The organism is Acinetobacter sp. YH12112, assembly GCF_013418945.1.
In the GTDB taxonomy this organism is placed as follows: domain Bacteria; phylum Pseudomonadota; class Gammaproteobacteria; order Pseudomonadales; family Moraxellaceae; genus Acinetobacter; species Acinetobacter indicus.
Genome location: NZ_VPBA01000003.1, coordinates 1 through 113,616, shown reverse-complemented (window position 1 = coordinate 113,616; position 113,616 = coordinate 1). Strand labels below are relative to the sequence as shown.

General features: G+C 44.9%; 125 protein-coding genes and 6 pseudogenes (1 of these 131 only partly in view). 92 read left to right on the top strand and 39 right to left on the bottom strand.

The genetic code is table 11. From position 1 onward, the window contains the following. From FTU50_RS02045 to FTU50_RS15350, 5 genes are all read right to left on the bottom strand, one after another. Positions 1–648, bottom strand: partial view of a hypothetical protein gene (locus FTU50_RS02045; RefSeq protein ID WP_180069423.1) — the 5' portion only. Its footprint begins 366 nt before the window's first position; the window shows 648 of its 1,014 coding nt (coding positions 1–648); its start codon is at positions 646–648; its stop codon lies off the left edge, out of view. Next, positions 645–992 carry a hypothetical protein gene (locus FTU50_RS02040; RefSeq protein WP_180069420.1) on the bottom strand — a complete coding sequence of 116 codons (348 nt, stop codon included), beginning with the start codon at positions 990–992 and terminating at the stop codon, positions 645–647. The genes FTU50_RS02045 and FTU50_RS02040 overlap by 4 nt, the downstream gene beginning before the upstream one ends. Continuing rightward, the gene (locus FTU50_RS02035; protein WP_180069417.1) at positions 989–1,351 is read right to left on the bottom strand and encodes a hypothetical protein; all 363 of its coding nucleotides are present in this window, start codon (positions 1,349–1,351) and stop codon (positions 989–991) included. The genes FTU50_RS02040 and FTU50_RS02035 overlap by 4 nt, the downstream gene beginning before the upstream one ends. Continuing rightward, positions 1,348–1,599, bottom strand: a complete 252-nt coding sequence (locus FTU50_RS02030) for a hypothetical protein (protein WP_180069413.1) — start codon at positions 1,597–1,599, stop codon at positions 1,348–1,350. The genes FTU50_RS02035 and FTU50_RS02030 overlap by 4 nt, the downstream gene beginning before the upstream one ends. A gap of 181 nt (positions 1,600–1,780) precedes the next feature. Next, positions 1,781–2,524, bottom strand: a complete 744-nt coding sequence (locus FTU50_RS15350; RefSeq protein ID WP_218951733.1) for a LexA family transcriptional regulator — start codon at positions 2,522–2,524, stop codon at positions 1,781–1,783. 135 nt (positions 2,525–2,659) lie between these two features. On the opposite strand from FTU50_RS15350, the gene FTU50_RS02020 reads away from it, so the two are divergent. The 48 genes and pseudogenes from FTU50_RS02020 (at position 2,660) to FTU50_RS01790 (ending at position 36,613) form a co-directional block, all read left to right on the top strand. Further along, complete coding sequence (locus FTU50_RS02020) at positions 2,660–2,872, top strand: Cro/CI family transcriptional regulator (RefSeq protein ID WP_180031706.1); 213 nt, start codon at positions 2,660–2,662, stop codon at positions 2,870–2,872. A gap of 47 nt (positions 2,873–2,919) precedes the next feature. Next, the gene (locus tag FTU50_RS02015) at positions 2,920–3,324 is read left to right on the top strand and encodes an ORF6N domain-containing protein (protein WP_257223451.1); all 405 of its coding nucleotides are present in this window, start codon (positions 2,920–2,922) and stop codon (positions 3,322–3,324) included. Continuing rightward, positions 3,317–4,183 carry an Lrp/AsnC family transcriptional regulator gene (locus FTU50_RS02010; protein ID WP_180069410.1) on the top strand — a complete coding sequence of 289 codons (867 nt, stop codon included), beginning with the start codon at positions 3,317–3,319 and terminating at the stop codon, positions 4,181–4,183. The genes FTU50_RS02015 and FTU50_RS02010 overlap by 8 nt, the downstream gene beginning before the upstream one ends. Then, on the top strand, positions 4,183–5,502 hold the full coding sequence (locus FTU50_RS02005; RefSeq protein WP_180069407.1) for a DnaB-like helicase C-terminal domain-containing protein: 1,320 nt from the start codon (positions 4,183–4,185) through the stop codon (positions 5,500–5,502). The genes FTU50_RS02010 and FTU50_RS02005 overlap by 1 nt, the downstream gene beginning before the upstream one ends. Continuing rightward, positions 5,499–5,912, top strand: coding sequence for a hypothetical protein (locus FTU50_RS02000; RefSeq protein ID WP_180069404.1), 414 nt, complete (start codon positions 5,499–5,501; stop codon positions 5,910–5,912). The genes FTU50_RS02005 and FTU50_RS02000 overlap by 4 nt, the downstream gene beginning before the upstream one ends. 8 nt (positions 5,913–5,920) lie before the next feature. Continuing rightward, entirely contained in the window at positions 5,921–6,145 is a 225-nt protein-coding gene (locus FTU50_RS01995) for a helix-turn-helix domain-containing protein (protein WP_180069401.1), read from the top strand. After that, a complete protein-coding gene (locus FTU50_RS01990) occupies positions 6,142–6,732 on the top strand; it encodes a hypothetical protein (RefSeq protein WP_180069399.1) in 591 nt (196 codons plus the stop codon). Before FTU50_RS01995 ends, FTU50_RS01990 begins: the two co-directional genes overlap by 4 nt. Next, entirely contained in the window at positions 6,729–6,893 is a 165-nt protein-coding gene (locus FTU50_RS01985) for a hypothetical protein (protein ID WP_180069395.1), read from the top strand. Before FTU50_RS01990 ends, FTU50_RS01985 begins: the two co-directional genes overlap by 4 nt. Further along, positions 6,886–7,407 carry a dATP/dGTP diphosphohydrolase domain-containing protein gene (locus FTU50_RS15655; RefSeq protein WP_180069392.1) on the top strand — a complete coding sequence of 174 codons (522 nt, stop codon included), beginning with the start codon at positions 6,886–6,888 and terminating at the stop codon, positions 7,405–7,407. Before FTU50_RS01985 ends, FTU50_RS15655 begins: the two co-directional genes overlap by 8 nt. Further along, positions 7,404–7,748 carry a hypothetical protein gene (locus tag FTU50_RS01975; RefSeq protein WP_180069294.1) on the top strand — a complete coding sequence of 115 codons (345 nt, stop codon included), beginning with the start codon at positions 7,404–7,406 and terminating at the stop codon, positions 7,746–7,748. The genes FTU50_RS15655 and FTU50_RS01975 overlap by 4 nt, the downstream gene beginning before the upstream one ends. Further along, positions 7,745–8,083 carry a DUF1064 domain-containing protein gene (locus FTU50_RS01970; RefSeq protein WP_180069389.1) on the top strand — a complete coding sequence of 113 codons (339 nt, stop codon included), beginning with the start codon at positions 7,745–7,747 and terminating at the stop codon, positions 8,081–8,083. The genes FTU50_RS01975 and FTU50_RS01970 overlap by 4 nt, the downstream gene beginning before the upstream one ends. Before the next feature lie 6 nt (positions 8,084–8,089). Beyond that, positions 8,090–8,266, top strand: a complete 177-nt coding sequence (locus FTU50_RS15695; protein WP_373685463.1) for a DUF1653 domain-containing protein — start codon at positions 8,090–8,092, stop codon at positions 8,264–8,266. Between the two features lie 10 nt (positions 8,267–8,276). Further along, on the top strand, positions 8,277–8,717 hold the full coding sequence (locus tag FTU50_RS01960; protein WP_180069383.1) for a hypothetical protein: 441 nt from the start codon (positions 8,277–8,279) through the stop codon (positions 8,715–8,717). A 224-nt stretch (positions 8,718–8,941) separates the two neighbouring features. Next, a complete protein-coding gene (locus FTU50_RS01955; RefSeq protein WP_180069380.1) occupies positions 8,942–9,262 on the top strand; it encodes a hypothetical protein in 321 nt (106 codons plus the stop codon). A 127-nt stretch (positions 9,263–9,389) separates the two neighbouring features. Then, entirely contained in the window at positions 9,390–9,605 is a 216-nt protein-coding gene (locus FTU50_RS01950) for a hypothetical protein (RefSeq protein WP_180069377.1), read from the top strand. 102 nt (positions 9,606–9,707) lie between these two features. Then, positions 9,708–9,932, top strand: a complete 225-nt coding sequence (locus FTU50_RS15345) for a hypothetical protein (RefSeq protein ID WP_218951732.1) — start codon at positions 9,708–9,710, stop codon at positions 9,930–9,932. Next, entirely contained in the window at positions 9,871–10,149 is a 279-nt protein-coding gene (locus FTU50_RS01945) for a DUF968 domain-containing protein (protein WP_218951734.1), read from the top strand. Before FTU50_RS15345 ends, FTU50_RS01945 begins: the two co-directional genes overlap by 62 nt. Before the next feature lie 240 nt (positions 10,150–10,389). Next, entirely contained in the window at positions 10,390–10,878 is a 489-nt protein-coding gene (locus FTU50_RS01940; protein WP_180069372.1) for a recombination protein NinB, read from the top strand. A gap of 40 nt (positions 10,879–10,918) precedes the next feature. Further along, positions 10,919–11,140, top strand: coding sequence for a hypothetical protein (locus tag FTU50_RS01935; protein ID WP_180069369.1), 222 nt, complete (start codon positions 10,919–10,921; stop codon positions 11,138–11,140). A gap of 36 nt (positions 11,141–11,176) precedes the next feature. Continuing rightward, on the top strand, positions 11,177–11,824 hold the full coding sequence (locus tag FTU50_RS01930; RefSeq protein WP_180069366.1) for a putative metallopeptidase: 648 nt from the start codon (positions 11,177–11,179) through the stop codon (positions 11,822–11,824). 46 nt (positions 11,825–11,870) lie between these two features. Further along, positions 11,871–12,338, top strand: a complete 468-nt coding sequence (locus tag FTU50_RS01925; RefSeq protein WP_180069363.1) for a DUF2280 domain-containing protein — start codon at positions 11,871–11,873, stop codon at positions 12,336–12,338. After that, positions 12,328–13,734 (top strand): phage terminase large subunit, encoded by a 1,407-nt coding sequence (gene terL / locus FTU50_RS01920; RefSeq protein ID WP_180069360.1) that lies wholly within the window; start codon positions 12,328–12,330, stop codon positions 13,732–13,734. The genes FTU50_RS01925 and terL overlap by 11 nt, the downstream gene beginning before the upstream one ends. 9 nt (positions 13,735–13,743) lie before the next feature. After that, complete coding sequence (locus FTU50_RS01915; protein WP_180069357.1) at positions 13,744–15,201, top strand: DUF935 family protein; 1,458 nt, start codon at positions 13,744–13,746, stop codon at positions 15,199–15,201. A 2-nt stretch (positions 15,202–15,203) separates the two neighbouring features. Then, positions 15,204–15,662: pseudogene (locus tag FTU50_RS01910) on the top strand (phage minor head protein); the annotation flags it as partial. A gap of 951 nt (positions 15,663–16,613) precedes the next feature. Beyond that, positions 16,614–17,363, top strand: a pseudogene (locus tag FTU50_RS01905) (phage head morphogenesis protein); the annotation flags it as partial. Positions 17,364–17,418: 55 nt separating this feature from the next. After that, on the top strand, positions 17,419–18,357 hold the full coding sequence (locus tag FTU50_RS01900) for a hypothetical protein (RefSeq protein WP_180069354.1): 939 nt from the start codon (positions 17,419–17,421) through the stop codon (positions 18,355–18,357). A gap of 13 nt (positions 18,358–18,370) precedes the next feature. Continuing rightward, entirely contained in the window at positions 18,371–18,742 is a 372-nt protein-coding gene (locus tag FTU50_RS01895; RefSeq protein WP_180069351.1) for a head decoration protein, read from the top strand. A gap of 10 nt (positions 18,743–18,752) precedes the next feature. Further along, a complete protein-coding gene (locus FTU50_RS01890) occupies positions 18,753–19,733 on the top strand; it encodes a major capsid protein (protein ID WP_180069349.1) in 981 nt (326 codons plus the stop codon). 10 nt (positions 19,734–19,743) lie between these two features. Beyond that, positions 19,744–20,187 (top strand): gp436 family protein, encoded by a 444-nt coding sequence (locus FTU50_RS01885; RefSeq protein ID WP_180069346.1) that lies wholly within the window; start codon positions 19,744–19,746, stop codon positions 20,185–20,187. A 7-nt stretch (positions 20,188–20,194) separates the two neighbouring features. Next, positions 20,195–20,692, top strand: a complete 498-nt coding sequence (locus tag FTU50_RS01880; RefSeq protein ID WP_180069344.1) for a phage virion morphogenesis protein — start codon at positions 20,195–20,197, stop codon at positions 20,690–20,692. Continuing rightward, the gene (locus FTU50_RS01875) at positions 20,667–21,089 is read left to right on the top strand and encodes a hypothetical protein (RefSeq protein ID WP_180069341.1); all 423 of its coding nucleotides are present in this window, start codon (positions 20,667–20,669) and stop codon (positions 21,087–21,089) included. Before FTU50_RS01880 ends, FTU50_RS01875 begins: the two co-directional genes overlap by 26 nt. Before the next feature lie 9 nt (positions 21,090–21,098). Further along, positions 21,099–21,269, top strand: coding sequence for a hypothetical protein (locus FTU50_RS01870; RefSeq protein ID WP_171294530.1), 171 nt, complete (start codon positions 21,099–21,101; stop codon positions 21,267–21,269). Then, positions 21,269–22,030: a hypothetical protein gene (locus tag FTU50_RS01865; protein WP_180069338.1), complete on the top strand. Its 762-nt coding sequence runs from the start codon at positions 21,269–21,271 to the stop codon at positions 22,028–22,030. The genes FTU50_RS01870 and FTU50_RS01865 overlap by 1 nt, the downstream gene beginning before the upstream one ends. A gap of 109 nt (positions 22,031–22,139) precedes the next feature. Beyond that, positions 22,140–22,340, top strand: a complete 201-nt coding sequence (locus FTU50_RS01860; protein WP_180069335.1) for a hypothetical protein — start codon at positions 22,140–22,142, stop codon at positions 22,338–22,340. A gap of 134 nt (positions 22,341–22,474) precedes the next feature. Next, the gene (locus FTU50_RS01855; protein ID WP_180069332.1) at positions 22,475–23,044 is read left to right on the top strand and encodes a hypothetical protein; all 570 of its coding nucleotides are present in this window, start codon (positions 22,475–22,477) and stop codon (positions 23,042–23,044) included. A 50-nt stretch (positions 23,045–23,094) separates the two neighbouring features. After that, entirely contained in the window at positions 23,095–23,655 is a 561-nt protein-coding gene (locus FTU50_RS01850; protein WP_180069329.1) for a hypothetical protein, read from the top strand. Positions 23,656–23,714: 59 nt separating this feature from the next. After that, positions 23,715–26,828 carry a tape measure protein gene (locus FTU50_RS01845; RefSeq protein ID WP_218951731.1) on the top strand — a complete coding sequence of 1,038 codons (3,114 nt, stop codon included), beginning with the start codon at positions 23,715–23,717 and terminating at the stop codon, positions 26,826–26,828. After that, entirely contained in the window at positions 26,828–27,229 is a 402-nt protein-coding gene (locus FTU50_RS01840; RefSeq protein WP_180069326.1) for a hypothetical protein, read from the top strand. The genes FTU50_RS01845 and FTU50_RS01840 overlap by 1 nt, the downstream gene beginning before the upstream one ends. Further along, positions 27,229–28,627: pseudogene (locus FTU50_RS01835) on the top strand (hypothetical protein); the annotation flags it as partial. The gene FTU50_RS01840 and the pseudogene FTU50_RS01835, both read left to right, overlap by 1 nt. Positions 28,628–29,321: 694 nt before the next feature. After that, on the top strand, positions 29,322–30,941 hold the full coding sequence (locus tag FTU50_RS01830) for a hypothetical protein (protein ID WP_180069323.1): 1,620 nt from the start codon (positions 29,322–29,324) through the stop codon (positions 30,939–30,941). Between the two features lie 53 nt (positions 30,942–30,994). Further along, on the top strand, positions 30,995–32,248 hold the full coding sequence (locus FTU50_RS01825) for a hypothetical protein (RefSeq protein ID WP_180069320.1): 1,254 nt from the start codon (positions 30,995–30,997) through the stop codon (positions 32,246–32,248). Beyond that, entirely contained in the window at positions 32,245–32,511 is a 267-nt protein-coding gene (locus FTU50_RS01820; protein ID WP_180069317.1) for a hypothetical protein, read from the top strand. The genes FTU50_RS01825 and FTU50_RS01820 overlap by 4 nt, the downstream gene beginning before the upstream one ends. Then, the gene (locus FTU50_RS01815) at positions 32,508–32,894 is read left to right on the top strand and encodes a hypothetical protein (protein ID WP_180069314.1); all 387 of its coding nucleotides are present in this window, start codon (positions 32,508–32,510) and stop codon (positions 32,892–32,894) included. Before FTU50_RS01820 ends, FTU50_RS01815 begins: the two co-directional genes overlap by 4 nt. A gap of 17 nt (positions 32,895–32,911) precedes the next feature. Then, positions 32,912–34,990, top strand: a complete 2,079-nt coding sequence (locus FTU50_RS01810; protein ID WP_180069311.1) for a hypothetical protein — start codon at positions 32,912–32,914, stop codon at positions 34,988–34,990. Further along, complete coding sequence (locus FTU50_RS01805; protein WP_004973696.1) at positions 34,983–35,213, top strand: hypothetical protein; 231 nt, start codon at positions 34,983–34,985, stop codon at positions 35,211–35,213. The genes FTU50_RS01810 and FTU50_RS01805 overlap by 8 nt, the downstream gene beginning before the upstream one ends. Positions 35,214–35,271: 58 nt before the next feature. Further along, positions 35,272–35,640 carry a hypothetical protein gene (locus tag FTU50_RS01800; RefSeq protein ID WP_180069307.1) on the top strand — a complete coding sequence of 123 codons (369 nt, stop codon included), beginning with the start codon at positions 35,272–35,274 and terminating at the stop codon, positions 35,638–35,640. Between the two features lie 5 nt (positions 35,641–35,645). Further along, positions 35,646–36,221 carry a glycoside hydrolase family 19 protein gene (locus FTU50_RS01795; RefSeq protein ID WP_180069447.1) on the top strand — a complete coding sequence of 192 codons (576 nt, stop codon included), beginning with the start codon at positions 35,646–35,648 and terminating at the stop codon, positions 36,219–36,221. Next, on the top strand, positions 36,218–36,613 hold the full coding sequence (locus tag FTU50_RS01790) for a hypothetical protein (protein ID WP_180069304.1): 396 nt from the start codon (positions 36,218–36,220) through the stop codon (positions 36,611–36,613). The genes FTU50_RS01795 and FTU50_RS01790 overlap by 4 nt, the downstream gene beginning before the upstream one ends. 209 nt (positions 36,614–36,822) lie before the next feature. Here the strand turns inward: FTU50_RS01790 and FTU50_RS01785 are convergent, their stop codons facing one another. Further along, complete coding sequence (locus FTU50_RS01785; protein WP_180069301.1) at positions 36,823–37,809, bottom strand: site-specific integrase; 987 nt, start codon at positions 37,807–37,809, stop codon at positions 36,823–36,825. A 744-nt stretch (positions 37,810–38,553) separates the two neighbouring features. Between FTU50_RS01785 and FTU50_RS01780 the strand changes: the two genes are divergently transcribed. Beyond that, the gene (locus FTU50_RS01780; protein WP_005179105.1) at positions 38,554–38,772 is read left to right on the top strand and encodes a hypothetical protein; all 219 of its coding nucleotides are present in this window, start codon (positions 38,554–38,556) and stop codon (positions 38,770–38,772) included. Between the two features lie 100 nt (positions 38,773–38,872). Here FTU50_RS01780 and FTU50_RS01775 read toward each other — a convergent pair whose 3' ends face one another. Beyond that, positions 38,873–39,055: a hypothetical protein gene (locus tag FTU50_RS01775; RefSeq protein WP_005179103.1), complete on the bottom strand. Its 183-nt coding sequence runs from the start codon at positions 39,053–39,055 to the stop codon at positions 38,873–38,875. Positions 39,056–39,715: 660 nt separating this feature from the next. On the opposite strand from FTU50_RS01775, the gene FTU50_RS01770 reads away from it, so the two are divergent. Continuing rightward, positions 39,716–39,934, top strand: a complete 219-nt coding sequence (locus FTU50_RS01770; protein WP_005179101.1) for a hypothetical protein — start codon at positions 39,716–39,718, stop codon at positions 39,932–39,934. 42 nt (positions 39,935–39,976) lie between these two features. Here FTU50_RS01770 and FTU50_RS01765 read toward each other — a convergent pair whose 3' ends face one another. The 4 genes from FTU50_RS01765 to FTU50_RS01750 form a co-directional block, all read right to left on the bottom strand. Next, a complete protein-coding gene (locus FTU50_RS01765; protein WP_005179099.1) occupies positions 39,977–40,267 on the bottom strand; it encodes a hypothetical protein in 291 nt (96 codons plus the stop codon). Positions 40,268–40,399: 132 nt separating this feature from the next. After that, positions 40,400–40,750: a hypothetical protein gene (locus tag FTU50_RS01760; RefSeq protein WP_075166959.1), complete on the bottom strand. Its 351-nt coding sequence runs from the start codon at positions 40,748–40,750 to the stop codon at positions 40,400–40,402. A 216-nt stretch (positions 40,751–40,966) separates the two neighbouring features. Next, on the bottom strand, positions 40,967–41,662 hold the full coding sequence (locus FTU50_RS01755; protein ID WP_180006401.1) for a hypothetical protein: 696 nt from the start codon (positions 41,660–41,662) through the stop codon (positions 40,967–40,969). Positions 41,663–41,748: 86 nt separating this feature from the next. Next, positions 41,749–42,447 (bottom strand): putative quorum-sensing-regulated virulence factor, encoded by a 699-nt coding sequence (locus FTU50_RS01750; RefSeq protein ID WP_005179094.1) that lies wholly within the window; start codon positions 42,445–42,447, stop codon positions 41,749–41,751. A 251-nt stretch (positions 42,448–42,698) separates the two neighbouring features. On the opposite strand from FTU50_RS01750, the gene FTU50_RS01745 reads away from it, so the two are divergent. From FTU50_RS01745 to ahpF, 7 genes are all read left to right on the top strand, one after another. Continuing rightward, entirely contained in the window at positions 42,699–43,958 is a 1,260-nt protein-coding gene (locus tag FTU50_RS01745) for an alpha/beta fold hydrolase (RefSeq protein ID WP_127801408.1), read from the top strand. 175 nt (positions 43,959–44,133) lie between these two features. Continuing rightward, positions 44,134–45,387, top strand: a complete 1,254-nt coding sequence (gene glyA, locus FTU50_RS01740; RefSeq protein ID WP_005179092.1) for a serine hydroxymethyltransferase — start codon at positions 44,134–44,136, stop codon at positions 45,385–45,387. 165 nt (positions 45,388–45,552) lie between these two features. Further along, positions 45,553–45,957 (top strand): nucleoside diphosphate kinase regulator, encoded by a 405-nt coding sequence (gene rnk / locus FTU50_RS01735; protein WP_005179090.1) that lies wholly within the window; start codon positions 45,553–45,555, stop codon positions 45,955–45,957. Positions 45,958–46,188: 231 nt separating this feature from the next. Then, complete coding sequence (locus tag FTU50_RS01730) at positions 46,189–46,977, top strand: tellurium resistance protein (protein ID WP_104470294.1); 789 nt, start codon at positions 46,189–46,191, stop codon at positions 46,975–46,977. 20 nt (positions 46,978–46,997) lie between these two features. Beyond that, positions 46,998–48,131, top strand: a complete 1,134-nt coding sequence (locus tag FTU50_RS01725; protein ID WP_045794839.1) for a toxic anion resistance protein — start codon at positions 46,998–47,000, stop codon at positions 48,129–48,131. 43 nt (positions 48,132–48,174) lie between these two features. Continuing rightward, on the top strand, positions 48,175–49,089 hold the full coding sequence (locus tag FTU50_RS01720) for a hypothetical protein (protein WP_180046607.1): 915 nt from the start codon (positions 48,175–48,177) through the stop codon (positions 49,087–49,089). A 200-nt stretch (positions 49,090–49,289) separates the two neighbouring features. Continuing rightward, positions 49,290–50,855 carry an alkyl hydroperoxide reductase subunit F gene (ahpF, locus tag FTU50_RS01715; RefSeq protein ID WP_171431727.1) on the top strand — a complete coding sequence of 522 codons (1,566 nt, stop codon included), beginning with the start codon at positions 49,290–49,292 and terminating at the stop codon, positions 50,853–50,855. A gap of 136 nt (positions 50,856–50,991) precedes the next feature. Here ahpF and FTU50_RS01710 read toward each other — a convergent pair whose 3' ends face one another. The 3 genes from FTU50_RS01710 to arsC form a co-directional block, all read right to left on the bottom strand. Then, positions 50,992–51,246 carry a YfhL family 4Fe-4S dicluster ferredoxin gene (locus FTU50_RS01710; RefSeq protein WP_127799989.1) on the bottom strand — a complete coding sequence of 85 codons (255 nt, stop codon included), beginning with the start codon at positions 51,244–51,246 and terminating at the stop codon, positions 50,992–50,994. Positions 51,247–51,249: 3 nt separating this feature from the next. Beyond that, positions 51,250–52,641 (bottom strand): tRNA 5-hydroxyuridine modification protein YegQ, encoded by a 1,392-nt coding sequence (gene yegQ, locus FTU50_RS01705; protein ID WP_180046609.1) that lies wholly within the window; start codon positions 52,639–52,641, stop codon positions 51,250–51,252. Between the two features lie 144 nt (positions 52,642–52,785). Continuing rightward, the gene (gene arsC / locus FTU50_RS01700) at positions 52,786–53,214 is read right to left on the bottom strand and encodes an arsenate reductase (glutaredoxin) (RefSeq protein ID WP_180046611.1); all 429 of its coding nucleotides are present in this window, start codon (positions 53,212–53,214) and stop codon (positions 52,786–52,788) included. An 84-nt stretch (positions 53,215–53,298) separates the two neighbouring features. Between arsC and FTU50_RS01695 the strand changes: the two genes are divergently transcribed. From FTU50_RS01695 to arsH, 4 genes are read left to right on the top strand one after another with little or no spacing between them, the layout of a single operon-like run. Further along, positions 53,299–53,616 (top strand): metalloregulator ArsR/SmtB family transcription factor, encoded by a 318-nt coding sequence (locus tag FTU50_RS01695; RefSeq protein ID WP_005179068.1) that lies wholly within the window; start codon positions 53,299–53,301, stop codon positions 53,614–53,616. 4 nt (positions 53,617–53,620) lie between these two features. Beyond that, the gene (locus FTU50_RS01690; RefSeq protein ID WP_016659186.1) at positions 53,621–54,094 is read left to right on the top strand and encodes an arsenate reductase ArsC; all 474 of its coding nucleotides are present in this window, start codon (positions 53,621–53,623) and stop codon (positions 54,092–54,094) included. 3 nt (positions 54,095–54,097) lie between these two features. Next, positions 54,098–55,147 (top strand): ACR3 family arsenite efflux transporter, encoded by a 1,050-nt coding sequence (gene arsB / locus FTU50_RS01685; protein WP_160241168.1) that lies wholly within the window; start codon positions 54,098–54,100, stop codon positions 55,145–55,147. After that, positions 55,147–55,851: an arsenical resistance protein ArsH gene (gene arsH, locus FTU50_RS01680; RefSeq protein ID WP_180054628.1), complete on the top strand. Its 705-nt coding sequence runs from the start codon at positions 55,147–55,149 to the stop codon at positions 55,849–55,851. Before arsB ends, arsH begins: the two co-directional genes overlap by 1 nt. Here the strand turns inward: arsH and FTU50_RS01675 are convergent. Further along, entirely contained in the window at positions 55,832–56,257 is a 426-nt protein-coding gene (locus tag FTU50_RS01675; RefSeq protein WP_005179057.1) for a MerR family DNA-binding protein, read from the bottom strand. The two genes, arsH and FTU50_RS01675, sit on opposite strands and share 20 nt — an antisense overlap. Positions 56,258–56,331: 74 nt before the next feature. Here FTU50_RS01675 and FTU50_RS01670 point away from each other — a divergent pair, with 74 nt between their 5' ends. Beyond that, positions 56,332–56,949: a cation transporter gene (locus FTU50_RS01670; RefSeq protein ID WP_127799997.1), complete on the top strand. Its 618-nt coding sequence runs from the start codon at positions 56,332–56,334 to the stop codon at positions 56,947–56,949. Positions 56,950–57,658: 709 nt separating this feature from the next. Beyond that, positions 57,659–58,894: a reverse transcriptase domain-containing protein gene (locus tag FTU50_RS01665; protein WP_180069298.1), complete on the top strand. Its 1,236-nt coding sequence runs from the start codon at positions 57,659–57,661 to the stop codon at positions 58,892–58,894. Positions 58,895–58,936: 42 nt separating this feature from the next. On the opposite strand, the gene FTU50_RS01660 is transcribed toward FTU50_RS01665, so the two are convergent. Next, a complete protein-coding gene (locus FTU50_RS01660; protein WP_005179053.1) occupies positions 58,937–59,716 on the bottom strand; it encodes a ferredoxin--NADP reductase in 780 nt (259 codons plus the stop codon). 105 nt (positions 59,717–59,821) lie between these two features. Between FTU50_RS01660 and tsaA the strand changes: the two genes are divergently transcribed. After that, the gene (gene tsaA, locus FTU50_RS01655) at positions 59,822–60,541 is read left to right on the top strand and encodes a tRNA (N6-threonylcarbamoyladenosine(37)-N6)-methyltransferase TrmO (RefSeq protein WP_171431731.1); all 720 of its coding nucleotides are present in this window, start codon (positions 59,822–59,824) and stop codon (positions 60,539–60,541) included. Here the strand turns inward: tsaA and FTU50_RS01650 are convergent. Further along, positions 60,528–61,793, bottom strand: a complete 1,266-nt coding sequence (locus tag FTU50_RS01650) for an MgtC/SapB family protein (RefSeq protein ID WP_180046615.1) — start codon at positions 61,791–61,793, stop codon at positions 60,528–60,530. The genes tsaA and FTU50_RS01650 overlap by 14 nt on opposite strands. Before the next feature lie 191 nt (positions 61,794–61,984). Here FTU50_RS01650 and FTU50_RS01645 point away from each other — a divergent pair, with 191 nt between their 5' ends. The 4 genes from FTU50_RS01645 (at position 61,985) to FTU50_RS01630 (ending at position 66,335) form a co-directional block, all read left to right on the top strand. Beyond that, a complete protein-coding gene (locus FTU50_RS01645) occupies positions 61,985–63,742 on the top strand; it encodes a GspE/PulE family protein (protein WP_005179045.1) in 1,758 nt (585 codons plus the stop codon). A gap of 111 nt (positions 63,743–63,853) precedes the next feature. Next, on the top strand, positions 63,854–64,210 hold the full coding sequence (locus FTU50_RS01640; RefSeq protein ID WP_005179042.1) for a NirD/YgiW/YdeI family stress tolerance protein: 357 nt from the start codon (positions 63,854–63,856) through the stop codon (positions 64,208–64,210). Positions 64,211–64,328: 118 nt separating this feature from the next. Further along, a complete protein-coding gene (locus tag FTU50_RS01635) occupies positions 64,329–64,994 on the top strand; it encodes a response regulator transcription factor (RefSeq protein ID WP_016659177.1) in 666 nt (221 codons plus the stop codon). Then, a complete protein-coding gene (locus tag FTU50_RS01630) occupies positions 64,995–66,335 on the top strand; it encodes a HAMP domain-containing sensor histidine kinase (RefSeq protein WP_180046617.1) in 1,341 nt (446 codons plus the stop codon). Between the two features lie 117 nt (positions 66,336–66,452). Here FTU50_RS01630 and hemP read toward each other — a convergent pair whose 3' ends face one another. After that, positions 66,453–66,623 (bottom strand): hemin uptake protein HemP, encoded by a 171-nt coding sequence (gene hemP / locus FTU50_RS01625; protein ID WP_016659175.1) that lies wholly within the window; start codon positions 66,621–66,623, stop codon positions 66,453–66,455. A gap of 138 nt (positions 66,624–66,761) precedes the next feature. Between hemP and FTU50_RS01620 the strand changes: the two genes are divergently transcribed. Next, entirely contained in the window at positions 66,762–67,685 is a 924-nt protein-coding gene (locus FTU50_RS01620; RefSeq protein ID WP_005179031.1) for a thiamine phosphate synthase, read from the top strand. Here FTU50_RS01620 and FTU50_RS01615 read toward each other — a convergent pair. Then, positions 67,682–68,236, bottom strand: a complete 555-nt coding sequence (locus FTU50_RS01615) for a tetratricopeptide repeat protein (protein ID WP_168396688.1) — start codon at positions 68,234–68,236, stop codon at positions 67,682–67,684. The two genes, FTU50_RS01620 and FTU50_RS01615, sit on opposite strands and share 4 nt — an antisense overlap. A gap of 16 nt (positions 68,237–68,252) precedes the next feature. Continuing rightward, the gene (gene mrcB / locus FTU50_RS01610; protein WP_180046623.1) at positions 68,253–70,655 is read right to left on the bottom strand and encodes a penicillin-binding protein 1B; all 2,403 of its coding nucleotides are present in this window, start codon (positions 70,653–70,655) and stop codon (positions 68,253–68,255) included. A gap of 189 nt (positions 70,656–70,844) precedes the next feature. Here mrcB and FTU50_RS01605 point away from each other — a divergent pair, with 189 nt between their 5' ends. Both FTU50_RS01605 and FTU50_RS01600 read left to right on the top strand, forming a co-directional pair. Then, entirely contained in the window at positions 70,845–71,753 is a 909-nt protein-coding gene (locus FTU50_RS01605; RefSeq protein ID WP_005179018.1) for an NAD(+) kinase, read from the top strand. Then, on the top strand, positions 71,753–72,022 hold the full coding sequence (locus tag FTU50_RS01600; protein WP_005179016.1) for a YeaC family protein: 270 nt from the start codon (positions 71,753–71,755) through the stop codon (positions 72,020–72,022). The genes FTU50_RS01605 and FTU50_RS01600 overlap by 1 nt, the downstream gene beginning before the upstream one ends. A 72-nt stretch (positions 72,023–72,094) precedes the next feature. Here FTU50_RS01600 and FTU50_RS01595 read toward each other — a convergent pair whose 3' ends face one another. Together FTU50_RS01595 and FTU50_RS01590 are read right to left on the bottom strand one after the other, a co-directional pair. Further along, the gene (locus tag FTU50_RS01595) at positions 72,095–73,096 is read right to left on the bottom strand and encodes a glycosyl transferase family protein (protein ID WP_005179013.1); all 1,002 of its coding nucleotides are present in this window, start codon (positions 73,094–73,096) and stop codon (positions 72,095–72,097) included. Positions 73,097–73,252: 156 nt separating this feature from the next. After that, entirely contained in the window at positions 73,253–73,483 is a 231-nt protein-coding gene (locus tag FTU50_RS01590) for a hypothetical protein (protein WP_163170260.1), read from the bottom strand. A gap of 40 nt (positions 73,484–73,523) precedes the next feature. On the opposite strand from FTU50_RS01590, the gene FTU50_RS01585 reads away from it, so the two are divergent. Then, a complete protein-coding gene (locus FTU50_RS01585) occupies positions 73,524–74,873 on the top strand; it encodes a dicarboxylate/amino acid:cation symporter (protein WP_180054626.1) in 1,350 nt (449 codons plus the stop codon). Positions 74,874–75,025: 152 nt separating this feature from the next. Further along, positions 75,026–76,168, top strand: coding sequence for an acyl-CoA dehydrogenase family protein (locus FTU50_RS01580; protein WP_168407491.1), 1,143 nt, complete (start codon positions 75,026–75,028; stop codon positions 76,166–76,168). A gap of 85 nt (positions 76,169–76,253) precedes the next feature. Here the strand turns inward: FTU50_RS01580 and FTU50_RS01575 are convergent, their stop codons facing one another. Beyond that, the gene (locus tag FTU50_RS01575) at positions 76,254–76,775 is read right to left on the bottom strand and encodes a DJ-1/PfpI/YhbO family deglycase/protease (RefSeq protein WP_180054624.1); all 522 of its coding nucleotides are present in this window, start codon (positions 76,773–76,775) and stop codon (positions 76,254–76,256) included. Positions 76,776–77,261: 486 nt separating this feature from the next. Here FTU50_RS01575 and pheA point away from each other — a divergent pair, with 486 nt between their 5' ends. From pheA to FTU50_RS01555, 4 genes are all read left to right on the top strand, one after another. Then, positions 77,262–78,371 carry a prephenate dehydratase gene (pheA, locus tag FTU50_RS01570; RefSeq protein WP_005179005.1) on the top strand — a complete coding sequence of 370 codons (1,110 nt, stop codon included), beginning with the start codon at positions 77,262–77,264 and terminating at the stop codon, positions 78,369–78,371. Between the two features lie 64 nt (positions 78,372–78,435). Next, a complete protein-coding gene (hisC, locus tag FTU50_RS01565; protein WP_180054622.1) occupies positions 78,436–79,527 on the top strand; it encodes a histidinol-phosphate transaminase in 1,092 nt (363 codons plus the stop codon). A 3-nt stretch (positions 79,528–79,530) separates the two neighbouring features. Beyond that, positions 79,531–81,777, top strand: a complete 2,247-nt coding sequence (locus FTU50_RS01560) for a bifunctional prephenate dehydrogenase/3-phosphoshikimate 1-carboxyvinyltransferase (protein WP_005179002.1) — start codon at positions 79,531–79,533, stop codon at positions 81,775–81,777. Positions 81,778–81,873: 96 nt separating this feature from the next. After that, a complete protein-coding gene (locus FTU50_RS01555) occupies positions 81,874–82,239 on the top strand; it encodes a hypothetical protein (RefSeq protein ID WP_180046627.1) in 366 nt (121 codons plus the stop codon). A gap of 114 nt (positions 82,240–82,353) precedes the next feature. Here the strand turns inward: FTU50_RS01555 and FTU50_RS01550 are convergent, their stop codons facing one another. Next, a complete protein-coding gene (locus FTU50_RS01550; RefSeq protein ID WP_005178998.1) occupies positions 82,354–82,986 on the bottom strand; it encodes an alpha/beta hydrolase in 633 nt (210 codons plus the stop codon). Between the two features lie 135 nt (positions 82,987–83,121). Between FTU50_RS01550 and yaaA the strand changes: the two genes are divergently transcribed. Together yaaA and FTU50_RS01540 are read left to right on the top strand one after the other, a co-directional pair. After that, positions 83,122–83,901 (top strand): peroxide stress protein YaaA, encoded by a 780-nt coding sequence (yaaA, locus tag FTU50_RS01545; RefSeq protein WP_180054619.1) that lies wholly within the window; start codon positions 83,122–83,124, stop codon positions 83,899–83,901. A 17-nt stretch (positions 83,902–83,918) separates the two neighbouring features. Further along, positions 83,919–84,563 carry a metal-dependent hydrolase gene (locus FTU50_RS01540; RefSeq protein ID WP_171431739.1) on the top strand — a complete coding sequence of 215 codons (645 nt, stop codon included), beginning with the start codon at positions 83,919–83,921 and terminating at the stop codon, positions 84,561–84,563. 76 nt (positions 84,564–84,639) lie between these two features. Here FTU50_RS01540 and slyD read toward each other — a convergent pair whose 3' ends face one another. The 3 genes from slyD to FTU50_RS01525 form a co-directional block, all read right to left on the bottom strand. Further along, a complete protein-coding gene (gene slyD, locus FTU50_RS01535; protein WP_163170257.1) occupies positions 84,640–85,122 on the bottom strand; it encodes a peptidylprolyl isomerase in 483 nt (160 codons plus the stop codon). 134 nt (positions 85,123–85,256) lie between these two features. Continuing rightward, positions 85,257–86,543: an NAD(P)/FAD-dependent oxidoreductase gene (locus tag FTU50_RS01530; protein ID WP_180046836.1), complete on the bottom strand. Its 1,287-nt coding sequence runs from the start codon at positions 86,541–86,543 to the stop codon at positions 85,257–85,259. A gap of 128 nt (positions 86,544–86,671) precedes the next feature. Then, the gene (locus FTU50_RS01525) at positions 86,672–87,982 is read right to left on the bottom strand and encodes a D-alanyl-D-alanine carboxypeptidase family protein (protein ID WP_257222770.1); all 1,311 of its coding nucleotides are present in this window, start codon (positions 87,980–87,982) and stop codon (positions 86,672–86,674) included. A gap of 179 nt (positions 87,983–88,161) precedes the next feature. Here FTU50_RS01525 and FTU50_RS01520 point away from each other — a divergent pair, with 179 nt between their 5' ends. After that, positions 88,162–89,865, top strand: coding sequence for a M61 family metallopeptidase (locus tag FTU50_RS01520; protein WP_104490604.1), 1,704 nt, complete (start codon positions 88,162–88,164; stop codon positions 89,863–89,865). Between the two features lie 95 nt (positions 89,866–89,960). Here the strand turns inward: FTU50_RS01520 and paaI are convergent, their stop codons facing one another. Then, positions 89,961–90,353 (bottom strand): hydroxyphenylacetyl-CoA thioesterase PaaI, encoded by a 393-nt coding sequence (paaI, locus tag FTU50_RS01515; protein WP_005178971.1) that lies wholly within the window; start codon positions 90,351–90,353, stop codon positions 89,961–89,963. A gap of 177 nt (positions 90,354–90,530) precedes the next feature. Beyond that, positions 90,531–91,316 carry an rRNA large subunit pseudouridine synthase E gene (locus tag FTU50_RS01510; protein WP_045794865.1) on the bottom strand — a complete coding sequence of 262 codons (786 nt, stop codon included), beginning with the start codon at positions 91,314–91,316 and terminating at the stop codon, positions 90,531–90,533. A gap of 406 nt (positions 91,317–91,722) precedes the next feature. On the opposite strand from FTU50_RS01510, the gene icd reads away from it, so the two are divergent. Continuing rightward, positions 91,723–92,979, top strand: a complete 1,257-nt coding sequence (icd, locus tag FTU50_RS01505; RefSeq protein ID WP_016659160.1) for an NADP-dependent isocitrate dehydrogenase — start codon at positions 91,723–91,725, stop codon at positions 92,977–92,979. A gap of 288 nt (positions 92,980–93,267) precedes the next feature. Here the strand turns inward: icd and FTU50_RS01500 are convergent, their stop codons facing one another. Next, on the bottom strand, positions 93,268–93,438 hold the full coding sequence (locus tag FTU50_RS01500) for a hypothetical protein (protein WP_168384624.1): 171 nt from the start codon (positions 93,436–93,438) through the stop codon (positions 93,268–93,270). A 217-nt stretch (positions 93,439–93,655) separates the two neighbouring features. Here FTU50_RS01500 and FTU50_RS01495 point away from each other — a divergent pair, with 217 nt between their 5' ends. Beyond that, positions 93,656–94,225: a M23 family metallopeptidase gene (locus FTU50_RS01495; protein WP_005178963.1), complete on the top strand. Its 570-nt coding sequence runs from the start codon at positions 93,656–93,658 to the stop codon at positions 94,223–94,225. Between the two features lie 6 nt (positions 94,226–94,231). Here FTU50_RS01495 and FTU50_RS01490 read toward each other — a convergent pair whose 3' ends face one another. After that, positions 94,232–95,410, bottom strand: a complete 1,179-nt coding sequence (locus FTU50_RS01490) for a YbfB/YjiJ family MFS transporter (protein WP_180054617.1) — start codon at positions 95,408–95,410, stop codon at positions 94,232–94,234. Between the two features lie 107 nt (positions 95,411–95,517). Continuing rightward, the gene (locus FTU50_RS01485; protein ID WP_180054615.1) at positions 95,518–96,096 is read right to left on the bottom strand and encodes a flavin reductase family protein; all 579 of its coding nucleotides are present in this window, start codon (positions 96,094–96,096) and stop codon (positions 95,518–95,520) included. A gap of 136 nt (positions 96,097–96,232) precedes the next feature. Between FTU50_RS01485 and FTU50_RS01480 the strand changes: the two genes are divergently transcribed. Together FTU50_RS01480 and FTU50_RS01475 are read left to right on the top strand one after the other, a co-directional pair. Next, positions 96,233–97,060: a PhzF family phenazine biosynthesis protein gene (locus FTU50_RS01480; protein WP_180054613.1), complete on the top strand. Its 828-nt coding sequence runs from the start codon at positions 96,233–96,235 to the stop codon at positions 97,058–97,060. Between the two features lie 121 nt (positions 97,061–97,181). Further along, positions 97,182–99,944 (top strand): pitrilysin family protein, encoded by a 2,763-nt coding sequence (locus tag FTU50_RS01475; RefSeq protein ID WP_035363281.1) that lies wholly within the window; start codon positions 97,182–97,184, stop codon positions 99,942–99,944. A gap of 142 nt (positions 99,945–100,086) precedes the next feature. On the opposite strand, the gene FTU50_RS01470 is transcribed toward FTU50_RS01475, so the two are convergent. Both FTU50_RS01470 and FTU50_RS01465 read right to left on the bottom strand, forming a co-directional pair. Then, entirely contained in the window at positions 100,087–101,154 is a 1,068-nt protein-coding gene (locus FTU50_RS01470; RefSeq protein WP_160241186.1) for an amidohydrolase, read from the bottom strand. A gap of 124 nt (positions 101,155–101,278) precedes the next feature. Then, positions 101,279–101,674, bottom strand: coding sequence for a DUF3144 domain-containing protein (locus FTU50_RS01465; protein WP_005178954.1), 396 nt, complete (start codon positions 101,672–101,674; stop codon positions 101,279–101,281). A 108-nt stretch (positions 101,675–101,782) separates the two neighbouring features. Between FTU50_RS01465 and FTU50_RS01460 the strand changes: the two genes are divergently transcribed. After that, on the top strand, positions 101,783–102,415 hold the full coding sequence (locus tag FTU50_RS01460) for a hypothetical protein (RefSeq protein ID WP_127800039.1): 633 nt from the start codon (positions 101,783–101,785) through the stop codon (positions 102,413–102,415). A gap of 22 nt (positions 102,416–102,437) precedes the next feature. Here FTU50_RS01460 and FTU50_RS01455 read toward each other — a convergent pair whose 3' ends face one another. Together FTU50_RS01455 and FTU50_RS01450 are read right to left on the bottom strand one after the other, a co-directional pair. Continuing rightward, positions 102,438–103,913, bottom strand: a complete 1,476-nt coding sequence (locus FTU50_RS01455) for a CYTH and CHAD domain-containing protein (RefSeq protein WP_180054611.1) — start codon at positions 103,911–103,913, stop codon at positions 102,438–102,440. Positions 103,914–104,026: 113 nt separating this feature from the next. After that, positions 104,027–105,484: an inorganic triphosphatase gene (locus FTU50_RS01450; RefSeq protein ID WP_168406487.1), complete on the bottom strand. Its 1,458-nt coding sequence runs from the start codon at positions 105,482–105,484 to the stop codon at positions 104,027–104,029. Positions 105,485–105,720: 236 nt separating this feature from the next. Between FTU50_RS01450 and FTU50_RS01445 the strand changes: the two genes are divergently transcribed. The 6 genes and pseudogenes from FTU50_RS01445 to FTU50_RS01420 all read left to right on the top strand — a co-directional run bounded on the left by FTU50_RS01445 (position 105,721) and on the right by FTU50_RS01420 (position 111,229). After that, a complete protein-coding gene (locus tag FTU50_RS01445; protein ID WP_180054609.1) occupies positions 105,721–106,104 on the top strand; it encodes a DUF962 domain-containing protein in 384 nt (127 codons plus the stop codon). A 536-nt stretch (positions 106,105–106,640) separates the two neighbouring features. Beyond that, a complete protein-coding gene (gene thiE, locus FTU50_RS01440; protein WP_016659151.1) occupies positions 106,641–107,261 on the top strand; it encodes a thiamine phosphate synthase in 621 nt (206 codons plus the stop codon). 42 nt (positions 107,262–107,303) lie between these two features. Next, positions 107,304–108,605, top strand: coding sequence for a glutamate-1-semialdehyde 2,1-aminomutase (gene hemL, locus FTU50_RS01435; protein WP_180054607.1), 1,302 nt, complete (start codon positions 107,304–107,306; stop codon positions 108,603–108,605). 63 nt (positions 108,606–108,668) lie between these two features. Further along, positions 108,669–109,085 carry a heme-binding protein gene (locus tag FTU50_RS01430; protein WP_104495106.1) on the top strand — a complete coding sequence of 139 codons (417 nt, stop codon included), beginning with the start codon at positions 108,669–108,671 and terminating at the stop codon, positions 109,083–109,085. Positions 109,086–109,255: 170 nt separating this feature from the next. After that, positions 109,256–110,007: pseudogene (locus FTU50_RS01425) on the top strand (IS5 family transposase). A 133-nt stretch (positions 110,008–110,140) separates the two neighbouring features. Next, positions 110,141–111,229, top strand: a pseudogene (locus FTU50_RS01420) (IS3 family transposase). A gap of 180 nt (positions 111,230–111,409) precedes the next feature. On the opposite strand, the gene FTU50_RS01415 reads toward FTU50_RS01420, so the two are convergent. The 3 genes from FTU50_RS01415 to FTU50_RS01405 are packed head-to-tail and all read right to left on the bottom strand — an operon-like array spanning position 111,410 to position 112,928. Beyond that, positions 111,410–111,784, bottom strand: a complete 375-nt coding sequence (locus FTU50_RS01415) for a hypothetical protein (RefSeq protein ID WP_180046824.1) — start codon at positions 111,782–111,784, stop codon at positions 111,410–111,412. Beyond that, entirely contained in the window at positions 111,784–112,326 is a 543-nt protein-coding gene (locus FTU50_RS01410) for a type VI secretion system amidase effector protein Tae4 (RefSeq protein ID WP_180046822.1), read from the bottom strand. The genes FTU50_RS01415 and FTU50_RS01410 overlap by 1 nt, the downstream gene beginning before the upstream one ends. A 2-nt stretch (positions 112,327–112,328) precedes the next feature. Beyond that, complete coding sequence (locus FTU50_RS01405; protein WP_180054605.1) at positions 112,329–112,928, bottom strand: PAAR domain-containing protein; 600 nt, start codon at positions 112,926–112,928, stop codon at positions 112,329–112,331. Positions 112,929–113,092: 164 nt separating this feature from the next. On the opposite strand from FTU50_RS01405, the pseudogene FTU50_RS01400 reads away from it, so the two are divergent. Further along, positions 113,093–113,616, top strand: a pseudogene (locus FTU50_RS01400) (transposase); the annotation flags it as partial.

Sequence of the window (113,616 nt, the reverse complement as noted above, 5' to 3'; positions counted from 1 at the left end):
TTCACGGGCAATTTGTGCGTCACGTTCTTGTTGTTGACGCAAAATTTCAGCTTGGCGAAGGCGCTCTAATTCAGCTTGTTCGGCTTCGTATTTTTCGCGCTCTACTAATACCTTGCGTAGCGTTTCCAGTGTTTCAAATTTAGCCAGCTTGGCTTGTTCTTCATATTCCTCATAAGAAGAATCAATTACCTTATCTTCAAGCGTTTGAATCGCCTCCTTGATGGTAAAAGCTGTCCACTCGCTATCAGCAGCAGTAGCTAAAGAGGCAGCCATACGAATAGTTGCAATATGATGCTCATGCTTCGCCACGCGATCTTTTTCAGCCTGCTCCCAAGCATCACGTGGCGCCAAGATTTCATTGCGAAGTTCGTCAAATTTTTTAACAACTGAAATTCGGTCATCATCAATTAGCTTGATTTGCGCCTTTTGCTCAGCAACAAGTTCTTTGCCGTATTTCTCAATCAGTGTTTTTGATTTGCTGATCTTCAGAGCAAGTGAGCCAATCGCATCACGACCTTTTTTAGTGGTCACATCTGGTACAAATGAGCGAGCTTCTTGCGCGATTCGATCAAACAATTCTTCTGTGCCGCCACGCTTTGCATAAGCTTGAGCAATTGCATTTTGCTCAATTACCTGTAGTTCACTCATGCCACTTCTCCCACCATCTCTTTAAACTGCTCAATCAACCCGGACACCACCGGCATCTGCTGAACTTGTTCAAGTTGCTCCTGTGTCAAAAAGTCATCAGAATCAGCCTGACCGTGCGCATTTATCGGCAGATTGAAATACTCAATCAGGTTTTCTTTCACATCAAAACCATGCTCGTCAAAGCGAAGATTTAGTGTGATTTTGTTTAAGCAGCCGCCGAAAAAGTTAGGAAAGGTCTGCTCAAGTACAATGTTTGCAGTCGCGTATTTTGTTTCGTAACCGTCGAAGACTTGGAAATCATTTAGCGTTGCAACTGGCTGGAATTGTCGTACGATTGCGTTCATGATTCACCTCCGAAAACACACCGAAGGGCAGCAACAACTTGTTCGATTTCTTCTCCTGTGCGCCATGCTGCGATACCAACACGAAAGCCATGCCTGTTTTTGGCATAGCTGTAACCACGCTCACTATCCGTTATATACCAATACAGTTCATCCTCTTCCGGCTCAAAAGGCGCAGGCACTTCAATTCCATTTATGGTGATGGTGCGCGGTTTTAGGCGGAAATAAGCATCCCCATTCAGAAAATAAACCAATCCAAATTCAACCGCGTCTTTCCAGTCAAAACCGTTTACAGATGCCTGAACATCTTCACCATTCGCCAGCGCAATCAATGCCTCTTTACCACTAATCGACTTGCTCATTTCCCACCCTCCAAAACTTTAGCCACAGCCTCAACCTGATTAGCTGACTCACGCTCAGCAGTCACAATAATCATGCACGCTAGTCCAAAGAACAGAGCAAAGAGGACCAGGAATGCAAAGAAGTTACTGAACGCATTTGACTTGCGCTTCATTTCTTCCGGAGTAGGTGGCTGATATAAGATTTGAGTCGTTTGACTCTGAACTTTGTCAAACTTCGGCGTTTGACTGTGTGATGCGGTTTGATTCATAATGACCTCGCTATATGCAAGCCCGATTTGATTTCCAGTCCAGTCGGGCTTTTTGTTGTTTACGAGGTCAATAATAACAATGTTATTATTTTAATTCAATAACAATGTTAGTAATTTTTTATTTATTTACAATTTCAGGCAAAAAAAGACCGCCTAAGCGGTCATATTTTTAATAATGTTATTAATTATATCTTGATTGTCTTTTTAGCGTTCTGCGATGCTCAACCACTGTGCCGATAATCTCAATCTTTGATCGGTCAGATCGAATCGTTGGGAAATCAGGGTTAAGTGGAACAAGGTCAAAAACCTCAACGCCATTTTCATTCACGCCCCTGGAGCGATATTTTTTAAATGTTATTCCATCGGCGCTTTCAGCCATTACATAGTCTGTTGGTTGTGGTGGTACTTGGGTATCAATAATAATTAAATCACCTTCCTTGAAATCAGGGAGCATACTATCCCCAACAACATAAGCACCAAACGATGACGGACTGGTATCCACAGAAACAAAGGTGTAGTCGTCGGCTGGTAGTTGGATAGCTTCTCTCCACTTTCCGGCTTGAACATAAGTCAGGATTGGTATGCGCTTTAAGCCCTCAAACTCAACCGCCTGCACATTATTATCCATCCTATCAGTCACACCAGAAGCTATAGACTCAATATTAGACGCAAGCTCTGGGCTAATCTCAAAAGGCGCAACATCAAAAAAGTTTGACAACTTAATCAAGGCATCAAAATTAAGCGGGGTCCTAGCATTTAGATATGCACTAAAAGCGCCTTGCGTTGCCCAACCGCATGCCTCAGAAACATCATCTTGAGTTACTTTCTTGCCATTAGCACGCGCATTATCTTTATAGGCTGCCCAAATAGATTTTAAGCGTTCAGCATCTTGCTGGCGAGCCAATGACAGCGGTTTTCTAGCCATTATGCACATCATCATATAAACCTAACTTGCTCTCAATCCTAATAACAACATTATTAAACTACAAATAACAATGTTATTGCAAGGTAATAATAACAATGTTAGTATTATTGCGTGTTTAACTAATATTGTTATTTTATGGAAATCGAAACATTACTTTTGAGTGATCTAGTTAAGCAAGAAGGTCAAAAGGTTGCAGCCGACAAGATCGGGTGTCACCAAACAGCAATTAGTGCGGCAGTTAAGAAAGGTCGTGAGATTTATTTAGAAGTTCGGAATGGCGCTGTCGTTTCGGGTTTTGAAGTAAAGCCGGCTCTCGGTCTGCCGTTCCACAAAAACAAGAAAGCCTGATGGTCTAGATCAGGCTTTCTCTTGTGTTCAAAAGGAGATTAACCAACATGAACATGCCAATTTTACCACAAACAATCCAAGTTGCCGATAAGCAAACTTCGCTTATTCAGTATAAATCCGTGCCAGTGATGACCACTGAGCAAATGGCTGAATTTTACGGGACTGATGTAGACAACATTCGGAAAAACTTTTCAAACAACTCTGGCCGCTTTGTTGATGGCAAACACTACTTCAAAGTTGAAGGCACTGAATTAAGCGAGCTTCGTTTGTGCGTGAACAATATTCACGTGCAAATTTCAAGCAAAGCTCGCTCCCTAACATTATGGACTGAGAAAGGCGCAGCACGTCACGCCAAGATTCTGGATACAGATCAAGCCTGGGATGTTTTTGAGCAACTTGAAGAAGTACAGGATGAATACGAAGAATTTAAACAAGGAGTCGAAAATGCTTAGCACTGGAAACTCTACTGTTGATGCTATTGGTAACTTCAACTTTGAAGGGAACATCATTCCTGTTAATTGGTTCAGCACCTTTAAGCTTTCAAACGGAAAGCCTGATGTGAATGCAATCATTATTCTTTCTGAAATCGTGTACTGGTATCGCCCGTCTGTAGTTCGTGACGAAGAAACAGGTTTAATAAAAGGGATTAAGAAGAAGTTTAAAGCAGACCTTTTGCAGCGCTCTTATGGCAGTTTTTCAGATCAATTCGGACTTACCAAGATTCAGGTTCGTGATGCTTTGGATCGCCTTGAAAGCTTTGGTGTGATCAAGAAGCACTTCCGAACTATCACTGTAAATAACACTAAATTAAACAATGTTTTATTCATTGATTTAATCACCCCTGTCTTGTTTAAAGTTACTACCCTATCAAGTTATAACTTGGGAGGGTATGAAGTTATAAATGCAGAGGCTCCCCATTTAGAACTCGATACAAATACAAAGACTACTACAGAGATTACTACAGAGATTAGAAGAAGCACTGCTGAGCTGACTCAAATCTTAAAAGGAAAGAAACCTGTAGAGGCATTAATTGCAATTGGTCTTGAGAAGGATGTAGCTCAAAGATTCAATGAACACCGTAAAGCACTTAAAAAACCTTTAACCCTTGAAGGTCTGATTAAGCATTATCACGAAAGTTGCAATGCAGGGATTAGTACAAATGATGCAGCTCGAATTGTCTTGAGTGAATCATGGATTGGTTTTGCAAATCGTTATAACTGGAAGCCTGTCTATGAATCACTGATTGGTGAATCTAAATCAGCACAACCAGAAGCACCTCAAAACCTCAAAACAGTAAAAGGAGCTTGGTAATGTCTGATATTCATAACATCGCAATCGAGCAGTGTGTACTTGCTGCATTGATGACAGTTCAAAACTCTTATGAAGCTGTGGCAGGGGATTTAACTCAGGACTGCTTCTTCTCAACAAAGCATCAAGAGATTTTTAAAGCCATTTCCGAATTGGCAGATGCTGGAAAACCTTATGACGCTGTACTGGTTGAGCAAAAGCTAAATCAAAGCAAATCACTGATTGATGCCACTGACTACCTGGTGACGATCATGTCAGAAGCACCATCAAGTTTTTATAACTTGGGTAGCTATGTGTCTGAACTCAACAAATTAAAAACACATCGCAAGGTTGAGGAAATCGGCAAGAAGATTGCCATGATTGCACATGACCTGAATCTGGATGATGTCTTTGCTGAAGCAGAGGGATTGTTTAGCGGATCAGACAATCAGGATCAAAACCACTTAGGCGCAAGCTTTGAGGATTCAATCAACAGTGCTTTGCAGAAGATGATCGAGAAAGCTGAAGCAATGGCACAGGGTAAACCTGCTGGAGTGAGATTCAACCTTCCTACTTTGGACAACCTCATTGGCACGGTTCAAAAAGGCCATTTGTGTGTTGTTGGTGGTAGACCAGGTTCAGGTAAATCTACTTTGGCTCAAATGCTGGCGCTAGATACTGCAATCAAAAACAAGGGTGTGCTGTTTGTATCGGCTGAGATGGATAAAGAGACCTTGGCCAATCGCATGATTAGCGCCTTGAGTCTGATCCCTTATGACGAATTGCATAACGCTCGTATGTCGTCAGGTGTGCTGAAGGACTTCACTGACGCTCAAGTTGCCTATGCAAAATTGCCAATCTGGATTGAACCGAAGCAAAAGCCGACATTAAGCGAAGTTCGGACCTACGTTCGCAAGGCAGAGCGCAGATTTAAGAAGATTGGACTTGGTTGCATCGTTATTGACTACTTGCAACTTCTTCGCAATCCAAGCCAAAGAGACCGCATTCAGGAAGTGGCATCCATCAGCCGTGAACTCAAATCAATGGCGAAGGAATTTGAGTGCCCAGTGATTGCATTGGTCCAGTTAAACCGCGATGCAGACAAAGGTTCGCGCCCTAAGAGTTCAGACATTAAAGAATCAGGTCAGATTGAACAGGATGCAGACCAGATCGTTTTATTGCATCCAAAGCTGCAATCAGAGGACTTGATGCCGACTGGTGTGACTGAGGTGCTTGTGACTAAAAACCGTCACGGTAAGAAAGGAATTGTGCTGGTCCAGGATCAGTTAGACGTATGTCGTTTTGCAAGTGTGGCTCAAGAGCAAGCAGGGGGTGCAGCGTGAGCATTACAAACGAATTATTGGCTCACATGAGCTACACAGCAGTGGTACAGAAGAACAGTTTACGTGAGCAGCTGGACACAGAACTGGCTGAATTTCTGGCCAAAGGTGGAGAAATCAAACAACTTGAAGGCACTGAGATTAAACCATTGCCGCCGCGCTCAACTGCTGGAGCTGACAATTACGCCAGTGTAATGCAGGTTGGCGCGTTAATTGATTGGTGCAAAAAAGGCAGTCCACGCAGATCAAGACGTGCCGCCATCATGGAGCGCACAGGATTGAGCAAGAGAAGGGTTTTCACGTGTTTGACGCCCAACGCTACCAGCAGGCTAACAAAACACGAATACGCGCGAATTAAAGCGGTTTTGAAAGACATTGAAGAAGCGGAAATGGAGTGGGGTGTTGAGGCATGAGAACAAGAATGGATGTTATTGAGCGCAGTATTGCCTTGCTTAGAGTTGTGTCTTCTCGCGCCAATCGCCTGTCCACGCAGGAGTGTATGGAGATTACTGGACTGCAACAAAGATCAGCGCAGCGGTATTTGGTTGAGCTTGAAAAATTGGGTTACCTGCAAGGGGATGGGAGTATTCCGCGTGGCTACAAGGCTACAGACAAAACCAAGCAGCTGTTTGGAGCACAGGCATGAAAAAGCGCAATAAGAAATATAACCCGAATAAGTTGGTCAATCTGTATCGAAATGAATTGGCTAAAACTTATGAGCTTTGGTCATCGTTTGATGATGTTGAACTGACCGAAGCATCAAGCAGATTGAAAGCGGCTGGCGCATCAAAAAAACAGGCTATCGAGGGTATGTATGAGTATTTCGATGGTGATCTTGTTGTGCCAATTTTGTGGGATTTAATGACGGATGACACCGCGTTTTTCGTGGGTATGGATTCGTATTACTACCACCAGGACGACCCAACAGACATTCAAACGTCAGCAGTGCAGTTCGATGTGCCTGCCATGACATACGACCAATTCAAGCTTGGTGGCAGTGATGCAAAAGTGACGGATGAGCATGGATTCAAACGCAGATGGAAAGGTTTGGAGAAAGAAACTGATGATGTGCATAAGCCATTTTTGGATAAGGGTTACAAGCTGTTTAAGTGTATGTGCTACATGAAAGCAGATGTGAAGTTCAAAGACTTTCAGTCTTACAACAAGTTTAAGGCAGAGCGTGTGAATCGCGGAATGCGCAGGAAATATCGTTTACAGGAGTTGGCAGCATGACAGGATTTACAGAGTTGAGAGATCAGATCAATAAAACGACTGACTTGCAAGAAAAGGAATTACTGCTAGAGCAGTTTGAAGCGATGCACCGAGCAGCAGATGAAGAAAGCAAAGAATTTGAAGATTTGATACGTGGGGAATGGAGAGTTTGGAATGAGTGAGCAGGGTCAAAAGTTTGACAAAAATAAGCCGAGAATGTCATTGCTCCCAAAAGGCGCTCTAAATGCCGTAATTCGAGTTTTGGAGTTTGGGGCTAGTAAGTATCAAGAAGACAACTGGAAGCATGTTTCTGACGCTAAGGTGCGATATTACGATGCAATGCAACGCCACATAGACGCATGGTGGCAGGGTGAACAGAAAGACCCTGAAACTGGAGAGCATCATTTAGCCCATGCAATTTGCTGCGGGATGTTCTTGTGGTGGTTTGATGATATGGACACCAAGGTTTTGGCTGGTGCTGGTTTTGCAGCAAAGTTTGTTCGTAAAGGAGATTTACCAGAACGCGGACCAATTGATCAGCTTGGCTATCAAATGCAACAAGAAACGCCTGCGGTGATTTTAGAGGCTGAGAGAAAACCTAAACCCAAGTGCGACTGCGCTCATTGGAAGAACTCTAGCTTCTTTCATGGCGAAACCCATACCTGCGCTGATTGTGGTGGTGAGGTGGTGATATGAGTGATTTTAAAGATGTGAAGCCGTACACACAAGCCGAACTAGATCAACAGGAAATTTGGGCTAATGAATTTGATCAATGGTGGGAAGACGAAGGTCAGTATCAGCGCGCAGGCGGCGGTCAATATGAGAGAAGTTTTGCTTGGTGGGCTTGGTTGAATCGGGAGCAAAAGCAACAAGCCATCATCGACAACCTAAAAGCCCAACTCAACAACATGGAGGCTTGTTATATCGAGAAGAAGAAGCAGGTTGAGGCTGAGAGAAAGCTGTGCCACCACCACTGGGTTGATGGTTTGGATGTTGGGACCATGGTTTGTGCTCACAAATGTGGAGCGTGGAAATGACTAAATACAACAACAAGAAGGTGGTGCTTAACGGCATCACCTTCGATAGTCAAAAAGAAGCAAGACGTTATCGGGATTTGTCACTGTTAGAGCGTGCAGGGGAGATCAAGAATCTGGAACTGCAAAAGGCATTCATTTTGGCTGAGTCGGTCAAGTTTGAAGATGAGCCAAGACGCAAGCCAGCAATTAAGTATGTCGCAGATTTTGTTTATCGGGAAAAGGGGCAACTGGTTGTCGAGGATGTCAAAAGCAAGATGACACGGAATTTACCGGTTTACCGTTTGAAGAAGCACTTGATGAAGTCAGTACACGGTTTAGAGATCAGAGAGATTTAAGAGGGAATGGGGATGAATTACAGGCACATCAAAACTGGAAATAGCTACGCATTAATAGTGGTGGCGAACAAAGGATCGAGCAAACCTAACTTTCCTGAAATTGCGGTATATCAAAGTCTAAAAGATGGGGTGGTGTACGCAAGACCATATACAGAATTTATAGAAAAATTTGAGAAGGTTTAGGGGAATAGGGATGAATGCGATGGTTAAGGCAGAAGTGATGAACTGGGATCGTTTTAGTATTGAAGATTGGCTTAAGCAGTATGGTGCATACATCCAGATCTCACGCATGAAGTCAGGACATGAGCCGGATTCGCTTGGGGTAAATCAGATTTACTGGCTGATTCTTGAAAATAACAAAGGGGTGGCACCACGTAAAGACCAGATCATTTGCAAGATTAATGATTTTGAAGCTGAGCAGGTGCGGAAGTTGATTGTTGATTTTAATAAGTCTAGTTCGGTTTGTGCTTCGGCAAAGGCCGCAGTGCAATTGTTCATCGAGAAGAATGTGAGAGGGATGTCATTAAGCCAGATGGAGAAAGAATTTAGCCTATCAAGAAGCTCGATAAACAACATGGTTTTTGCAGGGAGTTATTACTTAGCAGGCCATGACAAAAGACTTCGCTTAAAATGATTAAATAACTTGCGTTTAAATGCGAATATGCTATTTTGTGTTAAGTGGTCGAAGTTATGTATACGCACTTAACCACATGAAAAGCAAATGACAATCAGGAAAGACTGATAATTACCGTAAAGGCTCACAGAAATGTGGGCTTTTTGCGTTATGGCGGCTTCCTTTAATCGTAGTGGTTTAAATTGAATGCCGCCACTCAGATTCTAAAAATAGTTGAGCACATCATGAAAACAATCAAATTCCAAAACAATGAATTCCAGTTTGCCGATGTGCATATTGCTAAAGCAGGTGATAAAGCGTGGGATTATGCTTGGGGTATTGCTGACGAGTTTGGTTATTTGGCCCCATGTGTCATTGAGTCGCTACCCGATGAAGATGATAACGAGCAGATTCTTGCTGTAGATCGTGAAGATAAGTGCAAGGCTGAATGTATTGCCATTATCTGCTCAAAAGAGAAATCACCAATGTTCCCGTCATTAACTGACGATGCTCGTTGTATTGGCTTCCAGTTTGTGTATGAAGGGGATCAATTCGAGGTGCTGTGATGCTCCGATTTTTAATGTGCTTGTTTGGATTTCATGGTGCGACTGAGATCGACTACACGATTGATGATGAAGAAATTAATGTGTGTCGGGATTGTTTGAAAGAAGTTGAATGATTTTGGAGAGTGTTATGTCTGGTGGTATTTGGGGATTTATGAAAAAGTTTGTAGACGGTCATCGGATTGTCTCAACTGGTGATTTAACACTTTTTCAAATTGCTGAGGCGCGAAAAGAAGGTCGAATTTTTATTGATAATGAGACTGGTTTGGGATGGGTGGCGCTACCATGGGAGTTGACTGCAGCAAAAGATAAGCAGCGTGAATCTGACTTAAGCAATCGAAAGTAACCCTCGCCACTTCGGTGGCATTTGCCGAACGTATTACGGCATATAAGGCCCTGTCACATACTAGATATTGGCGGGGTTTTTATTTTCTTATTGGTGGTACCCATGGACATAGTATCTGCACAAAAGGAATTAAAAGAACATTGCGACCAGATTGATATTTTACTCAGCCTGTCACGCAGCATGATGACTGCTAAAGAGATGGTGGATATTGATGCAAAACTTAAACGACATCGAGAGCGGGCAAGAAACATCAGAATCAATCTCTATGAAGCGCAACCCCAAAAGACTCGCAGCAATCAGAAAGCTGCCATGCATTCGGTGCGGTAATCCCAATAGCCAGGCTGCTCACAGTAATTCAGCAAAGCATGGTAAGGGTAGAGGGATTAAAGCAAATGATTCGTTTACAGTTCCTTTGTGTTACGTGTGCCATTCCGATTTTGATCAGTACAAGATGGGCAATCGAGCAGAAAGTGAAGCAATGTTTGATCAGTGGCTGGTGAAAGTGGATCGGATGTTGGCGATGGAAGATAAAGAGGTGTTTTGATGGATATAAGAAAATTAATAGTGAACATCTTGATTATTCCATTGCTGCCAATTGGAATGTTAGTAGCTCTCTACCAGCGATTAACATGCAAGCACGACTATAAGAAAATCAAAACAGTTCATGGTGATCAAATTATAGCAATGGGCTGGACGCGCAGTATTTGGGTTTGTGAAAAGTGCAAACATGAATACTGGTCTGGCGATCTAAACAAGATGACAAAAAGATAGATGGAGATAGGAAATGCAAAAAGCCGTGTTTCCTATCCAGTCACATGCCGACATCACTAAAGCCATTAACTATATGCATACCAATTACACTCAGGCGATTAATGAGGGTAAGCCGTTAAGGGTGGTGATTGATCAGAAGCAGGATGATAGATCCACTGCACAGAATCGCTTGTATTGGATGTGGCTTGGCCAGATAGAGAAAAAGACTGGTCAGGATAAAGACTCACTTCATTACGAGTTTAAGAAACGCTTTCTGATTTATATCTATCGTCGTGATGATCAGGAGTTTGCTGAAACCTGCAATGCGATTGCAATGCTTAAACAGAATGAGTGTGAAGAATACCGGGTGATTGCAGAGCAAGTAATAAGACTTTGCAGTACAACCAAATTAAGCGTTAAGCAGATGACTGAGTATTTGAATTACGTGCATGACTTTGCTGTGACTCAGTTGCATGTGCATTTGACTGTGCCGGATGATTTGAAGTGGTGTTGGGTAGAATAGATTTCATGTTATAAGGTAAAAAAACAAACACGGAATCTACATGGAAAAATCACCAGAACAATATGCCATTTTTAAGCAATACCTTGATGAAAATAAAGACCAGTATGGTTTGGTTTCATATGAATTAATAAGCGATATAACTCTCGTATTAAATTTTAAAAAAGGTTATGAGTTTTATGCGAGAGAATTAGCAGAACATCGCTTAAAGCCTGAAACAATAACAGGAGTAAGGGCTGAAACCATCGAAGATGAAAATAATTAAGACCTCCTCCGGGAGGTTTTTTAATGGCTGAAGATTATGAAAAGACCAATGCCACCCAAAGAAATAGGCGTGTTTGATTTCGATTGGAGCATGCATAACGATGTGCCTTATGACTTCCGGCCGGATGAGGATTTAAAGGATTGGGTCTGGAGTACGTTCATAGATGAAGAGGGTGAACTCTGCAATCCAGATCACGTTCACCTGTCTTACTACAATCGGGATTTGATCGGATTTATGTGGGCCAGCCGGCCATTTGAAAAGGGTGGGCATATTGTCTTAGGTCAGGCTGAACAGGTCGCAATCATGGCCGGTGGCTGGAAGCGAAAACGCCAAGAGCTGCAAATGGTCCAGTGGTTTAGTTATATCCCGAAATACATCATCACCATTGATGCCGGCTTTGCTGAGTCCGCCAGTGATTCAGACTTTTGCGCCCTGGTGGAGCATGAGCTTTACCACATCGGCTATGAGTTGGATCATGAGGGTGAGATGTATATCAGCCCAACAACAGGTAGGCCAAAGCTTAAAATGCGTGGCCATGACGTCGAAGAATTCCATGGCGTGGTTCAGCGCTACGGTGCATCACCGGATGTACAAAAGATGGTGGATCTAGTGAATGATGGCCCGACAATTGGCAAGGCGAAAATTGCTCATGCATGTGGTACGTGTCTGCTGAAGTTGGCGTGATTTTTTTTGCCTATTTTGTTTGACGTAGTATGACAAAGAGGTGGTTATGGCAGCGCTAAAAGAGCCTGTAAAAATATTTATAGTTCAAGCTCTTGCATGCCGTGACACACCTCAAGAAGTTGCTGATGCGGTCAAACAAGAGTTTAAGATAGAAATAGATCGTCGGCAGTGTGCTTCATACGATCCAACCAAGCTGGCAGGCAAAAACCTTTCCAAAAAGTTTGTCGAGCTATTCAATAAAACCCGCGCAGATTTTGATGCTGGCTTAATTGATATCCCGATTGCAAACAAGCATTACCGCTTAAAGCAGTATCAGAAGCAATTAGAGCGCAACTCCAAAAATGTAGTGATGTCACTCAAAATTCTGGAGCAGGCTGCAAAAGACTGCGGTGGGCAGTTTACAAATAAACAAGAAATCACAGGCGCAGGTGGTGGACCGATAGAAACCATCAGCCAGAACGTATCAACTGAAAGCTACCTAAAAGCTAGGGAGCGGGTTTTAGATGAATACTGATCCAGCACGTGAGTTGGCGATACAGGTTGAAGCTCAAGAAGATTTGTATTTTTTCTCGCGCTATATGTTTAAAGAGCGCAAAAAGTACAAGTGGCTGCACAACTGGCACCATCGGGTAATCTGCGATGCATTGATGAAAGTATACCGTGGGGAGATCAAGCGCCTAATTATCAATATTCCACCACGGTATTCTAAAACTGAATTGGCTGTAATTAATTTCATGGCATGGTGTTTTGGCAAAGCGCCTGACAGTGAGTTTATTCATGTCAGCTACTCAGCCACACTTGCAGCAAACAACGCATTTCAGACACGTAACTTGGTGCAAGAAGAAGCATACAAGCGTGTATTTCCTGAGTTTGAATTGCGGGATGACAGCAAGGCAAAGGACGACTGGCGAACTGCAAAAGGCGGTGTCTGCTACTCGCAAGGTACGGGTGGTACCATCACGGGTTTTGGTGCTGGTAAATTTCGAGATTCATTTGGTGGTGCAATCATTATTGATGACCCGCACAAAGCCAGTGAAGCACGTTCTGACACAATCCGAAAAGGCGTCATTGAATGGTTTCAGAATACGCTTGAATCCCGCACAAACTCGCCTGATACGCCAATCATTGTCATTATGCAGCGTTTGCATGAAGAAGACTTGGCCGGATGGCTTCTGGATGGTGGAAACGGTGAGGAGTGGGAGCATTTATGCTTATCGGCTATTCAACCTGATGGTTCTGCTTTATGGCCTGAGAAACACAGCATTGAAACGCTTGAAAGAATGGAGCTGGCAGCGCCGTATGTATTTGCGGGGCAATATCGCCAAATGCCATCACCGCCTGCGGGTGGTTTTTTTAAGCCTGACAATATTGAAATTGTGGACGCATTACCTGCAGATCTGACCCACCATGTACGTGCATGGGATTTGGCATCTACTGAAAATGAGGGTGACTACACTGCTGGCGTACGTGAAGCCAAAGGCAATGATGGGTATATTTACATTGTCGATGTTCAGAGAGCGCAACTGGGTCCCGATGGCGTAGAAAAACGAATCACCCAAACAGCCGAACTAGACGGGAAGTCTGTTTTAGTTCGTTTGCCACAGGATCCAGGTCAAGCTGGTAAGGCGCAAGCTAAAAACTTTATCACCAAACTCGCAGGCTTTAAGGTCAAAGCTGAAACAGTATCAGGTGACAAAATCACACGTGCCCAGCCATTTGCAGCACAGGTCAACGTCGGCAATGTGAAAATGCTGCGCGGTGACTGGAACAAAGCCTTCATTGAAGAATTGCGAAACTTCCCAAATGGGCGACACGATGACCAAGTGGATGCGGGTAGTGATGCATTCAATGAGTTGAGCGAAGTTAGAACACCTAAAAAACCTGCAGGTGCAGGTAGTCGAACTTACTAAGGAACACACATGGCAAAGTCTAAAAAAGACAAAGCGTCAAAAAAGGCTTTGTCTTATGGGAACTTATACACTCAAGAAGCAGTCACACAGTTTTTATCTAATTTTGGCAAGCAGCCTGATATAGACGAGGTGCTTCGTAAAGCGGGTATTGCACGGCATAAATTGCGTGTCTTGCTGGATGATGACGAGATTGCACAAGCAGTAGAAACGCGTGTTGATGCTTTACTAGCAACGCCGTTACGAATTGAGCCAAGCGATACGGCAGAGGCAGAAAACTTAAATGCTATTCTAAAAGAATGGTTTTTTGAGATTGCTACTGGTGCCATGAGTGGCTTGTTGTTTGGTTATTCAGTTCAAGAAGCTGTGTATGAGCTAAAACCTGAAGGTTATATCGGGCTGCAATGGATTGGCGAAAAGCCGATGGAATGGTTCGAGCCAAAGAATGATGGGCGCTTAATCTATCGACCTGATGGCACAGGTGTGGAAAGTGAAGTTGATCAGGTATTTAAGTTTTTCTTAACCAGACGCAAAGCGACATACCAACAACCATACGGCAAAGCATTGCTTGCAACGCTGTATTGGCTGTTTTTCTTTAAGCAAAATGGCTTTAAGTTTTGGGCGAAATTCTTAGAGCGTTTTGGCACACCAATTTTACTTGGCAAGTGTAAAGACACTGAAACAGAAGATATGAGCCGTGCCTTGCTCAATGCCCATGCTCAAAGTGTGCTGGCAATTGATGCTGAAGATGATGTTTCAATTCTTTCAACATCGGGTACCAGTGGCACAGCAGGTGCAGCATTTGAATCATTTAACAATCAATTGATTCGTCAGATTCAAAAGGTTGTGCTAGGGCAGACGCTCACAAGCGGAACAGATGGTGTAGGCAGCAGAGCATTAGGTCAGGTGCATGATAACGTCCGAATGGACAAGTTAAAGTCTGATATTCGCTTAGTGACGCCGACATTGCAGGCTGTGGTTGATGCTTTGTGTAGCTTAAATGGTTGGGGCGAGTATAAGGTGATGCTTGGTGAAAAACCTAAGCCACTGAATAAAGATCAAGCCGAGCGTGATGGCCACTTGAAAAATGCGGGTGCCAATTTCTCAAACGCCTACTTCATCCGTGAATATGGATTGCAAGAAGGTGATTTGATGGAGCAAGCACAAATCAACTTCAGCCAGTTTAGCGCCGTACCGAAGCAAGCATTTAACTTCAAAGCCAAGCCAAACAAGCTATCCGATGCCCAGCAGGAAGTTGAAGAACTGACGGATGGCCAAGATGATTTAACGCTGCTAAATGATGCTGAGATTAAACAATTGATTGGTGTATCAGATAGTCCTGAATCGTTAGCGTTCAATCTTATGCAGCTGATTCCAGAAGCAACACAGACGCAGTTCACGGCCAATCTGGATCAAGCTTTGTATGCGGCTGATGTGCTGGGGTATGCGGCAGCTCAAAAAGGTGAATAGCCATGCAACCAGTTACCTTTCTTGAGGCCTTGCGATACGCCCACAATAAAAAAATCGTACTACCTGATGATTTCTATTCAATGGACCTTAAGACCCGACAGATGGCAACTACGGTTAGTTTTCTATCGAGCCTTGAGCAGATTGAAACAGTCATCAAGGCAGTGAATAAATCCATTGCAGATGGTGGTACGTTCAAGGATTTTCAGAAGCTGATTGAAGAATCCGAAATCATTTTGCCAAAGCATTACCTGGACAATGTATTCCGTACCAATATCCAGAGCGCTTATGGTCATGGCCGGTGGCAACAACAGCAACGGAATAAGGCTAAACGACCTTACCTGATGTACTCGGCGATCAATGATAGTCGAGTGCGTCCAAGTCATTTGGCCTTGAATCGGATTGTATTGCCGATTGATGATCCGTTCTGGCTGACACATTACCCGCCGTTGGGCTTTCGTTGTTTCTTGCCAGATACAAAAATTGATGGTGCCTCACATGGCGCCATTAAGAGATTTTACAGCGGGAAGATCGTAGAGCTTGTCACCAAGTCTGGCCGCAAGTTGAGGGTCACGGCTAATCACCCAATACTTACGAGTCGTGGCTGGGTTGTGGCTGAGCTCATTAAGCAAGGTGACAATTTGATTGCTTACGATAGACCAGTCGAAAGTCTTAATGCTAACGGTTTGACGCGGGAGGTATACAACAATGAGTTTGTACCCACTGCTGAAGATCTTTTCAAGACGTTCGTTGGTCATGCTCTTGCTGTCGGCGAAGCATCTTCTTTCAAGTTCGATGGCGATCTTTTCACCTTTGATGGTGAAATCCACATTGATATCCTGAATGATGGTTTGTCGATCAAGATTGATTCCAAGGGTGGTCAAGGCATCAAACAGCGAATGTTCGTGATCAGAAATGATGGAACCTGTTTCGAGAGATTTGAAGCCAGCAGCACGCCTGAAAGTGGGAATGTTATTCCAAATATTGTTCTTTCTAAGAATTCGATCAACATTGCCAACGGAAGTATTGAGAGTACTAGCAACTTTACGCTTGCCGATGTTCTGAGATTGATAGAGATTAAGGACAGCAAGCTCCAACTCTCTATTGGAGTCTCTAGCGGCATCCCAGGCAGCCGAGCATTGACGCTCAATTCCGCCCGGAGTCTGTTTGATGACCTTCCACTTGAGCGCTTCGGCTTGGCTTCGAGTTCTCAAGACAACGCCCTTTTTGATGAATTGTCTAGTCACGGAGTGTCTGACGATTCCGGTCTGTTTGGATATTTGGCTGATGCTCATGCCAGCCATGTAGCAGTCGATCCAGTGGTCAATGTTATCGAGGACTTTTTCAGCGGCCATGTTTATGATTTCCAAAGTGATAGTGGTTTATTATCTGCGGATGGAATTATAACACATAACTGCCGCTGCACCGTAATCGCTTTAACCGAAAAACAAGCATTGAAATATGGCATCACACCAGATGACAAACTGCCAGAAGTATCTGAAGCATTGGACTGGTCTTCACATCCTTTGCAATTTGGTGAGCTTGAATCACTGGTCGATAAAAAGATTGCTGATTCATCACTGGATAAAGAATTCTTGCTTGAACAAAAGCAAGTCATTCAAGCCGAGTGGACTGCATCCAAAAAGCTGACAAGTCTGTTTGCCCCGATGGATGACAAAACTCGAGATCTGTTTAATACGATTGCAGATACAGTGATTCCACTTGATCCGCAGATCAGGCCAAGTGCGATTCGGACTTTTCTAGATTATGTGCAAGGTAATGACTCAGCATTGACCACGTATTTAAATGCATCCACAGCTTCACTGGCAGACGATGTGCTGAAGCGCTGGCTTACTAGTGATATGGCAGCGATTCAAGCTGTGGCAAGCAATACAGCTTCAACTGTGGTCGGTGGTGCAACTATCCAGCAGGTTGCAGCGTATCAGGTTGGGCAGACAGTTCAATTGAGCGCGCCGTTACTCATGACTGAAACTGCAGGTGATATTGTGATTCAGATTGAGAATGCCAAGGGATTGGGCATTGATCTGGAAAAACTGAATGCAGGGCAAGGGGTTTTAATTCCACTGGGACTGTCATTTGAGGTGGTTTCTATTGAAACGATCAAAGGCAAGCTGATTTATACACTCAAGCCTTTGCTGAACTAATTTAAATATGAATATGACCGCTCCTTCTGGGGCGGTTTTTTTATGGAGCATGAAAATGCCAGTAGAGGAAACACAGGATAAATACTGTTTTCGGCTTGGCGATCTGAACGTCAATCAAGCCGAGGAAGGCAAGAAAAAGCGCACATTCACAGGCGTGGCATATAGCGGTGAAGTGATTACAGACCACTGGTATTGGGATCGAATCATTTTTGATTTGGATTCTATGAAGATAAAAGGTCGTATTCCCGCATTACTCGATCACTCACCACGTCAGCGTGCAGGTGTCATCAATGAACACAGCATTAACCACCAACAAGGTTTAGTCGTTTCAGGTGACTTAATGAGTAACGAGTTCGGCACCGAAGTTGCTCAGGATTCTGACGATGGTTTTCCGTGGCAAATGTCAGTACGCATTGAGCCGTCATCTGTAGAAGAAATTCAGGCTGATGCATCTGTCACAGTCAATGGAAAAGTTCACCAAGGACCAATCACGGTATTTCGTGGTGGTCGCATTCGTGAGGTGTCTTTCTGTGCTTTGGGTGCAGATGACAACACAAACGCCGTGGCAGCCAGCCATAACCCAACACAATCTAGCAAAGAGGACACAGACGTGACCGAATTAGAGCAAACCAAAGAAGCTTTGAAGAAAGCAGAAACCGAGCGCGATAACGCTCAAGCTGAGTTAAAGCAATTCAAAGCGCAAAAGCGTGCTGAAGATATTGCTGCACTGGAAGCTGAGCTTAAAACACAATTTAGCGCTGATGATAAAACTGCATACACCAATATGGATGATTCTGTTTTCGCATTTACCGCAAAGCAGCTTCGTCAATTCTCTGCAGGTATTCAGCAACAACCGCCAACTGGTCAGCAGCAACAAGCGCCGTTAGCAAATCCAGCATTTGCACACTTGTTCACTCATCAAGCAAACGGTGGCGAAAATCAATTTAACGCAGGTCAGAAAACATTAGCCGATCTTGCAAAAGAACGTAAATAACAGGGGATAACTCATGACAGTTACTTTAGGAAAACCAACATCGGCATGGCTTGCAAATGAACTTGATGGCAATCACCGTCCAAGTCGTGAAAACGTAGTAATTGCAGCATCTCAAGAGCTAACAGATGGCACTGTTGTGTCGCTAAACGCCAACGGACAAGCGCAAATTTATGGCGGCACAACCGATGAAGTTGCTGCGGGCATCTTTGTGGGTGATGCGGTAACTACAGGCGCAAGCGAAACAGGTGCAGGCGTAATCGTAGCGCGCACAGCAAAAGTGGTTGCTGAGAATCTGAAATTTAAATCAGGTTTAGCAACTGCAAAACAAACAGCAGCATTAGCGGACCTTGCGAAGTTGCACATCACAACAGTTCGTTCAGCATAGGAGCTTACGCATGGACCCTATTTTTTCAACACAAGAATTATCTGCTGCAATCAGCAACCTGCCTACTCGCATCGGCAATCCTGGTGATGTTGAGCTATTTCGCCCAATTTCAGGCACAACCAAGTCATTTGACATTGAGTTTTACGCTGAAAATTCAATCTTGGTACCTACAACTGCATGGGGTGGTGTAGCGCCTAAAAACTCAAGTGGCGTGCGTACTGCTGAATCGTTTGCAATTCCACACATGCCGCTTGAAGATGTTGTTTTAGCATCCGATGTAATGGGTGTACGTGCTTTTGGTTCGACACAAGCTGAAACCGTACAAGGTAAAGTGCTTGATAAGCTTCAATCTATGAAAAACAAGATTGATGCAACTTTGGCTTATCGTCGCTCTAAAGCAAAGCAGGGTATTATCCTTGATGCAAACGGTGCGACCATTGTGGACTATAACGCCCGCTTTGGTGTGCAACAGCAAGTTGTTTATTTTGATCTTGGTACAGCAACCACAAACGTGTTGGCGAAGTGTCAAGACGTGATTGACCTTATTGAAGATGGTTTAGGTCAAGAAATTTACTCATCTATCGAAGTTGAAGTAGATCGTACTTTCTATGATGCGCTTACTAGCCATAAAAACGTGAAAGAAGTGTTTTTAGGTTGGTCGGCTGCTGAACAAAAGTTGGGTCGTTCTAACACGTCAGGCTTTGAATTTGGCGGCTTAAAGTTTATTGTGAATCGCAACAAAGTAGGTGCTACACCTGTGATTGCATCAAATACGGGTCACGCTTACCCACGCGGCACACAAGACGTATTTATGACTGCTTTAGCGCCTGCTGACTTTAACGAAACGGTCAACACTTTGGCACTTCCTTATTATGCAAAACAGCGCACGCTTGATTATGACCGTGGTTTTGGCCTGCATGTTCAAGCGAACCAGCTGCCAATCGTCGCCAAGCCCAAAGCATTGGTGAAAGTGTCTGGTGCTGCATCTTAATAGGTGATTTATGTATGCAACTGAAGCAAATTTGGTTGCACGGTTTGGTGGTGAAATTCAAGAGCTAAAGTTGATGCATGCAAGTACATCAACTGCGGTTGAAGATGCATTACAGGACGCAACGGAAGAAATTAACGGCTACATCGGTGGTCGTTATGCTCTGCCGTTGCCAAATGTGCCAAGTAATTTAGAGCGCATGGCGTGTGATATTGCACGCTATCGTCTCTATTTCCAGCAACCGACAGAGGAAGTGCGAAAGCGTTATGAAGATGCAATCTCATTTCTTAAGTTGGTAGCTACTGGTAAGGCTCATTTACAAATCCAGGATGCAGAGACCAACCAGATCGTAGACGACCAACCAAGCAAAAAACCTTCAACCATGCCGATTGGTACCAGTTATACCGGTGGGGTTTTTGGTGATTCCATCTTAAGCAAGATGCCAAGCATCAAGTGAGGTGCGTATGGCCTTCGCAATAACCATACAGTCTGACAGCTCACCGATTGAAGCAGTCTTTGCGCACTTGAACCAGTTTGAAGCCGACAAGTCAAAGCTTTTTGATGAGATTGGCCAAGGATTGGTTTCAAGTATAGATGAGCGCTTTCTTGATGGCCGGGATGTGGACGGTAATCCGTGGAAGATGTCATGGCGTGCAATGGTGCAAGGCGGTCAAACGCTGCGTGATACCGGGCGCTTAATGAACTCTTATACGCATAACGTTTTGTCGAATGGTGTAGAAGTCGGCACCAATGTGGAGTATGCAGCATACCTTCATTATGGTGCGACGATCATGCCCAAGACTGGTCAATACATTACGTTTGCTGTGGCTGGCCAGTACAGAAAAGTGAAGCAAGTCGTTTTACCACCACGGACTCAGCTTGGGTTAAACGCTGAAGATGAGGAAATGGTTTTGTACATCGTAGGAAGTTTTATAGATGACTACATTCTTCGCGGTGCGTGATGAAATTGCTGAAAAGCTCAAGGAGATCCCGGAGTTTAAGCAAATCTATACGCCACAGAACTCGACCAATATCACAGAAATGTCGCAACTGTCCCCATCGGCCCATGTGAACTTTGTGCGTATTGATTTAAAGGACTCAAAAGGAAACAGCAAGCTCAACCAGATCGGGCAGCAATGGGCGGTTTCTGTTGCATGTCGAAATGCACAATCACAGTTGAATGACGGGCGCGCCGTGGCAGATGAGGCAGGAGCATTAACTGAAAAGGTTATTCGGCTTTTGGCCGGGTGGCAGCCGGTAGCTTCACGCATTCCATTACGGTTCTTATCAGTGCGAGATGGTTACAGCTCAAGTTTTGCATATATCACTATCATTTTTGAATCCGAAAAGTTTATTTAAGGAGCCATCATGGCAAAACAATACAAAGCATTAAAGCCGGTCGGCCGCTTTCAGCAGGGTGACATTGTAGGCGGTCTGGCTGATGCCCAGATTAAAGAATTACTGGCCAAAGGTGTCATTGAAGAAGTGAAAACCACGGCTGCTACAGCAAAAAAGGCATCTGCAGGGGATACTAAGTAATGAGCACAAATTATATTTCACTCCAGGGTAAGTTTTACTTAGCCAAAATTACAGCGGGCGTGGCAGGTGCTATGCGCCACATCGGTAACGTGCCAGAGTTTGAACTGGAAATTGGTGCAGATGTGCTGGAGCATACTGAATCAACCTCTGGGATGCGTACGACTGACTTCACGATGGTGCAGACTACTTCAGTTAACTTCTCTGGCCAGCTGGAAGAGGTGAACAAAGAAAATCTGGAATACATCGTTTCTGGTACCAATACGGACGTTGCTTCGGAAGCTGTCACCGATGTTTCACTGGGCACCGTAGCCGCAGGTGAAGAAATCAAGCTCGATGGCTACAACCTTTCAGCTGTGACATTCAAAGACTCTACTGTCGGCACACCGGTTACGCTGACTGAAGATCAGTACACGCTTGATGCCAAGTTTGGCACCGTTACATTTAACGATGTGGCAGGCCTGACGATGCCGATTCTGGCGTCATATACCAATGGTGCGGTGTCACATACCACGCTGGCGTCGAACTTCAGTGAAGAGTACGAGCTATTCTTCAAGGGTATCAATACGGCCAATGGTGAACACATGGCTGTGCGCTTATGGCGTACCAAGAAGTCACCAGAAACTACGTTCCCATTGATTCATGAAGAACTGGGTCAATATGCAATCTCCGGTCAGGCATTATCGGACGTTACAAAACAAAGTGATGCAACGCTTGGGTTATACGGTCATATCGTAACTATTCCAGCAGTTCAAGCACCTTAAAACCAACACAGGCACAAGAAAACTCCACGACGCATAAGCGTCTTTTTTTGTGCCTGTATTTTTTACCAATGTTATAATTTAGGCAGAATTATAAGCATTGGTGAGAATAATGGTTGAAATGGATCCATGTGTTTTTGAAAGAAAAGTCCGAGATCAATTATTTAAACTCGATCTGCCGGACCATGAAAAAACCGCAGCATTACAGGTATTATGCGGTTACTTGCCAGGCGAGGCATATTTAACATCAAAAGGTGAAGCTATCGAAGCTAGTGTTAATGGCGATTTAATAATAAAAATTAAGCGCAGGTGAGAAGATGGATATAAACAAAGAATTGCTCATAGAATCGATTGAATTACACCTCCGGGATTGTCATTTAGATAAAGAACAATACTAAAGATCAACTAAGACCGCCATTAAGGCGGTTTTTTAATTGAGACCCTGTCATGAATGATTTTTTCTTAGCAGATAATCGCACGTTTCAAATTGGCGAAATTGAAGTAAAGCAGATTCAGGTGAAGTCACTGGATCTATTCTGTAGACATGCTGAAACAGTTAAAGAATATTTAAAAGACAAAGATTATTCAGATGAAATTTTGATTGAGTTATTTAAGGCTCACACGGTTGAAGTAATTCAAGTCTGCGTCATGACCACCAATTTAACAGCAGACCGTATTTTTGATGTGGCAAAGGATCAGGCTTTGTTTTTAGATATGCTGCGTGCTGTATTGACTGTGAATACTGCATATTTCAAGCCTGAAAAACCAAAGCGTGGCAGCAAGTCAAGTAACGAGAAAAGCACTTGGTTTGATTCGTTCCAGTATTTAATTGAGTCTGGGCATCGTCACGATGACATTATGAATATGTCATACGGTGCATATCTGCAGTATGTAAAAGCCGCACAAAGAAGTGAGCTTAGAAAAATGCGGTCACAAGTCAATTTAATGCGCTCAGCACAACATGCTCAAAACCGTGAATTTAAAAAACTTATGGAAGATTTAAAAGTTGTTGATTGATTAACCAATTGTTAAAATGCCTGAAAATTATATAAATTTTGAGGGGTGGTATGAAGTATTTACTGATTGGCATATTGGTTGTGATTATTGGTGCTTTTTATTTTATGCACCAAAGCAATAAGGCAGATGCAGAGAGATTGAAGCAGGCTGAGATTGCTCATCAACAAAAATTAGAATCTGAGCGCGCCGCAGAATTAGATAAACAACTTGGTGGTACTGCGATTAAAAAAGAAACCATTCAACAAGTGGTTGATGCAAAGCTAACTGAAAACCCTGAAGTTACACCTCAGCAGGCGAACGAGCTTAATAAAATCATTTTAGAGTGGACAGATGCTGCAACAGTTGCAGGAGCAACGAGCAGAATTACACTATCCCAGCCAGTGGCAAAAATGCAGGAAATTAAGCGAAATATATCATCAAAAAAATATCAAGGCTGCGCTGAGTCAACACGCCTTTTATACGTGGATGCTATGACTACCAATATTGATGCATACCTAACCTTTATGCGCGGCAGTGAGCATGAGTTGGATGCAGCCACAAAAATGATTGATTATAGAAAGCAAATTGAATTGGCTGAATCGGAAAAAAAGAGTTGCGCTGTATTGAATTGATTTAATCAAAACATAACCCACTTCGGTGGGTTTTTTAATGCCTGAAATTTGAGGTCATCATGTCAAAGAATTTAACTTTCAAGTTGGTAATGGAAGCCGATACCAAGGGCTTTATTGGCAACATGCATCAATCTGAAAAAGCAGCAAAAGAAGCATTTGCTGCCTTAAAGAATGGTGCGGCGTCGGTTACAGGGAATACTGAAGGTGCTACCAAAGAGATTGATAAACTTGGTACACAGTCACAAGAAACAGCGCAACAAGTAAAGCAGCTCGATAAAGAGCTTGAAACAACCACTCAAGAATTAAGTCAAACAGAGCAAGCATCTAAAGGTGTATCTGGTGAGTTACAAGGATTAAAGACAGGGTTTAATGCGCTTACTGGCGCTTTGGCTGCGCTTGGTATTGGTGTAACGGCAAGTGAAATTGCACAAACTGCAGATGCTTATAAAAACCTATCTGGTCGTATTAGCATTGCAATTGGTGACCATGGCAACCTAGAAAAAGCCATGGACGATGTTAAAAACGTCGCAATCGCAACCAACTCAAACCTTGAGGCAACAGGTGAGCTATATGCACGATTAACCAAAATCGGGCAGGAAATGAAATGGCCGCAAGAGCAGGCTTTGGCATTAACTGAAACCATTAACAAAGCAATTCAGGTCGGTGGTGGTTCTGCGGCAGCAAACGAAGCAGCAATTACACAGCTTAACCAAGCTTTAGGCTCAGGTGTTTTGCGTGGTGATGAATTTAACTCCATGATGGAGCAGTCACCACGCTTAGCGCAGGCTTTAGCGGATGGTCTAGATGTAACGACTGGCAAGCTGCGTGAAATGGCTGGCGAAGGAAAACTCACAACAGAGGTGGTAACTCAGGCGCTTTTGAGTCAGTCAGAAAAAATCACAGCCGAGTTCGATAAATTCCCTGCCACCATTGGCGCTTCTATTGAAAACCTTAAAACCGCTTGGACTGTATATATTGGTGAGGCGGATGCCGCAACAGGTGCAAGTACTAAGGTCGCTGAGGCAATTAAGTTTGTAGCAGAAAACCTAGACACAATTGTATCCACGCTAACATTGGCTGGACAGGCGTTCATTGCATACAAGGCACTAAATATTGGCTTGGCTTTTTTAGATAAAGCGAGAAGTGTTCAGGCTGCATCAACTGCAATCACGCAAGAAACAGCAGCCATCGTTACGAATACACAAGCGCAAATCGCTAACGCCAATGCATCCAAAGCGAATGCAGCAGCAAAAACACAATTGGCAGCAAATAGTAAAGCCGTAACTGCATCTACTGCAGCAACAGGTTCAAGCATCATGACTTTGGTGGGGCGACTTGGCACCCTTGGCATTGCTATTACTTCGCTTGGGGTGATGGGTGGCGCCGTTGTCGGAATGCTTACACCACTTGGTGAGTGGCTGGGTGAGGCAATAGCTAAAACTGAAGATTATGTTTTTAATAACGGTGAGTTGGCTAAGTCACTTGAAAAGCTTGAGCAGCAAGAGTTACTTGAAGCTGCGCGCGCAAAAGTTGTTGCTGAAGCTAAAGCTGAAATAGCGGCAGCAGCCGAAAAGAGCCGTGATAAAACCTATCAATTGACCGAAGAAACCAAGCTGCTTATTCAGCAATTTGAAGAATTGATCGCGAAAGGTGAGTCGGTCAAAGACGCATTAGAAAAAATCTCTAATGCCATGAAATTTGACTCAACCAAAGGCATAAATGATGCGGTCACATCCCTGATCCTGCTTAAAGAGCAAGGGAAAATCACTGGGGATGAGTTACAGGAACGATTAGGCAAGGCGCTTGATGGCAAAGACTTACTGGTTTTTGAAACTAATGCCCGTGCTGCTTTTGCGGGTACAGCTAAAGAGGCCGAGAAGTCTGCGGCATTAACTGAAGCGGTTATGCGTGCAGCTTTGGAGCGCACTGGGTTAAGTACTGAGCAACTTCAGGGGCGCTTTTCAAAGACATTCCAATCATCTGCAAATGATGTTCAGATTATTCTGGATAAGTTGGATGAATATAAAGCCAAGGGGATTGATACAGGGCTTGCTCTATCCAGTAACTTGAATAAGGCAATTGATACAGCTCAGACACGGGCTGAGTTGGACTACGTTAAAAGTAAATTACTGGAACTTGAGCGACAGGGCATCATCACTGGTGAGCAGGTTGCGCTTGGCTTGAGTAAGATTGAGCAAAAAGGCGGTCAATTACCTGCGGCCTTAGAGCCAGCGATTGCGGCATTTAGTGCTTTGGGCATTAAAACTAAAGAGCAACTTAATGATGCTGCTATAGCCGCTCAGAAAAACTTTGATGTGGTCAGTAAGAGTGGCCAAGCCACAGCTGAAGGTATCAAACAAGCCTATACAAAAATGCTCGAAGCTGCGATTGCTACAGGTGATAAGGCACAGATTGCCTCAGTGCAAGCCAAGGCTGCCAGCCAAGGTCTACGCGTCGAAATCGACGAAACAGGCAAAGCTTCTGTTAAAGCGATGGATGAATTAACCGAAGCCAACCATCGTGTACGTGAATCAGCGCGCCGTATTGGTGATGGCTATCGGGAAGCGGGGCAGATTGCACGCGAAGAAGCCAATGCAGCGCAAATCGCATGGAATAAAGCATCTCAGGAAGCGGCTCAGAAATGGGATGCTGAAATGAAACGCCAATCCAAAGGTTTAAGCGCGGCTATCTCGGGCTATCAATCCATGAGCAAGAACGATGTAATTTCTCAGATTAAAAGCATGGGATACAGTGAAGATCAAGCCAAGAAATTGGCAGGGTCAATCTGGTCACAAGCCATGGCTACAGATCGTGATGCCAAATTTGCTGCATACGGCAAAGGCGGCAACTTGGCGATGAATAAACTCATCGAACAAGAATTTAATAACGCTGCAGCGAAAGGCTTAACGACACAGCACGGTACCAACAAGATTAACGAATTACTGCGTAATCTTGATGTGAGAAGTACGGGCAGCACGCCAAAGGTCAATGACTATGTACCTGATATTTCTGAACCAAAAATCCGCGATCTGCAGAATGATGCACCAACCAAAAACGTGCGCTTTGAGTTTGTATCAGGCGGCAAACGCTTTGAAATGCAAGGCTCGCAGGAAGATGGAGACACGATGGAAAGCATCTTGCGTGAATTTGAAATGCTGAAAAAGGCAATGTGATGAAATTAATACGCTTAGCAACATCCGAAACCGTCTCATTAGAAGACGGTTTTTTATGGTCTGACGAATTTGAATGGAAGCCAAAAGAACAAACCGTGGAGCGTGCCATAAGTGGTGCGGCCATTATTCAGGAAGGCATCAAAGTCGGTGCTCGACCTATCACTTTAACACCCGATAACAACCGTGGTTGGGCAAAGTTAAGTGATGTGCGCAAGCTACAGGAATGGTCGGCTTTAAGCGAGAAGTTTCGCTTGCAGTTTGAATGGCCGCATGACAATCGGCAATTTGATGTGATTTTTAATCATCAAGATACAGCACTTGAGGCGGTTAGCGTGTGGGGTTCACCAGCGACCAGTTCAGATGAAATGATGCGTTTAACGCTAAGATTTTGGAGCGAATAATGGCAATTGAAACAAAAGACTTGGTGCTCTATAAATCGGAGCGATTAACTGACACAGACGATGGTGGCGGTAAATATTCAGGTCAAGTCATCATTGATGGTCAAAGTAATAACTTGTTCAATGACGTGTCAGAAATGGATCGAACCATGGGTGATGTATCCATGCGTAAAATCTTTCCTGCGGTGATTACCGAAGATACAGACGCATTGATGGGTGCAACGGTATTCATCTCTGAAAACCCGCAAGATCCAAACGTGTCAGCATTACTGTTCAGCACAAAAAACTGGACAGATGAACGCCGTGGTGCCCAAAACCGTGTAGAAAATTACTTGGCTAAAGGTGGACAGATTGCAGGCACGCCATTAGACACTCATTGGCAAGGCATGAAGCAGTTGCAAGTGGCTATGTTTCCGCAAGAAGCGGAATCCAGTGTGGGCGATACCATTGTTCTAGTCAGTGACGAAGGTGGGGCGCTTGAATTTGAGCAGTATGTGCGTATCACGAAAGTTGAAACACGCATTGCGATTATGGTGATTAGTGGTCGAGAGGTGCAATATAAGGTGGCTACTTATACAATTAATGACCCGCTTGAACGCGACTTTACTGGTTTGAGTGCTCGCCAGTGGTATGACGGGCAGGCATCAAAAACCATCATTCGTGAATCACTGGTCGCAGATACAGGCGAATATTGCGCATCGGTAAAATTAGCATCAGATGCGCAAGTGGGTGAGTTCACTGTGAATGCGTCGAGCATGTTCACACAGCTGATTCCATCGGCACAGACTGAAACCCCGATTATTGATGTGAATGCTGCAGGTGAGAGCATTATTTTGGTACCAGGTAGCGACGGTACCATTACTGCCAACTTTCCAACCACCGTGGGCGTCAGTCAAAACTTGTATTTAGGCTCAAGCGTGATGCCGTCAAGCATTGCGTTTACATTGTTTGGTCAGCCTGTGAGCGACCAAGGTGGCTTGCTTAAAAACAGTCAAGGCACACAAGTTGGTACGATTGATTATCAGCGTGGCTTAATCCAGTGGACTTCTGCTGCGGGTGCGGGTGCAACTACTTTAGAAATCACTTTTAAACCTGCTGCTGCACCAAGACAGTATTTCCAAAGCTATGCCATTCCGGTGACTCAAAATAACCAAAGCACAAACTGGACCGGAGTTTTAATTCCGATTCCTGCACCTGGTGCACTTTCGATTTCTTATATGTCGCAGGGCAAGTTCTATGAACTGAAAGATGATGGCTCAGGTCAATTAAAAGCTTTAAGTTCGTCTTTTGGTTCAGGCATGATCAATTACGAAACTGGCTCATGGCTATTAACGACTGGTGCCTTGCCTGATGTAGACACACCAATTCTGCTGAACTGGGGTACACCGATTGCAACCTATCAGCGAGCTGATTTGCCTGTATTACCCGCCAAAATACCATTTGAGCTTGACCATCAAGCAGTTGCAGCAAGTAGCCTAACTATCAACTGGATGTTGAGTGGTGTAGCTAAGTCAGCAACATCGAATGCAATGGGGAATTTAACTGGCGATGCAACTGGTTTTGTGAATAGTGCTTTAGGGATTGGTGAAATCATACCGAATGAGTTGCCGCAAAAAGGCACAATATTCACCATTACTTATGACTATGGCGACAAGAAAGAGCAAGTCGTGCCACCAGTTATTCCAAACGCAAGTCAGCAGATCAATTTTACCGTAGGAACCGGCAATGCATTACAGCCAAACTCTGTGATGCTAGAAATCCCGCTAACATCAAATTTGGGTGATCAGGTCACACTGGTTGTTGTTGATGATGGGCTTGGAAATCTAAAAGATGGCTTTGGTACTACACAAGGCACAATCAATTACACAACAGGCGCTGTGGTAATGACTCCAAGTATTGTCACTGGCTACTTCTATGAAAAAGAGGTGGCTAAGCTGCCAGTAAATAGCGCAACCACCGCGACCGTCAAAATAGGTTCTAGTAGTAGCTCTGGGTCCCCATCGGTAATCCCATCGGTAACTGGAACCGCTGTAACGCAATACAAAATTCAAGTCAATCCGTGGGCTGGCTATGTTTCAGCATAATAGGTGAAATTATGACAATTTATCAGTCGCAACCAAGTAATGTGGTGCTTTCAAGTACGACATATAAAGCCTATAGCGAAACTACTGGAATTAAGGCTCATTATCGAGATACATCAGGTATCAATAGCTCAACTGAAACCGTGCAAGCAGATACAATGAAATTTGATCTAACTTATGGATTTAGTGAGCAGATTTTATCAGGATCAGTACGATTTAAACTGGGTGACAGCACCTTCATTGACCGCGATGGTTTGATTTATCGCGACATCAATCCGAGCAACGGCAGTGGTATTCAATCTGGCTTGATTCGCCTTGGCACTGGTGAGATTGAATTAAGCTCGTGGACACCAGGGCAAGCCAATTCATTGACACTTGAGTCGCTAATTACCACAACCGATCTACCGCCAATCAATAAAATCAGCTTTAGAACACCAATTATTCCAATTCGCCCACAGTCGATGACTATTGTGGTGACATCGCTTGAACATGGTCAACTAACACTGACCGCTGATGAAAATGGGGTGATCGAAACCAGTCGGGCGCATGGTCAGGTCAATTGGGATAATGGCTTTGTCACGATTTACTTCTACACCAAAACCAAAATTACCGAAGCCAATCGGACTGAGATTGAAGCGAATGATTGGTATGACCCGCTGCTGGAATATCAGGATGGAGTCGATACTTATATTAATGTGCCAGTTTGGATTGATGGTTCATCGGTGCGATATAACGCAATTGCTTATACTTACATTCCGCTTGATTCTGAAATTTTAGGCTTGTCTGCAACACGTTTGCCCCTTGATGGGCGTGTACCAATTTTCCGAGTTGGTGACATTGGCATCGTTAGTTCAAGCAAAACTCAGGAATTGCCAAGCCATATTGCAGGGCAAACCTATGACTTAAACGACCAGCGTATTTCATGGTGTGAGCTTGAAGACAGTCAAGGTACCAAAGTGCCGTTTGATATGTATGTGGTCGATTATGACTACGGCAAAGTCACTTTAAACGGTGATTTTTCGCTAAATACTTTGGTTGCACCAATTTTGGCCAAGTATCGTTATCAGGACATGGGCTTAATTCGTGATGTGCAGATCAGCGGGCAGCTAACTTTTACCAAGCCTTTAACCCACAACTACGATGCTGCGGATACGATTGTTGGCTCAGCATTGGTCATTGGTGACATGCAATCGCGCTACACACGTAAATTTGTGCAGCAGTCATGGAACAATGCTTGGGCAGATGAAGCCACAGGTGCGGGTATTTCAGCCAACTATAACGATGCGTTATATCCAATTGCTGTGACCAACAAGGGAGCTATTCAGGAACGCTGGGCGTTGATCTTCACTGATGCACAATCATTCCGCTGTGTTGGTGAGTATTCAGGGCAGATCGGCACAGGGAGTGTAAATATTGATTTTGCACCAATTAATCCTGTGACCGGCTTGCCATATTTCACAGTGAAAAAAGAAGGTTGGGGCGCTGGTTGGGCAAACGGTAACGTGTTGCGATTCAATACCGTTGCGGCAAACTTCCCAGTTTGGGTGATTCGCACAGTGAAACAATCTGAGCCGACTGTCATGTCAGATCAGTTTCAGATCATGTTGCGTGGTGACATTGACCGCATTGTCTAAAATCTAAATCAATTACGGCCGCTTTGAGCGGTCTTTTTTATGAGTAAATAAAAATGGCAGGACTTGTAAAGCATTATCAAAATACGATGAAAGGCATTCCCCAGTTAACAAATAATTGGGGAGCAATGATTAACTTGCTTGATGCTGTTCTGGTAAATGGGTTTAACCATGTCACTATTCTTGGGATCACAAAAGCTAATACAACCTCGATCACTGCAACAATTAATCTAGGAAGCGATCATGGTTTCATTGATCGTCAGGTGGTGCGAATTGCTGGTTCTACGAATGGTTGGGATGGTGATTATAAGGTATTAAGTGCAGATACAAGCTCAATTACAGTTGAGTGTACAGCCGAGCATCCGAGCAATATTTTAGGTACAGCCAGTTGCTTTACAGCTCCACTTGATTTTGAAATTGTGTACCAGACCCAGAGCGAATCTACAGAATCAAAACGAGCATATCGCTCAACAGATCCTGAATCACTTGGTTTAATTCTGCTTGTGCATGATTTTTGTGTGAGTGGAGCATCCTCAACGGGAGCTAAATTTGCAAAGGTTGGCATTGTGTCTGATATGTCGGATATTGACACAATCACTGGGAGCCAGATGCCATTTGATCCTGGGATTCCAAATGCAAATTGGGGGTGGGATGGTACATATCATGGTTGGGCTAAGTGGTATTACAAAACTGCGAATGGGGCGGTGACATATTATGCTGATACGGCATCTCCTTCTAATAGCGGTGCTGAATTTTATATTGTGGGGGATGGGGTTAGTTTCATTTTAGATGTAAAAGCGGCAGATACTCAGCCAGTGTATACAGTTGGCGGTATTTGTGAGTTTGTTGATGCAACATATTTAGCAAAAAATTTAGCACTTATTGCGCAAGGTGTGCAAAACAAAATTGCTCAAAATTATTCATACTTTCAGCAAGGAAGAAATCCAATTCTTTGGACGAGTGTCAATAATAGTTATATCGGCAAAGTGGATAAAAATCTCAATATCTCACTTTGGAATAATGATCTTGGAATTCAGAGTGTATCGAACGCTAGCGAGGGATGGTGTTTACTTAAACCATCAATAGGTATTAACAGCGTCACAAGCAGTGATACGGCATTTTTTTCAAAATTTGTAATTTCGGATACTAATGGAAAGGTTCGAGGAATTCTGCCATTTTTACGAATCTCGTCTTTAGCAACTACTACTGAATCGTTTGATTCAGGTGTTGGTAAGTATGTGTCTCGCTATTACCAGTTAGCATCTAATCAGATTTTCATTAAGCATGTAATTCTAATGGAGCAACAATGATTGATCTTGATATGCAAGCAGGCCGAACAACCATAGCAAAAACAAAGATTGTCTCAGGCTCAACATTTGAAATGGGTGTGCCAAAATCAAAACATGTGCGTATCTATAGTCGAGTGAGTGGTGCTTTAATCGCATCAACTAGAAGTGATAAAAATGGTGTGTATAAAGCATACCTACCGCTTGATGCATCATACACAATCGTTGCTATAGATGAGCACAAGAAATTCAACGCAGTCATTCAAGATAACGTGGTGCCAAAATGAGTAAAACATCAGTCAAAGCTCGGCTTGCTATGATTCAAGCCTTTTCAGAGTTTATGGATAACGGTAGCCAAAGTGCTACCGTTATTTTTTATGAGGGCGCGCAGCCTGCTGATACGTCAATTGCAGCAGATTCAAACAATGCTCTAGTCACTTTGGTATTTCCTGAACCCTGCATTAAAGAAACCACGCCAACTTATGTTGAATTACATCCAACTGACACAGGCTCGGTGATTAAGACTGGCACAGCTACATGGGCGCGTATTTTTAACGGTGCAGGCGAGGTGGCAGCGGATATAACTGTGGGTGCAGATATATCGCTTGCGAATACCAATTTAGTCGTGGGCGGCACGTTGTTTATCCAGTCCATCAAACTCAGACCGTAACTAAAAAGGGTGCTCATGTGGATTTTAAAAATAAGCTCGGCACCGTTGATGCGCACAACCTAAACCTAAACTTCAAGCCTGAAAATACCGATAGTCATAACATTATTCTCAATTTTGAGCATCTAGCCGATGGCTCGACTAATCTCAACTTTGGGGATGATGTATCTGCGGTAATCGACACTGTTTTAGAAACTAATATTGGTTTTGAAGTCACAGCCATTTATACAGACAGTGGTGTAAATACTGCAGTCATAGACACGATACTTGATACTGAGTTTGGCTTTGAAGTTGTCGCAGTCTTTAAAGAAAATACCGATGTCATCGGGCAGATTGATACTGTCTTAGACACCAGTTTTAGCTTTGAAATTGTTGCGGAATTCGCTGAAAACCTATGTACGATTGATACTGTTTTAGATATCGAGTTTCAATTTCAAATTGATGCTGTATTCGATATTAATCACATCGTCGGTGTGTCTTATGCATTTGATACCAGTTATCAAAAGGCAATCGCTGCTTTAAGTGTCACAGCAATACCATGGGCAAAACCAATTTTAAGAGTCTCAAACGAGGCTCTTTTTTATGACCAAGGTTTGGTGCTTAGTCAGCAAGCTATGGCGGGTTTTGATCGCTCAAATTCACTTGCGCAAGCAGTCAGAATTGAACATGAGAAAGCCACAGGTCTGCAGACTGATGCATATTTAGTTTGGCAAGCAGGCGACAAGCGATTCATTCATCAAAGCTACTTATCTGATGAAACGCTGAAACTGCGTATCAATCGAATCACAGACTGGCACGAAATGATTCGAAAGCGTCGCAATATCACGTATGCGCATGAAGTGGCCCACGTCTTTGAAAAGCATTTCACATTTGAGTGGGATAAGGGTTTAGAGCTTATCACGACTGATGATTTAGCGTGGGAAAAAGCCAAGGCGATTCATTATCGTAAGCATCCAATTCAACCTTGGCCAAAGCCTGAATTGCCGCAATATGAAGGCACAGGTGATTTAAATTTCGTTTGTTTATGTCATGAAGTTGATGCGCATAACGTCATTTTAAACTTTGGGGTTGATGACTGTATTCCCGCAATTCCAAATCAAAATTGGTGGTATATCTTGAATAGTTTATCTGTGACACGGCTTGATAATGATGCAGAAATTTTAGTGTATGACGGCAATTATCGTACAGACCGCAGCAGCTGGTCATGGTCATATAGCTTAACTGTGCCACATACTGAAATTTCAAAGCTTGAGCCAATCAATGGACAACCTGTAATTCTTAAAATTCTAGTCAACGGGCATGAACATCACATGCTGCTTGAGAATCGCACACGTTCACGCAATTTCGGCAATATCACTTATACGCTCACAGGTCGCAGTCAGACCGCTTTACTTGATGCACCGTATGCGCCTTTACGCTCGTTTTTACAAGAGAATGAGCGCACATCGGTACAACTTGCTCAAGCTGAATTGGATCGTGTGTTTAGCAATACAGTGCTGAATTGGCAATTAATTGATGACTTGGGCTGGATCGTAGCAAACAACAGTTTAAGTTATTCAAAACTTGCGCCAATCGCTGCGATCAAGCTGATTGCGGAAAGTGGCGGTGGTTTTATTTATAGCGAAAAGGGTAGCAATACACTTTCAATTAAACCGCTTTATAAAAAGACATTTTGGGATACATTCACAGTTGATGATTATGACCGCTTAGTGCCTGATTCACTCGTTACCAGTCAGTCCACAGACTATGAGCTTTATCCTGATTACAATGGCATCACGCTGACAAACGATAGAACAGGCAAGCAAGCGCAAGTCAAACGAACAGGCACAGCAGCAGACGTGCTATTGCCACCTGAAAACAATCCTTTGTTTGATGTGGTGAGCATGGGGGCATTCGGTAAATCTAAGTTGGCCAAAGCGGGTATGGTTGAAACGCATACATTAACTATGCCGATTTCTGCAGAAGTGGGTGAGTGCGCACCTGGGGAAGTTTTTGCATTTAACGCCGAGTGGTGGGGCATCGTTGAAAGTGTCAGCGTGTCATTCAGCCATGCAAAGGTGAATCAAACTGTCAAAGTGGAGCGTGTGAATCGTGAGTAATGCACTGCAGCGGTTGATTGATTTAATGCCTAAAGCGCCTGAGTTTGTGGGGCAAATCACGCATGAAAATCATCCGAATTATAAAGTTTTGGTTGTAGATGGGTCGGGCTTGGTGATGTGTACCAGTACGACTCGATACAACGTAGGTTCAACGGTTTTCATTTCAGATGGGGAGATTAAACGCTTGGCGGCAAGCGGTGATGTAGTTCAGATCGAAGTGTGAAAATTTAAATTGAAGCAAGCGTCCGAAAGGGCGTTTTTTTATGTCTGGAGAAAAGACAATGCAAGAAAACACGTTACCGTGGGTCATTAAATTAGTTCCAGCAGTTGTGGGGGCAATCCTTGCTTTAGTGCTTAGCGGGGATATTGATAAAGACGGGAAAATCCAAGTCACGTTAGGCGTGATTGGTAAATTCTTATTCAGTGTGTCGGTCAGTTTATATGGCGGTGCGGCATTCATTGAATACTACGAATTAAGCCAGTATTCACACATGGCACAAGGCTTTGTGATGCTGATTTTTGCTGTATTTGGATTATTGACGATTGGTATTGCTTATCAGTCGATTGCGCTCATGCACGGCAAGTCGCTTGCAGAAGTAATTGCGGAAGTTAAGTCTGCGTTTATTGCGATTGTAGGGGGTGGTAAGTGAATAAGATGCAAATCAAAAAGCTGCAAAAGTCCGTTGGTGTGCATGACGATGGAATCATCGGGCGTGGCACCTTGACCGCTGTATTTCGCAAGCTTGGTGCTTCACAGAGCCGCGCTGAAGAACTTGGACTTGCTGCCAATATTCATTTTCGCACGTATGGCATATTAGAAAACTCGCTTCGCCTTATTCACTTCTTAGCACAGCTTGCACATGAGTCGGGCAACTTTCGTTATATGGAAGAAATCGCATCAGGTGCAGCTTATGAAGATCGAAAGGATTTAGGCAATACACAGGCGGGTGATGGCAAGCGATTCAAGGGGCGTGGGCCAATTCAATTGACTGGACGTGCCAACTATCGTAAATACGGTCAGCAACTCGGCATCAACTTTGAAAACAATCCTGAAATTGTAGCCATTCCAAGTATCGGCCTTATGGTTGCTTGCAAGTTCTGGTCTGACAATGGCTTGAATGCTTTAGCTGACAAAGATGATGTGTTGACCATCACACGCCGGATCAATGGTGGTACTAATGGTCTGACTGATCGTAAAGCTCATCTGGCTAAGTTGAGGGGCTGGATATGATAAAAGCCTTCATCGCTAAATTTTACGAAGCCGTTATTATCTTTTTGACGGCTTTTTTATTGCTGGCCTTAATTGGTTTAGGTGTGCAGACATGGCGAGCCAATCATTGGAAGGAAAAGTTTTCTGGTGCTGATGTCGCATGCATTGACCGCATCAATAAAGTGAATCAAGCCTATCTAGATGCACTCGATGCTTGGAAAACTAAAGTATTCATTGTTGAAAATGAGCTAGAAGCCGAGCGCAATAATATAAAAATTCAATTCCGAGATATAAAACATGAAACTGAAAAAGTTATTACTGAGCGCGTCTATTCTGAGTGCAAGCTTGATGATGCAGGCATGCGTATCGCCGAAGCCGCCCGCATTGCCGCAAATTCCAGCCAGCCTCCTTAATCCATGCGATCAGCTTAAAGGTTTGAATAATGGCACTATGGGGGAGTTGCTGACTCGCTATGTTGAACACATGGAGCAATATGCAGAATGCTCAGCTAAAGTTGATGCTTATATCAAGATTCATAAGCCCTCTAAGTGAGGGTTGCACAGCTCATTCAATTACGACGAATGTGAATGTGGGGATATGTGTGAAGGCTCTTTGATAGGCCTTAATCCAACCTATTTGCAATCTCGCTTGCGGTTGCATTGTAATAAATCATAAGACTTCTTAAGTCTTTGTGGCCAATCATTCTCGCCAAGTCTAAAACTTCGAGTTTTCTAGCAAGTCTGGTGCATGCCTCATGTCGTGAGTCATGAAAGTGCAAATCCTCAATTTCACACTTATCCCGCAACTTTCGCCAAAGCGTATCAAAGCTTGAGTCTTTCACGGTGAACACATGATGGCTCCCAATGCCACGCATGAGTTCAAGCAACTCAACTGCGCGTCTCGATAGCGGCACATGGCGCTTAGTTCCGTTCTTTGTCTCATTCAGTGTGACATATCTGTCTTTCAAGAAAACTCGATCCCAAGTTAGTCCGCGTATTTCACCAGCTCGCATGGCGGTCTCAAGCGCAAGCAAGAAAGCAATCATAATCTGTTGAGTGATGTTCTCTGGCGGCTGATTATCAAACTCTGCGGCCAGACAAAGCCTGTAAATTTCATCTTCCGAAACGCGTCTGTCTCGATGCGCTGGCGGTGGTGGCATCTTTAAATCACTCATTGGTGACTCATAGACCCATTTCCATTCTGTGCGTGCAACAGTGAACAGGGCAGACAAGATATTTCCCTCGCGTCTAACAGATGCTGGCTTAATCGTCTTAAGTCTGGTATCTCGCCAAACAACAAAGTCATCCGTTGTGAGCTTGGCAATGTGCTTTTTGCATATTTTCGGAAAGTTTTTCTGAAACGCTTTGAATCGCTTAATTTCGGAATCACATCCTTTGTGCTTCGGACACACTTCGGCTATATATCTCTCAATTGCACAATTTAATGTATAATCAGGAAGCTTTCCGCGTGATAACTCTCTTAATTCAGTTTCACGTTTTGATGCCCAAGCGCGAGCCTGAGTCTTAGTGTCAAATGTCGCACTTTCCCGAGTACCATTTACACTAATCTCAGCGCGCCAGGCATTGCCCCTTTGTCTGAAAGTGGCCATAGTTTTCTCTCTAAATCAGGCTGGCGTAATTTTGGCGTAATTCATTTAGAAGGAATAATAAGGAATAATGAGAAAAGATGTAACTAGCGACCACCAAGAAGCCAACTAAACCAATAATAATAAAGAAAAAATTAGATAAAATGAGCAAACAGGACAAAACACGAAATTTGCAAAAATGCCCGCCGGGCGCACCAAATTCTGATCAATAAAAAACTATAAAAATTACCAAGATTCAATCATTTAAAACTCTTTACTTCAGTTTTGAACCAAAATCCTTTCCATAATCTGGCTTGAATAACGAATGCTGAACCATCATCGTAGGACAGTGCTTATTGGTCTGCCTTTCTATATTTGGTTAAAAAGTAGTCATTGAACTGCATTTTCTTTGCATTTTTTATCTTTATTTTGATTAAAGAATCATCCTTTCTAGATTTTTATCGCCTCATCACCCACAAAATAGAAACATCCGTTTTAAGCTTTAAACAGGACAGAAAGGCTGAATAAAAAACCTGTTTAATCAGAAAAAATCTCGTCGCTATACCAGATCAGTTTAGTGAGATATAGAAGCACCTAAATTTAAATAATCTATATGATTTTAAAATATTTTTTCTTTATATGACTGGCATTGAGATGGCATATCAAAAATAAGCATAACTGTCGGATGAATTCGCCATAGCCGGAAGCGATTTTTCAGCCTATAAATGTCGCAGGGTAAATTACTAAAACACCATAAGAGTCAGAACAATGGGTTATATCGTTAAATTAATTCCTGAAGAAGTCTATTTTGTGCCGAATGATCATGAAATTGGCATGACAGAATCGCGTGAAAAAGCAATTGTAGAGGGTCTGTTTTTCGAATATGCCAATGCGCGGGCAAAAGTCAGGCTGTTTAATAAAGACCTGGTTGAAAATATTGATTACATCATTGAATCGACCAGCGAAGATCCGGTGCAACTCAAGTAAAGCTAGACATAATCCAAGAAAAATAATCACAGAAAAAGGACGCTGAATTGAGCGTCCTTTTGATAAATAGGGGATCAATGAGTCGTATCTAGCTTATTCATTATGGATGATTCGGTTCCTGATACACAATCAGGGCCGTTAAAATAGGAACTGCGAAGGCTGGAATTAACAGCATAATCCAGTACTCGACGCTTGGCATGTTGCTCAAGAATTGATACACGATAAAACCTAGACCTAAAACTGCAAACAGGCAGAATGCAAACAGAATAATAAATTTTTGCATCTTCAATTCCTCTTTTTAATTTAATGTCTCAAGTCCACTATAACGGATAACGCAGAATTTAGAAAAAGACTTATGTTTCATTCTGTTGCCGGCGATTGTTTGCTATCAATCTAGCGATAGAGCAGGGTGAAAATGAGAGCAGATGCGCTGAGAAAAATAAGGCTGAATTTCACGACAGAAATATAATAAGCCTGATTAAGTTTTGTTCAATAGGCTTTTTGCTATACAAATGCTGAGAAATGTTAGAAGGCTTGCCAATCCAAGCCGAAGGGGACTATAGTGAACCTACAGTAGGTCGCAAAACAAAGACGCTACGATGTAGTTGGACGGATCAATGACAGCTTGTTGAGTTTGTAACTCTGGTTCAAACAATAGATCTAGCACTAGCCTTCCAACATAAAAAAGCTCGCAGCAATGCGAGCTTTTTCTTGCTTAAAATCACGATGAATTGAGCGTCACATTGAGCAAATTGTTAAGAATAAGAAAAATCGGATAAAATGTTAAACCATAAAAATCAATCACTTATTTTTAATTATACTGACCTAATAAAGCATAGAATTAACATTGTCAAACAAATTAACAACTCTGTTTAGTCAAACTTGAATCAGCTATGCTATAACAAATTGTCTTCAAGAAAACCAATGATAAGAGGAAATAACCATGAGCCAATTAATTGATATTAAAGTAGAAGATCAGTATCAGCACCGTTATGATGCCAAAGCACAGCTGCGTCAGATTGCTGAAAATGCCAAAACAGCTGAATTGCCGTTATTTAAGAAAATTGACCATATTATTGTCGAGGATGAAATTATCCTGCCAAGTATTGAATTATTTTTTGAAAGCCAGAAGAGCAATAATATTTATAAAATTATTGAATAGAAAGAAACTTAGCATTTGCTAAGTTTCTTGTTTTAAGCTGGCCTAAGCGGTTTCAAACTGATTCAGCACATGCGCCAACAGTTGATAAAGCGCCAGACGATTTTTATTGGCCTGCTCAACTTCTGTTTTATTTAAGCGGATTTCTTTTTTCAAACGACCTTGTGTACGTTGTTGTACACAGACATGCTGCGAAGATACCGGATCATTTTTAAGCGTTAATTGTGGGCCTTGATGATAATGAAACAAGGCATGTAAACATTGATCCAAGCTCGGATAAAAATGAGAAATGGTTAAGGCGGTGAGGTTCGCAGACTTAGGAATATGCCGACTCATACGTCTTTACTCTTTATTTATAAGTGACCTGATTCTAAAAGACTTGTGCCCATTTTGCATGCATAAAGTTGTAAAAAGCGATGCCTGATCTTCAAAGACTTCAAAACAGGTGATGATTTCACTCTAACCGCTTTAAATCAGGCTGACATCCACATCGTATTTATGAAATTCCTGTAAAATGCTGCGCAGCATCTGTTGGGCGGTTTCATCTGCGGCGTTCAGGATGATTTCCTGATTGCGAGTGCTATCGAAGCATTCAATCGCCTGAATCAGCCAGCGCTGTTCATGTTCGGTGTTGTGAATGATGATACGGCGGGGCTGTAACTGTGCGGAAACCTGACGTGGAATGACATGGGTAATGGCCAGCTGAATCTGCTTGAGTTCGTCTTTAGGACTTAAAAAGGTGATGACCCAGTTTCCGACTTTGCTGAGTTGCATCGGATTATCAAAGGGTTCAAATTGCAGGTAGTGCAGGGCAGACATGCTTCATTCCCAACAGAATACAGAGCTGTTGTTATGCCGTGCTGTGGCCAATCTCACTATTGGTCTTAAGTCTTAGTGTTTTAAGAAAGGATTGCTTATTTTTAATTATTTTTCTAAAAGCTGAACAATAACCGCTATTTATAAAGGTTTTTAGCGCATATAAAGAAAATTCTTAGATGAAAAAAGACTTAAAGCAAAGCAAAATTATATGAATCTTCAGGCACTTTGCAGGCTCTGCAGCGAAAAGTTAATCTGCTGTAAAGCATGGTTCAGTTCTTTTGGTGGCAAACGCGATTCCTGTAATTCGGTAATCCACTGCATTTGACACAGTTTCAGGCTACGAATATCTGGTGCGGCCTGAATGCGGAGAATAAGCTGCTTGGCCATTAGTCCACAATAGCGCTGTAACAAGCTAGCCATTAATTGCTTGGTGTCTTCAAAGCTCAAGGCAACCAGCGGTTCTGGCTCTGGTTCCACTTCTGGTGGTACTTCAATTTCCAGGACCGGAATTTCTGGAGCAATCGCGGCGGGTTCGGCTTCAGCCACTTTGGCTGCTGAAGACGGGGCAATAATATGTTCGACCCATTTTTCCACCAGTTTTGGTACCGGCGTATTTAAGGTGGTTTTAATTTCTGAACGTAGGGTAGAGGCTGCTTCACTTTGCGGTTCGGCTTGAGCTGGCACCAAAATTTCTGCTTCGGCTGGCTCGGTCGCAGCAGAGCTGATTAAACCCATCTCCAGTAATTGTTCAATTAATTCTGGCGTAGCAATACGCTGTTTAAACTGGTCGCCCAATTGTTCGAAATCTTCGGTCCCAATTAGCACCAGAAGACGGCGTTGACGTGCATTCAATTGCAGCTGGCGTTGTTGCAGGGCGTCAATGCCCAACTGTGTTTTATGATAATGAATCATGCCTTAATTTATTCCCCAAATAAATTAAGGCTGACTATAAAGAATGAAAATTACACTAATATGAAGGGTTTATGACATTGTTGGGCTTAGAGTGTGACGATGTTGGCGTTCTCAAGGGCTTTTCTTAAATAAGGGTCAAGTTCATCCTGACGCAGCAACCATTGGATATAATCATTTGGTAAATCGGCAATGGCCGTACCACGATGCTTACCAAAACTCATGACGCGTGGAATACGGGCGTCTTCAGATGCAGCATATAAGGCTTCAATACTGTCAATTTGCAGATGATGCACAATATGCATCAGGATATTGGCGGTCAAAATAATATCCATATCGGCCCGGTGCGCTTTTTTAATCATATCGCGGGCTTTTTCGCTGCCTTTGCTAATCATGTAAATTAAGGCAGAAATGTTGTGTGCTTCAACATCGGGCCAGACCAGACGCGCCAGAGCAAGGGTACAAATCGCCTTAATATGAGAAGTATCAACACCGCATTTTTGAATAGCGCGAATGTCATAATCAATATTGTGACCAATGATATACAGCGTTTCTTCAGGTAGGCAGAAGCTGGTGTAATGCGGCTGATCAATCAGGTCGGATTCCAGAATATGATGCACGGCCATCGCGGCATAGGAAATCGGTTCATCGACCTGATAAAACTGGTCAAAAATTTGCGATTTATCCAGGCTGATTTTGCCCTGTTGTAATTGAATGGGCGCATAGGCAACTTCGATCGGATAACCATTCAGGGTATGGGTTTCAGTGTCGAGAATAATCGCGTGCATGTGCTCATTCGCTTGTTAAGGGATTTAAAAAGCAATCTAACACTATCATGTTGAAAGTTACAGGGCTGTCGGGCGAATAATCGGCATTTGTGGGCCGTTCAGCTTATCTATTTTAAAGATAAGTGACTCTATTTTAATACAATACACTTATATATTAATTGCACTGATATTGCCTGAGCGCAGCAAACAGCGTAAAAGTGAAAATTGCGAAGGACGCAACTTTAGAATAATACCTGTATAAGGATAATCAGATGAGAAAAATATGGCTTAGCGTGGCGTTGGCCAGCAGCAGTTTATTTTTAACGGCATGTAATGATGACAATGACAACAGCGCAGTCATCATTGATGATGGTATTCCGAAACATAATATTAGCCAGCCGGTAGTAAAAGCTGAACTTTATTTAGACCAGGATTCAAATGCAAATATGGTCTTACAGTCGGTTAGTGCTTCACAAACCTTGATGACGTATAAAATGCTAGGAGTGAATGGGCAGGAAACACAAGCTACGGCCTTGCTGTTTGAACCCAATCAGCCTAAACCGGCTGGTGGATGGCCCATTGTGGTCTGGGCACATGGCACCACGGGCGTCGCCGATATTTGTGCACCAAGCCGTCAGGGCCTGAAAGGCAATGAATATTTTATTGCGCGCCTGCTGGCTGAAGGTTATGCCGTGGTCGCTCCAGATTATGAAGGGCTGGGCGAACCGAGTGGACAAGAGCTGCATCCGTTCTTGAATTTAAAAAGTCAGGCTTACTCCATTACCGATGCGGTTGTGGCGGCACATCAACATTTTAACAATAGCGCTGAAACACGCTGGACCGTGGTCGGTCATTCCCAAGGTGGACAGGCGGCTTTAGGTGCAGCGCAATATGCATCCCGGGCGCAATTAAATTATAAAGGTGCGGTGGCCATAGCGCCGGCATCTTCCCTGAGCATGATTCTTAGCGGTGGAGAACAGCAGGCAGCAGCAGAACCGGATCTGAGCAAAAAAATACAGATTCTGGCTCCATTAGATACTTTCACTGCATTAATTACGGCAGGTCTCAGAAATAGCCATCCAACCCTGCAATACTCTGAAGTGTTCAAGAACCCGACAGACCTGCTCGCGGCAGAAGCCGAGTCGCTGTGTAATGCTGATCTTGGCGCAGCATTTGGTGGAGAAATGGTGAAGTATGCACAAACCTATGGCAACTTGGCCGCTTATCCACGTACCCAGACCGACTTTATGACTACGGTTCCTGAAATTAAAGATTTCCTGACTCAGGAATCACAGCCATTAACCGTTAAGATTTCAACGCCTGTGTTTATTTATCAAGGCTCTGCCGACCCGACCATTCCAAAACAGGTCACTGATTTTCTGGTGCAGTCTGCACGCCAGCAGGGAACCAGAATTCATTATGTCACCGATCAGGATTTACCTATAGATCAGAAATGGGATCATGGCTCTGTATATGTCGATAATTGGGATGAGATTGTGGCGGATGTGAAATCGATCATGCCTACCCAATAATTTTTTCAATTCCGGTAAAGATAGAATTAATGATATAGCTCATGTTTTTATAAAAACATGGGCTATTTTTATGCAAAACTGATTAAAGTTGATGGGTAAAAAATATAAAGTTCATGTTACAATATGCGCCAATCTTAGCACGGCTTAAAAGCCCTACATGAATAGGACCTCGCTAATGTTTGCCAATATCTCTATTGCTGACTTTGATCCAGATTTAGCTCAAGCAATCTCTAATGAAGATGCGCGTCAAGAAGCACATATTGAGCTAATCGCTTCAGAAAACTATTGCTCACCTGCAGTAATGGAAGCTCAAGGTTCAAAACTGACCAATAAATATGCAGAAGGCTACCCAGGCAAACGCTATTACGGCGGTTGTGAATATGTAGACGTTATTGAACAATTGGCTATTGACCGTGCTAAAGAACTCTTTGGTGCTGACTATGCTAACGTTCAGCCACACGCAGGTTCTCAAGCAAACTCTGCAGTTTACTTAGCATTACTGAACCCGGGCGACACGGTTTTGGGTATGAGCCTGGCTCACGGTGGTCACTTGACTCACGGTGCAAAAGTTAGCTTCTCTGGTAAAACATATAACGCGGTTCAGTACGGTTTAAACCCTGAAACTGGCGAAATCGACTATGAAGAAGTTGAACGTCTGGCTTTAGAACATAAACCACGCATGATCGTTGCTGGTTTCTCTGCATACAGCCAAATCGTAGATTGGCAGCGTTTCCGTGACATCGCGGACAAAGTAGGCGCTTACCTGTTTGTGGATATGGCACACGTGGCTGGTCTGGTTGCTGCAGGCGTTTACCCGAACCCGGTACAAATTGCTGACGTTACTACAACCACTACCCACAAAACACTACGTGGTCCACGTTCTGGTTTAATCCTGGCTAAAGCCAACGAAGAAATCGAGAAGAAATTACAATCTGCTGTGTTCCCAGGCAACCAGGGTGGTCCACTGGTTCACGCGATTGCTGCAAAAGCAATTTGCTTTAAAGAAGCAATGGCGCCTGAATACAAAGCCTATCAACAACAAGTGGTGAAAAACGCACAAGCGATGGCTGAAGTGTTAATCGAACGCGGTTACGATGTGGTATCTGGCGGTACGAAAAACCACTTGTTCCTGTTATCTTTAATTAAACAGGACATCACCGGTAAAGATGCGGATGCTTGGTTAGGTGCTGCTCACATTACTGTGAACAAAAACTCTGTACCAAACGATCCACGTTCTCCATTCGTCACTTCTGGTATCCGTATTGGTACACCAGCAGTAACCACACGTGGTTTCGGCGAAGCTGAAGTACGTGAACTGGCTGGCTGGATTGCTGACATCCTGGACAGCAAAGGGGATGAAGCTGTAATTGCTGATGTCAAAGCAAAAGTTGAAGCTGTTTGCGCGAAATTCCCGGTTTACGCGAAATAAGCCCGCACTTGAGAAAAAGCTCCCTCAAGGGAGCTTTTTTTATAGGTGCTAAAAAACAAATTGCAATTATTCAGCCGGATTAAATTCTGCTATAACAGTTGCATAGCACTTGTGAAATAGATCAATTATTTTTATTTTTGGCTGATAATGATAAAGGAACAAAGAATGGATAAACCGACAATTATTTTGTCTGAACAAGACTTGCACCGTTTAGAAACCATGCTTGAACATCAGTCTAAACTTACCCCGACCATGGAACATCTGGAAGATGAGCTGGCGCGTGCCGAAGTGGTTGCACCGCAAGATGTGCCAAGCAATGTGGTGACCATGAATGCCCGCGTGCTGGTGACCATCGCACCTTTCCCGGAACCCACCGAAATTACTTTGGTGTATCCGCATGACTTCCGTGGCGATAAAGGCCAGGTCAATGTACTGGCACCTGTCGGGGCGGCTATTTTAGGGCTGGCTGAAGGGCAGGAAATTGAATGGCCACAACCGGATGGTCATATTATGAAAGTCCGTATTGATAAAGTGTTGTATCAGCCGGAACGTGAAGGTGATTATTTATAATCTCCGCTGCGTGAAAAATTAAAGCCCTCAGTTGAGGGCTTTTGTGTCTTTGCAGTTTGGCTTAAAAATTTGATAAGTATGCGCAAAAAGGAGAGGATTCACTCTCTGTCATTGATCAGTAAAATATTGTTAATTTTAAATATTCCGCTTTTACTGCATTTGCAAAAAGCTACAGCTTGCTTTATATAAAAGTCTTAGTATAAAAAATGATTTGATCAAGCTGATGATGTTATGCCGCAAATAGATGTGTTAGAACCATTAACAGAGCTGGAGCTGAACCGGGATACCATTCTCTCGATCAAGCGTCATGAGCTGGTGCCGGTATTAAATGACCAGTACAAATTAAATCATTATGCCGATGCCCTCATTCAGTCGCAGGCAGTGCTGTTAAACGGGATTGATCCGCACATGACCCAGCAGCTCAGTCAAACCATTGAAGAATTGATCCGCATGCTGGCGGATTCCAAAAAATATCTGAAAAAACGCAAATTTAATGCACTGCAAAAATGGCTGGGGATTGATCTGGAATATGGTTCCAGCCAGGTGGAATATTATAAAAAGCTGGACCGCTTGCTGGATCAGGCCAATCATTTAAGCCAGAAATTACAGATTGAAATTCAGAAATCCCAGGCGCGTTTTCAGCAGTTACGTGGCTTAAGAGAGCAGATGGCGCAGCATATAGTGGCCGCTGAGGAGTTTTTGACTGAATATCCAAGTTTTGTGAAACATCAACATCCTTTAGATAACTTCTCGGAACGATTATCTAAAAAAATAAATACACTGCGCACACTGCAGGCGAGTAATGATATTGCCATTACCCAGATGCAGCTGAGCCAGCAGCTGTCATTTACCTTGTTGGACCGGTTTAAGGAAGCGCAGCAGGTGTTGATTCCGGCCTGGCAATATCATGTCAAACAAAGTCAGCAAAGCAGCTCGACAAGTGAGCTGGAAAAGCTTGATAATAGTCGGGAAAATCTGATTAAAACGCTAAAAAAATCACTCGAAAACAGCTCTAAATAGAATCAAATATAAGGTGACGTATGACCCATCCTGAACAGGTAAATGCCGTGGTGGAAGCCACAACCGAAGAAAATCAGCAGAAATTCCAGGCGCTCAATTTACAGGAAATTGGCTTGCAGCCATCCGATTTCAATGAGGTCATGGCCGCGCGTAAAGAACTGGCCGACTTAAGCCATAATTCGGTGGCGGAATATGGGAAAAATATTGCCACCAAAACTTCGACTTATACTGATGAACTGCTTCATCTGGTGCAGAATAAAGATCTGGATGCGACCGGGCAAAAGCTGAATCAGGTGGTACAGGTGGCGCAGCAGTTAAATACCAGCAGTATTCTCAACAAATCGAAAAGCTCCGGTTTTTTTGGTAGCCTGATCAGCAAGTTTAAAGGTGCCAAGCAGAATTTTGACCAGCACTTTAACAGCACCAAAGAACAGATTGATGTACTGGTCAAGGAAATTGAAACCTCGCAAAACGGCTTAAAAACCCGTGTCGATACCCTGGATAAAATGTTTGAAGGCGTGCAGGAAGAATATAAACAGCTAGGGATTTATATTGCCGCTGGCCAGCTCAAACAGCAGGAAATCCAACAGCAGATTGGCCAGTTAACCACGCAGGAGCAGGACCAGAGTACCACCCAGAAAGTTTATGATTTAAATCATCTGGCCAATAATCTGGAAAAACGCGTCAGTGATTTACAGGTGTTGCAGCAATCGGCCATGCAGACCCTGCCAATGATCCGGATTATCCAGTCCAATAACCTGATGCTGGTCGACAAGTTTTATGCAATTAAAAACATTACCTTACCGGCCTGGAAAAACCAGATTAGTCTGGCAATTTCCTTAAATGAGCAAAAGAACAGTGTGCAGCTGGCCAACAGTATTGATGATGCCACCAATGAGCTGCTACGCCGTAATGCCGACCTGCTGCATCAGAACTCGGTCGATACCGCCAAGGCCAACCAGCGTTCAGTGATTGATATTGAAACGCTTGAACATGTGCAAAACACCCTCATTAAAACAGTCAATGATGTGATTCAGGTGCAAAAAGAGGGAATGCAAAAGCGTGCCGAAGCAACCACGCGTTTACGTGTGCTGCAAGATAACCTGAATCATCTGGTGCTTGAATCAAGTTCGAGCGGTTCCAATCCTTCCTGAGTAAACGCTGGCTCGGGAGTATTGCAAACGTAAGGAGAATACATTGCCCTTAGATGATTATGCGGTACCGACCGAGCACATCAATAGCGGTGTGCTGGCGCTGAAAAAGCGCCAGCGCAATCTGATGTTGCTGGGTATAACCTCCAGCACGGTGTTCATTGCCTCCATTATTGCTTTTTTTGTACAGCAAGATTTTGTCTATGGCTTTTTTGGCCTGACCACGCAGGTCGAACAGCTGCACATTCCTTTAACTGTTGATGCAAACCTGGCGATTTTAGAACAGCAACCGGATTATTTTCTGGGGCTGTTGTCCTGGTTTGGCTGGCTGTTTCTGAAATTATTGCTGTCGTTTATTGGCGCCTTTTTTGTGGTGCATTTTCTCAAGAAAATCCGCTTTTTCTATGTGCGCTTTCAGTCCTTTATCCTGAAGTTTGTCGGCTGGTTAATTGCCTTTATCATGCTGTGGTCAGGTCTGACCTATCTGCAATATGACCTGAAAAATGATGACTATGATGCGCAGCAAAAAATTGTCTATTACGACAAGCAGCTGGCAGAAAGTGAGCTGGCGCGTTATCTGGCAGATGCACCGCTGGATACACCAGTCAAATCCTATTTACTGGCGCAAACCGCTTTGTTGCATCAGCCACCGGATAAAGCCGCAGCCATTCCGCATGTGTTGAATCTGGTGAAGGCCGAGCAGCAGAATCCGGATTTTATTCAGTATGGCTTTAAACCGGAACAGCTCTGGTCAATGCAGCAACAGGTTTATGGCAAAACCCTGACCCCAATGGCAGAAAGCGTGAATAAACAGGTGGTTCAAGCCGAGCGTTTAAGTCAGTTTGTACAGATTCTGGTGATTGCAGTGGCGATTGTGTCAGCCATTTTCAGCCTGATTTTCTTTGTGTTGGCACAAAGTTTTAAAAAGCGGGCATTAAGAATTGAGCAGCGGATTTTTTAATGCTGATGATGAGGCTTCTGTGGGAGCCTTTTTCTGGTAGATGATTTCTATCGCGTTGTTACAATTTAGATTAATCTATCCATAAAAGATAATAATTTATAAAAACGATCATTAATATAAAAACAAACTGTTTTATCTATTTTTAAATTTGGCCTATGATAGCGGTATTGAAAAATTTGACTCCTTAGGAGACGTTAGCAATGTTAGATCAAAATACTACAGCCCAATTAAAAGCCTTGTTAGAACGCCTTGAAGGTCCAATCGAATTAGTGGCCACTTTAGATGCTTCTGACAAATCAGACAAAATCAAAGAACTGGTAACTGAAATTGCCGCCCTGTCTGATCAGGTGACTGCACGCTTCGATGGTAACAACAAACGTGCACCAAGCTTTGGTGTCGCCAAAGCCGGTGAGCAACCGCGTGTATTCTTCGCAGGTTTGCCAATGGGCCATGAGTTCACCTCTTTGATTCTGGCATTGTTACAAACTTCGGGCTATGCACCAAAAGTGTCTGATGAAGTATTAGCTTCTATTAAAGACTTGGGTATCCAATCGGACTTTGATGTATTCGTATCGTTAAGCTGCCATAACTGTCCAGACGTGGTGCAAGCATTGAACCTTATTGCGATTTACAACCCGGGTACTACTGCCACCATGATTGATGGTGCATTCTTCCAGGATGAAGTGGAAGAACGTAAGATCATGGCAGTACCGATGGTATTCCAGGACGGTAACCACATCGGTCAGGGTCGTATGACACTGGAAGAAATCATTGCCAAATTAGACACCAACTCTGCAGCCAAAGAAGCTGAAAAGTTAAATGCCAAAGCGGCCTTTGATGTACTGGTGATTGGTGGTGGACCTGCTGGAAACACTGCAGCGATTTATGCAGCACGTAAAGGCATTAACACCGGTATCGTGGCGGAACGTTTTGGTGGTCAGGTGATGGACACCATGGACATTGAAAACTTCACTTCAATCAAGAAAACCCAAGGTCCAAAATTTGCCGCTGAAATGGAAGCACACGTACGTGAATACGGTGTCGACATCATGAACCTACAACGTGTATCTGACATTAAAGGTGCAGATGAAACAGCCAACGGTTTAGTTGAAGTGACCTTGGAAAACGGTGCCAAGCTGGAATCGAAAACTGTGGTGCTTTCAACCGGTGCACGCTGGAGAGAGATGAATGTCCCAGGTGAAGCAGAATACCGTACCCGTGGTGTGGCGTATTGCCCGCACTGTGATGGTCCTTTATTCAAAGGCAAACGTGTTGCAGTCATTGGTGGGGGTAACTCGGGTGTAGAGGCCGCAATTGACTTGGCCGGTATTGTTGAGCATGTAACCTTAGTAGAATTTGATACCAAATTACGTGCGGACCAGGTATTGCAAGACAAACTGAACAGCTTGCCCAACACCACTGTCATCAAAAATGCACTTTCAACAGAAGTCGTGGGTGATGGTTCACAAGTGACAGCGCTGAAATATAAAGACCGTGCAACAGATGAAGAGCACACGGTTGAACTGGCGGGGATCTTTGTACAGATCGGTTTGTTACCAAATACCGATTTCTTGAAAGAAACAGCAGTTGAGCTGAGCAATCGTGGTGAGATTGTGATTAACGACCGCAACGAAACCAACGTCAAAGGTGTATTTGCTGCCGGTGACTGTACTACAGTCCCATATAAGCAGATTATTATTGCCACAGGTGAAGGCGCGAAAGCATCGTTGTCTGCCTTTGATTACATCATCCGTTCTGGACAGTAAGTAAAATTAGAATAGGGCCTGAGTTCCCCAATACCCAGGCCCTATATGCGGTAAAATATCAAAAAATAGTTATTGTTTTTTTTACAGGAACTGAGATCGCTAACAGCTCAGTTCCTTTTTTTGTTGTACCCCAGTTTTAGGGATGAAGCAAGTTTAAGCGCTTGAACTTCTCAGTCAGTTCTTCCTGACTTTCCCGATGCTCAGGATGCGGCACAATACATTCAATCGGGCATACCGCAACACAGGTTTGATGATCATAAAAACCAACGCACTCGGTGCAGCGGCTGACATCAATCTCGTAGATTTTGTCGCCTTCATAAATGGCATCATTCGGACATTCCGGCAGGCACATATCACAATTGATGCATTTATCGGTAATCAGCAGCGCCATGAGTTAACCTGCCTGATAGGCCAAGGATGATGCTGAAATATCAGCAGTGGAGTTCGGTAAATTACGGATCAGCAGGGCATAGCGCATATCGACATCAGCCGGGACCGGAATTTCCACAATATGACCAGAGCCTTTGGCTTCCTCAATTGAATTGCCTTTTTTGTCTTTGATTTCGGTGAGGATAAAGCTGATATTGCCTTTGGTGGTCATCAGTTCTAAAGAATCACCCACGACAAAACGGTTTTTGACATCAATTTTAATGTAGTCGCCATTGCGCTCCAGCACTTCGCCGCAGAATTGCTGATGATCAAAACTGGATGAGCCATTTTCATAATTTTGATATTCGCTATGCACATGGCGGCGCAGGAAACCTTCGGTATAACCGCGATTGGCCAGACCTTCGAGCTGGGTCATCAAGGATGGATCGAACGGTTTGCCGGCTAAAGCATCATCAATCGCTTTACGGTAAATTTGCGCGGTACGGGCGCAGTAAAAATAGGATTTGGTGCGGCCTTCAATTTTCAGTGAATGTACGCCAATTTTGGTCAGACGTTCTACGTGTTGGACCGCACGTAAATCTTTGGAGTTCATGAAGTAGGTGCCGTGCTCATCTTCTTCGGCGGCAAACATATCTTCTTCATTGCGTTGTAACAGCACCGGTTCATTAAACTGGTGCTGGGCTTGCATGTGGAGCGCATCAGCATCTTGCGAGCAACCGCCTGCATCCAGATTTTTTACCGGAATTACATCACCGGTTTCATCCTCGGCGGCATCCAGCACTTTGTATTCCCAGCGGCAGGCATTGGTGCAGGCGCCCTGGTTGGCATCGCGTTTGTTCATATAGCCTGATAGCATGCAGCGGCCGGAATAGGCCATGCACAGGGCACCATGTACAAAGACCTCAATTTCCATATCGGGAACTTGGGTTTTGATTTCTTCAATTTCCTCAATGGACAGTTCGCGCGACAGAATCACCCGGGTCAGGCCCATATTTTTCCAGAACTTGACCGTAGCCCAGTTGACCGCATTGGCCTGTACCGACAGGTGGATGTCCATGTGCGGGAAGTGTTCACGCACCATCATGATCAGGCCCGGATCAGACATGATTAGTGCATCAGGCTGCATGGCCACGACTGGCTCAAGATCACGGATAAAGTTTTTCAGTTTGGAGTTATGCGGCTGGATGTTGACCACCACATAGAATTTTTTGCCTAATTCATGTGCTTCTTTAATGCCAATAGCCAGATTGTCATGATCAAACTCGTTATTCCGGACACGCAAACTATAACGCGGCTGCCCGGCATACACGGCATCTGCTCCATAGGCAAAGGCATAGCGCATATTTTTTAAAGAACCGGCAGGAGAGAGAAGTTCGGTAACGGGATGAAGATGCATGATCAATCAAAAAGGCATAAAAAAATTGTGGCTTTATTGTAGGGATAAAATTTTTCGATTCAACCTAGTAAAAAACTCGGGATTATCAGGCACTCAGCCTGCTAGCGCTGAGAGATGAGCGGCAGCAGGCGAGAGGAAAAACGGTTAATTGACACGCTGACCGTGCTCATCAATCACCAGTTCACCATCTTCTTTACGAAAGGCCTTGAGCTGCGGCTGGGTCAGTAAATCCAGTACCAGTTCAGAAGGTCGGCACAGTTTAACGCCGCGTTCAGTCACCACAAAAGGACGGTTAATCAGCAGTGGATGTTGTACCATCAGGGCAATCAGTTCTGCATCGCTCAGATCACGCTCAGCCAGTTGCAGGGTTTCATACGGCGTTACATTTTGACGGATCGCCTCGTGTACACTTAAACCGGCCTGCTGAATCATGTCAGCCAGCACTTCGGCTGTTGGTGGATTTTTTAAATATTCAATAATTTCAGGTTCTTGTCCGGTATTACGGATTAAGGCCAAAGTGTTGCGCGAAGTGCCGCAGTCAGGATTGTGAAAGATTTTAATTGGAGCTGCCATGATGCTAAAACTCAGGTAAAAGAGGAATATTGCTTTTATATATGGATATGCGTATATTCGCAAGTATAAATATGGGGAAGCTGTATGAATCAAACTGATTTTTTTAAATGCCTGTCCGATCCGACCCGTCTGGATATTTTGAAACTGGTGCTGGCCAAACAGAATATTTGTGTCTGCGAGCTGACCGAGGCATTAAATTTAAGCCAACCTAAAATTTCCCGTCATTTGGCTTTGCTGAGAAATTTATCGGTTTTACTGGACCAGCGTCAGGGGCAGTGGGTGTATTACCGCCTGAATCCAGATTTACCCGAGTGGGCAGTGAGTGTGCTGAATATTATCGCGGAGCAAGATGTCAGTCCGATGAATTCGCTGACAGCAACGCTTTCAAGTTATTGTGAGTAAAACCATGAAATTCCTCTTTTTATGTACCGGAAATAGCTGCCGCAGCATTTTATCTGAAGTGTTATTTAACAGTCGTGCTCCAGAAGGCTGGACAGCCTATAGCGCCGGCAGCAAACCGACCGGTCGTGTCCATCCACTGACGTTAAAGACGCTGGAAAATCTGGGCCTGTCGACTGAAGGGCTCTCCAGTAAAAGTATTGATGACTGTGAGCAGTATCAGCCCGATGTGGTGATTACCGTATGTGATGCGGCTGCCCAAGAAGCCTGTCCTTTGTATTTGGGCGGCGCGATTAAAGCGCATTGGGGACTTGCCGATCCATCGCATCTGGATTTGCCGGAAGCGGCCAAGTTGCAGGCCTTTTTAGAAACAGTCGCGCATATCAACAAGCGTCTGGATGCACTGTTTGCGTTACAGCCTGAGCAGATGACCCGTCCCGAACTGATTGCAGCCATCAACAATATTTCCCATATCGAGTAAGTCATGGCCAGCACCCGCAAACTTTCCTTTTTAGACCGCAACCTGACGCTGTGGATTTTTATTGCCATGGCACTCGGAATTGGCATTGGGGTGTATTTCCCGCAGGTGTCGAGCAGTCTGGACCAGATGAGTATGGGCAATGTCAATTTACCAATTGCCATTGGCCTGATTCTGATGATGTATCCACCGCTGGCCAAAGTGGACTATGCCGCTTTACCGCAGATTTTTCAGGATAAACGCACGCTGCTGTTGTCGCTGGTACAAAACTGGCTGATTGCACCGTGTTTGATGTTCGCACTGGCACTGATTTTCCTGCAGCATTATCCGGAATATATGACTGGCCTGATTCTGATTGGACTGGCGCGCTGTATTGCCATGGTACTGGTCTGGAATGATCTGGCCTGTGGCGATAACCAGTATGTCGCTGCCTTGGTGGCCTTTAACAGTATTTTCCAGATTCTGTTTTTCAGTACCTATGCCTGGTTGTTCTTAAGTGTGTTACCGCCTTATTTTGGTGTGGCCGGTCAGGTGATTGATGTCAGTTTCTGGACCATTACCCATGCGGTGCTGGTCTATCTGGGCATTCCGTTTTTGCTGGGCTTTCTGACCCGGCTGATTCTGGTGAAAAACAAAGGACTGGACTGGTATCAGCAGCGTTTTATTCCCAAAATCAGTCCACTTAGCCTGCTGGCGCTGCTGTTTACCATTGTCGCCATGTTTAGCCTGAAAGGGGCCGATGTGGTTGGGTTACCTATGGATGTACTGCGCATTGCCATTCCATTGACCATCTATTTTGTATTGATGTTCTTTGTCAGCTTCTTGATGAGCAAGTGGATGGGCAATGACTATCCACGTACCACGGCCATTTCCTTTACCGCGGCCGGCAACAATTTTGAACTGGCTTTGGCGGTAGCGATTGCAACCTTTGGTCTGGCCTCACCGGTGGCATTTACCACCATTATTGGCCCGCTGGTGGAAGTGCCTGTGTTAATTGCCCTGGTGAGTGTCTCGCTGTGGCTGAAACGTAAATTTTATGATGGAACAGGTGGATGATGTCACTTTCCAATCTTGATGTAGACTTAATTGAACAGCCGAGTTTTGAGCAGGTTCAGGCCAGAGCATTGCCGCATCCGCCGCGAATTTTATTGCTGTATGGTTCAAACCGCGAACGTTCCTATAGCCGTTTGGCGGTGATGGAAGCCGGCCGGATTCTGGAGCACTTCGGTGCCGAAGTTAAAATTTTCCATCCCAAAGGTTTACCATTGCCGGAAGATGGTGATGCTTCACATCCTAAAGTTCAGGAATTGCATGAATTGCTGGCCTGGGCAGAAGGTATGGTCTGGTGCAGCCCGGAACGTCATGGTGCCATGAGTTCTATTTTGAAAGCACAGATTGACTGGATTCCTTTAGCTGCCGGTGCCATTCGTGCGACCCAAGGTAAAACTCTGGCACTGATGCAGGTTAGTGGTGGTTCGCAGTCCTTTAATGCGGTGAATCAGATGCGTATTTTAGGGCGCTGGATGCGGATGATCACCATCCCGAACCAGTCCTCGATTCCGAAAGCCTTTTTGGAGTTTGATGAAGCTGGACGTATGCAAGCCTCTTCCTTATATGACCGGATTGTCGATGTCATGGAAGAGCTGTACAAGTTCACTTTATTGACCCGCGGGCAGGCCAGCTATCTGACCAACCGTTATTCCGAGCGCAAGGAATCGGCTGCGGAACTGTCGAAACGGGTTAATCAGAAGTCGATTTAGGCGTTTCATCGGCCTCTAGCTGTTTTAAAATCTGGCAATGGTCGATAGTGGTTCGGGCATTGCAAGACTGCCGTAATTGCTGCAGTTGCAGCTGAAAATGCTGTAACTCGGCAATTTTGCTTTCGATCTGTACTAAATGATGATCGAGCAGTTCATTTACCGCCTGACAGTCCTGATCGGGCTGCTGTTCCAGCGCAATCAGGGTTTCAATTTCCTTTAAGGATAAATCCAGTGCGCGGCAACGTTTAATAAAAATTAGCCGTTTTAAGGTGTCATCATCATAATAACGATAATTATTTTCGGCCCTTAAGGTGGGTTGGATGAGCGCTTTCTTTTCATAAAAACGCACCGTGTCTGCACTCAGACCGGTTTTTTTGACCAAATCCCGAATCAGATAATGTGCCATGACTTGACCTTGGAGTTAGACCATAGTTTCTAATGAGCATAATACAGTCATAGAAAAATGCAACAGGAGGCTTTATGGCCTGTCAATGTCAGCCTGCACCGGTCAAACCTGATGGCCGTTTTCGTACCGCACTCTGGATTGCCCTGATTATTAATTTGCTGATGTTTGTGGTGGAACTGTTTGGCGGGATGTATGCCCATTCGGCAGCACTCTGGGCCGATGCGCTGGATTTCTTTGGCGATGCCGCCAACTATGCCATTTCACTGGCTGTGCTGGGGATGAGTCTGTACTGGCGTGCTACCGTGGCTTTATTAAAAGGCATTACCATGGCTACGTTTGGCTGTCTGGTGTTGGCCAAAACGGTCTATAACTATATGCAGGGTATTCCCCCGGAAGCGATTACCATGGGGGTAATTGGTGGATTGGCCTTGGTGGCCAACGTGGTGGCAGCCGTGATTCTGTATCGCTTTCGTGATGGCGATTCCAACATGAAATCGGTCTGGTTGTGTAGCCGCAATGACGCGATTGGCAATGTCGCAGTCATTCTGGCAGCAGTTGGCGTCTTTGGCACTGGCAGTCTATGGCCAGATATGATTGTGGCGGTGATTATGGCAGGTCTTGGATTAACTGCAGGTTATCAGATAGTGAAGCAAGCTTTGACAGAACGAGCATTAGGGCATGAGACTACTTAATTCTCGTATTCGTTATAAAGCAAAGCTGCCGAAAGGCGGCTTTATAACTGGGGGAGAAATTATTAGGATAAAAAGTTGCATAAGGCAAAATTATTTTTTCAAAATATACTTGAAATTTAAGAATATAACCCCTAAATATAATCTAGATATTTTTATGCTCTTTCGAGCACCCAATCGCACCTAGAGTCACAGGACGCATCATTGTGTTCCGAGTACTTGGCAATGGCGACCGACAAGGTTTCATCGTTGAGTAAGACGAATAGGAAGCGATATGCTGCTTCTGTCATGGCGAAAACTTGGAAGCATGTAGGCTGTTTGAAAATTTGGAGCGTAAATATGATCGATAAAGTCACAATCTATTTGGCTGATATCTGTTTGTCAGTTTATTTGGGGTTGACCGTGTTCATTGGTTGGGATGTTGGAAATATTTTAATACAAATATTGTTAATTTCCACGTGCTTATACACAATAACACAACACAAGGGACAGTTATTTTCTGATATAATAATATGGGGAATGTGTCTAAAAATGGGCTCGATTTTGAAATTTGAAAATATAAATCAGAATGATATTTCGAGCACCCAATCGCACCTAGAGTCACAGGACGCATCATTGTGTTCCGAGTACTTGGCAATGGCGACCGACAAGGTACAATCGTTGAGTAAGACGAATAGGAAGCGATATGCTGCAACTCTGAAACTATGTGACCATGACCTTGCAAGAGCATAGTGAAACGGGAATGGAATTTTATCAATATTGTCAGCAAGAGTTTGATGCTGAGCTAAGTAAATTCAAAACAAAATTAGGTAAGAAAAAATCAGCTTTAAAATATCATTCAAAATATATAACAGTAGATGAATTTTTTGAAGATAGAGAAAAATATAAAGTAGAAATAATAAATTCTATTCAATTAAACAAATTTAAATTTGATCCTCTCACTCCAATTTTTCTTCCAAAAGATAAAGATAGTTACCGTATGGTATGTGTGCCTTCAGTAAAGGATAGATTGATTCAGAATTTATTTATGTCTTATTTAAAAGAGGTTCATTCAAATCAATATAAGAGATTTGCTACCAATGATTTTTCTTTAAAAGGTAATGGTGGTGTAAAGGCTGCACATGACAAATTAATAAATTTAAGAAAGAAATATAAATACGCATTAAAAACAGATATTTCCTCATTCTTTGATGAGTTAAATAGGCAAACTATTTTACATTTATTTAAAACAAAAATAGCAATTCCAAATCTCGATAATTTTTTCAAAGAGATGATCAATGCTGATCCAAATTATAAATTTCTTCAAGCAACATCAGAAGATCAATTCAAAAAATTTTCTGAAATTTTAAAAGTTAAAAAAGGTAAAGGAATTAGACAGGGCATGCCAATAGCTTCTTTGCTGGCTTCATTTTATTTACAAGATTTTGAAGCAATATTAGCAAAAGAAAATATAAATTATATTCGATATGCAGATGATCTTGTGGTATTTGCTAATAAAAGAGAGGAAATTAAAAAATACTTTGATCTTATAAGGGCCGAATTATTAAAAATACAATTACATATACCTGATATTGGAGTAGGCAAATCAGAAATTTATACTCAATCTCAAACTTTGATATTCTTAGGACTTGAGCTTAAGAAAATTAATAATGAAAATAGATTATTTATTCCTCATAAAGCATTTACTGAGTTAAATAAAAAAGTTATAGAACTACAAGGCTATAAAAAGAATATAAAAGCTAATTTAAACTTTTATAAGACCTGCCAAAAAATGGATCAGATTTGTAATGGTTATCTAGTTTGTTATGAGTTTACTGCTAATTTAGATGACTTTAAAAAATTTGTAGAAGAAAGAAAAACATTTGTTTATAAGAGATTACTTGCTCCTTTAGGAATTGATTACACTAAACTTTCCTCTGAAAAGAAAAAATATTTTTTTAATGAATAAAAAACCAGGCAATTTTGCCCGGTTTTTTAGATTCAAGGAATCTTATTTTTCAACGAATGCACGTTCAATTACATAATCGCCTAGAACACCCATACGTGGAGATTCTTTCAGACCATGTTGGTCAAGCAGCGCAGCAACGTCATCCAGGAAGGCTGGGCTACCGCATAGCATCGCGCGGTCAGTTTCCGGGTTAAAACGTGGTAAACCGATTTTCTCGAACAATTGACCAGATTCAATTGCAGTGGTGACACGACCTTGAGTATGGAAATCTTCACGTGTTACCGTTGGATAATAAACCAGTTTTTCTTTCGCGCCCAGTTCCGAGAAGAATTCGTGGTTTGGAATTTCGTTCAGAATCAGGTCCTGATACGCCAGTTCAGAAATATAACGTGTACCATGAACAACAATGATTTTTTCAAAACGTTCATAGGTTTCCGGATCACGAATCACCGACAGGAACGGTGCAAGACCGGTACCTGAAGACAGCAGGTATAAGTTTTTACCCGGATTTAAGTCATCGAGTACCAGAGTTCCGGTTGGTTTGCGAGAAACCAGCAGTTCATCGCCCACTTTAACTTTTTGCAAAATCGAGGTTAATGGACCATCTGGCACTTTAATCGAGAAGAATTCCAGCTCTTCTTCATAGTTGGCACTTGCAATCGAATATGCACGCATCAAAGGCTTACCATTCACTTCAAGACCGATCATTACAAATTGACCGTTTTTAAAACGCAGTGCAGTGTCACGAGTCGTTTTAAAAGAGAATAAAGTGTCATTCCAGTGGTGGACGTGAGTAATCTTTTCGACGTTAAAAGCAGCCATTAAAGGTCTCAATAAATTATCAAATTAGAACAGGTTGCTATTCTAATCTAAATTCATACTCGATAAACTGAATATATTTAATTGAGCTTATCAAAAAAAGTGATTATGACTGATCTGACCTTGCCCATTATCGGGATTATGAAATCTCCTTATAAAGAAAAGTTTGGCATCCCACGGCAGCCGAATCTGGTTCAGGTCGAATCCTATATTGACATGCTAGAACCTTATAACGATTTGCTGGCCTTTGAGGGCATTGAAGCATTTAGTCATTTGTGGTTGCTGTGGCAATTTCATGACAATAAAAACCAGCAGCAGACAAAATTCCGTGCTCAGGTGCGGCCGCCGCGTTTGGGTGGTAACCAGAAAATTGGAGTATTTGCGACACGCAGTATGTACCGGCCGTCACCGGTGGGCTTGTCAGTGGTGCAATTAAAACAGGTGAAAAAAGTCGGCAAGGCAGTACGGGTTTATGTGACCGGGAGTGATTTACTCGATGGTACACCGATTTTAGATATCAAGCCTTATATCCAGTATTCTGATGCGGTCATGGAGGCGCAAAGTGGCTATGCGCAGGATGAGCCTGAACGTAAACAGGTGGTGTGGACAGAGCAGGCCGCTGTACAAAAACAGCAATTGTTGCAGCAGCATAAAATTAGCGCGCAGATGCTGGGTGAGCTGGAACAGGTGTTGTCTTTAGACCCGCGTCCGGCTTATCAGGAGGATGAAACCCGGCTCTATAAAATGCACTTTGCCAATATTGATGTCGGATTTATGGTACAGCCAGATCAGGTGCTGATTCAGATGTTAGCGCTTAAGCCGGCTTAAACATAAAATAAGCCATCGCAATCAGCACCGCCATATGCAGAATTTGGGCCGGTGCAAAATACAAGGCAAAGCGTGGTCCGCCAATTAAAAAGGCATTCACGCATTTGGCCAGTGCATGTGCACCCAGACCCAAAATCAGCGCATAAAACAGGGTTAAATTGCTGGGCGAGCCTTGGGTAATTACCGCGGCAGCGGCAGCGTGAATTTCAAATAAGGATGCCAGGAAGGTTCCGGCAATTAAACCGGTGCTGCCCAGTGCCTGATCCAGTCCGTAGACCATGGCTTGAATCAGGGTGAGCGTGACCACAATAATCGCGGCCTCTTTGAGGCTAAACATGCGGCTATCGGCTTCTTTGGCTTTTTGCTGTGAGCCGGTATTTTTTCTGAGCAGCCAGTAACCCACCGCCACCAGAATCATAATCGCCACTGCACTCGGTACCACAAATACCTTAAACCAGGACAGATTAATCCCCACAATAATAATCAGAATCTGCAACAGTGTCGCCACGCAGGACATGAGCGCCGCGCCCGCATTAATCTGGGCATCGCCGCGGCCGGAACGCACTTCCATGCCTAAACTGGCAATGGTGGCGGTACTGGACACAAAGCCGGACGCAATTGAGGATAGCATCAGTGCATTATTGGTGGACAGCAGGCGCTTGGCGATATGCGCCAAAGCCTGTACCGATAAAATCAGAATCAGCAGTTTTAAAATCACATAAGGATTGAGCACATTGCCCCATAAGGGGGTATCTGGCGTCAAAGGCAGGGCAATCAGAACCAGTGCCAGCAGGAACAGACCATCACGCAGCTCTGCTTCGGTAATCCATTTGCTGACAATGCCGTGCATCAGGTGTTTGGTCATGAGCAGACCGGTTAAAATAACCGCTAGACCAGTCGCCAACGGAATATTCCACAAACAGAGCGCGCCAATAAAATAGGTCATAATAAAGGCCAGTTCGGTGGTCGCACCCGGGTCTTCAACCTGATTTTTAAGCGAAAACAGCCCAACTCCGCCAATAATCACGGCCCCGACAATACCAAAAACTGGCCCTAGCAAAAAGCAGATCGCACCGAGCAAGGCACACACGGCAAAGGTGCGCACCCCGGCAAAATGATGGTTGGCTTCATTGTGCTTGCTGCGTTCACGTTCCAGACCAATTAACAGGCCACAGCCAAGTGCGGCTGCAAGCATGGTCATCAGCTCCTGAAAAGAGGTACTCAAGATTGAAGGGGTAGTTAAAAATTCCATCTTTATATCCCGCGGCAGTGGGGCGACGTCTCCATCATATAATTGATTCTGTGAAGATTGCTATGCGGAACTGTATGTTTAATTTGCAGGAGCTGCGCTTGATGCGTATCTGCATCAGATTTTCCAGTGGCAAAGGCAGGCGGGAAAAATAAACTCTGCTATAGTGTGCTGATGTTGGGGGAACAAAAACAATGAATTTTAATTTTGAAATTGATACCACCTGGTGTTTAGAGCAATTATTAAAAGATGGCCGGATCAGCGAACGCGATAAAATGCTGGTACAGACCACGCATCGCCAGCGTGAGCAGCTGAAATGGCATCCGTTGCAATGGATTGCGCATTTTAACCTGACCGATCAGCAACATCCCCAAACCACATTGACACTGAACCGTTTATGTCAGTGGCTGGCAGAAAAGACCGAGCTGCCTTTTTATGTGATTGATCCGTTAAAGGCCGATGTGGCCGCTTTAACCGCAGTGATGTCCCAGGAATTTGCCCTGCGCAATAAAATTCTGGCGGTAGAGATTCAGCCCGATGCGGTGTTCATTGCCACCGATCAGCCGTTTATGACCGATTGGGTCGCCAATTTAGAACACAGTTTATTGCCGCGTAAAATCCAGCGCGTGCTGCTGAGTCCAGAGCAGTTACAGCGTTATCTGGTAGAATATTATCAGGTCAGTCGTGCGGTCAGTGGTTCACAAAAAGCCGCAGCACATGACCGTGAAAATAAAGGTGTCGAAGCCTTATTACAGCTGGGCGATACCCAAAACCCCGATGCCAATGACCAGCATATTGTTAAACTGGTGGACTGGGTGCTGCAGTTTGCTTTTGAACAGGGCGCCAGTGATATTCATTTGGAGCCACGTAAAGACAAGGGTAAAATCCGTTTCCGGATTGATGGCGTACTACATACCATTTATAACATGCCGGCCAATACCTTAACTGCGGTCATTTCACGGATTAAAATTCTCGGCCGCATGAATGTGGCAGAAAAACGCAAACCCCAAGATGGCCGTTTAAAAACCCGTACTCCCAAAGGTCAGGAAACCGAATTGCGTCTTTCGACTTTACCGACGGCTTTTGGTGAAAAACTGGTGATGCGTATTTTTGACCCGGAAGTGCTGGTACGCAGCTTCCAGCAGCTCGGTTTTGAAGAACGTCTGTTACAGGGCTGGCAAAGTCTGACCGGTCATAGTCATGGCATTATTCTGGTCACCGGGCCGACCGGTTCGGGTAAAACCACCACGCTGTATTCATCACTGAAACAGCTGGCCACCGATGAAGTCAATGTCTGTACCATTGAAGACCCGATTGAAATGATTGAACCGAGCTTTAACCAGATGCAGGTCAATCAGGGCATTGAGCTGGGCTTTGCCGATGGCGTGCGCGCGCTGATGCGTCAGGACCCGGATATTATTATGGTCGGGGAGATTCGTGATCAGGATACGGCCAATATGGCCATTCAAGCGGCATTAACCGGTCACCTGGTGTTATCGACCTTGCATACCAATGATGCGCCGTCCAGTCTGACCCGTTTGCATGATTTAGGTGTGCAGCCTTTTTTAACTGCAGCCACCATTCTGGGGGTATTGGCGCAGCGTCTGGTGCGCAAGCTGTGTCCGCATTGCAAACAGGAAGGCATGATTAATACCAATGAATGGGAACATCTGACGTTTGACTATGTCATGGAGATGCCGGAAAAAGTTTATAAGCCGGTGGGCTGTGAAGCCTGCCGTCAGACCGGTTATAAAGGCCGGATCGGGATTTATGAGTTTATGCCCCTGAGTCTGGACACCAAACAGCTGATAGGTGCCAATGCTGATCTGACTCAGTTACGCCAGCAGGCCAAAAAAGAAGGCATCGAGCCACTACGGATTGCCGGGGCGCGTAAAGTCATGGCCGGTATTACCACCTTGGAAGAAGTACTGCGGGTGGTACCGTTAAACTAAAACCCAAAAAAGTGAAAAATTTTTGAATATGAGGAAATCTTAAGATTCAGCTCATCTTGCTTTGTTTTAATGACTACATCGAAACGAACAACACTGAATGAGGAAAGACAGATGAACCTATTTTCAAAAGCACTTTTAACTGCAGGTCTAGTGGGCGCAACTACATTTGCTGTTGCAGATACCGCAGTGAACCAGTCTGCACTGGCGCAAGCAACCACGGTGAAACAGGCGTTAACCATGAAAGATGACAGCAATGTTCAGCTGAAAGGTTATATCGTAAAAGCCATTGGTGATGAAAAATACCAGTTCCGCGACAGCACTGGCACCATCACAGTAGATATTGATGATGACCTGTGGAATGGTAAAGCGATTTCTGCCAAAACTCCAGTGGTGATTACTGGCGAAGTGGACATTGATTATAAACCATCTAAACGTGTTGAAATTGATGTCGAGCAGGTTCGTTTCTAAGCCGACCTTTTAATCAGATTGATTGCAGCTCCACACAAAACCACATGCTCCATGCATGTGGTTTTTTTGAATCTTGTGAAAAATCAGGCATGATGTAAAAAAAGCTAGAGTAGAACCAATGCGTATTTTACTGGCAGAAGATGACGCCTCTCAGGCAGAAAGTATTAAAACCTGGCTGGAAATGGACGGTTATAACGTCGATTGGGTCGAGCGTGGCAATCATGCCATTTTGGCCATTGAGCAGCATCACTATGATTGTGTGCTGCTGGATCGTGGCCTGCCGGGCAATACCGGCGATGAAATTCTGACCGCTTTGCGCCGCAAACAGTTGGATACCCCGGTGATTTTTATTACCGCCAAAGACAGCATTCAGGACCGGGTCGATGGACTGGATTTAGGCGCCAATGACTATCTGGTCAAGCCTTTTAGTCTGGAAGAACTGTCAGCACGGGTGCGCAGCCAGTTACGTACCAGGCAGACCCAGCCCGATCATCAGATCCGTTTTGCCAATTTGCTGTTAGATACTCAAGCCAAAACCTTAACCCAAGATGGCCACGCGGTGAATTTAACCGCCAAGGAATTCCAGATTCTGTATAAATTAATGCAAAAGCCCGAGCATATCGTAACCCGGGAACAGCTGGAAGAATCGCTGTATGCCTGGGGTGATGAAATTGAAAGCAATGCCATTGAAGTGTTTATTTATCAGCTGCGTAAAAAAATTGGCAGCCATTTAATTAAAACCATTCGCGGTTTGGGCTATCGCATGCAGCAGGAACAGGCGTAAATGAAGCAAACGGGTGCGGTTTCTTTACAGAAAACCCTAGTTAAAACCTCGGTACTGAGTTCGATGATTGCCGGCCTGCTGGCACTGGTGCTGCTGTTTGCCGTGTCAATTTATCAGACCATGCAGCTGCAAGATGAAATCATGGATGAAGCGGCCGATATGCTGTTATTGCAGGATATTAGCAGTGGCGCCGGCGAGCAGGTCGATGAACTCACTGAACAGTTCAAGATGCATTATCAGCTGCGACTGGGCCAGCAGACCTTGACCGAAACAGAAGATTTTCCCTTAGCACCAGCTACGATCACACAGCAGGAAGAGGGATTTTCCTTTGTCTGGGCGAATCAGCGTTTATGGCGCGTTTATGTGGCCAGTGATGATGACTTAAGCGTACTGATGACCCAGAAAATGAATGTGCGTTTCCAGGAAATCTGGGCCACAGGTCTGGGCTATGCCGCGATTTTAATTTTATTGTGGCTGATTCAATGGGGCATTGTACATTTTGCTATTCGTAAACAGTTCCGCTCTTTACAGGCTTTGTCTGCGCAAATTGCGCAAAAGCATGTGCAGGACCTGAGTCCGGTACAAAGTACCCAGCCAGAATTACTGGAATTACAGCCGATGGTGCAGCAGTTAAACCGTTTGCTTAGCCGGCTGGAACATTCTTTAGAAGCCGAGCAGCGTTTTACTTCTGACGCCTCACATGAACTGCGTTCGCCGCTTTCTGCCATTCAAATGCGCTTGCAGGTGTTAAAACGCAAATATCAGGATCAACCGCAATTAGCGGAAGATCTGGCCCAGATTCAACGCGATGTCAACCGCGGCACTCAGGTACTGGAGAATCTGCTATTACTGGCGCGTTTAGACCCGGCACATCTACAAGACTTGCCTATAACCGAGGTTGATTTACAAAAGCTGGTGCTGGATGTGCTGGAGGCCTTGGCACCGTTTAGTCTGGAAAAACAGATTAAACCGCGCTTGCAGCTACAACCGGCGATCATTCAGGCCAATCCGGAATTGCTATATACCTGTATCCGTAACCTGATCGACAATGCCATCCGCTATGCCACGCAACAGGGTGAGGTGGTGGTCAGTATCAATGGTGATGCTGAACAGGTGCAGCTGTGTATTGAAAATAATGGTCAAGAGATCAGTGATGAGGTGTTACAACGTCTGGGTGAGCGTTTTTATCGGGCGCTGGGCACACAAACCCAAGGCAGTGGTCTTGGTATTTCGATCTGTAAAAAGATTATCAGCCTGCATCAGGGCCAATTGCAGTTTAGCCGTTCAGCTTTAGGCGGTTTACTGGTGGAACTGAGTTTGCCCGGTGTGAAGCAAAAATAACAAAATCGAAAATAACAACATTGAGTTCAATCTTGAGATACGCATGGGCAGTTAAAAAGCAGTATGCGCTGATTCATACTGCTGCTTCCCACGATTATTATTATTCAGATATTGTTCTTATTTGGTGAGAATGAGGCGATTATTACGGGTAAGGCGTAGGCGGTATTCTTCTCCGGCATGCATGATGCGAATTTCACGACCGAGAGCAAATAGGTTATTAGAATGTAACATTGGTAAGGCATGCTGTTGATCTGCATTACGGCTAAACAGGCTAAATGGTGCGTTCATTCCTTCGACTCCGTGGTGTATGTTGAACGATATAAATGATAATCATTATCAAATATATCTGTCAATGCTTGATTTGGGGAATTTATAAAAAGTATAAATTTGCTTACACTTGCTCATATTTTTAAAACAGGACGTTTCATGTCAAAGCCACATCTACATATCGCGATTGGGATTTTATTGCATCAGACCCAGGTTTTGGTCGGCTGGCGCGAGGCCAAACAGCATCAGGGCAATAAGCACGAATTTCCCGGCGGCAAGGTAGAGCAGCATGAAACCCCGGTGCAGGCCTGTCGCCGTGAAGTGCGCGAAGAAGTAGGCATTGACCTGATCCAGTGGCATGAGTTTGATTTTATCCGGCATGAATATGAAGATGTGATTGTCAATTTGCATGTGTTCCATGCCTTTGTGCCGGCGGCGTTGCTCTCAGACATCCAGCAACCGTGGACCTGGTATAAACGGCAGGATTTGGCTCGTTTGAATTTCCCGCAAGCCAACCAGCGTATGCTGCAACGCCTCTACTGGCCTGAATGTATCAAAATTAGTGAAGACTTAAACTGTCTGGATACCCCGGATACCCAGCAACTGCTGTACTGGCGTGTCGCACCGGCACCGGAACGCAGTATTGAACTGGCTGAGCAGAATATTGGCTGTTTAAAATCATTAATTGTTAATCTGGAACTGTGGAAGCAGCTGAATAGCGTGCAGCAGGTCTCGGTCGCTGCCATCCATTTAAAGCAGCAACAATGTCTGCAATTGCACAAGGGCAGCCTGCAGGCCGGTCAGCGTTATATTGCCGCCTGTCATGATCTGGAATCGTTACAACATGCGCAGAATATTGGCTGTGATGCTGCAATTTTAAGTCCGGTGCTGCCAACAGCCAGCCATCCGGATACTCCGGCATTAGGCTGGGCACAATTTCAGAACTGGGCCAAACAGGTCGATATTCCGGTGTTTGCCTTAGGCGGGATGCATCGGCAGGACTTGGCGCAGGCCCAGCAACACCATGCCTATGGCATTGCCGGGATTCGCTTTATGGATGCGTTGGATAGCGCTTCAGCCTAAAGCTGTTTCAGCGCTTGCTGTGCCTGTTGCACGGTACGGCTATTGTTTTGTAGCTGACCAGATTTTTGAATAATCAGCCACAGTTGGCGTTTCATCGCCGGTGTTTGTGCATAGCTCAGACCACGGCGGGCCAGGGCTTCTGCATTTTTCGGCTGTTTTTTCTGGTTCGCCACCAGCCCTAAATACATATAGGTTTCAGCCGATTGCGGTGCCAGACGCTGTGCCTGTAAGGCGGCAGCTTCGGCACGCGCCCATTGTCCCTGACGATAAGCCGTCTGGGTCTGCTGCATCAGTTTCTTAAACGCTGGTAAAGAGCGGCCATCTTCAAAACGCTGCTGTACTTTTTGTTCAGGAACCACGACCTGTAATTTCTTGCGCTGAATTTCTTCCTGTTCATAAGGATGAATCACCACGCCGGTGGGTGTGCGAATGGTTTTTCGTTCAGTCGTTTTTTCTTGGTCCGGTTGCGGTGCCGGCTTGGATTCCGGCAGGCTTTGACAGCCCACCAGTCCAGCCAGTCCCATCCCCAAGATCAGATATTTCAAGGTCATTTAATTAAGGGTCCACTTATTGCGTATAACTGCCGCTTGAAATGATGCGTGCATCATTTTCGGAAAGTTGTCTTTCCATCTCGGCTTCACTTTCCTGGATATAATTCTCGATACTGTCACTGCTTTCAGGTACAGCTTGGTAATATTCGGTATCCGAATTGTAAACCGGCTCAACCTGATAATGCGGTAAACCACAGGCGGTGGCCTGACGCGGCACATGATTACGATAAATCGGAATATACATCGCACCGGCACAGCCTTGAGCCGACAAGTGACCAGAGTCACGGTCAATCCAGTGCCACTGCACGCTGTCCGGCTGGCGCAGATTTACCGGCTTCTGGCGCAGTTGACGCATCACGTTACTCCACACCGGCAGGGCACCCGATGAACCTGTCAAACCGGTGACTTTGTTATCATCCAGCCCTAACCAGACCACACTTAAATAGTTGCCCGAATAACCGGCAAACCAGGAGTCGCGGGTATCGTTGGTGGTGCCCGATTTACCGGCCAGTTTTAAATCGCTGGACAGGCTGTTATAGGCTGCACGTCCGGTTCCTGCACTCATTACCTGTTGCAGGCCATAATTCAGCATATAGGCCGCAGACGGTTCAATGGTCTGCTGTACTGACAGGCCATAACGCTCGAGCAGACGACCATTAGAATCGACCACCGCGCGAATGGCTTTGGTTGGATACTGGAACCCACCGGTGGCAAAGTTGCCATAAATATTCATCACCTGCATAGGTGATAAATCGACCGCGCCTAGATAAATGGACGGATACTGTGGAATATTTTCGCTGCTGACGCCAAATTTAATCAGATGGTTACGGAAGGTCGATAGACCAAATTCCTGACCCAAACGTACCGCCGACAGGTTATAGGAATTGGCCAGCGCTTGCGCCATCGGGACTACGCCATGTTCGCTGCCGCTGTAATTACGCGGTGTCCATGACTTGCCGGCAGATGGAATACTGATTTCGGTATCCTGTACCGGACTGGCCCAGTTATAGCGACCCGATTCTAGTGCGCTTAAATAGATGACTGGCTTCAATAGCGAGCCGACCTGACGTTTGGCATCCAGCGCACGGTTAAAGCCGGTAAAGTCTTGGGTAGAGCCGACTGCAGCCACCAGTTCACCATTTTCAGGATGGGACACCAGCACCGCACCTTGCAAATCTTTTAAACGGCGCGGATTGGCATTGGCCAGACGGTTTACTGATTCTTTAAATGCGCTTTGTACTTTGGTCTGTGCAATTGGGTCTAAAGTGGTAAAAATCCGTAGTCCCTGATTGGTCAGATCACCTTCCTGATATTCAGCACGTAACTGACGGCGCACAATGTCCAGAAAATCCGGGAAGCGGGCAGGGCCCATGGTCGGTTTGGCAATCACATTTAACGGACGCGCGGTTTCGGTTTCATACTGTTCCTGCGTCAGATAGCCCATCACCAGCATATTGTTCAATACAATATTACGGCGTTTTTCGGCCGCTTCCGGATTACGCCATGGATTATATAAAGACGGTCCCTGCACCAGACCAACCAGAAAAGCCTGCTGGGCAATATTCAGTTCACGCAGCGGCAGACCAAAATAGAACTGTGAGGCTAGACCGTAACCATTAATAGAATAGTTGCCGTTTTGACCCAGGTTCACTTCATTTAAATAGGCTTCCAGAATTTCATCTTTGTCATAATGCAGCTCAATTAGCATCGCCATCAGCGCTTCATTGGCTTTACGCTTTAATGTACGTTCCGGGGTCAGATAAAAGTTTTTCACCAGTTGCTGGGTCAGGGTCGAACCGCCCTGACGTTTCCCGCCGGTAATATTGCTGACAATGGCACGTGCAGTCCCGCGAATCGACACGCCATGATGCAGATAGAAATTACGGTCTTCGGTGGCAATTAAGGCTTCAATTAACGGTTTTGGCACCCGGTTCAGTTTAATTAGCACCCGGTCTTCATTGTGCTGCGGATAAATCCCGCCAATCAGCATGGGCTCTAAACGGGCAATACCGGTAGTTGATGGTTTGGTTGCACTGACTTCAGCAATCTGGTTATTGGCAAAGCTGACTTTGAGTACCTGTTCCGGTTCAACACTTTCACCAAAATCGAAGCCGCGGGTATGTACAAACAAGGTGTCGCCTGCATCGACATAGCTGCCGGTTTTGTTATAGCTTTCTGCGCTTTTATAGCCTAAAAGTTTTAATTCCTGCACGAAATCGGCTTTATTGAGCGGTGCATTGGTATAGATTTCCAGCGGACGAGCAAAGACCTTGGCTGGAATGTCCCAGCGCTGTCCTTCAAATTTATCTCTAACAATATTATCTAATCGAATCAGGTAGATACTTAATGCCAGAAATGCCCCAATCACCAGTATACAAAATAGAAGTGCAATAATACCTATGCCACGTTCAGACTTCATAAATCGCAATAAAACCCTAAGAAATTAGGCTAATCATGCGAAGCTTTTACATAATTTGCAATATTTAATCTGTGAATGAAGCGGCCAATCGAGGAGAAAAAACGGTTGGATTCAGATTTCTAAAGTTTTTTTAAAACATTCGGGTTAGTGCTATTATAGTCAACGGATCGTAGCGGAGCGATGTCGTAGGTGCAAATTTCACACAAGAACTTTCGTAATATCGGATTGATTGGACGTCCTGGCAAAACTTCGGTCGTAGAAACGCTCAGTTTAATTCATGATCATCTGCTGAATTTAGGCTTGCATCCGGTATTTGATGCAGAAACAGCAGAACTGGTCCCTTATCCGAACACCCAAACCGTCAGCCGCGCCTTGCTGGGCGAAGTGGTTGATCTGGTGATTGTGGTCGGCGGTGATGGCTCGTTGCTGCATGCAGCGCGCGCGCTGGTCAAATACAATACGCCGGTCATCGGGGTAAACCGTGGCCGTTTAGGCTTCCTGACCGATATTAAACCCACGGAAGTCATCTTCAAGCTGGATCAGGTATTAAAAGGCGAGTTTCAGCTGGACCGCCGTTTCCTGCTGGAAATGGAAGTGCGCTCCAAAGGTGAAGTCATTTATGAAGCAGTGGCTTTAAATGATGTGGTGCTGCATTCCGGTAAATCGGTACACATGATTGATTTTGACCTGAATATTGATGGTCAGTATGTTTATCGTCAGCACAGTGATGGTTTAATTGTATCTACGCCTACTGGTTCTACCGCCTATGCCTTGTCTGGTGGTGGCCCGATTGTGCATCCGAGTATGGATGCGATTGTGCTGGTACCGATGCATCCGCATACCTTGTCTTCACGCCCGATTGTGGTGGGTGGACAAAGCGAAATTAAAATCCAGATTCGTGAAAACCGTGTCTTGCCAATGGTAAGTGCCGATGGTCAGCACAGTGTTTCACTCAGTGTCGGGGACAGTTTGCATATCCGCAAGCATCCCTATAAGTTAAACCTACTTCATCCACCGGGTTATGACTTTTATATGGCATGTCGTACCAAGCTCGGCTGGAACCAAGATTTTGATTCTTTGCAACAGCAGGATTTATGATGAATATTGAACAGATGCTGGCCGTACTCAATCCTGAAATTGTTGGTCGTCTAAAAACCGCGGTAGAGATTGGTAAATGGCCGAATGGTGTGGCGTTGACCAAAGAGCAGCGCGAAATTTGTATGCAGGCCGTGTATGCCTGGGAAATCCAGCATTTACCGGAAACTGAACGTAGCGGTTATATCGACCGTGGCACCAAGGAAGAAGGTGAACAATGTGATGATGATCATCACAAAAATGAAGATTTCCAGCCGATCAAGTTTATTTAAACTTTAAGGAAACGGATTCATGCAAAAAAGGTAAGCCGCGGCTTACCTTTTTTATTGGCAGTCTTTTGTGGCTTAAGCATTTAAACGCGCAGCCCAGAATTGCTGTGCTTTGTCCATGGCTGCTGCAAAACTGTCGCAGACGCCCATGGTATACAGCGCGATGCCCATGGTTTCCACCACCGCCACTTCACCATAGTCATGCGATTGCTGGCCTTCCCAGACGGCTTTAAATACCGCCAGGTCCAGTTCTTCTTCAATCGGGCTGCGGTTGTCGGTCAGCTTTGGCAATTCATGTTCATACAGCTCGCCGTTACGAATGCCACAAATTAAGGTTTTGGCATCCGGATTCCGTTCAAATTCGCCGCCTTCACCTTTAATCACCGCACTGTTCAGATAGCCCAGTTTAAACGCCGACTGCTGATGGGAACTGCGATAGGCCGGATGGAAAATGGCCTGCACGGTGGCTTTGGCATTAAAGGGGTTAATCAGTCGGGCGAGGGTATGAATAGGAGAGCGCAAGCCCATCACATTCCGCAGTGCAATCAAATCGGCCAGCACCGGAGAAATCACGTCTAAAGGCAGATAGGCAAAATGACGCTGCTGTAATTGCTGTTCGACTTCCGTATCTGACTGGCAGATTGGATAGCCTAAGTATTCCAGCACCTGTTCGGTGTAGACCCGGTTGATGGTATGCCCGGCAGCACCGTGCATCACAATATTAAAACCCTGTTTGGCCAGGGTCAGCGCGGCCAGTAAAAACCACGGATAATGTTTGCGTTTCCCGGCATAAGAGGACCAGTCCAGATCTACATCTAAAGCTTTAAACTGCAACTGGTCACGGGTGGCCTGAACAAAGCCGGCCAGTTCATCGACCGATTCTTCCTTGACCCGCAGCAGCATCAGAAAAGCGCCGAGCTGAACATCCAGTACCTCCTGTTTCAGGATCATGGAAAAGGCCTGATAGGCTTCTTCATAGGTGAGGGAACGTGCACCATTTTTGCCTTTTCCCACAATACGCACGTACTGGGCAAAAGGATGTTCAACGTCTTTATAAATGTTTCTTTTCGTGCTCATGTAACTGCCTGAATCTCAAATAAATGGCGCCGGTCGCTTCCCACAATATACACATTTTCGCGGCTTTTTAAAAACCGTATGCTTTGCTCGGATTTAGACTAATGTCTAAGCTGTTTCTGCTTTAAAGTTCGCCAGTTCGCGCTGTTTTTAGCAGCACTACATTTGAATTTTAGGTAAAATTCGCAGCGTTTTATATTGTTTTTTATTTTTACTCATCTCCTGTTCTAAAAGCCGCTTTTGCGTTTGAGCCTGTTGATTCTGGCGGCTCAAAGTAAGTCCGACTTTTGCCGATGAAAATAAAGCGTTGAATGTTTTGAGCCATGGCTCAAGGCAGCGTATGCCTGTTGTTTTAAAAACAGGCAGAACAGGTCGTGGGTAAAAAATCAAGGGTATTTGTCCTCGGGACAAGAACAAAAGTAGATCTGTTATGGCCAAACAACCTATTTATAAATCCCTGTATTTTCAGGTGATTATTGCAATTATTGCAGGTATTCTCGTCGGTCATTATTCTCCTAGTGGCACACAAATTATTAATGGCGTGGAACAGTATGTTCCGGGTCTGGGTGAGCAGCTGAAACCCTTAGGTGATGGCTTCATCCGTTTAATCAAAATGATTATTGCGCCGGTGATTTTCTGTACCGTGGTGAGTGGTATTGCTGGTATGGAAAGCATGAAATCGGTCGGTAAAACCGGTGGCGTGGCATTACTGTATTTTGAAATTGTCTCTACCATCGCCCTGATTATTGGTCTGGTGGTGATTAACGTCTGGAAACCAGGCGTTGGCATGAACGTTGATCCAGCTTCATTGGATACCACCGGTATTTCCAAATATGTAGAAACTGGTGAAGCGCAATCTACAGTCGAGTTCCTGTTAAATATCATTCCAAATACCGTGGTCGGTGCCTTTGCCCAGGGTGAAATCCTGCAGGTGCTGATGTTTGCCATCCTGTTTGGTTTTGCTTTACACCGTTTAGGGCCAGCAGGTAAGCCGGTCTTGAAACTGATTGACCAGATTTCGCATGTGTTCTTTAACATTGTGAACATGATCATGAAAGTTGCGCCAATTGGTGCTTTCGGTGCGATGGCCTTTACCATTGGTAAATACGGGATTGGCAGTCTGGCGCAACTGGCGCAGTTAATTATCTGCTTCTACCTGACCTGTGTGCTGTTTATTTTTATCATACTCGGCAGTATTGCGCGTATGACCGGTTTCAGTATCGTGAAAATGATCCGCATGATTCGCGAAGAATTACTGATTGTATTGGGGACCTCATCTTCAGAATCAGTACTACCGCGTATGTTGAAGAAACTGGAAATTGCCGGCTGTGAAAAATCGGTGGTGGGTTTGGTCATTCCAACGGGTTATTCCTTTAACTTGGATGGTACCTCGATTTATTTAACCATGGCCGCAATCTTTATTGCTCAGGCCACCAATACACCTTTAGAACTGCATCATCAGATTACTTTATTGCTGGTGCTGTTGATTTCCTCTAAAGGCGCAGCAGGGGTGACCGGTTCAGGCTTTATTGTGATGGCGGCAACACTGGCGGCTGTGGGGCAGATTCCGGTGGCCGGTCTGGCGCTAATTCTGGGTATTGACCGCTTTATGTCTGAAGCACGTGCCTTGACCAATCTGGTGGGTAACTCATTGGCAACCATTGTTGTAGCGAAGTGGGTCGGTCAGCTGGATCAGGAAAAGCTGCAATATGCATTAAATAATCCGGAAGAAATTGACCGCAAGATGGCAGAACAAAACCAGCAATCTGCTTCGACTTAACAGCAGGGCGGTGACTAAAGGAAGCTTCGGCTTCCTTTTTTTATTACTTGGCAGTCAATAAAAAAGCCGGGAAAAGCCATGACAGTACGCTTTAAAATGCATAGCATGGGGCTGAATGTAAAACAAGAATGTATACCCTACAAGGATGGACTATGCTGGCTTATGATGCAGATTTAGAATTATTCCGTGACAACTTCCGCCGCTTTATGAGTGAACAGATTGCCCCGCATTATGAACAGTGGGAACGGGAAGGAATTATGCCGCGCTCGGTCTGGAACCAGCTGGGTGAAAACGGCTTTTTATGTGTAGATGTACCGGAACAGTATGGCGGCTATGGCGTACCGACCCATTATTCGCTGATGCTGGTGGAAGAATCGGCACGTGCTGGTTATAGCGCACTGTCTACCGGTATTTCCTGTCATTCAGAAATTGCTGCGCCGTATATTTTAAATATTGGTTCAGAAGAACAGAAACAGTACTGGTTGCCAAAAATGGTTAGCGGTGAAGTGGTCGGTGCGATTGGTATGACCGAGCCGGGTGCTGGTTCTGACTTGCAAGCCATGCGCAGTCATGCCATTTTGCAGGATGATCATTATATTTTAAATGGTTCTAAAACCTTTATTTCTAATGGTCAACATGCCGATCTGGTAGTGCTGGCAGTAAAGACCGATCCGCAGGCACGCGCCAAAGGCGTGTCTTTATTATTAGTCGATACCCATCTGGATGGTTTTAAGAAAGGCACCAACCTCGACAAGATTGGCCTGCACGCTCAGGACACCTCGGAATTGTTCTTTGATAATGTAAAGGTACCTAAAGAACAGTTACTGGGCCAGCCGGGCCAGGGCTTTGCTTATTTAATGCAGGAATTGCCACGTGAACGGACCGCGATTGCCGCCACCGCCTTGGGCGCTATCCGCGGTTCGATTGACATCACCACGCAATACGTTCAGGAACGTCAGGCCTTTGGCCAGAAAATTGGCCAGTTCCAGAACAGCCGTTTTGTTTTGGCACAGGCTAAAATTGATGAGCTGGCCACGGCTGCATTTTATCACCAGAATGTTGAGCTGTATATGCAGGGCAAACTGGATGTCGAAACAGCAGCAGCATTGAAAAGCTTCTCGACCGATATGCAGATGAAAGTGGCCGATCAGCTGCTGCAGCTGTTTGGTGGTTATGGTTATATGACTGAATATCCAATTTCTCGTTTCTTTGTCGATGCCCGTATCCAGCGGATTTATGGCGGCACCAATGAAATTATGAAAGAGATTGTGGCGCGCGGTTTATTGGGCCGTTAAGTCCTGTACATCAGACCAAATGAAAACACCCGCCCAGCATCGACTGGGCGGGTGTTTTTTGGTGGGTGTGTTTCTGAGACTGATTTTAATGCAGGCTGAGCACATGCAGACTTTCCCGAATAAAAATCGGCAAGTCTGCTGGTGAGCGTGAGGAAATATACAGGTTATTGTCATTCACTACCGCCTCATCAAAATACACGGCGCCGGCATCCATCAGTTCCAGCATCACCGGGGCAATGCTGGTCATGCGCCGGCCTTTGACCACACTGGCATGGATCAGCAGTTGCGGACCATGACAGGTGCTCATAATCGGTTTCTGGGCATTGGCAAAATTTCGGACAAAATCGACAAAACGCAGATCATCACGCAGTTGTGCCGGAGATTGGCCGCCGGGAATCAGCAGCGCATCAAAATGATGAATGGTCACATCATCTATACTTTGGTCGATGGTTACCGAGCTGCGCCGTTGATAACCATAGATAATATTGCCGGCCTTGTTTTCAACATTTACCACGCTATGCCGCGCTGCACGGAAGGCGTGGATCAATTCTGGATAGTCTGCATCTTCATAATCATGGGTAATCAGCACCGCGATTCTTTTTGACATTATTATTCTCCGAATTGCTTTAAATAAAAGAGTAAAGGGGAAAAAGCAAAATTTCATTGCTGCTTTGTAACCAGTTTTCTTATTTCTTTTTCAAGTTAAAATTTCTGGAATTTTATTCAATATTTATGGGCGTAATTTTCTATGTAAGTAATTATGACGCCTGTTCAGTTTACGCAATAAACTTGTAAAATCCTATCATTATTCATCGAATTCAGATGCAAAAGCTATCGGCTGATTGGAAAAAGGCCCTGTTTCATCTGCTTAAATTCGCTACACTCTGGATGGAAAAACAGGCAAAGCGTCGTGACTTGTTCAGAATTATTCATGAGTCATAGCTGTTCAATTGATAAACAATCTCACAAGTTGCAGAGAGTTTAACCAACTGTTTGTTTTTAAGACTGAATCAATCAAAGTTGTATTGCGCAACATTTGAAAGCTAACTATTGTTATACTGTTTGCATACCGTTTATGAAGGGCGACATAACAATGATCAACGACGATCAAAACACAACGACTTCTCTTGACCTGAACAATATTCGTGAGGAAATTGACTCTGTTGATATGCAGATTCAACAACTGATTAACCGTCGCGCACGATTGGCAGAAGCGGTGGCCAAAGCCAAATTTGCCGCTGAAGAGAATCCGCTGTTTTACCGTCCGGAACGTGAAGCACAAGTTTTACGTAATGTTATGGATCGCAATGAAGGCCCATTGTCGGACCAGACCATGGCACGTTTATTCCGTGAAATCATGTCGGCCTGTCTGGCACTGGAAGCACCGCAAAGTATTGCCTTCCTGGGGCCTGTTGGGACTTATACCCATTCTGCGGTACTCAAGCATTTCGGTCATGATGCCCTGGTGCGCCCTTTACAAACCATTGATGAAGTATTCCGTGAAGTGGAAGCGGGCAGTGCGCATTATGGTCTGGTGCCGGTAGAAAACTCCTCTGAAGGGGTGGTGAACCATACCTTAGACTGCTTTAAAACTTCAAATCTGAATGTGATTGGCGAAGTTGAATTGCCGATTCATCATCAGTTCCTGATTTCTGCAAATACCCGTAAAGACAGCATTAAACAGATTTATGCTCACCAGCAAACGCTGGCACAGTGCCGTAAATGGCTAGATGCGCATTATCCTGGGGTGGAGCGTGTGGCTTTAAGTTCCAATGGTGAAGCGGCGCGCCGTATTCGTAATGAATGGCATTCTGCGGCCATTGCTTCTGAAATTGCGGCAACCATTTATGATCTTGAAATCATGCACAGCAATATCGAAGACAACCCGGAAAACACCACGCGCTTCTTGGTGATTGGCCGTGAGAAAGTGCCACAAAGCGGCAATGACAAAACTTCATTGCTGGTGTCTGCACATGACCGTGCCGGTGCCTTGCTGGAAATTCTGGCGCCATTTGCCAAACACAACATTAGTCTAACCAGTATTGAAACCCGTCCGGCTTTACCTGAAAAATGGGCCTATGTGTTCTTTATTGATCTGGAAGGTCATATTGAGCAAGACAATGTTAAAGCTGCGATTGAAGAAATCCGTCCATTGGTGAAAGAAGTCCGTGTACTCGGCTCTTATCCGGCGGCAGTTTTATAAAATTCTCTGGTGGCCGTGTGCGCTGCATGCGGCTGCTTTTCACCTGTAAATCTGGAAGTAAAAAATGTCGTTTGTCCCAGCCAATGAAGGCATCTCTAAGTTAAAGCCATATCAACCAGGTAAGCCGATCAGTGAACTTGAGCGCGAATTGGGTATTACCGATATTGTGAAATTGGCATCCAATGAAAACCCGTTGGGCTGTTCAGACAAAGTCAAAGAGGCTGTGGCTGCCGAGCTGGCAGAAATTGGTCGTTATCCAGATGGTGGTGGTTTTATTTTAAAAGACCAGATTGAAGCGCAGTTTGGTTTTGGTCATGAACGGATTACTTTGGGTAATGGTTCAAATGACCTGCTGGAAATGTTTGCCCGCGCTTTTGTGTCCGAGCAGGACTCAATCGTATATAGCCAGCACGCCTTTGCGGTTTATGCACTGGTGACTCAGGCCATTAATGCACAGGCCATTGAAGTACCAGCCAAAGGTTTCTCGCACGATTTAGAGGCGATGGCTGCAGCCATTCAAGCCAACACCAAGCTGGTGTTCATTGCCAATCCGAATAACCCGACTGGCACCTGGTTTGAAGAAGCTGAATTTGAAGCCTTCATGCAGAAAGTACCGGCCAATGTAATTGTGGTACTGGATGAAGCCTATGTGGAATACTTCCCGGAAAACTTCAACAGCCTGAAATATCTGGATCAGTATCCAAACCTGATTGTTAGCCGTACTTTATCGAAGTGCTATGGTCTGGCAGCGCTACGAGTTGGTTTTGCTCTGGCCTCTGTACAGGTGACTGACTATTTAAACCGTATCCGTCAGCCATTTAACGTGAACCATTTAGCTATGGTGGCAGCTGTAGCAGCGCTGAAAGATGAAGCCTTTATCGAAAAATCACGTGAAGTGAACAAGGCTGGTATGGCGCAGCTGGAAGCGGGCTTTAAGGCACTGGGCCTGAATTATGTACCTTCACGTGCCAACTTTATTCTGGTTGATGTACAGGCTGATCCGGCACAAACCTTCAATGCCTTGCTCAAAGAAGGCGTGATTGTACGTCCGGTTGGTATTCCAAACCATCTTCGTGTATCGATTGGAACAGAAGCAGAAAATGCCAAATTCCTGACTGCACTGGCGAAGGTGTTAGGTCTGGAGGCAAAGGCATAAGCCATGACGCAACCCCTGTTTGAAAAAGTCGCTTTTATTGGACTTGGGCTGATTGGCTCAAGTCTGGCGCGTGTGATTCAGGCTGAACAGCTGGCTCATGAGGTAGTGGCATCGACCCGTTCGCAAAAAACGCTAGAAGATGCCAAAGCCTTGGGTTTAATTGCTGCCGGTTATAGCGATCCGGTCGAGGCGGTGAAAGATGCTGATCTGGTGGTGCTGGCCTTGCCGGTACGTGCCACCGAATATGTGTTGCAGCAGATTAAACCGTATTTAAAACCTGATGCAATCCTGACCGATGTCGGCAGTACCAAAGGCAATGTGGTCGATGCAGCCAAAGCGGTTTTTGGTGAACAACTGCCTGCCGGTTTTGTGCCGGGGCATCCGATTGCTGGAGCCGAGCATACCGGGGTCCATGCCGGTAAGGTCGATTTATTCGCCAATCATAAAGTGATTTTGACTCCATTACCGACCAGTGCGGATTGGGCGGTCAATAAACTGATTCAACTGTGGGAAGCAGCCAAAGCGGAAGTAATCTGTATGGATGTGGACAAGCACGATGAAGTGCTTGCACATACCAGTCATCTTCCGCATTTAATGGCATTTAACCTGGTGGAGCAACTGGCCAACCGGGAAGACAATTTAGATATTTTTCGCTATGCTGCAGGCGGCTTTCGTGATTTCTCGCGAATTGCAGCCAGTGATCCACAAATGTGGCACGACATCTTCTTTGCCAACAAAAAGGCAATTTTGAATGCAGTCGATGGCTTTGAACAACAGCTGGCAATCTTGCGCCAGCTGATCGAACAGGAAAACTCGCAGGCTTTAATGGGCCTGCTGGGACATGCTCAAGCAGCGCGTCAGCATTTTAATCATATGCTGGCCAAAAAACCGTTGATGGAGAACAATAAAGTGACACAACAATTTACGATTTTACCGGGCTCTAAAAATTTCCAGGGTAAATTTACTGTGCCAGGTGATAAATCTGTGTCACATCGTTCAATCATGTTTGGTGCAATTGCAGAAGGCACCACCCATGTCACCGGCTTTTTGGAAGGTGAAGATGCGCTGGCGACCTTGCAGGCTTTTCGCGATATGGGTGTCAGTATTGAAGGCCCGAAAAATGGTGAAGTGACCATTCATGGTGTTGGTATGCAGGGCCTCAAAGCTCCAGCCGGTGCACTGTATATGGGGAACTCTGGCACCTCCATGCGTTTGCTGTCAGGCATGTTATCGGCGCAGGCCTTTGATTCGGTGATGACCGGTGATGCATCCTTGTCCAAGCGTCCAATGGAGCGTATTGCCAAGCCATTACGTGAAATGGGGGCGCAAATCCAGACCACAGGTGAGCGTGGTACGCCACCGGTGTCAATTACGGGCAGCCAGCAGTTAAAAGGCATTCAGTACGATTTACCAATGGCTTCGGCACAGGTGAAATCAGGAATTTTACTGGCCGGTTTGTGGGCCGAAGGTGAAACTGCAGTAACTGAACCGGAACCAACCCGCGACCATACCGAGCGTATGCTGCGTGCTTTTGGTTATGAAGTGAAAACCGAAGGTAACCGTATTTCCCTGCAAGGCGGCGGTAAACTGGTGGGAACCAATATTCAGGTGCCTTCAGATATTTCATCTGCAGCGTTCTTTATGGTGGGCGCGGCCATTACTGAAAATGCCGATGTCACTTTAGAAGCTGTGGGCATTAACCCGACCCGTACTGGCGTGATTGAAATCCTCAAACAAATGGGTGCAGATATTACTGTATCCAACGAGCGTATTGCCGGTGGTGAACCGATTGCCGACATTCGTATTCAGGGCAGCCGTACCTTAAAAGGCATTCATATTCCGGAAGATCAGGTGCCACTGGCGATTGATGAATTCCCGGCGCTGTTTATTGCAGCAGCCTGTGCGGAAGGTCAGACTGTATTGACTGGTGCAGCTGAACTTCGCGTCAAAGAATCTGACCGGATTCAGGTGATGGCAGATGGCTTGAAAACCATGGGCATTGACTGTACCCCAACTGAAGATGGCATCATCATTGAAGGCAAGGGCAAAGCAGGTGACTGGTCGCCTGTGTTCACCGGCGGTGAAATTGAGTCACATCATGACCACCGTATTGCCATGAGCTTCTCGATTGCCGGTTTACGTAACTCGGAAGTAATTAAAATTGTGGGTACAGAAACGGTCGCGACCAGCTTCCCGACCTTTACCCAATTGACCGCTCAGGCCGGCCTGCAGATTGAAGTGACCGAATAAAGAGAAAAATAACCCAAAACAGCCAAGCTTTTGCTTGGCTGTTTGTTTTATATTGCTTATGCTAAATATACAACAAGAACAGCAGTAGGGTCGTTTATGAAAACACTCCAGTTTACCGCACAATGTGATAACAAGGCCGAATTACAGGACTGTAAGATTGCCCAGGACTATGTGGCAGATTTGCTGGCCCGACAGTTAAACCAGCACGGCTTTGAAACCTTGCCACAAAGTGGCGCACAAATTGCGGTTAGTGTGGAAGATCATCCTTTGCCCTTAAGCGTGAGCTGTGAAAGCCGCGATGTCGAAGGACGACTGGTGTGTGAAATCCTGTCTTATCCGGAAGAAGAGCAGGACTGGTTTGACCGGATTGAATCGCAAAGCCTGCTAAATCAGCTGGCCCAGGCGGTCGAGCAGACCTTAAAACAGGATGAAAACTTTACGGCCTTTGAATGGAAAAATTAAAACAATCCCAGATTGGAATTGCGAAGCCATTTCGTCTGTATCCATTTTAAAATTAACAGTACCGTCACTGATCTCCTCCCATAAAAAAACCCATCAGCAGATGGGTTTTTGTCTTTAGCCTAAGGCCAGGAAGCGGGTAATTGCAATCCGCAGCTGTTTTAAATAGCCGGTAAAGAAATGGTTAGCGCCCGGTAAAATGGTAACCAGATGACGCTGTGGTTTGGCCCAAGTAATCATGTCCGAGAGCAGGGTCACATCATCAGCTTCGCCATGAATAAACAGGATGTCGCCTTTAATTTCTGGGGTTACATAGTGACGTACGCCGGCCACCGTCGCAGTCGGCAAGCCGCATAAAATGGTCTGTTTTGGCTGTAATTCAACCGGTAGCGCTGCATAACTCTTTGCCATCACATGCGCACCAAAGCTGAAACCGCCGGCATAGAACGGCAGGCCAATGTGCTGGCTGCGCGCATATTTGATGACTTCTAGAATATCGTCCGTTTCGCCAAAGCCTTCATCATGCACACCTTCACTCTGGCCTGAACCGCGGAAGCTTGGGCGATATACCACGCAGCCGCGCTCTAGGTACATTTGTGCTAATAATGCAGGAACTTTGTGTTGCGGGGTGCCGCCTTGCAATGGATGGGGGTGGCTGACAACCGCGAATCCTTTCACTTCACCCTGTGGATAATCTACGAAAACTTCAATTCGACCCACAGGACCTGGAATGAAAATTTGCTCGGACATAAGATAATCGAATAATGGCAGGAGAATCGATTATTTTACCGATTATGTTTAGGAAAAACACAGATTGGCATTAAAATAAGCTGACTGTTATAGTTTGATTAATTATTTTTTAACCACTTTTTGATCAGGATGTGTATGCTCGCCTTAATTTCTCCTGCTAAGACTTTAGATTATGAATCTGCATTACCCACCGACAGCCACACCTTACCAAGACTATTAGCGCATTCACAAGAACTTATCGACGTTAGTCGTACGCTATCTGCTTCAGAAATCGCCAATTTAATGAGTGTGAGCGAAAAAATTGCCAATTTAAACGTAGAACGCTTCCGCGACTGGCAGACCGATTTTGATTTTTCCAATGCGCGTCAGGCGCTGTTTGCCTTTAAAGGCGATGTCTATACCGGTCTGGATGCCTATAGCCTGAAGGATCAGGACATTGATTATGCACAGCAGCATTTGCGCATGTTATCAGGTCTGTATGGCTTATTGCGCCCGCTGGATTTAATGATGCCGTATCGTCTGGAAATGGGCACCAAGCTGAAAAATCCGCGTGGCAGCAATTTGTATGAATTCTGGGGCACCATCATTACTGATCTGATCAATGAAGATCTGGCTGCGGCCAAGTCTGAATTGCTGGTGAATATCGCTTCGGATGAATATTATAAATCGGTGAAAGAAAGCAAGATTCAGGCAGAAATCATCAAGCCGGTATTTTTAGACCAGAAAAATGGCAAATATAAAGTCATCAGCTTCTATGCCAAAAAAGCCCGTGGTTTGATGGCGCGCTATATCATCGAAAATAAAATTGAACGTGCTGAAGATTTAAAAGGCTTTAATAGCGATGGCTATTATTTCGATGCTGACAGCTCCCTAAAAGGTGAGCTGGTGTTTAAGCGAGATGAGCAAGCCGCATAAACAGGGGAGTGCGTGCCATGCAATCAGAACTTGCTGATTTTCAGTTGTATTGGCAACGCTGCGCTCAGCAGTTTTCGCTGAATCGCTGCCAGACGCAGCAGCTGTATGCGCGGCTGCTGGCGGCCTATAGTGAGCCGCAGCGGCACTATCATGGCGTGCAGCATATTCTGGAATGTCTGCAGCATTTCGATCAGATTCGCACACAGTTGCAGCAACCATCGCTGGTCGAGCTGGCGTTATGGTTTCATGATGCGGTCTATCATCCTAAAGCGCAGGACAATGAAGCACAAAGTGCGACATTGTGCCAGCAGTTATGTGCAGATTTTTTAACGGCAGCACAACTGGAAACCGTGAGCCGCTGGATTCTCGCGACCCGGCAGCATCAGCCTAGTGATGAGCCAGATTTAAATGCCTTGCTGGATATTGATCTGGCAATTCTGGCTGCGCCGCCAGTACGTTTTGCTGAATATCAGCAACAGATTCGTCAGGAATATGCCTTGGTTGAGCAGCAGCTTTATCAGCCCAAGCGCCGTGCGGTATTGATGCAGTTTTATCAGATGCAACCGCTATATCAGACCCGGTATTTCCAGCAGCATTATGAAGCACAGGCCAAACACAATCTGGCCCAAGCCTTGTCTGCAGCGGGCGAATCAGCATCGTGATGGTTTATTCACCCACTAAAATTCAGGCATAAAAAAAGGCAAAGTCAGACTTTGCCTTTTCCATCTTGTCACAAGATTAGTGGTGATGACCGCCAACACCGTGTACGTGACCGTGGTCTAACTCTTCTTGAGTCGCTTCACGGATTTCTACGATTTCAACTTCAAAAGTCAGGTCTTGACCAGCAAGCGGGAAGTTTGCATCAACGATTACGTTTTCGCCTTCAACTGCTTTAACCGTTACGATCTGTACGCCGTCATCAGTTTGTGCTTGGAACTGCATGCCAGGCTGAATGCTGTCTACGCCTTGGAACATTTGCGCTGGAACTTCTTGAACCAGGTCAGGGTTGTATTCGCCATAACCTTCAGCAGCAGGTACGTTTACAGTGAATTTTTCACCCACAGTTTTACCTTCTAGGGCTTTTTCAAGACCAGGGATGATGTTACCCGCACCATGCAAATAGGCAAGTGGTTCACCTTGAGATTGGTCGAGAGTTTCACCCTCTGCGTTAGTCAATGTGTAGTGGAAAGTAACCACGAGGTCATTTGCAATAGCAGTCATGTTATAGATCCATTTAGTTTTCTAAGGGTACATCATAAAGTGAAAAGGCAAATTTGTTGAATACTTTTACTCAAAAAACTCACATTTGGCTTTTTTATGACATTTTCCCAGATATTGGGGCAGTCGATAAAATTTCAATGCAATTTTATTTTAGGGCCAATTTTTCTGCCGAGCATATCTTTGGCGGTCAGCACCCCGGCATGGGTATAGCCATGAATGGTGGCCTGATGCAGCCGGTATAAAGACACATACATCGACTTGGCGACTATGCCCTGTACATTGACCCGACCGAGTAATTCACCCACGGCCGTATGCTGGCTTAAAGAAATCAGCGAGCCTTTGTCGGAGAATTTAAACATCGGCAGTGGTTTCCCATTCACGTGCTGGCTCAGGGCACGAACCAGAAAGCTGGCCTGCTGACTGGCCACCTGCGCACGCGGACCCAGCACCGGTTCATCGGCTTTGGGCTGGCAATGGGCACAATCGCCAAAGGCAAAAATGTTGGGGTCGGTATAAGTCTGTAAGGTGGCATAGACTTTTAAACGGTGCAGATGATCTTTTTCAAAATCATCCCACTGTTTAAAAATTTCCGGGGCCTGAATTCCGGCAGCCCAGACTTTAATTTCTGCTTCTAGCGGATTACCTGCAGCAAAATAAACCTGTTCTTCATCGACTTTGGCCACCCGATGCTGGGTCAGCACTTCAATACCAAAGCGCTCCAGCTGGACTTGGGTATGCCGGGAAATTTGCTGCGACAGCGCTGGTAAAATCCGGTCGGCAGCTTCAATGAGCGTAATCCGAACCTGCTGCGGGTCAATCCGGTTTAAACCATATTGGGCAAAGGTCTGTTTGGCCTGATACAGCTCTGCCGCCAGTTCAACACCGGTGGCACCGGCGCCGATAATGGCAATATTCAGGGCACGGCTTTGCGGCTGATTTTGGGCTTCTAAATACAGGTGCAGCAAGTCCTGATGAAACACCGTGGCTTGGGGCAGACTGTCCAGAAAATGACAGTGCTGTTTCACCCCTTCGGTATGAAAGTCATTGGAAGTGGAGCCCAGCGCCAGCACCAGTGTGTCATAGTCCACGTCGATCTGCTTCGGTAGCTGCTCTTTTTTGGAAAATTGTGGTGCCTGCAGCTGAATCTTTTTCTGGGCCCGGTCAATGACAACCAGTGTGCCTAATATAAACTGATAATGATGCTGGGCAGCATGGACAAAATAGTTGGTTTCTTCCTGATGCGGATTGAGCGTGCCGGCTGCAATTTCATGTAGCAGCGGTTTCCAGATGTGGGTCAGTTTCTGATCGACCAGAATAATCTGCGCTTTGCCCGATTCACCCAAACGATGACCGAGTTGGGTAGCAAGCTCCAGACCGCCGGCGCCGCCACCGACAATCACAATACGATGTAATGCTGACATGATGAACCTATATTGTTATTTTTAATGCAAGAACAGGCTCAATTTATGCCATCTCCCGGTCAGGAAAATGGCTCAGATTGTTCGACAACTTACATCATGTAGCATTTCCACTGTGCTTGTTCACAGGATTAAACCAGCGGATAAGTTTTGGCTGCGGTTTCATCCTTGGAGGAAAAGCTAAACAGGCTTTTTAGCCAGATCAGCAGTTTTTCAAACAGGCTGGCTTCGGCAATATGTACTTCTTCTTCCAGATGAATGGTATTGATCAGGCGGTTATTCTGATAAACATGCACGGTGGCCAGCTGCATCACCTGTGCCAGCGGGGCCGTCAGTAACTTTTCTTTCAGCTCGACATTCAAATGGGTTTCGGTCTGGGTTAAGGGTTCAATCAGTCGGGTCTGACCGAAGGTATCGTTAACAAACAGGCGCTGCTGGGTCACATCAAACTGTTTTAAATCAATCGCGCTATTTTCGCCATATAAAGACGTGGTGACAATTTTCGGTTGCTGCACTTCAACCTTGAACATTTTCAGGGTCGACTTTACCACTGGCAACTCAGCAATCAGCTGCTTGTTTTTTAAAGCCACTTCGTTGCGGGTGTAGGCATAACTGATGTTCATCAGTTGCTGGGCAATTTCAGCGCGTTTAAATGCACTTTTGGCACCCAAAACCACCACAATTAAACGCCGGTTCGGATCATCAAAATTCTGGGTGAGACGGTTGGCCGTCAGTGCCAGATTATAACCGGCGGCTCGGGTATAGCCGGTTTTCAAGCCATCCACCGTCGGGTCCTGTTTGAGCAGAATGTTAGTGGCGCGGTGATAACGCTGGTTATAGGTAAAACTGGTCTGTTTGGAATAAGCGAGATAATCCGGAGTGTCATTGACGACCGCCTGTGCCAAACGGGCCAGATCGGCCGCGGTAGAATAATGTTCCGGCATGGTAATCCCGGCCGGATTCTGGAAATGGGTATTTTGCATTCCCAAGGCCTGTGCTTCCTGATTCATACGTGCCACGAACTGCGGTACGCTGCCAGAAATCCGTTCGGCCAGAGTTAGGGCGGCATCATTGGCAGACATCACAATTAAACCGGCTAGTAGCTGATCGACAGAAATCTGCTCACCTTCTTTCAGGTACATCTGGGATTCATCCCACATCACCTGTTTCACCACCGACGTTGCGGTCAGCACATCTGCCACGTTCAGCTTGCCGGCCTGAATGTCCTTGAGCACAATATAGGCCACCATCATCTTGGTCAGCGAGGCCGGGGCGCGCTGAATCTGGCTATTGTGTTCTGCAATGACCTGACCCGATTGTGGATCAAGCACGGTCCAGGCTTCTGCTTCAACCGTTTCAGGATTAAAAGATAATAAGGTGGCATGCGCAAGCGAGCTGCATAGCCAGCACAGCAGCGCAATCAGGTAGATGACACGTTTCAAGGGGATTCCTTTTTTAACCAGTCCGTTGGTCATAAACATAAAAATTTTAGGCATGCTATGCTTTTTTTTGCCGCCTGACTAGCGATAATTTTCGACAATGAAGACGACTGCGCATTGCATGACAAAAAAATGTTAAGCTAATTGATAAGTTATCTCTTTGATCTTTTATATCGCCCATTATGTTGCATTATCAAATCGAATTTGACGATTATCGTCAGCATCTTATTCATGTCACTTTGCGCTTTCTGGCCAATCCGACACAGGTTCTAGCTTTACCGACCTGGATTCCGGGCAGCTATCTGATTCGTGAATTTTCCAAACATATTGAAGCGGTCAAGGCTTATGATGAAGCCGGGCGTATTTTAAAAATCCAGAAATTTGAAAAGAACAAATGGCGTTTGTTTAATACCGATCATGAACTGATTACGGTGGAATATGATGTTTATGCCTACGACCTGTCGGTGCGTGGTGCCTATGTTGATCAGACCCGGTTATATGTCAATCCGGCCTGTGCCTGTTTAGGACTGGAAGGTCAGGAAGATAAAGCGATTGAAGTCGAAGTGTTCCTGCCAAACGAACTGAAACATTTCCAGCTGGCGACCGGACTGGTGGCCAAAAGTCTGGTGAAAGGGCGTTATACCTTAAAAGCCAAAAACTATGCCGAACTGATTGATGCGCCGTTTGAACTGGCCGAGCAGACCCGTTTTAGTTTTGATGCAGCAGGCATTCCACATGAATTTGTGGTGTCGGGCAAACATGCCATGAATGCTGCGAGAATGCAGCAGGACCTGGAAAAAATCTGTGCCACTGAAATTGCCATGTTCGGTTCTGCACCGTTTCAGGATTATACCTTTATGACCATGGCGACCGGGAACAGCTATGGTGGTCTGGAGCATCCGAACAGTACCAGCCTGATTACCCCGCGTGATGACTTGCCAAAAGCCAATGAGCCGGAAGAGCCATCGAAAGAATATCAGCGTTTTCTGGGGCTGTGCAGCCACGAATATTTCCACTCCTGGCTGGTGAAATTTATCCGTCCGGACAGCTTTGTCAATTATGATCTGAACCGGGAAGGTTACACCTCCTTGTTATGGATTTTTGAAGGTTTTACCTCGTATTATGATGATCTGATTTTATTACGCAGCGGCGTGGTTAATCAGGAATCTTATATTGCTTTATTAAAAGCGCAGATTGACCGTTATTTGCAAAATCCGGGTCGGGCAATTCAAACCGTGGCTGAATCGAGTTTTGATGCCTGGGTGAAATTCTACCGCCAGGATGAAAACTCCAACCATGCCGGCACCAGCTATTACAACAAGGGCTGTCTGGTGGCCTTGTGTCTGGACCTCGGTTTACGTCTGCGTGGTTCCAGTCTGGATGCGTTAATGCGCAAGCTGTATGACAATGCGCAGCAGGGCATTCAGGTGCATGAGCGCACGATTTATGAATTGTGTCAGGAATTAACCGGCGATAGCTGGGCTGAGCAGATTAACCATCTGATTAACACCACCGAAGAATTACCGCTGGATCAGCTGTTCCCGGAATTTGGTCTGAGCTACAGCTTAAAAAATGACAAGCGTTTGCCATTGGGGCTAAAACTGGCCGATAAACCGGAAGGCGTACTGGTACAGGCCGCACGCCGTGATGGTCAGGCAGCGCAAGCCGGTCTGTCGGCGCATGATGTAATCATTGCCATTGATGGCCTCAAAGCCAGCAGCAAACTGATCGAACAGTATGCCAAACAGAGCGGCAGCTTTACAGTACATGCTTTCCGCCGTGATGAACTGATGCAGTTTGAAGTGAATGCAGCAGGTTCTGAACTGACTGAAGTTGAATTAAAAGTTGAAGATCAGGCCAAACTGGATCGCTGGTTAAAAGTGTAAAATCACAGTCTGAAATCTATACTATAAAAAACCGATGCTCAAGCATCGGTTTTTTTATGCAGATCTATCGTCATAAACCCTATCGTAATCACACCTTATTTGATGATCAGGCGGGAAGTACCGCGAAACTCCGCCACAATCTGCTGCTTCTGGTTCGTGACCCGAATATCATAAATGCCGCTGCGGCCACTGCTGGCTTTATGTTCTGCCACCGCAGTCAGGGTATCGCCGAGCAGGCCCGGTTTTAAATAATGAATGCCGCAGTGCTGACCCACCGCCGGATGTTCGCCGGTGTTGCAGGCAATGGCAAAAGCCGCATCCGCCAGCGCAAAAATCACCGCACCGTTACAGGTTTGATGGCCTTGTAAATGCTGCTCGGTAATTTTTAATTCAATCTGTGCGCTGTGTTCACCAAACGACACCAGATGGGCGCCCAGATGCTGCATTAATCGGTCCTGATGAAACATGGGATTAACTTGCTGATCCATAGCAGCCTCCTTTTTTAAGATACGTTTTATTTTAAATTTAAAATTATGTGAATCATAAATAGCATTGTGATGCTGAAAATACAAGCAAAAAAATAAGGCCCCGTTGGAGCCTTATTTTCATCGTCTATTCAACGCATCTTTGCAACAGCTTTTTTAGCTGAGCAGATGCAAGTCTCATTAACGGGCACGACGACCACGTGATTTGGTATTGGGACGGGTGGTGCCATTGGTCTTGCGACGTGGCTTTTCACCTTCTTCCATTTGCCAGATGCGTGGTGTGCCGGATTTTTTCTTGGCGGTACCATCTTTGTTGACTTTTTTCTGCATCGGTTTGCCACCAGTGCCGCCCGGTTTCTTCACATAAGAACGTGAGCGATACGGCTGTTCGGCTGGTACATCTTTAAAGTCGCTATAGAGCAGTGGTTCAATTTCACGGGTTTCACCCGGTTGCAGGCCCAGCTGAACCAGATCAATCGAACCGATTTTGGTGCGAATTAAACGCAAAGTTGGGAAGCCGACCGCAGCGGTCATGCGGCGCACCTGACGGTTACGGCCTTCACAAATTGAAATTTCAGCCCAGGAGGTCGGCACCGAAGCGCGGTAACGTACCGGCGGATGACGTTCCCATAACCACTCCGGTTCAGCCACTTTAATCGCTTTGGCCGGCAAGGTCATGCCATCATTCAGTTCTACACCTTTACGCAGCTGTTCTAGCGCTTCTTCGGTAATGTCACCATCGACCTGGACCAGATAGGTTTTAAACTTTTTATTGGCCGGGTTGGTAATAAACTGGTTTAAACCGCCATGATCGGTCAGGAACATTAAACCTTCTGAATCCATGTCCAGACGACCGGCAATCCGTAAATCCGGATCATCAATGAAGTCGGCCATGGTTGGGTGCTTTTCATCGGGACGAAACTGCGACAGCACATCATAAGGCTTGTTAAGAATAACTATTTTCACTGTAACCTGCTAAAAAATATAAAAAAATCTGGGTGTGATTCTTATGCTAACTGTAATAAAACCCGGCATGGGAGAGAAAGGGTGACAATGAGCAAAAAGAAGGTCCACAATATCGGGCTACTATAGCAGATTCTGTCTGATCTGCCTGAACTTTATGGCAAAGCTGAGCAGATGATTTTGATTGGAAATGTAAAACTTGCTGAGAGATGCCACAGGATATATGCCGATTTATTAAGCACAGAAATAAGGCCATTTCCCTTATAAATCCCGGGCTGGTTAAATTTTGATTAAACTGAAAAGATCATCGAGTTAAAAATACAATTAAGCAGACAGCCAAAAAAGACCGGTGCCGGGCAAGAATAGTATGGATTTGCCCGCCCACCAATCACAGGGAGTAGCAAGGATTATGGGTTATCAGAAAATCGTCGTGCCTGCAGATGGCAGCAAAATTACGGTAAATGCAGATTTATCCCTGAATGTGCCGAACAATCCGATTATCCCTTTTATTGAAGGTGACGGGATTGGGGTGGATATTACCCCGACTATGAAAGCCGTGGTGGATGCGGCAGTACAAAAAGCCTATGGTGGCAAACGTGCGATTGAATGGATGGAAGTGTATTGCGGCGAAAAGGCCAACAAGATTTATGGCACCTATATGCCGGAAGAAACCTTTGAGGTCTTGCGTGAATTTGTGGTGTCGATTAAAGGGCCGCTAACCACACCAGTTGGTGGTGGGATCCGCTCATTGAATGTGGCCTTGCGTCAGGAACTGGACCTGTATGTCTGTGTGCGTCCGGTACGCTGGTTTGAAGGCGTGCCTTCACCGGTGCAACATCCGGAACTGACCGATATGGTGATTTTCCGGGAAAACTCGGAAGATATTTATGCCGGGATTGAATGGAAAGCCGATTCACCGGAAGCGAAAAAAGTTATTAAATTCCTGAAAGAGGAAATGGGTGTCACCAAAATCCGCTTTGAAGAAAACTGTGGTATTGGGATTAAACCGGTCTCCAAAGAAGGCACTCAGCGTCTGGTACGTAAAGCCATCCAGTTCGCGATTGATAATGACAAGCCGAGTGTGACCTTGGTACATAAAGGCAACATCATGAAATATACCGAAGGCGCCTTTAAGGAATGGGGGTATGAAGTGGCGCTGGAGCGTTTTGGCGGCGAATTGCTCGATGGCGGGCCGTGGGTGAAGCTGAAAAATCCGAAAACCGGCAAAGAGATTATGATTAAAGATGTAATTGCCGATGCCTTTTTACAGCAGATTTTAATGCGCCCGGCAGATTATTCGGTCATTGCCACCTTAAACCTGAACGGGGATTATATTTCCGATGCACTGGCGGCAGAAGTCGGCGGGATTGGCATTGCACCGGGAGCCAATATTGGCGGGGCAATTCATATGTATGAAGCCACCCATGGCACTGCGCCAAAGTATGCTGGGCAGGACAAGGTCAATCCGGGGTCGATTATTCTGTCTGCGGAAATGATGCTGCGCGATATGGGCTGGACTGAAGCGGCCGATCTGATTATTCGGGGTGTATCCGGTGCGATTGCAGCCAAAACGGTGACATATGATTTTGAACGCCTGATGCCAGATGCCACCTTGCTGCGCTGCTCTGAGTTTGGTCAGGCGATTATTGACAAGATGGACCAATAAAACGCTATCTATTTGATGCAACCGCCCGCGTTTAACGCGGGTTTTTTATGCCTTATCTTCTCATCCATTTGTGTCAATGTAATGACAAGTAACCACAGTGATGCTTTGGGTGACTAAGGTAAAATAGTAAAACTATTTTCACTTAATTTGTAATGGATAATCCTGTGCCCAATTACATTGAGGCAATTTGATACAGCTTATGACTTGGGCAAAAAACAAAACCCGGTAGAGTAATACCTGTACATATTGTGCGACATATCGAACTGATACAGGAGTGATATGAAATGGCTAATCAACAAAACCAGCAGAATCAACAGAATCAGCAAAACCAACGTCAACAAAATCAGCAGCAGAATGACAATCAACGTCAACAGCAGCAACAGCCTCAGCAACAAAATCAAAAACAGAAAAACCAACGTCAGCAATGATGTCGCCCCCCCAATTTAAAAACTTTTTCATCGCCTAAAGGCGCATATAGGTTTTTAAATTGATTTACTGACAAAGGCTCTCATGATGAGAGCCTTTGTCATATCTATATAGCCCATGACGATCTAGATCGGAAAGCAGCAGAGGAATCATCTCCAAACCCAGATCAGCAAAACCTGTACAAAAACCGTGTTTTATCTACCCCTGAGCAGACCTTAAGATCAAGTCATCCCTTGATGATGCAGGTGCCATGAATATCTTGATTTCTAAACGGCTCGCCGGTCTGGCGCTTGGCTTAAGTTTGAGTGTGCTGCTGGTCGGCTGTCAGCCACCGCCTTCGGGTGATGCCGCCGGTATGCGCTATCCGATGCTGTATCTGAAATTGCAACAGCAGGAATTCATGGCGCCTTTACCGGTCCCGGTAGAAGGTGTGCAGGCCAGGCAGATCAGTGATACCTGGGGTGCGGCGCGCAGTGAAGGGCGTCGGCATGAAGGCACTGATATTTTTGCCAAACGCGGCACGCCGGTACGCTCAACCACGGCTGGAATTGTATCGCGGGTGGGCACCAACAACCTTGGGGGTAAAGTGGTCTGGGTGATTGGTCCGGGCTTAAGCCATCATTATTATGCACATTTAGAGGATTATGCAGCGGAGATTCAGGAAGGCGACTGGATTGAAGCCGGTGAAATCATTGGTTATGTCGGTAATAGCGGCAATGCTCAAAATACACCGCCACATTTGCATTATGGGATTTATCTCAGTGGTCAAGGCGCCGTGAATCCTTATCCCTATTTGGTACAAGAGCTGACCGATGAATAAGCTAAATCAGTTTACCTCGGCTGTGGAAACCGGTGTTTTGGTGGCCGGCAGGCTGCAAATAAAATATAGATTTCCCAGTGCCAGAACCGCACCGGCCAGTAAAAACTGCTGCGGATAAGACCAGTCAGCAACCTGCAGACCGCTAAAGCTTAAGCCTCCAATTAACTGCACGCTGGCAAAGCATAAAGTGGCCATGCCCCATAATTTTTTATAGGCTAGGCCATAGAGCTGGAGCAGGGTATAAGAGGTCAGAAACACCACCGCCGGATTCAGCAGGCCGGTAAAAAACGAGGACAGAAAGGTCATCACTGACCAAGGGGCGATTGCCGCTAAAATGGCCGCCACATACAGGCAATACAGGATTTTCAGGGCTTTGAAATTGCCGAGCTGTTTTGCCAGAAAATAGGCACAGGCCGCTCCGCAGGCACTGCCCAGGCCATATAAAATCCAGTGGCTATTGATCCAGAACAGGCTGAGTTGTTGCACCTGACTTAAATAGTCAATCCAGAAGAGTGAGTGTGGTACATAGGAAAACGCGCTACAGCTATACACCAAGAGCAGGCTGGCAAAGACCTTTTTATTGATGGGCACAGCAGCAGCGCTTTGAGGCTGGCTTTGGATGTTAACCGGTAGGGCTTTGGGTTTGAGCAGGATTAAACCCAGACTGCACAGCACGGCAAAGGCACATAAAATCAGCCAGGCGCTTGAGGTGGAGATATGATCTAAATAGGGCAAAAATAATGTGGCGAGCAGCACACCAAGTCCGATGCCACTAAAACCAATCACATTAATTTTAAACCGATGCTGCAATTCACAGTGCTGCGCAACCACGCTCGGCGCCAGAATCATCAGCCAGCCACCGCAGATGCCGGACAATATTCGCCAGAACAGATACCAGCTGCCCTCAAAACCGGCGAACGCACAGCAGAATAAACTTAAACTGCCGAGAAAGGCCGCGGCCTGAATCCAGCTTAATAGCTGCCGGTTTAAGCGCATGGCCCAGACCGCACCAATTAAATAACCGAGTAAATTGGCGCTGCCTAACAGGCTGGCAAACTCGCTACTCCATTCAAAAGCCAGACGGGTACTGGGTAATAAGGCGGTATAAGAAAAACGAAAAATACCGATACCTAAACAGGTGGCCAGCAGTAAAAACAGGCTGAGGCGGCGTTGCTGTGCATCCATGCAGATTCCTTGCGCTTTTTATTATGCGTAAAATATTGTTGTATGGCGCGCGGGCTATTACAGTTGCGCGCTGATCTGGCCAATTTGTTTGCTAATCTAACAACTGTTTATTCCACTGAAACCGGCTGACCAATGCTATAAAAATGCCCGCCGGCAATATGGTGGATACTTTTCCATTCATCGGCCACTTCATGATAATACCAGTGCCCGTCACGAAATACCCGCTGATCGGCATAGGCTGTAATGACTTTGCCTATAAACAGGTCATGGGTTTGCTGGTTGTGCGGCTCCGGAATAAGTTCACAGATCAGCCAGGCGGCGCATCCGGCCACTGTCGGCACATGAGAATGCTCAAACTGGAACAGCTCGACCCCACAGCGGTCCAGCTTGTTCGGCTCCTGAAACAGGCTGATGCTTCCCAGTTGATGCACCATCCTGAGCTGTTTTAAGGTCGGCACCTGCAAGGCAAAATAACCTGACTGTTCAATGATGGCACGGGTTTTGGTGCTTTTATCCAGCACCACTGTAACTTTGGCGGGATTAAACTCAAGCGCACAGGCCCAGGCTGCAGCCATGACATCGGTTTCTTGCTGATCTTGTGCAGACACCAGCACGGTCGGACCATGATTGATCAAACGATAGGCCTTTTCCAAAGGTACAGTTTGCAGATCAGCAGGGAGCGTCATATTTTTTTATTCCTCAATCAGAGATCATTCCAGAGATATGCAGGAAAACAACAATTCTGCATTGTGCCGGGTGTTAAAACTTATATCATTGATGCATGCTTGGGAAAAAGCACAAAATACAGCGGGAGACAGATTCATGAAAATGTATCAGGTTGATGCATTCACAACAGCATTATTTAAGGGAAATCCGGCCGCAGTAATAGTGGTCGAAGACTGGCTTGATGACGCTTTAATGCAGAATATTGCACAGGAAAATAACCTTTCCGAAACTGCCTTTGTCAAGCCGATGAATGCTGAAAATTTCGAGATTCGCTGGTTTAGCCCCACAGTTGAAGTCGATTTTTGCGGCCATGCCACTTTGGCCAGCAGCTTTGTACTGTTTAAGGATTATACCCGCGCCAAAACCATTCATTTTCATGTCAAAAATTTAGGTCTTTTTATTGTCACGCAAGATGATGATGGCAAAATCCGCATGAATTTTCCAACCCGTGTGCCGGTACTGCAAGATGAATTTCCGGCGCAATTGCTGGATGTGATTGATCAGCCGGTCAAGGAAGTCTATTTAAATGCACAGGCCTATATTCTGGTACTGGAATCTGAGCAGGCAGTGTTAGCCGCCCAGCCCGATCTGGCCAAAATCCGGCAGATTGCAGAGCTGCATCAGGTCAGCACCGCAATTACCGCGACAGACCTAGATGTGGCCTTGACCGCGCCCTCTCAGGACTATGACTATATTGCTCGCTACTTTGCCCCGCATAAAGGGATTGATGAAGATCCGGTGACTGGTTCCATGCATACCGGTCTGGCGCCGTTATGGGCAGAAAAAACCGGCAAAACTGAACTGGTGGCTTATCAGGCTTCGGCGCGAGGTGGAATGCTGTACTGTGCCTTACAAGCAGAGCAGCGTATTGAAATTTCCGGTTATGCCAAATTATATCTGGTGGCCGAGTTATTTTTAGATTAAAACAGAACAGGGAAATCACGCTGGGTATGCCGGTGATTTTCAAACATAAGTCACAACAACAAACAATTTAATGCTGCAGTCATGCAAGCGGCTGCAGCAGGTAAAAGGTATTGAAAAAATTATGTTAATGCGGTTTAAACAGCTCAGCCTGTCTTTGCTGATCATGGGTGTGGGGGCTACGACATTTGCCCAGCCGGTGTTGGTAAAATCTGAACAGCAGATTGAAGAATACCGGCTGGATAATGGTTTTCGGGTGATTCTGGCGCCGAATGCCAAAGAAAATAAAGTGGTGATGAGTACCATCTACTTTACCGGTTCCCTGAATGATCCCCAAGGCAAAGGCGGTATGGCGCATTTACTGGAACATCTGGCGTTTAAAGGCACCCAGAATGTCCCGGGAGATGAATTCCAGCGCCGTTTAAACCAGTACACCTTAAGCAATAATGCCAGCACCGATTACTACTCGACCAAATATCTGAACACCATCCGCCCAGATCAGACAGCCATTAATGAGATGATTTATCTTGAAGCCGAGCGTATGGACAAGCTGGTGCTGCAAGAAAAATTTGTGCCGGCAGAAATTGCGATTGTGAAGCGTGAACGCGAAGTGCGTATGGATCAGCCCTATGCGGTGTTAATGGATCAGGTCTGGAAAGCGGCCTATGGCAACCAGTATCTGGGCCGTTTACCGATTGGTGATCTGAATGAGTTGCAGTCGATTCAGATGCCGGAATTGCAGCGTTTTTATCGCAACTGGTATGCACCGAATAATGCCGTGATGGTGCTGACCGGCAAGTTTGATAAAGCGCAGGTACTGAAGCAGATTGATCAGCACTTTAGTCCGCTGGCCAAACGCCAGATTCCGGCACAGGTCAAGGTGCCAGTGCTGGATGCCCGTACCATCAAAAACCGGGATTTTTTAGTGCAAAAAGGCAGCCAGCTGGCCAAGTTCAATATCTATTTAAATGGTCAGAACGGCCAGCATAAAACCGCTCTGGCGTTGGCGCCGTATTTATACACCATGCAGCCGAGCGGGCATTTGTATCAGGGCATGGTTGAAACCGGTATCAGCACCATGGTGCAATCGACCACCTGGCTGGATCAGGATTTTAATCTGGTCTTTATGGGTGCCTTGTATGCACCGACTCATAATGCCAAGCAGGTTGAAACTGCCTTGCAGCAGGGTGTCGAGCAGGGCAAAAATTTTAATCAGACCGAGCTGAACCGGGTCAAAACCCTGATTCGTAATAGCCAGGACAGTCTGTTTAGCAATGCCAGTGCTCTTGCCGGTATGCTAAGTGATTATGTGGTATCGGAGCAGGGCAACTGGGCACAGTATTTTGTCCATCAACAGGAATTACAGGCCTTAACGGTGGATCAGGTCAATACACGTTTACAGCAATTCCTGATTCCTGAACATCGTATGCGCGGGCATATTCAGCCGACACCAGAAGAGCAGAAAAAGGCCCAGCAACAGCAGGCTGCTGAACCGCTGAAAACCCTCGATCAAATGGATGTACAGGCCGAGCCACTCAAAGACATCAGCAGCTATGAGCAGGAAATTCAGCAGTATCTGCACACATCCAAACAGGCCTTAAGCCAGACTGAAGCCAAAATCCAGCGTGGCACACTGGCCAATGGCATGAAATATGCACTGTTTCCCACCTCGACCCGGGACGATAAAACCTACGCCACCATTATAGTCGATTTTGGCAATGAAAAATCGCTGTTTAATCAGGGCGAGATTATTGACCTGATGGCCTATTTAATGCTGCGTGCCTCAGATCAGTACAGCCTGCAGGATATTGCCGACAAATCCATTGACGCCGGTGGTTCAGCTTCGGCACAGGCCAATAGCAATGGCGTGGCCATTTCGATTGTGGCCAAAAAAGATAAATTTGATGAGTTTTTCAGATTTGTCTTGGAAATCATGAAAAAGCCGCTGTTTGAACAGGCCCAGTTTGATCTGATCAAGGCACAAAGTCTGGCCAGTCTGGACCGGCCGTATACCGAGCCGGAAACCGTGGCTGCCTTAAATATGGCACGTTTGATCGAGCGTTATCAGCCGGGAGATTTGCGTTATCACTTCGAGCCGGAATTTGCCAAGCAGCAGTTGACCCAGGCCAGCAATGAGAAAGTCAAACAGCTGTATCGGCAGTTTTTTGCCATGGATCATGCCCGGATTGCCATTACCGGCGATTATGAGGCCAAGCCGGTTCTCAAGCTGTTGCAACAGCAGTTTGCCACTTGGAACGGAGCACAGCCGTATCAGCGTTTAAGCGTGCCGTATAACAGCTATGCGGCGCAAAAACAGCATGTACTGTCCGAACAGCGTGAGTTTGGCAGTTATCAGGGCGTGATGACCCTGCCCGTGGGAAATGATCATCCCGATGCAGCCGCATTAATGGTCATGAGTCATATTTTAGGGGACTCGCAACTGACCTCACGTCTGGCGCAAGAGCTGCGTGAAAAAAATGCGCTGGTCTACAGTTTTGGCAGTTCGCTCAGTTTAAGCAGCTTTGAAAATTCCGGTGCCCTCAGTGTGAGTGCCAACTATACTGCCGGTAAAGCGGCGCAGTTGTCGCAGGCGGTACATAAAGTCTTTCAGGAGTTGCGCAAGAATGGCGTGACTGCACAGGAAGTAGCGGCGGCCAAGGCTGACATTCTGAAACAGCGTGTCACAGCGCTGGAAGATGAGCGCCGTATTCACCGGATGCTGGTGGCACAGCTGGAACTTGACCGTGATTTACCGTATCGGGAAAAACGTGATCAGGCCATTGCCCGACTCAGCAAAGCCGATATTGATGCGGTGATCCAGAAATATCTGCTGCCGCAACATTGGGTCGAAGTCATGGCTGATCAATATGGTCAGCCGGTAAAATAAGTGCTGATTACAGATCATTCATATAAAAAAATCTCCCTAAACGGGAGATTTTTATGAAGCCGGTTATGTTGGCACTGATCCCATCTGCCAGCAATCCTTATAGGTGCTATGAGTAAGTATGAGGTGAATTTATCATAGAGAATTAGAGCCGATAGAATTGTTTGGCATTATCATGGAACACCTGCGCTAATGCCTGCGGATGATACGTCGCCACCACATCGCTAAAGGCATCAATAATCGTGACTAAGTCGCTACTGACCCGATCCATCGGGAAATTGGAACCAAACATCACCCGATACATACCAAAACTTTTTAGCGCATGCTGAATCAGCGGGGCAGTTAAATCAATGATTTCCTGTTTTGAGGCCAGCCGTTGCTGCTGATGAAACTGATGACCCAGTACCGGCATGAACAGCCCGGACAATTTGGTATAGACATTCGGGCAGCGCGCCAGTTCTGCCAGGTCTTCCTGCCAGCGAAACAGGATATTGTCGCGCGCAGTTTGGGTAATACCGGTATGCGAGCCGACCGGACCAAACAGACCGGCCGGTGTACCGAGGTGATCCAGCACAATTGAGGTTTCCGGAAACTGTTTTGCCAGGGCAATCACATCTTCCAGCTGGCTGGAATAGACCCAGGCATCAAAACTTAAATTATGCTGTGCCAGTAGTTCAAAGCCTTTCAGAAATTTTTTGTCACGGTATAAATGCGGATCATCGGCCCAGGCATAAATGTCTTTATCTTCATGAACCGCAGCCATTTTACGAATCCCGCGAAAATGTTGCGGCGCCGCTTTCTGATGCATTTTCAGAATCTGCTTGAACTGGCTGTCACGCGGGTCGGCCGTGGCCACCACTGCACCCAGCTGGATACCATTTTTGGTAAAATCCAGCGACTCAATAAAACGGGTTTCTCCAACCACACCTTTGCCTTTGTGGTCATGCCAGCTGGCCTCCACATGCACCACTTTTTCAACCGGATAAAAGCCGACATCGCGGCAATAATGCTCGGGCAAATAGGGGGCAGTGACATGCTGGGTATGTCCCAGGGTGTCAATCAGCGCTTTGGATTTTAGCGTACGGATGGTTTTATCCAGTAAGCGTGGATATTTCCCCAGCAGCTTGACCGCCAAGCGTGCGCTGTGTGGTGTGTTATACGGGTCCCATTGATGAATATGCGCATCAATCAGTGCAAATCCAAGATTTTGCATAGCAGGTTGGTTTGATCCTTGAAGATGTCTATTTTATTCAAAGCCAAGTCTGCAAAAAAGAAAAGGGTATTTATCGAAAAGATGACATTAAAAAAGCCCAACAGGGTGGACTTTTTTTAGCAATTTAATGATCGTGATCATGTTTGTGTTTATTGCTGTGAAATTCTTCATTACGACGGAAACGTAAATAGTTCTCGAACTGTTCACAGTATTCATCATAATTGTCTTCCAGCATCATCTGGAACTGCTGCAAAATGTAGGACATGACCTGATCTTTGGCAGCACGCATTTCCTCACCATCTTTGAAGTTATTGGCTGCGACCCAGGTATTAAAACGCGCCGTGCCGAACAACATGGCAGCACTGACCTGACCGCGTTTTTCCGCCGGTTGTTCCTGTGAGCCTTTTTCGACGCGACAAAATTCGTTGGCCTGTTTGATAAATTCATCAGCACGTTCAAAGAAAGCAGCATTTAACGCTTCTTCTTCGGTAACATCGGTTGCTTCAATCTTTTGAACCATGAATTTTTCCTAAGCTAAAATCATAAACAATAATTATAGGCAAAGCCTTGCAGAAACTAAACCTTTGTCTTACTCTAAAAATAGCCTAAGCAAGAAAAAGGAATCACGATGCAAGATGCAATTGCGGTTCAAAGTCTAAAAAGTGATATTGCGCTGCTGCGACAAAACATCTGGCCGCCGGCACATCTGGCCAATGTAGAAGGGCTGCCAATTTATTATGGCAATCCGGCTGAAGTTGAAGCCTATTTTCAGCAATGGTCCGGATTGATTGAGCGGGCACAAGAGCTGTTTCAGCCCTTTATGGAAGATGAAGTGCTGGATGCCATTCATCTGCCAAGTCACTTAAACCTGCCTTTATTTTTCTTTCATGTTGACCGAATCCGGATTAATAAAACCCGGGCCAAAGAATCAAAAACTTTTCGCGGTCTGGCCAGCCTAATGGAAAAGTGTGGCCAGTTTGATGCCGCGCAGATGCTGGCGATGAAACAGTGGCTGGAGAGTGACGACAGCGCAGCGCTGGTGGCGCACCGTGAGTTTATTGATTTGCGTACCTATGTGTTTCAGCATGGGCAAAGTGAATATACTCGCACCCGTTTTTATGTCAACGGTATTGTGCTGAGTGTCGAACCGCATTTTCAGCTGGTGGATGCCCGGGAAAAACCGCGCAAGCAGCGGAGCGATAGTTATCATGATCCGCTGGCCGATAACGGTACCTGGAAGGTATTTGGCAAGTACCGCTAAATGATTATCTCCGTGCTGGGCTTTAGTCCAACCAGAAGGTTTTGCTGCGGGTAAATTCCAGCAAATGCTGCTGGGCTTCGGCCAGAACATGCTTTTGCTCGGCAGCAATCCAGCCCAGAACAAACCAGGCCTGCGGGTTTTGCTGAACCTCGTGTTGAAACAGGGCTTCGGCCACCACCAGATCATTAAACTGCCCCAAAGATTCCTGTGCCGGTTTCAATGCTTTCAGATACTGTTTGACGGCATCGGCTTCAAATAAAGAGGCAATAAACTCGACCGAATAACGCAGGCGTTTGACCCGTTTACGGGTGCGATGCTTCTGTTCGCTGTCCAGATGTTCAAACTGCACGGCATCCTGACAAATTTGCCGGTGCATTTTTGTAAGCTGTTTCCGTACCTGTTTTTTCAGCGATTGATCATTTTCATGTGCTGTGCACTGGCTAAACTGTAGCAGCTCCAGCAAGAGGCGCACTGTTTCTGGCGCGCGAAACAGCGCATCAATTTCATCGCTGCTTTCGCTACTTGCTGGCAGTTCCGCGAGAGGAGAGCCGGCCTTGGCCAGACGTGGCATCAGGCTTTCACTCAGCGCATCGCGGTCGCGGGTGGAACCAAGTTGCCGGAACAGTTCTGCCAATTGCGCTTGCCATTCGGGTTGTACCTGTTCGGACCAGTGACCAAAGATTTTCAGCGCGCTGCGTAAACGGCGAATGGCCACACGAGCCTGATGCACATGACCACTCTGATAATGATTGTCGGCAATCGCGGTGGCATTCGGCAATAAATGAGTCAGACAGTTGCTGACAATTTTGGCCAGCGCGCGGCTACTCGAATCATGTTTATCGAGGCTAAAAGGTGTTTGATGTTGAACGGGCAAGATGTCCTGCTGATTCTTGAGCATCTGACCGCGCTGTGATTTGCTGCGAACATCAAGCCAGAGCTGATAGCGTTTTACCCATGGCTGCACAAAATCAATCAGGTCGCTAACATCGCCATGTTTCAGTTCAAACTCGACTTCGTAAATATCGCTTTGTGCTGTTGGTGTGCGGACTTCGCCCTGATCAAAGGCCAGTTCAATTGCACTGTCTTTGACTTGTTCAAGCACAATCAGGCGTTGCACATCGGTTTCAAATTGCAGCTCCAGACCGGTATTTTTTAAATCGGCCTTTTTCAGCTCCAGCGCCTGTTTTAGCAAGGTTTGCGCCTGTTTATGTTCCTGATACAGGCTTAAATCCAGCTGCCCCGGTTCATCCGGGCCGAGGGCAAGTTCCAGCTCAAAACGTTCAAAATGATGCTGCCCTGGTGCTTTTAAGGTCTGACACCAGCGTTGACCTTCCAGACGCTGACGTAGAGCGATGGCATGCTGGGCTAACTGCTGCTCAGGACTGTCATAATATTTGGCCCACAGCTGCATTGGCACGGCTTTTTTCTTGGCAATGGCTTTTTCAAAGGCGCGGCGCTGATGCACCGGCACCTGAAATTTCAGTTCGATTTCCGCCATAACCAACTCCTGCAATTTTTATTCTTGATTGACCTTACTATAGGCCAAGCCATGCATAAAAAGTAGCCATAAAGCGTATTCTTTTGTCTGGCCGGAGCGGGGAGTGGCTGAACTTACTTAATAAACTTGCGACTCACCAGGAATTGTTCGGTGGCATCCAGCAAGGCTTGCGCATGGACTTCCTGTTTTGCGGTCAGCCAGCCGAGTACAAACCAGTCGCTGGCTTCCAGCTCGGTTTGCTGGATATACAGCGCAGCGGAGGAAAGAACCTGATATTCCTGCGCGGCCAGCTGGGCATCGTTCAGGGCTTTGCTGTACTTTTGCAGGTTTTTAACATCATAGATCGTGGTGAGTACCGGGAAAATAAATTTCAGGGCATTAATTTTCTGCGCCAGCTGATCCAGACTGTCAAAATCGGTCTGACTGGTCTGGTTTAGCTGTTCTTGCAGTAATTTATATTGATGCTGCAAAGTCTGCTGAGCGGCCTGTTTTAAATCCTGCGCAGGGTGGGAGGCATCTTCATCCAGGCTAAACATCAACAGTTCCAGATAATGATGTACATTCTGGGTCGATTTCACCAGATTGGCCAGTTTCTCTTTAGCATATAAAATATCTTTGGCCAGATTCGAGGCGGTATTCGGATTCTGCAAAAAGGTGCCGAGGGTATTTTGCATGTGCTCTAAATGTTGCAGCTGGTCAAACTGCTGTCTAAACGCCAGTAACTGATTGGCCCATTTTTCTGAAATAGACGCACTCCAGTCTTTGAGCAAATGCACGGTTAAATACAGCTGATTCAGTGCATTTTGCGCCTGTACAATATGCTCGGCTTCATTAACACCCGCTGAAATAGCCGCAATGTTCGGTAGTAAATGCTGCAATTGCTGGGCAATTAACAATCTTAAATTCTGATCGGCCGAGGCTTTTTTATTTAAACGGAATTCTTCAGCCAGACGCGGCGGGCTGACTTGTAAGTCTAAAGCCAGCAAATTGCCCATTTCGGCCTTGCTGCGTACATCTAACCAGAGCTGGTATTTCTTGACCCATTCAAAACAGAAGGCCAGCAGTGCCTGCACCGAACCAGATTTTAATTCAAACTCAACCTCATGGACGGGATATTCACGCTCGCCGCTGCGAATACAGCCTACATCTAAACTGGCTTCAATCTCGACTTCATCTAGCTGGATAACACGCAAAGTACGCGTAATATCGGTTTCAAATTGCAGTTGCAGCGGGCTTTCAGTCTGACTGAGAACTGCATCTAATAGCTGTCTGGCTTCGGGAGCGGCATCGTAAATGCTTAAATCAAGCGCAGGTAGCTGGTGCAGTTCGCCCAGGTCATGATTATGTTCAAAACGTTCAATATGGGTTTTGCCGGCTTTCAGTGTTTGCACCCAGCGCGTGCCTTCCAAGCGTTGTCTCAGCGCAATACCATGCTGTGCCAGTAGGCGGTCGGCAGTGTCATAATATCGGGCTTGCAGCGAAATGGTTTCAGATTTCTTAGGATCCAGCGCTTTAAGTAAGGCATTACGGCGCGCATCAGGAATTTGAAATTTTAATTCAATCTCGGTCATTCAATTGGTCCTAAAAAATTGAGCAATACAGCAAAAAAGTAGCTTTCTGGCAGATGACGCCGCTATACCAAATTATTATCAAGCGTCCAGAAAAGGCGTTCATTGTTTAAGGCTTCTGATTGTAACCAAAATCTGTCCTGAAAAAAGTAGCCAGAAAAATAGCGCGAACAAAGTGGCTTTTATTTGTACAGAAAATGCGGTAATTTGAGCAAGAACAGAGCATCAGGATGATGAATATGAACGCACCCCTCAACACCGAATGGGCGAAAAAACCGGATGACACGCCTCAAGGTCCAATTCAAAATTATCACGAGTTTTATCGTTTTTATTTAACCGAACACCGCAATATCATGAGCCGGCGTCTGCATATGCTGGGCAGTGGTATCGGCCTGATTTGCCTGACGAAAATGGTCAGGCAGCGTAAGCCACGCTACTTTGTCTATGGACTGGTGGCCGGTTATGCCTGCGCCTGGGTCGGTCATTTTTTCTTTGAAAAAAACAAGCCGGCCAGCTTTAAACAGCCGCTGTATAGCTTTATTTCTGACTGGCGAATGTTTGCCGACATTCTGCGCGGCAACCTGAGTCTTAAAGACCGCGCGCTGGATAAAATTGACAGCTAATCTTCATTTTTCGAGCAAAACTAAAACTTTCGGTCAAAAATAAGATGAATGGTCAAAAAATTCATTGAAATTGTAGAGTGAATGTTCTATTAATTGAAGCAATGCAGAGTGTATGACACTTTGATGACATCAGTTTTTAACTTTCCAAGCCTGGAGTGACCTTTCTCCGGGCTTTTTTTATAGCTGGAATCATTGAAATAAAAAGAATGAAGAGAGTCAAAAGAGTGTGGACGTACTAGCGTTTGATCACATTTCCCCAAATGCGTCCTGGCATCAAATTCTAGTACGTCCATGAGACCATGAATGCACGTTGGTTGTTATTGATATAAAAAATAAAAAACAACAACTTATATCGTTATTATTGTGAGTCTTAGTAAATGCCGAAACCGGCGCTGACTCTATCCCCAATACTAGGGATTTTGCATAAAAATATGAACTGAAACAAAGCATCAGCGAAAATACAGGCAAGGCCTGCTCTTGAGCTGTAACTATGTAATAATGAGAGCCAATTTTTTGAGGTGTTTCAGGCAGGCAAAATGCGTGGCTTATATTTAATTACCAATGATGATCCGATTGAACTGCTTTTAGCCAAACTTGAAGGTGCAATGGCGACCTATGAAGTTGCAGTCTTGCAATATCGCCGTAAAAAGGTGGCAAAAGAAGATCAGGCCTATGAAATTGAATATATGAAGTCATTGTGTGCACAGTACAAAGTGCCATTTGTGATTAATGATGATTTGGAAGCTGCGGTAAAATATGGTGTCGGCGTGCATTTGGGTCAGGATGATGGCTCAATTGTCGAAGCCGCAGCACGTTTACCGAAGAATGTCCTGATTGGCCGCAGCTGTAACAATTCACTTGAACTGGCAGAGCAGGCCATTGCCGATGGCGCTAACTATGTGGCATTTGGGGCAATTTTCGCCACCGATACCAAGCCGGAAGCCGGCAATATTGGTCTGGAAACCTTAAAGCAGGCCAAAGCAAAACTGAATGTACCGATCTGCGCGATTGGGGGGTTAACCGTTGAAAATGGTCAGCAGGTGATTGATGCCGGTGCCGACCTTTGTGCGGTGATTAGTGATATATTAGGTCGTCCGATGCATACCGTTGCTCAACGCGTATATGACTGGTCTGAACTATTTAAAAAGGCGGTTTAAGCCGAAATTTTTGTCTGATTTTATTTTGAGTTGAGTCGATTCATGAGCCTATCTCCAAAGCAAGAACAATTATTTAAACAAGCCAGCAAACATATTCCAGGTGGCGTGAACTCACCGGTACGTGCGTTCAATGGTGTAGGCGGCACGCCGGTCTTTATTGAAAAAGCCCAAGGCGCATATTTATATGATGTAGATGGCAAACGCTATGTCGATTATGTCGGTTCATGGGGGCCAATGATTTTGGGTCATGCCCATCCAGCGATTATTAAAGCGGTGCAGGATGCTGCAGTAGACGGTTTAAGTTTTGGTGCGCCAACTGTTCATGAAACGACGCTGGCCGATATTATCTGCGAAATCATGCCATCAATTGAACTGGTGCGTATGACCAACTCCGGTACAGAAGCCACCATGACCGCGATTCGTCTGGCACGTGGTTATACCGGCCGTGACAAGATCGTGAAATTTGAGGGCTGTTACCACGGTCACTCAGATTCATTACTGGTGAAAGCCGGTTCTGGCCTGTTAACCAAAGGTGAGGGTGAAGCGACCTCTGCCGGTGTTCCTGCGGATTTTGCCAAACACACCTTAACCCTGCCATATAACGATATTGCCACCTTAAAAGAATGCTTTGCCAAGTTTGGTTCAGAAATTGCCGGGGTGATTGTGGAACCGGTTGCCGGTAACATGAACCTGGTTGCGCCAGTTGATGGTTTCTTGCAAGCCATTCGTGATGTCTGTGATGAATATGGCTCGGTGTTTATTATTGATGAAGTGATGACCGGCTTCCGTGTTGGCTTAGGCGGTGCGCAAGCACATTATGGCGTTACCCCAGATTTAACTACCTTGGGTAAAATCATTGGTGCCGGCTTACCCGTCGGTGCCTTTGGTGGTAAACGCGAAGTGATGGAATGTATTGCGCCACTGGGTAAGGTGTATCAGGCCGGAACATTGTCGGGGAACCCGCTGGCGATGCGTGCCGGTATCGAGATGTTTAAACATCTGCGTGAGCCAGGCTTCTATGAAAAATTAAGAGCACAACTGGAAAAACTACTGGCCGGTTTACAGGCAGCGGCAGATGAAGCCGGTATCGCGTTTAAGACCCAGCAAGTGGGCGCGATGTTTGGTCTGTACTTTACCGATCAGGAAGATATCACCAGCTTTGATTCGATGCTGAAATGCGATGTCGACGCTTTCCGTAAATTCTTCCACGGCATGTTAGAGCGTGGGGTGAACCTGGCGCCATCTGCATTTGAAGCTGGCTTTATTTCAAGCGCGCACAGCGATGAAGATATCGAGTTTACCATTCAGGCGGCAAAAGCCACTTTTGCTGAGATGAAAGCGTAAATTTGACCTCTCCCTAACCCTCTCCTAAAAGGAGAGGGAAGCTTCAGTTAATTCGAGATCAAAATGAAAACCAAACATTATTTGACTTTAAGTGATGCTGAATTTCTATTAAATGAAGCGCATCAATATGCGATACAGCATAACTTTAATGTCAGTATTGCCGTGGTGGATGAAACGGGCAGTTTACTGGCCATGAAACGTATGGATGGGGCAGCGCCTATGACTGCGAATCTGGCGGTTGAAAAAGCACAATGTTCTGCCATCAGTCGCCGTCCGTCTAAACTGTTTGAAGATATTATTAAAGGCGGCCAGATGGGCTTTTTAACCATGCAGAGTTTTTCAGGCATGTTAGAAGGTGGTGAGCCACTGATGTATGAAGGGCAGCTGGTCGGTGCGATGGGTGTGTCTGGCGTGAAGTCTTTTGAAGATGCAGAAATTGCACAGGTGGCGATTGGGAAGTTTTTGGCGCACGTCAAATAAGGTGTGATTTTTTGCTCTCAGTAAAAATAGTTTTGTTTAAAAAATACTGATGATATATCAATCAAAATTTAAAAGCCTAGAACGATTAATCTAGGGCGTGTCCTCATTTGAAGAATTGGTTTTAAATACTTAAAATCCTCCTTTGAGTTATTTTTATTTCTATATTTTCAATGGCACGTACTCTTCTTAGCGATGATATCTGGCAGCAAATTCAAGATACTATGCGATTACATGGTTGCTACCGTTCAAAGAATAGTAGAAATATCATGGAAGCGATCTTATGGAAACTGCGTACAGGCGCCACATGGCGTGATATTCCTCAAGAATTTTGTCCTTGGCAAACTGCTTAAAATCGTTTTAATCGTTGGGCAAGCAAGGGATTGTGGAATAAATTTTTTTTAGATTACGAGGCTTCTTGGATCAAGAATGGGTATTCATTGACGGAAGCTACATACGCGTGCATCAACATGCAAGTGGAGCTCGGAATGGTTTCGAAAGAGCAATTGGACAATCACGTGGTGGACGAACAACAAAAATACATCTTGCAACCGACGCGAATGGATTACCGATTGATTTTAAAATCACTGGGGGTGGCGTCCACGACAGTCAAGTTGCAAAACAACTGAATGATACTGTAGGCGAGGCAACTTATCTCATTGCTGATAAGGGGTATGATGCTGAGCACATTAGAATATATGCCCAGAACAAGGATATGATTCCCATCATTCCAATGAGATCAAATAGTAAAAGATCGAATAAGGAGTTTGATAAATATCTATATAAATTAAGACATTTAGTTGAAAATGTGTTTGCGAGATTGAAGCATTTCCGAGCGATTGCAACCCGATTTGATAAGCTTGCACGAAATTACCAGTCTATGATTTACATTGCTTGCATGTTTATTTGGTGTAAAGCCAAATGAGGACACGCCCTAGGCTTTTTTTCTATTTGATAAGTTAATGATTCAGAAATAATAAGTTAAATGGTAATCCCCCCTAAAAATAATAGGGTCTAAAAGTAGAGTTTTCTCTTAAGATACGAGCAGGAGATTCTGCATGAAAACATCTAAATTTACTGATAGCCAGATCATGTCCATTTTGAAGCAGGCTGAATCTGGGACACCCGTAGCTGCCCTTTGTCGTGAACACGGTATGAGTAATGCTACTTTCTATAAATGGCGTGCCAAATATGGTGGTATGGATACATCATTAATAGCTCGACTCAGAGAGTTGGAAGCAGAAAATACCAGACTTAAAAAGATGTATGCTGAGGAACGATTAAAGGCAGAGATCATCCAGGAAGCGATGTCAAAAAAGTGGTGAAGCCATCTCACCGGCGTCAGATGGCACAACAGGCAGCACTGCATGCTATTAGCATTCGCTTAGCTTGCCGTGCATTTAGTATCAGTGAAACCTGCTACCGTTATCAGTCTAAACATAGTGATGATAATGCACTCATTGCGCAACAGCTCATTGAGCTGACTGAGGAAAACACCGATTGGGGTTTTGGTCTGTGTTTCTCTTATTTACGCCATGTTGAAAATTACGCTTGGAATGAGGAGCATTGCTCCGCAAGGCGTGTTTACCGTATTTACTGTGAATTGGCTTAAACCAAGAAGAAGGTTGAAAAGGCATGCACCTGAACCACTGGAAGAGCCAATCCGTGCAAATCAGGTTTGGTCATTAGATTTCATGCACGATCAGCTTGCTGATGGTCGTAAGTTCCGATTATTGAATGTGATTGATGATTACCGTCGTGAAGGTTTAGCGATTGAGGTAGGGTTCTCATTGCCAGCAATGCGAGTGATTCGAACACTCAATCAGTTACTGGAATATCGGGAAAAGCCTTTAGTGATCCGATGCGACAATGGACCAGAGTTTATCAGTCATGAATTTGTACGTTGGGCAACCGAACAAGGTATTCGTATTGAATATATTCAACCAGGCAAACCACAACAGAATGCATATGTTGAACGTTATAATCGAACCATACGTTATAGTTGGCTGAGCAAACATTTATTTGATACTTTAGATGAAGTACAAGATTATGCAACAAATTCTTGCGTAGCAGTGCTATTCAGGCATTACAATTATGAAAGACCACATCAAGCCAACAAAGGAAAGCCACCTCTCATGGCTGCTTAACCTCCACTTTTAACTTCGGTTATTTATGGGAGGATTACCACAGGCTTCTGAAAAATGGACGATGCCAGTGACAAACTGGGGGCAAACCATCACACAGTTATCGATTTACTTTGAAGGTAGGCTCGATGATATAATCAAACTCTAACCAATTCGGCTGACACAGAATTTTGAACGCTCTCTTTACTTGATCCAGTAATCATTTTGCTCTGTTATGAGCTTATTATATTCGGGAGAGTTATACATGCTAAGGCAATTCATCAATATTGTCGAACTACCTGTACTTTTATATACATGATTATTTTTACTCGTATATTTATCTATAAATATTTTTATATTTTTATAGGCTGGTTCTTCGTAAGCCCCCTCTTGAAAGTAGCCTCCCATTGCTAAAGAAGCCTCAGAAAGTAATAGTTTATCTTTAGTTTTTGTTAAGCAATAACTGAAGCCAAAATTTTTAATATTAATCTCCTCTTTTTCTAATACACTTATTTCTAAGTTTCTTGAATAACAAGAGGATGTAATAAAACAAATACCTAATATTAAAAGAAATTTCATTATCTTAAATTCCAAAAAAGTATATCTGTAGTTCTGACATTTGGGGTGCTATGTATAAAGTAACAGCTATCTCCACAATCACTTCCATTCCATAATGTAACGTGTCCTGATGCATCTCCCCAACCTGACACCTTAAAAATAATAATTCCTGTTTTTCCTCTTAATTGAGAGGATACATCTTCATTGTTTTTTGGCTTAAATGCTATATCTGCTTTACCTAAGTTTTGCTCTACAAAAGTAATCATTTCACGAACCCTCAATAGATAGGGTTTATTATCACTTCCTTTAACTTTATAACCTCTAGTAGATTGTTTAATAGGCATTCCACCATAATTTAAAGATCTACTTAATCTTAGAGCACAGGCATTTGCATATCCTGTAGGGTTCTCTGTATATAAGGCTAATGCTTGACCGCCAACTAAAGCATAAACGTCACCTGCGGCCATTTTAACAGGATAATGTGACCATAAATTTGAAAACGGGGGTCTTTTTGCTTGTATTGTTGATGATTGTCCACCAGCTGTTGCTGTTATAACTGCCATGATTAATATTCCGTATCAATAATTATAGTTTTTCCTTGAAAGACATTTTTAAATAAACCTTTACCTTCATTATTGATAGTAATAGAAACAGTAAACTTTTCAAATGTATCAAAATTGCTAGAGTCTGGGTTTATCTCTACATCAATATTTTCACCCTCTTCGTAACCTATAGCTTCTATATGTACGTTTAAATCATCAAAAAATCTTGATTTTTCTTCTAAAGGGGTAAAGGTTTTCCCATAGCTCCAATATATTTTATTAATTATTTTATCTTTATCTTTATCAATTAAATCATTTACTAATAATTCTGAAGTTTTTGATTTGGCAATGCCAACTCCCTTAGTCATCACAGCTAGATCAGAATTTTTTAAGTATTTTGAGCCACAACTTGAAGTATCATTCACAGCAACAATACTTTTGCCACCAACAGTCATAAAACCTTGGTTTGAAGCAATGGCTCGCGATTGAACTTTACATTTAGGACAATAATGTGTCATCCCATCTAAATGAACAGCTCTCCCTTCGACTAAAAAAGAAGCATCACCTAGAACAATGATTCCACCATGATCTGTTTTACAACCAACAGTAATTAATGCTTTCATTTATGGTTTATTTTTTTATAAATAATACTGTTATTAAAACATAAGAATTAAATAACTCAAAATATGAGGAATAAATCATAAACATGAGCTTTGATCCTAGCCAAAATAATGGACAGCACGTCCCTCTAAAGATAACGTAACTTTAATCTTTGGAGATTCAAGAAATGGCTAAACGTTTTAGTCCTGAATTTAAACAGCAAGCGATTGATTATGCACTTTCAAACTCCCACGAACCTATAGCTGCAATCGCCCAGAAATTAGGTGTGGGTTATTCAACTTTAGACAAATGGATTCGTGAAGCCAATCCAGTGGGTTCAAGCAAACGTCAACTTTCACCAGAACAACAGCGGATCTTAGAATTAGAGAAAGAAGTCAAACAGCTCAGGGAAGCCAATGACATCTTAAAAAAAGCGCATGTGTACTTTCTGACAGATCATGCCAAGAAAAGTACACGGTAATTCAAGATCTGGATGTGAATGAAGTCAATGTATCTTCTGCCTGTAAATGCCTGGGTGTCAGCACTTCAGGCTATTATGCCTGGCGAAAACGCCAGGCCAATCCAGCGCAGAAATATAATGATTTAAAAGCCGTATATTGGCAGCATCATGCACGATTGGGTGCACCTTCATTGGTACATGACATGCATGATTTAGGTTACAGCATGAGCGAACGAACCGTTGGAAGAATG

Coding starts and splice junctions, on each gene's coding strand:
- FTU50_RS15695 (WP_373685463.1), top strand. CDS start 8,090: ATGGGGATGAATTACAGGCACATCAAAACTGGAAATAGCTACGCATTA.
- FTU50_RS01430 (WP_104495106.1), top strand. CDS start 108,669: ATGAAAACCAAACATTATTTGACTTTAAGTGATGCTGAATTTCTATTA.
- FTU50_RS01800 (WP_180069307.1), top strand. CDS start 35,272: ATGCAAGAAAACACGTTACCGTGGGTCATTAAATTAGTTCCAGCAGTT.
- FTU50_RS01730 (WP_104470294.1), top strand. CDS start 46,189: ATGCCGCAAATAGATGTGTTAGAACCATTAACAGAGCTGGAGCTGAAC.
- FTU50_RS01995 (WP_180069401.1), top strand. CDS start 5,921: ATGGATGTTATTGAGCGCAGTATTGCCTTGCTTAGAGTTGTGTCTTCT.
- FTU50_RS01480 (WP_180054613.1), top strand. CDS start 96,233: ATGAAAATGTATCAGGTTGATGCATTCACAACAGCATTATTTAAGGGA.
- FTU50_RS01770 (WP_005179101.1), top strand. CDS start 39,716: ATGAGCCAATTAATTGATATTAAAGTAGAAGATCAGTATCAGCACCGT.
- thiE (WP_016659151.1), top strand. CDS start 106,641: ATGCGTGGCTTATATTTAATTACCAATGATGATCCGATTGAACTGCTT.
- arsC (WP_180046611.1), bottom strand. CDS start 53,214: ATGGCAGCTCCAATTAAAATCTTTCACAATCCTGACTGCGGCACTTCG.
- FTU50_RS02015 (WP_257223451.1), top strand. CDS start 2,920: ATGAACATGCCAATTTTACCACAAACAATCCAAGTTGCCGATAAGCAA.
- FTU50_RS01665 (WP_180069298.1), top strand. CDS start 57,659: ATGACCTTGCAAGAGCATAGTGAAACGGGAATGGAATTTTATCAATAT.
- FTU50_RS01745 (WP_127801408.1), top strand. CDS start 42,699: ATGAGAAAAATATGGCTTAGCGTGGCGTTGGCCAGCAGCAGTTTATTT.
- FTU50_RS01955 (WP_180069380.1), top strand. CDS start 8,942: ATGAAAACAATCAAATTCCAAAACAATGAATTCCAGTTTGCCGATGTG.
- hisC (WP_180054622.1), top strand. CDS start 78,436: ATGTCGTTTGTCCCAGCCAATGAAGGCATCTCTAAGTTAAAGCCATAT.
- FTU50_RS01470 (WP_160241186.1), bottom strand. CDS start 101,154: ATGCAAAATCTTGGATTTGCACTGATTGATGCGCATATTCATCAATGG.
- FTU50_RS01830 (WP_180069323.1), top strand. CDS start 29,322: ATGACAATTTATCAGTCGCAACCAAGTAATGTGGTGCTTTCAAGTACG.
- FTU50_RS01560 (WP_005179002.1), top strand. CDS start 79,531: ATGACGCAACCCCTGTTTGAAAAAGTCGCTTTTATTGGACTTGGGCTG.
- rnk (WP_005179090.1), top strand. CDS start 45,553: ATGGATAAACCGACAATTATTTTGTCTGAACAAGACTTGCACCGTTTA.
- FTU50_RS02035 (WP_180069417.1), bottom strand. CDS start 1,351: ATGAGCAAGTCGATTAGTGGTAAAGAGGCATTGATTGCGCTGGCGAAT.
- FTU50_RS01410 (WP_180046822.1), bottom strand. CDS start 112,326: ATGGCAGTTATAACAGCAACAGCTGGTGGACAATCATCAACAATACAA.
- FTU50_RS01900 (WP_180069354.1), top strand. CDS start 17,419: ATGCCAGTAGAGGAAACACAGGATAAATACTGTTTTCGGCTTGGCGAT.
- FTU50_RS01710 (WP_127799989.1), bottom strand. CDS start 51,246: ATGGCGCTGCTGATTACCGATAAATGCATCAATTGTGATATGTGCCTG.
- FTU50_RS01635 (WP_016659177.1), top strand. CDS start 64,329: ATGCGTATTTTACTGGCAGAAGATGACGCCTCTCAGGCAGAAAGTATT.
- FTU50_RS01985 (WP_180069395.1), top strand. CDS start 6,729: ATGACAGGATTTACAGAGTTGAGAGATCAGATCAATAAAACGACTGAC.
- FTU50_RS01820 (WP_180069317.1), top strand. CDS start 32,245: ATGATTGATCTTGATATGCAAGCAGGCCGAACAACCATAGCAAAAACA.
- FTU50_RS01790 (WP_180069304.1), top strand. CDS start 36,218: ATGATAAAAGCCTTCATCGCTAAATTTTACGAAGCCGTTATTATCTTT.
- FTU50_RS02010 (WP_180069410.1), top strand. CDS start 3,317: ATGCTTAGCACTGGAAACTCTACTGTTGATGCTATTGGTAACTTCAAC.
- FTU50_RS01885 (WP_180069346.1), top strand. CDS start 19,744: ATGTATGCAACTGAAGCAAATTTGGTTGCACGGTTTGGTGGTGAAATT.
- paaI (WP_005178971.1), bottom strand. CDS start 90,353: ATGGATCAGCAAGTTAATCCCATGTTTCATCAGGACCGATTAATGCAG.
- FTU50_RS01775 (WP_005179103.1), bottom strand. CDS start 39,055: ATGCAAAAATTTATTATTCTGTTTGCATTCTGCCTGTTTGCAGTTTTA.
- FTU50_RS01950 (WP_180069377.1), top strand. CDS start 9,390: ATGTCTGGTGGTATTTGGGGATTTATGAAAAAGTTTGTAGACGGTCAT.
- FTU50_RS01445 (WP_180054609.1), top strand. CDS start 105,721: ATGAACGCACCCCTCAACACCGAATGGGCGAAAAAACCGGATGACACG.
- FTU50_RS01750 (WP_005179094.1), bottom strand. CDS start 42,447: ATGCACGCGATTATTCTCGACACTGAAACCCATACCCTGAATGGTTAT.
- pheA (WP_005179005.1), top strand. CDS start 77,262: ATGATCAACGACGATCAAAACACAACGACTTCTCTTGACCTGAACAAT.
- FTU50_RS01975 (WP_180069294.1), top strand. CDS start 7,404: ATGAGTGATTTTAAAGATGTGAAGCCGTACACACAAGCCGAACTAGAT.
- mrcB (WP_180046623.1), bottom strand. CDS start 70,655: ATGAAGTCTGAACGTGGCATAGGTATTATTGCACTTCTATTTTGTATA.
- FTU50_RS01875 (WP_180069341.1), top strand. CDS start 20,667: ATGACTACATTCTTCGCGGTGCGTGATGAAATTGCTGAAAAGCTCAAG.
- FTU50_RS01925 (WP_180069363.1), top strand. CDS start 11,871: ATGGCAGCGCTAAAAGAGCCTGTAAAAATATTTATAGTTCAAGCTCTT.
- FTU50_RS01915 (WP_180069357.1), top strand. CDS start 13,744: ATGGCAAAGTCTAAAAAAGACAAAGCGTCAAAAAAGGCTTTGTCTTAT.
- FTU50_RS01860 (WP_180069335.1), top strand. CDS start 22,140: ATGGTTGAAATGGATCCATGTGTTTTTGAAAGAAAAGTCCGAGATCAA.
- FTU50_RS01935 (WP_180069369.1), top strand. CDS start 10,919: ATGGAAAAATCACCAGAACAATATGCCATTTTTAAGCAATACCTTGAT.
- yaaA (WP_180054619.1), top strand. CDS start 83,122: ATGCTCGCCTTAATTTCTCCTGCTAAGACTTTAGATTATGAATCTGCA.
- FTU50_RS01880 (WP_180069344.1), top strand. CDS start 20,195: ATGGCCTTCGCAATAACCATACAGTCTGACAGCTCACCGATTGAAGCA.
- FTU50_RS01725 (WP_045794839.1), top strand. CDS start 46,998: ATGACCCATCCTGAACAGGTAAATGCCGTGGTGGAAGCCACAACCGAA.
- FTU50_RS01990 (WP_180069399.1), top strand. CDS start 6,142: ATGAAAAAGCGCAATAAGAAATATAACCCGAATAAGTTGGTCAATCTG.
- FTU50_RS01620 (WP_005179031.1), top strand. CDS start 66,762: ATGTCAAAGCCACATCTACATATCGCGATTGGGATTTTATTGCATCAG.
- slyD (WP_163170257.1), bottom strand. CDS start 85,122: ATGACTGCTATTGCAAATGACCTCGTGGTTACTTTCCACTACACATTG.
- FTU50_RS02040 (WP_180069420.1), bottom strand. CDS start 992: ATGAACGCAATCGTACGACAATTCCAGCCAGTTGCAACGCTAAATGAT.
- FTU50_RS01630 (WP_180046617.1), top strand. CDS start 64,995: ATGAAGCAAACGGGTGCGGTTTCTTTACAGAAAACCCTAGTTAAAACC.
- FTU50_RS01755 (WP_180006401.1), bottom strand. CDS start 41,662: ATGATTCATTATCATAAAACACAGTTGGGCATTGACGCCCTGCAACAA.
- FTU50_RS01615 (WP_168396688.1), bottom strand. CDS start 68,236: ATGACCTTGAAATATCTGATCTTGGGGATGGGACTGGCTGGACTGGTG.
- FTU50_RS01555 (WP_180046627.1), top strand. CDS start 81,874: ATGAAAACACTCCAGTTTACCGCACAATGTGATAACAAGGCCGAATTA.
- FTU50_RS01815 (WP_180069314.1), top strand. CDS start 32,508: ATGAGTAAAACATCAGTCAAAGCTCGGCTTGCTATGATTCAAGCCTTT.
- glyA (WP_005179092.1), top strand. CDS start 44,134: ATGTTTGCCAATATCTCTATTGCTGACTTTGATCCAGATTTAGCTCAA.
- FTU50_RS01595 (WP_005179013.1), bottom strand. CDS start 73,096: ATGAGCACGAAAAGAAACATTTATAAAGACGTTGAACATCCTTTTGCC.
- FTU50_RS01690 (WP_016659186.1), top strand. CDS start 53,621: ATGAAATTCCTCTTTTTATGTACCGGAAATAGCTGCCGCAGCATTTTA.
- FTU50_RS01550 (WP_005178998.1), bottom strand. CDS start 82,986: ATGTCCGAGCAAATTTTCATTCCAGGTCCTGTGGGTCGAATTGAAGTT.
- FTU50_RS01495 (WP_005178963.1), top strand. CDS start 93,656: ATGAATATCTTGATTTCTAAACGGCTCGCCGGTCTGGCGCTTGGCTTA.
- FTU50_RS01645 (WP_005179045.1), top strand. CDS start 61,985: ATGAATTTTAATTTTGAAATTGATACCACCTGGTGTTTAGAGCAATTA.
- FTU50_RS01485 (WP_180054615.1), bottom strand. CDS start 96,096: ATGACGCTCCCTGCTGATCTGCAAACTGTACCTTTGGAAAAGGCCTAT.
- FTU50_RS15350 (WP_218951733.1), bottom strand. CDS start 2,524: ATGGCTAGAAAACCGCTGTCATTGGCTCGCCAGCAAGATGCTGAACGC.
- FTU50_RS01500 (WP_168384624.1), bottom strand. CDS start 93,438: ATGAAAAAGTTTTTAAATTGGGGGGGCGACATCATTGCTGACGTTGGT.
- FTU50_RS01650 (WP_180046615.1), bottom strand. CDS start 61,793: ATGGAATTTTTAACTACCCCTTCAATCTTGAGTACCTCTTTTCAGGAG.
- FTU50_RS01865 (WP_180069338.1), top strand. CDS start 21,269: ATGAGCACAAATTATATTTCACTCCAGGGTAAGTTTTACTTAGCCAAA.
- hemL (WP_180054607.1), top strand. CDS start 107,304: ATGAGCCTATCTCCAAAGCAAGAACAATTATTTAAACAAGCCAGCAAA.
- FTU50_RS01850 (WP_180069329.1), top strand. CDS start 23,095: ATGAAGTATTTACTGATTGGCATATTGGTTGTGATTATTGGTGCTTTT.
- FTU50_RS01450 (WP_168406487.1), bottom strand. CDS start 105,484: ATGACCGAGATTGAATTAAAATTTCAAATTCCTGATGCGCGCCGTAAT.
- FTU50_RS01460 (WP_127800039.1), top strand. CDS start 101,783: ATGCAAGATGCAATTGCGGTTCAAAGTCTAAAAAGTGATATTGCGCTG.
- FTU50_RS01490 (WP_180054617.1), bottom strand. CDS start 95,410: ATGGATGCACAGCAACGCCGCCTCAGCCTGTTTTTACTGCTGGCCACC.
- FTU50_RS15345 (WP_218951732.1), top strand. CDS start 9,708: ATGGACATAGTATCTGCACAAAAGGAATTAAAAGAACATTGCGACCAG.
- tsaA (WP_171431731.1), top strand. CDS start 59,822: ATGACTGATCTGACCTTGCCCATTATCGGGATTATGAAATCTCCTTAT.
- arsH (WP_180054628.1), top strand. CDS start 55,147: ATGTCACTTTCCAATCTTGATGTAGACTTAATTGAACAGCCGAGTTTT.
- FTU50_RS01765 (WP_005179099.1), bottom strand. CDS start 40,267: ATGAGTCGGCATATTCCTAAGTCTGCGAACCTCACCGCCTTAACCATT.
- FTU50_RS01415 (WP_180046824.1), bottom strand. CDS start 111,784: ATGAAATTTCTTTTAATATTAGGTATTTGTTTTATTACATCCTCTTGT.
- FTU50_RS01930 (WP_180069366.1), top strand. CDS start 11,177: ATGAAAAGACCAATGCCACCCAAAGAAATAGGCGTGTTTGATTTCGAT.
- terL (WP_180069360.1), top strand. CDS start 12,328: ATGAATACTGATCCAGCACGTGAGTTGGCGATACAGGTTGAAGCTCAA.
- FTU50_RS01825 (WP_180069320.1), top strand. CDS start 30,995: ATGGCAGGACTTGTAAAGCATTATCAAAATACGATGAAAGGCATTCCC.
- FTU50_RS01970 (WP_180069389.1), top strand. CDS start 7,745: ATGACTAAATACAACAACAAGAAGGTGGTGCTTAACGGCATCACCTTC.
- yegQ (WP_180046609.1), bottom strand. CDS start 52,641: ATGCATCTTCATCCCGTTACCGAACTTCTCTCTCCTGCCGGTTCTTTA.
- FTU50_RS01475 (WP_035363281.1), top strand. CDS start 97,182: ATGTTAATGCGGTTTAAACAGCTCAGCCTGTCTTTGCTGATCATGGGT.
- FTU50_RS02005 (WP_180069407.1), top strand. CDS start 4,183: ATGTCTGATATTCATAACATCGCAATCGAGCAGTGTGTACTTGCTGCA.
- FTU50_RS01895 (WP_180069351.1), top strand. CDS start 18,371: ATGACAGTTACTTTAGGAAAACCAACATCGGCATGGCTTGCAAATGAA.
- FTU50_RS01640 (WP_005179042.1), top strand. CDS start 63,854: ATGAACCTATTTTCAAAAGCACTTTTAACTGCAGGTCTAGTGGGCGCA.
- FTU50_RS01405 (WP_180054605.1), bottom strand. CDS start 112,928: ATGAAAGCATTAATTACTGTTGGTTGTAAAACAGATCATGGTGGAATC.
- FTU50_RS01870 (WP_171294530.1), top strand. CDS start 21,099: ATGGCAAAACAATACAAAGCATTAAAGCCGGTCGGCCGCTTTCAGCAG.
- FTU50_RS01585 (WP_180054626.1), top strand. CDS start 73,524: ATGGCCAAACAACCTATTTATAAATCCCTGTATTTTCAGGTGATTATT.
- FTU50_RS01575 (WP_180054624.1), bottom strand. CDS start 76,775: ATGTCAAAAAGAATCGCGGTGCTGATTACCCATGATTATGAAGATGCA.
- FTU50_RS01785 (WP_180069301.1), bottom strand. CDS start 37,809: ATGGCCACTTTCAGACAAAGGGGCAATGCCTGGCGCGCTGAGATTAGT.
- FTU50_RS01890 (WP_180069349.1), top strand. CDS start 18,753: ATGGACCCTATTTTTTCAACACAAGAATTATCTGCTGCAATCAGCAAC.
- icd (WP_016659160.1), top strand. CDS start 91,723: ATGGGTTATCAGAAAATCGTCGTGCCTGCAGATGGCAGCAAAATTACG.
- FTU50_RS01660 (WP_005179053.1), bottom strand. CDS start 59,716: ATGGCTGCTTTTAACGTCGAAAAGATTACTCACGTCCACCACTGGAAT.
- FTU50_RS01760 (WP_075166959.1), bottom strand. CDS start 40,750: ATGTCTGCCCTGCACTACCTGCAATTTGAACCCTTTGATAATCCGATG.
- FTU50_RS01530 (WP_180046836.1), bottom strand. CDS start 86,543: ATGTCAGCATTACATCGTATTGTGATTGTCGGTGGCGGCGCCGGCGGT.
- FTU50_RS01960 (WP_180069383.1), top strand. CDS start 8,277: ATGAATGCGATGGTTAAGGCAGAAGTGATGAACTGGGATCGTTTTAGT.
- FTU50_RS01465 (WP_005178954.1), bottom strand. CDS start 101,674: ATGGTTCAAAAGATTGAAGCAACCGATGTTACCGAAGAAGAAGCGTTA.
- FTU50_RS01840 (WP_180069326.1), top strand. CDS start 26,828: ATGAAATTAATACGCTTAGCAACATCCGAAACCGTCTCATTAGAAGAC.
- FTU50_RS15655 (WP_180069392.1), top strand. CDS start 6,886: ATGAGTGAGCAGGGTCAAAAGTTTGACAAAAATAAGCCGAGAATGTCA.
- FTU50_RS01945 (WP_218951734.1), top strand. CDS start 9,871: ATGAAGCGCAACCCCAAAAGACTCGCAGCAATCAGAAAGCTGCCATGC.
- FTU50_RS01540 (WP_171431739.1), top strand. CDS start 83,919: ATGCAATCAGAACTTGCTGATTTTCAGTTGTATTGGCAACGCTGCGCT.
- FTU50_RS01845 (WP_218951731.1), top strand. CDS start 23,715: ATGTCAAAGAATTTAACTTTCAAGTTGGTAATGGAAGCCGATACCAAG.
- ahpF (WP_171431727.1), top strand. CDS start 49,290: ATGTTAGATCAAAATACTACAGCCCAATTAAAAGCCTTGTTAGAACGC.
- FTU50_RS01695 (WP_005179068.1), top strand. CDS start 53,299: ATGAATCAAACTGATTTTTTTAAATGCCTGTCCGATCCGACCCGTCTG.
- FTU50_RS01795 (WP_180069447.1), top strand. CDS start 35,646: ATGCAAATCAAAAAGCTGCAAAAGTCCGTTGGTGTGCATGACGATGGA.
- hemP (WP_016659175.1), bottom strand. CDS start 66,623: ATGAACGCACCATTTAGCCTGTTTAGCCGTAATGCAGATCAACAGCAT.
- FTU50_RS01780 (WP_005179105.1), top strand. CDS start 38,554: ATGGGTTATATCGTTAAATTAATTCCTGAAGAAGTCTATTTTGTGCCG.
- FTU50_RS02030 (WP_180069413.1), bottom strand. CDS start 1,599: ATGAATCAAACCGCATCACACAGTCAAACGCCGAAGTTTGACAAAGTT.
- FTU50_RS01670 (WP_127799997.1), top strand. CDS start 56,332: ATGGCCTGTCAATGTCAGCCTGCACCGGTCAAACCTGATGGCCGTTTT.
- FTU50_RS01600 (WP_005179016.1), top strand. CDS start 71,753: ATGAATATTGAACAGATGCTGGCCGTACTCAATCCTGAAATTGTTGGT.
- FTU50_RS02020 (WP_180031706.1), top strand. CDS start 2,660: ATGGAAATCGAAACATTACTTTTGAGTGATCTAGTTAAGCAAGAAGGT.
- FTU50_RS01520 (WP_104490604.1), top strand. CDS start 88,162: ATGTTGCATTATCAAATCGAATTTGACGATTATCGTCAGCATCTTATT.
- FTU50_RS01940 (WP_180069372.1), top strand. CDS start 10,390: ATGCAAAAAGCCGTGTTTCCTATCCAGTCACATGCCGACATCACTAAA.
- arsB (WP_160241168.1), top strand. CDS start 54,098: ATGGCCAGCACCCGCAAACTTTCCTTTTTAGACCGCAACCTGACGCTG.
- FTU50_RS01580 (WP_168407491.1), top strand. CDS start 75,026: ATGCTGGCTTATGATGCAGATTTAGAATTATTCCGTGACAACTTCCGC.
- FTU50_RS01675 (WP_005179057.1), bottom strand. CDS start 56,257: ATGGCACATTATCTGATTCGGGATTTGGTCAAAAAAACCGGTCTGAGT.
- FTU50_RS01455 (WP_180054611.1), bottom strand. CDS start 103,913: ATGGCGGAAATCGAACTGAAATTTCAGGTGCCGGTGCATCAGCGCCGC.
- FTU50_RS01855 (WP_180069332.1), top strand. CDS start 22,475: ATGAATGATTTTTTCTTAGCAGATAATCGCACGTTTCAAATTGGCGAA.